The organism is Ferrimonas lipolytica (assembly GCF_012295575.1).
GTDB lineage: Bacteria > Pseudomonadota > Gammaproteobacteria > Enterobacterales > Shewanellaceae > Ferrimonas > Ferrimonas lipolytica.
Genome location: NZ_CP051180.1, coordinates 749730 through 865072, shown reverse-complemented (window position 1 = coordinate 865072; position 115343 = coordinate 749730). Strand labels below are relative to the sequence as shown.

The window sequence follows — 115343 nt, the reverse complement described above, 5'->3', positions numbered from 1 at the left end:
TTTTACGTTAACTCAAGGTTAACCAAAGTCACCAGTTATGTAGCCGTGAGTGCGGCTATCCGCCGGCTGGTTAAAGATCTGCTTGGTATCGCCATGCTCTACCAACTCACCCATCAAGAAGAACGCCGTTTTGTCTGCAATTCGGCGCGCCTGTGCCATCGAGTGAGTAACGATAACCACAGTAAAGTCTTTACGAAGATCATCCATTAAATCTTCAATCTTCTTGGTAGCGATAGGATCCAGTGCCGACGTCGGTTCATCCATCAAAATAACGTCTGGCTTCATTGCGACGGTACGGGCGATACAAAGACGTTGTTGCTGGCCGCCAGACAGACCAAATGCCGGGGTATGTAAACGGTCTTTTACCTCGTCCCATAATGCCGCGCTACGCAAAGCTTCCTCAACAACGTTATCCAGTACCTTTTTATCTTTAACCCCCTGAGCCTTTTGCCCATAGGCAACGTTCTCGTAGATGCTCATCGGGAACGGGTTCGCTTTCTGAAACACCATACCGCAACGCATACGCAGTTTACGTGCGTCAATGTCACCGTAGATATCAACACCATCTAGCTTAACGCTGCCATTGATTTTTACACCAGCAATCAAATCATTCATCCGATTGAAAGTACGCAACAGCGTGGACTTACCGCAACCTGACGGGCCAATAAATGCGGTTACCTGCTTGTGCGGGATAGCGACATTGATATTTTTCAATGCATGGTTTTCGCCGTAATACAGGTTAAGGTTTTCAATTTCAAAAGTGTTCATATTATTCGTCCGTTACCGCTCGAATCAGTGGGAAGCCTTGCTAAAGCGGCTCGATATTAATTTGGTTACGATGTTGATCATCAACACCAGCACAATCAGTACAGTTGCCGTTGCAAATGCCATGTCCCAGTCGTGCTGGGTGTAAAGCTCGGTGGTAAGCATGTAAAGGTGCACGGTCAAGGTACGGCCGGAGTCAAAAACAGACCCAGGAATCGCAGCAACCATACCCGCGGTCAGATAAACCGGGGCGGATTCGCCAATAATTCGGCCAATCGACAATATCAGTGAGGTCACTATCCCTGGCATTGCTGCCGGTAAGATAATTCGAACCACGGTATAAAGACGTGAAGCACCAAGACCATAAGAGCCTTCGCGATACGAGAGCGGTACTGCGATGATCGCTTCTTCAGTGGTGCGGATGATCACCGGTAAAATAAGGATTGCCAGAGTCAGTGCACCCGCGAGGATAGAGAACCCCAATCCAAGTACCCCAACGAAGAAGGTCAATCCAAACAGGCCATAGATGATCGATGGGATCCCCGCTAACGACTCGGTACAGAAGCGGATCAATGCCACCAGCTTACTTCCCGGCTTAGCGTATTCGGTTAAGTAAATTGCGGTCATGATGCCGATAGGCGCAGCAATCAAAATCGACAGTAGCACCATATAAACGGTTGCTACGATCATCGGCCAGATCCCCTCTTCAGTGCCGGTTCTGGTGTAGATATCAGTGATAAAGTTCCAATCTACAAACGCCAGACCATTACTGACGATATAAAACAAGATCCACGCTAGGAAACAGATAGTAAATAGCGCAGAGCCCCAAATAAGGCCGGTCATCACCCGATCGCTGTTATCTCGACTTAACATTATTTGATTCTCTTACGGTTAAGGAACATCAAGCTGCCATTAAGCATCATTACAAATATCAACAGCACTACACCGGTGGCGTATAACGCACTGGCGTGAACACCGGTAGCGTATGACATCTCCAACGCGATGTTAGCGGTCAGCGACCGAGCCGATTCTAAGATACCTTCTGGCATTGCAGGGGCATTACCCATCACCATAATGATCGCCATCGTTTCGCCAATAGCGCGGGCGATACCTAAGATAATACCGGTAAGAATGCCTGAGCGAGCGGCGGGGATAAGCACATTAAAGATGGTGTAAATCTTGGATGCGCCAAGGGCCAACGATCCCTCTTTGTACTGACTTGGTAAGGCACGAATCGACGTTTCAGACACTGCAATAACCGTTGGTAGAATCATCACTGCCAACACCACAGATCCCGCTAGAACCGTTGCACCAGAAGGTACCTCAAAGACTTGTTCAATCAACGGTACGATAACCACCAATCCAAAGAAGCCGTACACCACTGAAGGGATCCCCGCCAGCAACTCAACCGCTGGGCGCATCAACTTAGCCAGAGCGTCAGGTGCGATCTCCGCTAGGAATACCGCGGTCAACAAACCAATTGGAACACCAATAGCAATTGCTACTGCGGTCGACATCAAAGTACCGACGATCATCGGCGCAATGCCATACAACGCAGGTGGTAACCATTCGGTTCCAAACAAGATTTCGTCAATGCTGGTAAAACCAAGCACTGGAATACTCTCTTTAATTAGGAAAAAACCGATAACAGTAACCGACGCCACACCAATAAAAGCACTTAGCAGAAACAGGCCATGAAAAAGCTGCTCAATATATTCATTTTTCTTAGAGCTAGCTAAAGCGTCTCTCATCACAACTGATTCAGCGCTATGTTGGGCAATCGACATAATCAAACATCCTATCTAACAGCAAAAACTGGCTCCCGCAGGAGCCAGTTCTACCCGAAAACTTATTATTTAAGAGCGACGTAGCCTTTCTTAGCTACAATCTGCTGCCCTTCTGAAGACAGAATCCATGAGGTGAAATCTTTCGCGTTCTTGGGCGCGTTTTGATCTGCTAGCAGTATGAATGGACGAGCGATTGGGTACTCACCGGCTTGGATAGCGGCAACCGTGGCCTCTGAACCATTCACGTTCAGTGCACGCAAAGAGCTATCAACAGACCCCAGCGAGATATAACCAATGGCATATGGGTTGTTAGCAACCATGGTTTTCACCATGCCATTACCATTACCAACTTGGGCACGAGGAGTAATAGCACTTACTTTCATGCCGTTAACTTTGCGCTTAAGTTTCAAAATAGATTCGAATGCACCACGGGTACCTGAAGCGGTATCGCGAGTAACAACAACGATAGGGCCCGGCTCACCGCCAACCTCTTTCCAGTTGGTGACTTCGCCTTTGTAGATAGCAGCGATCTGTTCGGTGGTTAGTTTCTTAAGAGAGTTTTTATTATTAACTGCAATAGCGATACCGTCACGAGCAATGACCGTTTCAGTCAAACCGTCACGTTTTTCGGTGTCTTTAACGTTACGCGACGACATCCCCAACATTGAGGTGCCTTCATTAGCAGCCTTAATACCAGCAGAGGAGCCAGTACCTTGAACTTCAACACTGATGCCAGTTTTGTTGCTGTAAGTCTCAGCTAACACTTCCATTACACCAGTAACAGAGGTTGAACCAGAAACGGTAATAGTTTCTTTAGCAATTGCGGTGTTAACAGTAAAAACAGAAGCGAGCGCCAATGCGCAAGCAGCAAACTTTTTCATGGGATTACCTTAATGTCTTTGTTTTACCTCCTCTTTGGGAGGCGCAACGGCATTAAGCCAAACCAATATTACAAAAACATTTCAGTAGTGTGCCGGTTATGTTTCAGTTGCAACCATTGAAAATAAAATCGATTAAAAACAGCAATTTAAATGTTTTCAATTTGATAGAGAGACAACCTCAACTCGGTCTAACTGACTCAATTCTATTTGAAATCCATCAACCGTAACTAATCTTCGGCCGTTAACATCGGCTCTTTTGACATGATAAATCGAAATCTCACCCAATGAGGAGGTCACTGTAACTTCCATTACCTGTTGGTTATGCCACCAGTTATAGCCAAACCATGTAGTGGCCAACATTAATGCAACAATAGCGAAAACAGGTGCCAGCTTCTGCAGCACGACACTGGCTGGAGACGCCGGCAACGGATCGGCTTCTTTTACAGGCTTAGCTTTACGTTTGCCCAGCCAGAACATAGCGGCAATAACGGCAATGGTGATTAACAGTTTGGTAAACATGAACAATTCTTCAGGGTAAACGAACCGTCATTATAACGAACTTGTGTACGGAAGTTGCGAGCCTTAACTCAACTTTGCTCACTGCACGGCTTAGCACAAACAGTGATGCCTTATAGCCAACTGATGTTGAGAGCGCGTCGATGCAACGCCACCATATAGGGGCAGATAACCACAAGGACTGACCCCAAATGCACCCACTACTTCTAGCACTACCAATAGGTGTAACAGCAGCCCTTCTTACCAGTGGATTAACCTTGGCATTAATAGAACTGCTGTTGTTCAGTTTTGTGCTCGGCTATTTGCTACGTCGTAATCAAGAAAGAATGTAAGCGAGCGAGGTTGAGCTGATTATAACCCACAGCATTACCCCCTGAATCAACGGTTGCTTGCCTGCTTCTTTCAATTTTTTCAGCGTAATGCCTGCTCCAATCAAGAATAAACACAGTACCATTACCTGCTTACTCACTTGGAAAATGGCTTGGTAAATCACTTCGCCCGCAGGTACTGCCCAAGCAAATAGCATTGCAGCTACGTAGAACAGGATAAATGTTGGGATCTTCATCCCTGCGCCCTTCGCTTTAAACATCATCGAGCTGATCATTGCCACCGGAATAATCCACAACGCTCGCGCCAACTTCACCGTTGTTGCCGTCATTAACGCTTCGTCGCCATAGGCACCGGCAGCACCAACAACTGACGAGGTATCGTGAATGGCAATAGCAGCCCATAACCCAAACTGAGTTTGCGACAGTTCGAACCAATGGCCGATCACGGGGAAGATAAACAGCGCAATGGAGTTAAGGACGAAGATGGTGGCTAACGCCACAGAAGTTTGATTGTCTTTGGCATTAATCGCTGGGGCAACCGCTGCAATAGCACTACCACCACAGATTGCGGTACCGGCAGCAATCAAGTGACCGGTCTTCTTCTCTACCTTTAACCAGCGCCCGATCATAGTGCCGATAAACAATGTGCCGAAGATGGTAGTTAATACCAAGCCGATACTGGCGGCACTGACTTGAATCGCTTGTTCTAAGTGAATACCGAAACCCAGACCGATGATCGACCAGCCCAACAGTTTTTTAGCCAAAGCACTAATCGAAACCCCATGTGGCACCCAACCTGCCGTAGCCAGTACTAAACCAAACATCAATGCCATTGGCGAATTGATCATTGGCAATAGACAGATGACTGCAATCAACCAAAAAGCCCAATCGGTTGGACGCTGAATCACTTTAGCAAACACGGCAGGTACCAATATGAAATGACAATAGCGAAATTATATCGCCACCACGCCTTCAAAAACGCCGACCAGCTAGCAAAAAACGTCTCAAATGACTTTAATTCATACCAGCCTGCCACAACACTTCACTGCCAACACTCGACATAATGGTAACTCTTGTTATAAACCCTTTTGCACAAGGTTTAACTGCACCCTGGCTGCTAGCATAGCCCAGAAGAAACAAAAAGTAAGCGATTACCACATTAGCTACAGTCAGGCGGTGTAGCTGGTAGGTGAGTTAGTCATCGAGCGCAACGTCCCCCATGTTGGGCTTAACCTGTTGCTCAGAGTTGCACCAAAAGCGCTTGGAATAGATGAGCGCCTGCGGCGATGCCGAACTCAGAGTTCTAACCAAAACATCCACTGACCACATAAACAAAAAGGCTGTGTCGTAGTTAGCTGCTGAGGTTTATATCAAGCGATTTTGGTGCTTTAGGGGAGGATGTCGCGGTGGCGACGGCACATTCTTGTATGCATTAGGGGGGAGCTTTAACAGCATTAGCAAGAACAACACTAAATTGGTACACAACCAAACAAAAACGCCCCGCACTTTCGTGCGGGGCGTTGTTGTTTATATGGCGGTCAGGGAGAGATTCGAACTCTCGATACGTTGCCGTATACACACTTTCCAGGCGTGCTCCTTCAGCCACTCGGACACCTGACCTTTAAATTGTTCGATGTTTATCGAGTTCTCACTCGAACTGCTGTTGGGCTTGCGCCTCAGCAACGGGGCGTAACTTTACTGTCGGAACGGTAATGGGTCAAGGGCAGATATAGAAGAATATGACCGAACGCCTACACTATCGCCAACTCGTTGAATTAACATGCACCGTAAGTTCCGTTGAGCAAGCCGCCTGCGCAAACATCAATCAGGCTTAAGTAATGGCCGCAAAATTTTCAATTCACCATCGATTGGTTGCTCAATGGTCAAACCTAATATCTGCGCCATTAATGGGTATAGATCAACATTGTCAGCACTATCGACAACCACCTGCGGTTGAAATGCAGGCCCAGAAGCCAGCAACAGGGTATGCATATCAGGGTCTATGTTCGGATCAAAGCCGTGGCCGCCTGCCGGAGCCGGTTTGGCATCACGATAGGTTAAATAGTGGCTATTACTCATCAGCACCGCATCGCCAATCGCACTGTGTTCAGAAAAGTTAAGCTCAGCAGGGATCTCCTCGCGGGTATAGAACTGGCTATCATCAAAGCCATCCAGCACAGAGCGCAATTTCGCTAACTCTGCGGTTTTATCGCCGCCACCTTGATGATAAAACTGAATCAATGAACCATTGCCAATCACTCGAAACGAGGCGCGAGCCTTACGCCATGCTCCCAGCCGTCTATCAATCAACACCTTGGGCATATCAACCAACGAGCGCATACCATGATCTGAAGTGATGATGACATTAACCGCCATCGGTAATGTTTCTATCTCAGCCAATAGTTGACCGATACGCACGTCCAGTTTGCGCAGGGTTTTGCCAGTACGCGGGTGGAACGGTCCATTGCTGTGGCCAACCGAGTCGACCGAAGAAAAATAAACGGAGACATATTGCGGTCGCTCGTTCTCAGGCAACTCAAACCAATCAATCACCTGCTTAATCCGTTTACTACTGCTTACCTTGCTGGAATATTTCTTATAGTAACTCGGGCGTTCGCCAGCGATTTCAGCTTCTGAGCCCGGCCAAAAGTACACCGCTGATTTTAGCCCCTGTTGTTCCGCCAACGACCAAATTGGTACGCCGCCATAGAATTTTCCGTCAGTCACCGTTCTAGCGTCACGCATGTTGTATTCTCGCCCCAGCTCTGGGCTATAAAAACGGTTACCAACAATGCCGTGATGCTGCGGATATAAACCGGTCACCAAGCTATAGTGATTTGGAAAGGTTTTACTAGGATACGCAGGAATGAGGTGCTTCACCTGTGCGCTATGTTGTGCAAACGCCAGCAGGTTAGTGGGTTGATGAACATCGAGGTAATCCCAACGCATACCGTCGATTGATATCACCAGTAGATAAGGTTTCAAATCTTGTGCCGTAGCTGTTACTGGGGTCAATACTGCTACCAGCAGAATAGCTTGGAACACTCTCAACATCGCTTTTAACACTCGTCACCACCACTTTGGTTGCCAATCGATGCTCACAACAGGATCAACTTAACCCAATGTGATTGCAGCTATTGTTACTCAAACATCATCTAGCTATTTACTAAACCTTAGAATAGGACCAAGTTACAAGGTTAAAAATACAAAGGAAACCTCAATGTCTGCATGGAAGCTAAGCATTGCATCGCTGCTGGTTGCAACTCTGGTCTATCTCAGTTCATGGCCAGTGCCAATTAACCCCATGTCATGGCAGCCACCGAGCGATCGGGGCTATCAGGCGCCATTTAGCTCCAACCAACAGCTCGCTGCACTAACAACGATAGCAACACCATTCCCAGGGCCAGAGACCTTAGCTGCAGATAACCGGGGTAAGGTTTACTTCGGCTTAAGCAACGGCGACATTGGTTGCATCATTAATGGCGAGCTGAAGATTGTTAGCAACACCGGAGGTCGGCCACTGGGATTGCAATTCGACCGACATAACAATCTCTACATTGCCGATGCTCACCAAGGTCTATTGCGGTTAGAACCCAATGGCACCTTGACGAAGGTACTGACCGAGGTTGGTGGCCAAGCGCTTATCTACGCCAACTCAGTGGCGATTGCCGCCGATGGCACCCTATATCTTAGTGAATCCACGACCCGACACGCGGCGCAGCAATATGGCACCTATCAAGCCAGCATGATCGACGTTAACGAACATGCGGGCAGCGGTCGAGTCATTCAGTTTGATCCCGTGACAGGGACGGCCACGGTCATCTTAACCGGGCTTAACTTTGCCAACGGCGTAGCATTAGCGGATAACGACCGCAGCCTATTAGTCGCGGAGACTGGACATTATCGAGTATTAAAGCTGCACCTAAAGGGCGATAACCAAGGCCAAGCGGAAGTACTACTCGACAACTTACCGGGCTTTCCCGATAACCTAAGCCGCGCCGATGATGGCACCTATTGGCTCGGGCTGGTCTCACCTCGTAATGCCCTATTGGATTGGTTGGCTAACAAGCCACAGCTCCGAAAAATGATTCAACGACTGCCTGCCACAATTCGGCCGCAAGCGACTCGTTATGGCCATGTGGTTGGTTTTGATCAGCGAGGTCAAATCCGTTTTAACTTACAAGATCCTCAAGGTGGGTATGCCCATGTCACCGGGGCCCTGTTGCAGGGGGATACCCTTTATTTATCAAGCTTGCATCAACCTGCCATCGCCCTACTCCCTTGGCCGCTAATTGCTAATGACTAAGGCGAATGAAATGAAACGACACCACTACAACAGGCGCCAGTAGGGAGTGATTGCTTTGGCTGTGGTTGGCTGAGTGGCTTTAACTGGAGTACCAAGATAAAGAAAGCCAACAATCTCATCCTGTTGTTGCAGCCCGAACGCGTCGCGGACCACATTATCCCGGGCAAAATTTCCGCTACGCCAAACGCCACCCAAGCCAAGTGCTAACGCCATCTGCTGCATCTGCAACAATGCGCAACCAGCCGTAAGGTGCTGTTCTATCGGTGGGACCTTCGGGTGCTCGGTCACCTTAGCGATTACCGTAATCACCATTGGTGCTCGAGTCGGTAACAATCGAGCTCGAGCCAAACTCTCACCACTGTCTCCGCTGGCTTGGGCTGACTCGAAAAAGATCTCACCTAAGCGGTTCAACCCTTCTTCCTGCGCGACCACAAATTCGTACGGTTTAAGCATGGCGTGATCTGGCGCCCGCAACGCCGCCTGCAGAATCAGTTGTAGTTGGTCAGGATTAGGGCCCGGCTCAGTTAATCGAGGCTGAGAGTGACGATTAAGAAGAAGTTGTTGCGCATCCATGGCAGCTCCGGTTTAGATCGAGTTGATTCTCATTTGCCATCTTACCTGACTTTAACGCAGTAGATCAGGTTGTTCCAACTGCAACAACTGCGCTTTTAAAGCGAGCCCACCGGCATAGCCAGTCAAGGTACCGTTGGCACCAATTACTCGGTGACACGGCACCACCACCGCCAGTGGGTTTTTACCGTTAGCCGCACCGAGTGCCCGCACCGCTTTAGGTTTGCCAATCTGGTTGGCAACCTCGCCATAACTGGCAGTCTGCCCATAAGGGATCTCCACCAAGGCGCGCCATACTTGCTGTTGAAATTCAGTCCCTTTAGGCGCGAGCGTTAGCTCGAACTGCTGTCGCTCACCGGCAAAGTATTGGCATAACTGCTGTCGTGCTTGGGCCAGTGCCTGGTCGTTGCGCTGCCAATCCGCTTCGATACGCTGCGGTTGTGCCCCGTGCTGAAAGGCAACCTGTCGCAGCCCTTGTTCATCACCAACAATTAGAACCTTTCCCAATGGGGTTACTAATTCACTATAAAACATCATTACCTTCTACTGTACTGCGCCACAATAAATTAGTGGCATAACTTCGCCAAGGGCGCCATAACTGAGCCACGACTTCTAACTCAGCTGCATCGTTAGCCAATCCCTGCTGTGCCGCTGCTTTACGCAGCACCACATCACCGCTGGGTAAACTATCCGAGTCCATCCCACTACGTAAACGCCAATAAGCTACTGTCCACGGCCCTACTCCCTTAACCGCTAATAATGGTTCGCTCAGCCGTTCAACATCTGGCCAGCGATGGAGATCCCAATCGACTGCCGCGGCAGCAACTCGATAAAGGGTTTGCTTGCGGCTACCGGGTATTCCCAATGGAGCGATATCCAAACTCAGTAATTGTTGCGGCGACGGTAAGCCAAAACCGCCTGCATCAGTGTGGATAGCAACCAGTTTCGATAACAACTTACGCCCTGCTTCGATAGTGACTTGCTGCCCAAGAATCGCTCGCAGTAGCGCTTCCCAACCATCCCAGTATGCCGCTAAACGCAAGCCTGGGTAGGCCTCGACCAACGCCGCCATTGACGGCTGCTTATTCAAATCAGTTGCAATAATCAGCGGGTCAGCATCCAGATCCCACATCCGCCGGAGACGGAGCCGATAATCTGGTAAATGCTGGGGAGCGACTCCAGTCAGGGTGACCAGCAACTGCTGTTCCCCCATCTCAACCATCATGTTTTGTGACGGGCTAAGGCGTTTATGAAATCGGCCATCCTCAACCCACTCAACCCCATCAATCGCTCGAGCTTCGAAAAAACCAAGCAGGTTCTGATAATCAAAGGGCCGGCGAAACGGCAGTCGCAATACCAGCGCACTGCTCTCACTGACATCAGTCTGCTGACGAAAACGGCTTGGTGCCAAGCGATAGTGTTGCACAAAAGCATCATTAAACCGACGCACACTCTGGTAGCCACTGGCGTACGCCACTTCAGTAATAGTTAAACTTGAGTCGGTCAATAGCTGCTTAGCTTGCAATAATCTATGGGTTTGCAGTGCCTGCAAAGGCGATACACCAAGATGTTGCTGAAACAACCGCCGCAGTTGCCGCTCGCTCAAATAGCAGGCTTGGGCTAGCTCCCTTACGCTGGTAACGTCATGGCTGTGCAATAACGTCACCGCGCGGCTAAGTCGAGGTTGATGCTTGCGCCAATCTGCCCCTGGCGGTGCCAACTCAGGGCGGCAGCGTAAGCATGGGCGCAAGCCAGCCTGCTCTGCTTCTGCTGGGGTAGCAAAATAACTGACATTCTTCTCAAGCGGTGGGTGCACAGGGCAAACACTGCGGCAATAGATTTTGGTGCTGTGAACACCGGTAAAAAAGCGCCCGTCGAAACGGGGATCTTTGGCGAGTCGTGCCTGCCGACACTGTTGGGAGGAGAGCGTTAACGTGGTCATGGCTTAAGCATAACCACACTAATTCAAATCAACTAGCCAATTTCGGCCATGACTAATCTGAGCTTGTTATTACTGCTTTCGAGTTAAGTAATAATCCACACTGGTGTACTTGCCACCGCCCATAAAGTACAGCGCAAGTAGCATAACAAAATAGGTAATGGCGAATTCGATACCATTGTTCAACACCACTACACTGCCGGAGCTAGTTAGCCAATCGTAGTTGCCGTTCTCTTGCAAAATGACTTTAGCGCGATCTAGCTTTTCAACCGAGTCGAGTACGCGCTCATTCGCCAACCACGAGCTAGCATCGGCAATCGCTAACCAGCCATTTTGCCAATGCACCGCAAACGCAGCCACCAACATGGTAACCATCATTGGGATCGCCACCAGTCGAGTAAATAGGCCAATCACGAGCAGCGCTCCGCCAAACAATTCAGTACCGGCAGCCAATGCCGTCATCAACTCAGGAAAGGGCAAACCTAAGCCCCAATCTGGGTTACCAAACCACGCCGCGGTGTCTTCAAAGGCACTGAGTTTGTTGTAGCCGGCCTGCATTAACACCGGCGCGAGGTATAACCGTAGTGCCAACGGTGCTAAGCCTTCAGCCACTTGGGTTTGAGAAAAAAAACGGTGCCACAATTGGGTAATTGCTGTCATTTCGAGAAATCCTTTGTACTCAACTTAAAGCAATAGACCGAGCCGCTGTCGGTTTTATTGCGCCCGTTGCAGATATATAAAGTCCTCTCGTAGTGAATCGAGGTCCTCTACTAACCGCTTTAGTTGTTTATTGCTGAGCGAACTGTGCATATCCGCTAGATAAACCACCAACAATTGTCGATTAAAGTCGAGAATCTTTTTATGTTCTAGCGACTTAAGCTCATCGTAATCAATCAATAATAACCGCAAGCGTTGCGCTAACTTTTCACTATCAGCCCGCTCTGTTAAGCCCAAAATCAACAGTTGCATGTAACGGTCGCGATAGCTAAACCACTCTTTGAGTGAACGATGGCGACTGTCGTTGAACTGTTCAATCAGTTGCTGTTGTTGCTCGCTCAAACGGCCGATGCGTTTCTTCATCCCCTTCTTCATCGATTTATTGGATTTTTCGATCCGCTCGTCGATGGTGAGATCTTGATACTCCTGCCGCAACTCATCCTCTTCATCTTGGGCAGTGTCGATGATCTGCTGCACCTGTTCATCGGTCAGATCTTGTAGCGCAGGGATAACATCAGGAACGAGGTGTTGGTATAGGCGATTCCAGTGCTCTTCGAATCGGTCGAGTTGGCTCTGTACTCGTTCAGGCGTCATCGGTTGCTCTAACGCCGCTTCAAGATCATCAATGTGTTGTACGTATTGGGGCAGCTCATTAACTCGGTGCCATGCTAAGGTTGACTCAATCAGTTGATCCAGCGCCTTAGTTTGATCACGGCTTAAATCGACATAATCATCAACTTCCCAAGGCACAATCCAATCCATCCAGTTATAGACAAATCGAGCCGAGCATCCGGCAAGGAAAATCAACAAAATGGCTACTATTAGTCCGCGCTGCACATAATCTCCTTAGTATCAGCCCAAGGCCAATATCAGCTAACCATATTCAAGCTAAGCCAATCCTTGCTGTTTTTACACCATTTATTTATCGCGACTGTATCTGAATGTGTCCCGACTTGATGGAGTTGCGCCAATGACCAAGCGCAGTTAGTCAGGTGCCACAGCGCGGTCGCCGCTCGCAAAGCTCGCTGTTCGTTAGCTGTGTATGGCAATTGACGCAGAGCATAGTACTCAACAACGAATTGCTGTTGCTGCTCAATTGGTAACTGTGCACGTGCCACCGCGACATCAAACAGTGGATGGCCAAATGAGGCATACTCGAAATCGATGGCGAGATAATGTTGTTGCCGCTCAAGGATATTGCCTGCGTGAAGATCATGATGACAAAAACAGGGGGCTAGCTCACTGCGGTATAGTTGTTGTTGCCACTGTTGCTGTAGCGCCAGCCACTGAGCTAAAGGGGCACTACTCACGCCGCTAAGGTAGCGCTCTATCTGATCGCAATAGCTTATTGGTGGCGTTATCGGGGCTAATTGGTGCAACCTATTAAGTAACCGCAGCAACGGGGCTGACTCTAGTTTGTTAGGGTTAGAACCGCCAAGTTCGCTGATGCAAAAGCCGTTATCAGCTGACCAATAATGTAACTCTGGTGCAAGGCCAGCGGCAGCAGCCAAGTACCATTGTTCTCGCTCTTGAATTCTATCAACCACAGCAGCAGCGGCATGCAACCGCAGCACCCATTGACGGCCATCGGCGGTAACCAAAAACAATTGGTTTACGGTGGCACCGTTAAGCGGTTCGATATGTTGCAACGGGATATGTGGCATCGCTTGATGCCACATCATTTTAGGCTGGGTTAAGTTGACCGTCATTCGGCTGGTTTTGCTGTTGTTCTAACTGTTGCTGCCACTGGCGATAAGCGATGTATGCCAGCACCACATAGGCGACAAACAAGGCAGAAGTAAGCATTAATCCTTTGTTGAAATAGAGGTAGATAGAGACTAAGTCGATCACCACCCAATACAACCAATTCTCAACCACTTTCTTCGCCAACATCCAGGTGCCAACCACGGCAAAACAGGTGGTTTGCGCATCAAGATAGGCAAAATCAGCGGAGGTTTGAGTCGCCATAACGTAACCCAAGCCAATGCCTAGCAGTGCGGTGGTACCAATAACACTAAGGTGTTTGTTAACACTCCAGCGGATCAATGGGGTACCTTCGCCCCGATTACCACCAAAACGCCATTGATAAAAACCAACAGCGGCCATCACTAGATAGAAAATGCTCAGTGCAGACTCCATCAACAGGCTTACATGCCAAAACAGGACAATGTATATCGTGGTACTTATGGCCGCAGCAGCCCAACACCACAGACTTTGTTTCATGGCTAACAAGAGATAAGCAATTGCTAGCACCACCGCTACCGCTTCCCAACCGGTCATGATAGCGGCATCTGCCAAGATGCCGCTTAACCAATCACTCACTGTGGTCAAGATTAACCCCGCCAGGAATAAACTTGCAGACAAACACACCACGGCCCCACTGCTGATGAGCCGCTTTCATCTCGGTTGCCAACAACGCCATCACCACGTCGTAATCGCCGCCAAGCTGGGTGCTCATGCCGTTGGTAAGTCGTTGTACGTCTGGGTAGGCGTCAACACGATCGATAAACCACTTAATGATCTCTAAGTAGTTATCCTGCAATGGGTAAAGGCTAATTTCGACACTTAACTGCATAGTCGCTTTCCTTACATGAAGTGGTAGTTAAAGGTTACGCCAAGTTGCTGCGGATCACCGTAGCGAATGTACTGTTTGTCGGCCCAACCGAGATCCGGTTCATTGCCGAAGTAGAAGCCGCGGACGCCATACTCTTCATCGGTAAGGTTACGTCCCCAGACGTACACCGACCAGTCGCTTGCTTCGTAGCCTACTTTAGCATCAAGTACTTGGTAGGAGTCAGAAGTGGAGTCATTGGTGTCTGAGTAATAAAACTCATCTTTACCACTCAGGTTTACATTGGCAAACCAACCTTGATCGTTACGGTAGGTCGCGCCAATAGCAAACTGGTAATTCGGCGCATGAGCCAAGTCACGACCAGATAGGTCACGAGATTCAGTTTCACTCAGCTGAACCACGTAATCATCGTATTCGGTCTCTAGCCACCCCGCGCTGCCATGCAGTTCCAAGTTACGATGCAGTTGATAGCTCAGCTCAATCTCAGCACCGTAGTTACTCGAATCGGTGGCGTTATTGGTATAAAGAATGAAGCGCTGCGGATCCTCTGGGTCTTGAATTGATGCTTCAACCTGTTGGTCTTTCCGGTCCATATAGAACAGTGAAACATTGCTACGTAGATCGCCATCGAGCCAAGTGCTCTTTAGGCCAATTTCGTAGTTATAGAGAGTTTCAGAGTCGTACTCGGTATTGGTGGTCAAATAGTCCGGTAGGCCCATATTAAAGCCACCGGCTTTATAGCCACGAGCCACTCGAACGTAGCTGTTGTGTTGATCGTTCCAGCGATAAGTCGCCGAGATATGACCACCCCACATGTCTTCATCTGGCGCAAAGTCTTCACCGGAATCATCTTTATATTCAACGTCTCGATGTTCGAAACGCAACCCAAAAGAGAGTAACCATTTGCCCAGTTCACTATCTAACTGACCAAATATTGCAACGCTTTCCGATTCAAAATCGGACTTTAACATCTCATCAGTAAAGCCATTGTAGAAGCTTTCAAGATCGTTAGTCTCGCGCAGGCGACTGCCGTAGATGCCAACTAACCAGTCGGTGCTGCCGGCAAAGATCCGCCCTGCTTCTTCCGAACTCAAACGGATCTCTTGGCTTAAGGTGTCACGCTGCTGATCTTTCGCCCAAGTGTAATCATATTGGCACGCTTCAGTGCCGCCAGCATAATCATCACACTCTTTGCCGCTCCAATAGTCTGGGTTAGACCAGTCACCATCAAATGAGTTAGTTGCGTGGGTATTAGTCCAACTGGTAATGGTACGCAGCGACATCTTGTCATTAACACCAAAGCGCATATTGAGCGAGGCACCGTTCGTGCGCTGCGAGTCTTCACCAGGCTCGTCGCTCGAACTATTGTAACCATTGTTGTCCAAGGTCCAAGTATCGTAGCCATTGTCGAGATTGGCATGAAGGAAGGTCAGCTTGGCATCAAAACTGTCTGTCGGCTGCCATAACAACTTGGTACGGAAGGTCAATTCATCGCGCTTGTTGGTGTCGTCTTTGCCTAGGTATTGGTTATCGCGAAAGCCATCTTGCTGGTTGAGGTGAAACACGGTCCGAGCGCTAAGGCTATCGGTCAAGGCACCAGAAACGTAACCACCGTAGGTTTGCTGACTGTCTTCTGCCAAGGTGACGCTGATACCCGACTCTACCGCTTCGGTTGGGTCTTGGCTTTTCACATAGATAAGACCAGCCAGTGCGTTGGCACCATATTGAGTGCCTTGCGGGCCGCGCAACACTTCAACCTGCTCGAGATCGTACAGGCTCGCCGCCATGCCCAACCCGGATAAGTCGATATCATCAACAATAAAGCCAACGGAGCTATTCGGTGCCCCTTGATATTCCTCTTGCTCACCAACACCGCGGATCTGGAAGTAACGCGGACGCGAGGTAGCGCCAGACCAGTTAAGGTTGGGGATATTATCGAGGATCTGTTCAAAGTGCTCACCGCCTTCATCTTGAAGCTGAACTTCGTCGATAACAGTGGCAGAACCAGGCAGCTGGTTTAGTTCGATGTTACGCAGATCTGCGGTAACAGTAATGGTTTCAATCGGTTGTTCTTGGGCGATGGCCAATGAAGAAACTACAGCCAAAGCAATAATAGAGCGTCGCATGTTATAACATCCACTTGTTAACAAAACGTGCGATCGGACAGAGCAGTGAGGGTAAAGAATTGAGCGGATCTGTGCTGCATTTGCGGCAACCGTAATGCAACTAAAATCAGCAGCCATTCCTACGCCGGTACTATCCGGATCAGGTTCTACGGGTTCCCGCTAATGCGGATCTCAGTCAGCAATCAGTTAATCTGCTGTGCACACCCCGTGGCAGCGGCAAGTATATAGATAAGATGTGATCTGGAGCAATATTTGTTTGGCTATTATCAAGCTTTAGATACAACAAACCCCGCATATCAGCGGGGTTGGTCTTGACCGTGATGGTTAAGCTAAGCGAATGGCGCTTACTTTTCCCACAGTTTTGGCATGGTTTCACCAAGGTAGATATCGTGTGCCACCATCGCCCACAAGGCGAATGCTCCGACAGTCATAACGGAAATAACCACTGCCATATTTGGGGTATCTAGCAACATTGGCGAGAATTCAATAACTTGTTCGATCATGGTTTTGCTCCGATTAACTAGGTGGCGGCCCGCACCTAACTATCTTCCATGAGGCCGAAAACATTGTTCATATTTTAATGGTCTGACCTGAACCAAACCTGAATATGGTCAATACTTCGGCAACTATCGACTTAAGCTGTGATCCTAACCTAACTCTCTTTAGCTATTGTGATTACTCATCTGTTGCTGGACGAACAACCAGCTCAAAACTGATAGCCCCAGCATTATTCGCCGTTGCCTGTAGCGCTCGTTGTTCACCACCGTGAAGGTTTAGTGGCACCCAATTGCTGCTGTCAACTTCGATTGGAAAGCCCTCAACATCGAAAAAGGTAAACTTGTACTGCCAGTAGCGATCGGTGCTGGTGGTCGAGATAATCAACGCGCTGCCCTGCAGCATACCGCCGACATTACGTTGCTTTACCTCTGCCAAGGTAATGTCATCGGCAACCGCGTAGGAGTCGACTCGCACCTCTGTAGTGTCGGAGCGAACTGCGATCCCAGCGGTTTGCGAACTGCAGCCGCCAATGACCAACAATAACCCTAAAATTAGTGCTCTCATCTGTCGCTCCTCATGATGTAGTTGCCTCGCTATTCCAATAAAAAATGAGCCCGTGCTGTTGCTATCGGTTGCTTACGGCTACTTTGCCAAATACTGATATTAACGTTAGCTACCCGCCGGCCTTGTCGAGTAATAATGCACTCACAAAAGGTATCTCTCAGTAACCCAGCCCGAAGGTAATCTATCGAAAAATCAACAATCTTCGGTACCCTTGGGGTTTGCATCATTACCATCAATTGAATAATGGCCGACATTTCCATAAACCCTGCCATTACGCCGCCATGCAATGCCGGTAACATCGGATTACCGATGTTCTCCTCCTTTGCCGGCAGACGAAATACCATTTCGTCACCATAGCGCTCACACTCCATGCCAATAAACTGAGCATAGGGAACCAATTGCAACAATGCGTCAAAATCTTTGCTGGTCGCCGCCTGCTGTAACTTCTGTTTAAAGTCCATCTAGCCGCCTTCCATATCTTTGCGAAACTGCTCCGTCACCAGCTCAGGGCCAATACGCATAAATGAGCCCACCGCTTGAGCCACCGGATTGTTAATATCGTCCTGATACACAATGGCGCGAACGAAGGCGATGGCACTGGTGAGCTTGTGGCACTCAGCGTAACAAAACACCGGTTGCTCTGGTTTGGCCGCCATCATGTAATCGACACGAAGATCCAAGGTTGGACTGAGTTCGACATTACCGGTCGCATGGCGCAGAGCACAGACCACCACCGCACCACAGGCGGTGTCCGCTAAAGTGGTAATCACGCCACCATGAATTACGCCAGTATCGGGATAGCCAATAATCCGGGTTTGATACGGCAGTTCCAAAATGATGTGGCGTTCACTGGCTTCAACGGTGCGGATCCCTAAGGTTCGACACTGCGCTAATTGATCAACAAATCGTTGCGCATAGCCTGTTAGCGGTATCTCACCGCGATTGGGTAATGCCATAGCTGCAGTTACACCGCCAGCATTGGGCCTAGTGGCTGACCACCGACCAAATGCATATGGATATGGTAAACCTCTTGGCCGCCATGTTTATTACAGTTAACGATAAGGCGATAGCCGTCTTCATCAATCCCTTTGGCTTTAGCGATCTTCGCCGCAGCGGTAAACATACGCCCAAGTGTTGGCTCATGCTCTGCGGTGATGTCGTTACACGTAGGGATAACAATGTTTGGGATAATCAGCACATGCGTTGGTGTGCGGGGGCTAATATCGGTAAATGCGGTAACTAGTTCGTCTTGGTAAACGATGTCTGCTGGGATTTCGCCACGGATAATCTTTGAAAAAATGGTCTCTTCAGCCACGTGCTATTCCTTAGTAAGGGAGAGAATTGCTGCAAGTATACGAATCCTAGCGCCATAGGAGAAATCGCTGTCGATAATTGCTGCCAAAATAGAACCACAGGTGGTTGAATTACTGACAAAACCGTAAAGATAAGCCTACAATCGAGCCACAAACAACACTAAGAAGTTCTAACGAATGATTCAATATCAGATCCAACCGATTGATCCCCTCGCCCACCTATTTGCTGTCGAAATTACCACTGACCAAGCATTACCACTGCAACAATTTAACCTACCAGCTTGGTTACCAGGCAGCTACATGGTGCGTGATTTTGCCCGTCATATCATCGATATCAATGCCGAAGACGAAGCCGGCAATGCGGTTGAATTAGTGCAAACCGATAAACAAAGCTGGCAAGCACAGAATCAGACTCAACAGCTCACTGTTCGATATCAGGTGTACGCTTGGGATCTATCCGTTCGCGGCGCCCATTTGGATCAAACTCACGGCTTCTTTAATGGCTCAGCTACCTTCCTCGCATTAGTTGGCCAAGAAGACAAGCCTGTATCAGTGCAGTTGCTTGCTCCGGCAGGCGAGCAATATCAAGCATGGCGCGTTGCTACGGCGATGACACTTGATGGCGCGCAAACATACCAATATGGCCAGTACCGTGCTAACGACTACGCTGAACTTATTGATCATCCAGTAGAGATGGGTGAGTTTACTCTGGCGACATTTGAAGCCGGCGGTGTGCCCCATGATTTGGTGTTAACTGGGCAGCATTGGGCCGATACCGATCGCATCTGCGCCGATCTGAAGAAAATTTGTGAAGTTCAAATCGAGATGTTTGGGGGCGCACCTTACGAGCGTTACCTGTTTATGACGCAGGTGGTCGGTGATGGCTTTGGTGGCCTCGAACATCGTGCTTCGACCGCCCTAGTATGTGGCCGTAATGATCTACCGAGTGTCCACGAAACAGAACAAAGCGACGGCTACCGCACCTTTTTGTCGCTATGCAGCCACGAGTATTTCCACAACTGGAACGTCAAACGAATTAAGCCTGCTGAGTTTACCCCATATAACCTAAGCGAAGAGACCTACACCACGCAGCTGTGGGCTTATGAAGGGATCACCTCTTACTACGACGACCTAATTGTGTATCGTGCTGGCTGCATCGACACCGCTACCTATTTGGATCAGCTGGCCCATGGCATGACTCGAGTAACCCGCGCCGCTGGTCGTTTTAAGCAGACCTTACGTGAGTCGAGCTTCAACGCTTGGACGAAGTTCTATAAGCAAGATGAAAACGCCCAAAACGCGATTGTCAGCTACTACACTAAGGGCGCCATGTTCGCACTGTTGCTAGATTTGACACTACGCCACGAAACCGAAGGCAAGCACAGTCTCGATTGCGTCATGAAACGTCTATGGCAAGATTTTGGCGCCAAAGGCATTGGTACCAACAACGACAGCCATCAGCACATTGTGGCAGAGTTACTTGGCCGCGACGTCAGCGATCTGTTCGCTTGGCTCGACCGCACCGACGACCTGCCACTGGCTGAGATGTTAGCAACGTTCGGTTGCGACATGACGTTGCGTAACAGCGCCAGCAATACCGATAAAGGCGGCCGCAGTAAAACAACCTGCGATATCGACTTTGGTGCGCGCTATAAGTCGGTCAGCGGGGGCGTCTCGATTATCAACGTCCGCAACGGTAGCAGTGCTCAACAAGCCGGCTTAGCCGCAGGCGATAAACTGATTGCCATCAACAATCTGCAAGCCAACACCAATATTGAAAAGCAGCTCGAGAAATATGGCATCGAGCAAACGGTTCAACTGCACTGGTTCCGTCGTGACGAATTGATGCAAGGAGAGCTTGCGCTAAAGGCGGCCTCGCCAGATACTGTGGTTATTGTTGAAACTGACAGCACCTTGGTCAAAAATTGGCTCTAGGACGACCATTTCGATTTGCTCCCGTTGCGGGTAATGGAGAAACAGATGTTAAACACTGACCAGACTCTTGAATCATTATTAAAGACTCGCTTTGAAGACGCTAAGTCAATCGCTGAGTTGCGTGAACGTCTTCGAGATATCGAAGAAGAGATCCATTTGGTGTTTGCTGAACAGCTCTCCATTTTTGCTGACAAGGAAAAAAGCGAACAGGATCACCACACCTACTGAGTTCAGTTCTACCACTGAACTTAGATAGGTAGAGCGCTGAGAATCCCGCCAACCAAAATTTTAAAAGGGCGAGAGGTATTCCCTCTCGCCCTTTTTCCTGCGCTATTGGGTGTGCGCTTAACGCTACTCAATAAGAGCGCGAATCGCTTGGTTACAGCTGATGGCTGCTCGTTCCATCCCGTCAATCTTAACCGACAGATCCCGTAGTAAACCATCTGCTAGGTCGTAGACTAAACCGTGGATCTTTACTTCCTGACCTCGGGCCCAAGCTGATTCGATCACTGTGGTTTGACAGGTATTCATCACCTGCGCAATCACATTCAATTCACACAGACGACGAAAGCGTTGTTCCTCTGGTAACAGGTCAAGTGCGCCGCTGTGGCTTTCATAAACTTCTTTAACCGAGCGGAGCCAGTTGTCTGCAAGCCCAAGACGTTGCCCATCCAGTGTAGCTTTGACGCCACCGCAGCCGTAATGACCGACGATCAGGATATGCTTAACTTTAAGCACTTCAACAGCGTATTGCAGTACTGAGAGGACGTTCAAGTCATGGTGATTAACCACATTGGCTATGTTGCGGTGAACAAACACCTCACCTGGCTCCAGATCGATGATCTGATTTGCAGGTACGCGACTGTCTGAGCAACCAATCCAAAGATACTCTGGCGATTGTTGTTGCGCCAAATTGGTGAAAAATTCAGGTTTTTCGGTGGTGACACGCTTTGCCCAATCACGGTTGCGGTCCATCAAATGTTGTAATTCAGCCATAACTCTTTCAACTATCCCACTAATTCTACTAGTTTACCCCAGTTCATTAAGCGAAGTGGTAAGTGCACTTGTCTGGGCCTGTTTAGCGCTGTTTTTAACAGCAGAATCGACATGAGCTTCTAATTCCAATCGATTACGGCCACTATTTTTGGCTCGATACAGCGCTTGATCGGCAATAAATACCCAATCATCGTAACTATTGGACAAGCCAGCATCAGCAATAATCGCACCGATACTAACGGATACTGTTAACTGCATTCCATCCGCTAGCGTTACCAAGCTACGGTGCTGCACAGCAAGTCGCAACTGTTCAAGCTGAAGCTGCGCCGTCTCAATCGTCATGTGCGGCAGCAACAACAAAAACTCTTCGCCTCCATATCGCACCACCAAATCGTTCTCTCGACTAAAGTGCGTTTGGATAACCGCAGCCAACGCTTTAAGACAATCGTCTCCGACAAGGTGGCCATGATTATCATTAACCCGCTTGAAGTGATCTACGTCGATCATCGCTAATAGCAATGGCTGGTCAGAGCGCAAACTGTACTGACGGTATGATTCAAAACGATCGTTAAAGTGACGGCGATTGTAGACACCAGTCAAGCCATCGCGCAGCGCTAGTCTGGCTAATTTGGTGTTCGCTGCCGCTAGTTCAGCAGTACGCTTAGCCACCTTATCTTCTAATTGTTCTTGGTATTGAGCAATCGACTGGCGTTGATATTTTAACTCCCGATGCAACAGCAAAATCTCTCTCGCTGACCCCAAAGGCAAACGACGCATCGAGTCCGCCGCTTGGTATGGCAATGCCAACTGCTTGGTAAGCATCTCTAATGGTTTAGTCAAATGGCGGCTGAGCTTGCGGGTTAGCATAGTCGACACAACCGAACCGACAATGAGGATCAACAGGCCAATGAGGAACTGTTGTTCTGCTCGTTCAATTACCGGCTTATAAGCGGTTAATACGTGTAAGGTCCACCCCTGCGTCAACGACGTAGTTTGCTCAAAGAAATCGTCATGCTGATTGAGTTTGACCAAATTAACGGCGGCTGAATCCGTTGGCTGCTGGGCGCTGATTTTTAATGGGCTAAGCGGCTCAATGTTCAACCCCTTCGAAGCAATAACAACTTGGTCATCACTATCGGTTATGACCAAGCGCAAGTGACCATCGAGATCCAATTGCGAGCGCAGATATTGCACGTTAATAGTGGCTTCAATAACCCCATCGGCATTCCCTAATGGATCGAACCACGGCGCAGTAGCAACAACCACGTAACCGCCGTTATCTTCACCGCTATACTGCGCACCAGTGAGTTGGGTTTTATGAATAGCAAAGTTGTTGGCTAAATAGCTGTATTGGCGCACCGCAAATTGCGGCGAATGGTCAAGGTAACTGCGGGGAGTTGCTGCGACAACAGATCCATCATTTTTTGCGACTAAAATGCTTGAAAACCCTTGGTATTGTTGATGCAGCTCCGCAACGGCATCTTGGCGAACCGCGGTTTCGGTTGGCATCCATTTGCCCGCAATCTCAATCGCATCAACGTAGCGGTTGATGATTTGCTCAAGATCGTCACTCACTCGAACACTAGCGCTATCCATTTGTTGAAATAGCAGTTCTTGTTGAGTACGGATCAGATAGCAACTCGAGAGCAAGAGTGACACCATTAACGACAAGCTAATTAAGATAACTACGCCATAACTCAGCTTGTCACGAAAATCTCGATTCACCACCTCCTGATCGCTTACCCCCTGCAACCACCATTTAGGCATCAACATTAAAATAACGCTCGCTATGGCGGTATAAAGTACACCGTTGAATCCCTGTTTAACTACGCTAAACAGCATATACTGGTTTGGATAAGGGCTGAGGCTGAACAGCAAGTAGGCCAGTGGCATGCCTAGCAACGTCCAGTAGATTAGATCGGCATAAAGAAGAAATTGGCCACGGCGACGAAGCTCATTAACAAACAGCGCTTCTAAACCAAACAAGAAGTAGCTAATCGGCTGGCCGAAGCTAAAGTAGAGCCCAGAAACGGTCAGTAACATACACCACAACAGCGGTCCTCGCCCTAACCGGGCCGAGGCGATCAATATCGCAGCATTACCGAGAATAAGATGAACGTTGGCAAACAGCGGAATAGGAAACAGGTTAACCAGCAACCCAATACAGCCCAGTAGTGTTGCTGCTAAATAACAGTACAACCGTTGCTTACTTGCTGTTCTGTCTTGTCGCTGGGATGCAAACACTGTTATCTAAGCGCTCCGTGCTTATTTATTTGATCTTATGATTTTAACAATTTTTACGTCACTCTATTTAGTCACGAGCCAACTTTGTGAAAGATAACGACTTTTACTCCATTAGTGAATTTAATTTCAGCGTAACTGCTGGTTAAATAGCAAAAACGCAGCCACAGCTGCGTTTAGGTAGAAGCACTATCGACAGTAGACTACGGCGCTAGGCGATCCACTTGCCAAGCGGCGCCTGTTTTTTGATACAGAAAGCGATCGTGTAAGCGCTTAGCGCCCCCTTGCCAGAACTCAAAGCTGTCGGGTTTGACCCGATAACCGCCCCAAAAATCTGGCAGAGGGATCTCGCCTTTGGCGAATTTATCCTTCATCTTCATGAAACTACCCTCTAACACTGACCGTGCCGACAGCTTGCTGCTTTGGTTAGAAGCCCACGCGCCCAATTGGCTGTCTCGTGGTCGGGACGCGAAATACTTCAGCGCCTCCATATTGGAGAGACGTTCTGCCCGACCAGTGATGTGCACTTGGCGCTCGAGATCGTGCCACGGAAACAACATGCCGACTTGGTTATTTTCAGCAATGTGCTGCGACTTGCGACTACCTAAGTTGGTGTAGAACACAAAGCCGTCTTCATCGAACTGTTTCAGCAGTACAATCCGTTGAAACGGTTGGCCGTTTTGATCCACTGTGGCCAATACCATCGAGGTCGGATCCATCAACTCGGCCTTATAGGCTTGATCCATCCAACGCTCAAACAGCGCCAGCGGTTGTTGAGGTAGCTCACTACTGCGCAATCCGCCTTGCAAATACTCGCGGCGAATGTCGGTTAAATCTCTCACCTTGTACTCCTTTATCTAACTGCAATCTCAGTGTACCGCAAACCAACCTCGGTCAAAGTCGATTGGGTAGCAAATTCCGCTCGCGCCGATATTGTTCCGGCGACATGCCACCATGACGACGGAATTGAGCAATAAACGCAGACGAGGTACTAAAGCCCAAATTGAGTGCAACCTCTTTAATCGGGAGCCCCTGACGGAGCATGCCTATGGCAGTTAAGAATCGCAGTCTAGAACGCCATTCAACAAAGCTCATCTGCAGCTGCTTTTGAAATCGACGGGCTAAAGTACGTTCGGTGGTGTGACGGTATGCCGCCCATGCCGACAAGGTTCTATTGTTATCAGGCTCGCGCTCTAAGGTGCTGAGGATAGGTTCGAGCATGGCATCCTTCGACCACGGCAAATAGACCGGTTCGGCCTCCGATTGCAACAACTGATCCAACAGTACTTGCCCCAGGCGAAGGTCCGCATCGGTTTGCGGCGCTGCAACACCACGCTCACCTAAATCCGCCAATACAGCTCGCAATAACGGGGTCATCTTAATCATGCACGGTTTGGAGGGCATTAGCTTCGACCAAGCGACTGAGATAAACACCGCACGATAGGCTACGTGACGACGGCTGTAACTGGAATGGGTGGTGTTTGGTGGAATCCAAATGGCGTATTGTGGTGGCGACAGCATCAAACTGTCGTTGATAGTGAACTCCAACACTCCACTTTCAACAACGTTGAGCTGCCCCCACGGATGCTGATGAGCTGAGAACTGAGTCTCTGGGGCGTAATTTTCACGGAGCAGATAGATCCCTTCCGATTGAGTGTCAAACGGCAGTGGGTATCGATACTGTTCAGCGGCGGTGTCTTGACTCAATTGCATAATGTCCGTTTTGCGTTATCTTAGCCATACGGGACACTAGTATAATGATGACTTAATTCGTAGCTAGTGGTATCAGCTCCAAATGAACTCCTATTTTCTCTACCCTCTGCTTGCTGTTTGTCTCTGGGGTGGAAATAACATTATTGGCAAAATGTCGGTCGGCGTTATCGAACCAACCGCTATCTCATTCGCCCGTTGGCTATTAGCCGGGCTGATATTGACCCCATTCGTTGCTCCCGGTGTGTGGAAGCAACGTCAATTGATCCGATCATTACTGCCGAAGCTCGCCGTACTTGCCCTGTTAGGCATCGTAGTTTTCCAAACCTTAGCCTATATGGCAGCACAAACAACCAGCGCCACCAACATGGGGCTAATTGGCGCACTAGTGCCGCTGCTAACCTTGCTACTGAGTGTGCCACTGATGCGGGAAACCCCAACCGTTGGTACAGCTATCGGTGCGGTGGTTTCAATCCTTGGGCTGGTGCTGCTGTTAACCAATGGCCATCCGCTATCGATTATCGACCAAGGAATTAACCACGGCGATGGACTGCTGCTTATCGGCGCCAGTGCCTATGCGCTCTATGGGGTGATGCTCAAGCGCTGGACGATCCCACTGACACTATGGCAGTCACTGTACATGCAGATTATGTTGGGCGTGATATGGCAGCTGCCGCTCTATCTTTTCGGCCCAAGCCAAGAGATCAGCGCTGAAGCGATCCCACTTATCATCTACGCTGGCATTGCAGGTTCACTGTGTGCCACCTACAGCTGGTTGGTCGGTATTACTCATTTAGGTGCAAGCCGCACTACCATGTTCATGAATCTAGTCCCGCTAATCACCTGCGTGTTAGCAGCCTTTTGGTTGGGTGAGCAGCTCCACAATGCGCAAATCGTTGGCGGTGGATTGATCCTAATGGGGGTGGTGTTATCACAGCGCTTGACCAAGCCGCTGTTTCACCTCACCCCTCGTCCTGCTTAGATTGTTTAAGCCTGCTGGTACAGTGCTAACACCGCACCAGCAGGATCTTCAATCACCGCAAACTGGTCTTCCCCCATCGCCTTCGGCGCCACTAAGATCTTTCCACCAAGAGCAGACACGGTCGCTACGCTTGTAGCCAAATCAGCCACCGCTACGTACAGCAACCACTGCGGCGGTATTGCCGCATTCTCTCCTTGGTTATGACAGATCCCCGCCTTCATCTCGTCAGCAACCATCATGCCGTGGTCGCTATAGTCACCCATTGGTACCGCTTTCTTTTCCCAACCTACAACTTGGGCATAAAAATCAGCAACCCCATCGGCATTAGCCACTGTGAGATCTTGCCACAGAAACTCACCTACCTTCGCTTTGGTCATTCCCAATTCCTCATGGTCAATTAACACTCTCGATGAGAACAAATAATTTACTCATTCACTCAGTTATGTGGTTGAACAACACATGGTTACAAAATGCATAACACAATCGTTACCTATCCTTTTGACCGTTGATACTCCCATCGGTACTATCGTGTCAAAATAACGTCAAGCCATAGGGACAAGTGGATGAAAAAAATCGTATTAACCGGCCTGTGTGCCTCCGCCATTGCATTGGCGGGTTGCAGCCAAATGACCGCTTCAACAGCGGAAACCAGCGCGACGGCGCAAGCGGTGCAACAGGCACTCAGCTCTGGTATCGATCAAAGCACCTTCGATTACGCCGTCCGTCCTCAGGATGATTTCTATAATTACGTCAACGGCACTTGGTTGAAAAACAACGAAGTACCGGCGGATCGCACTAGCACAGGTGTGTTCTACGATCTACGCGATAAAGCCGATAAAGACGTTAAGAACATCATTAATGAACTGGCCGGGAAAACAGACCTAGTCGAAGGCAGTGATGAACAAAAGGTTGCCGCACTGTACAACTCGGTGATGGACACCGACACCATTAATGCCTTGGGCCTCAAGCCTATTCAGGCTGAGCTAGATAACATTGCTGGCATCAATGACTTCAGCGAGTTAGCAGCCTACTTTGGCCACGCAGCCAAAATCGGCATCAACAGTCCGTTTGTGCCTTACGTCTCTATCGACGCCAAGAATTCCACCACCTACGCGGCGCACATCTGGCAATCCGGTTTGTCATTGCCAGATCGTGATTACTACTTCAAGGACGATGAGCGCTCAAGCAAGTTGCGTGCGGACTACCAAGCCCATATCGAAAACATGTTTGCGTTAGCCAATCTGCCTAATCCTAGTGAAGCCGCAGTACAAATTTTGGCAATCGAAACTGCCTTAGCGGAACACCACAATACCAATGTTGAAAACCGCGACAGCGAAAAGCGTTACAACAAATTTGCTACCGCTGAGTTATCGGAACTGAATGGCAAGTTTGATTGGACTGCATACATGGCTGCAGTAGGTGTAGCGGATGTTGATTACGTCATCATTAACCAACCTAACTACATCAAAGCGCTAGCCGCTGTGATGGAAAGCTTTAGCGTTGAAGAGTGGAAGACCTACCAAACTTGGCATGCGTTGAACGCCTATTCGCCGCTACTGAGCAGTGACATTGAAGCGGAGCACTTCGATTTCTTCTCGCGCAAACTGCAAGGTCAGCAAGAGATGAAGCCCCGTTGGAAGACCGCTGTTGATATCGTCAACAGTGATCTGGGTGAGGTGGTTGGTAAGGTTTACGTTAAGCGTCACTTTACCCCTGAAGCCAAGGCTCGTATGACCGTGCTGGTTGAAAACCTTCGTACCGCCTACGGCCAGTCAATTGATGAATTGACCTGGATGGGTGACGAAACCAAGCAGAAAGCCAAAGCAAAATTGGCAGCCTTTACCCCTAAAATTGGTTATCCAGACAAGTGGGAAGACTACAGTAAACTCGAGGTTAAAGCCGACGATTTGGTTGGTAACCGTATGCGCTCCGGCATACTGGTGCACGAGCGTGAAGTCGCTAAGATCGGTGGCCCAATCCATACGTGGGAATGGCACATGACCCCACAAACGGTTAACGCTTATTACAACCCACCGTCAAATGAGATTGTATTCCCAGCCGCGATTCTACAGCCTCCATTCTTCAATATGGATGCTGATGACGCAGTTAACTATGGCGGTATCGGTGCAGTAATCGGCCACGAAATGGGCCACGGCTTTGATGACCAAGGCTCCCGTTACGATGGCGATGGCAACCTCAATAACTGGTGGACCGACGAAGATTTAGCGGCTTTCAAAGGCTTAGGTAATGCGCTTATTGCCCAATACGACGCCTTTGAAGTGTTTGACGATCTTAACGTTAATGGCAAGCTTACCTTAGGCGAGAATATCGGTGATCTTTCTGGTGTTACCATCGGCTACAAGGCCTACCACTATTCGCTAGAAGACAAGCCAGCTCCGGTTATTGATGGCATGACTGGCGATCAACGCTTCTTCATTGGCTTCACTCAAATCTGGCGTGCAAAGTACAAAGAGGAATCTCTCCGTAACCGTGTCGCCACTGACCCGCATTCACCTGCTCATTTCCGTGCCAACGGTCCTTTGGCTAACGTCGATGAGTTTTACCAAGCCTTTGACGTTAGCAAAGGCGACAAGATGTACATCGAGCCAGCTGAACGCGTGAAGATCTGGTAAGACAAAACATTTATAATCAAACCCCTGCCACTGTGTAGGGGTTTTTCATTTGAGGGGGAGCATCGTGAAAATTATGCGCTTACGGACTCTCGCCGTTGTTGCCTTATTGCTGGGCATCGGCAGCTACGCTTACCTGCAGTTGCCACAGGCGGCTGCACCTCAAAGCTGGGTTCTGCCCGCCTCCCCACAACCCTCGTTATCTCACTCATTCACTCTGCTCAATTGGAATATCCAAAAACGCAGTTACGAACCCAAATGGCAGCAGCAGTTCGCAGCCATTGAACAACAATACCAACCTGAGTTAATCACCCTGCAGGAGGTGTCATTAACCGCCAGTAAGCAAAATCCCAGTAATAGCAATGCGGTGTATGCCCCCAATCTCATTACCCACAGCGGTTATTCGGGATTATTAACCGCGACACCCACCCCGGCTGTCGACCATTTCGTCCGGCTAACAACCGCTGCCGAGCCTGTAAGTGACACCCCTAAAATCGCGCTCTATAGCCAACATCTGTTGCCACACAGGCAACAGCTATTGCTGATCAACATTCATGCGATCAACTTTGTTACTGATGCCCAATACCAGAATCAACTTAATGATTTACATAAGCAAATAACCAGTCACAATGGGCCAGTAGTACTCAGTGGTGACTTTAACAGCTGGAGCGATAGCCGCCAGCGGCGCCTCGATAACGTGGTGGCATCGCTTGGTCTATCTGAGGTGTATTTTGCTGACTCGGGAGAGATAAAGTCATTTTTTGGCCACCGCTTAGATCATATCTATTTCAGCCAGCACTTAAGTACAGTTACAGGCAGCGCTATGGTATTAGACCAATTTGATGCCAGCGATCATGCTCCTATGATCGTTTCGTTTTCACTGGCAACAGCGGAGTAAACAGCAACAGCTATGGATAAACTCTACCAACTCGCCTTATGGTTCGGACTCTCTGCCTACTACCTGTTAGTGGCAGCAGTGTCTTTGCGAGTTGCACTCAAGCGCCGAGTTGTCGGTGTATCGTTAGCCTGGCTGCTAGTTATCTTTATTGTTCCTATTGGCGGGGTGCTTTTTTATCTGCTTTTTGGTGAGCGTTATCTCGGCCGTCGACGTAAGCGACGCGCTCAAGTCTTGTACCAGACATTGCGAGAGTCGCTGGCGGAAACTACCCGCCTCGATCCCCAATACCAAGATAATTTAGGTGCTTATGCGCACCCAATTCATACCTTATGTTTCAAGCAGCTTGGGATCCCATCAACCTTAGGCAACCAACTGGAGCTATTGTCTACTCCAACTGACATCTTTACCCGAATGTGTCAGGACATTGAACACGCGCAATCCACTATTCAGCTCGAGTTTTATATCTGGTACGAGGGCGGCAAGGCTGACCATGTCGCTAACCTGCTTATCGCTGCAGCCAAGCGTGGGGTCGAAGTACATTTGATCTTAGATGCCGCAGGCAGTCGTGACTTTCTCAATGGCCGCTGGCCAATACGGATGCGCTACGCCGGGATTCATGTTGTTGATGCTCTCAGCGTCAATCCGTTCAAGATGTTCCTGCGACGCCTTGATCTGCGCCAACATCGCAAGATATTGGTGATCGATAATCAAATCGGTTACACCGGTTCAATGAACATGATCGATCCCGCTCACTTTAAACAAAACGAAGGGGTTGGGCAGTGGATTGATGTGATGATCCGTATCAATGGTGCCGCGGCAACTACCCTCGCAGCGATCCACGCTTGGGACTGGCAAGTTGAAGGCGGTGACTCAATTATCAAGCGGTTGCCAGAGAATAGCTTCCAGCCCAACGACAACCGTTATGCGGTTCAGGTGATCCCATCTGGCACAGCGCTGCCAAGCAATGTGATTCAAAAGGTATTATTGCTTGGGATCTATCACGCCCGAGCAAACATCACCCTCTGTGCCCCCTACTTTGTTCCAAGCGAGCACCTGCTTGAAGCGCTAATCACCGCTGCCGCCCGTGGCGTTAATGTTGAATTGATCCTACCGGACAAAAATGATTCGATGATGGTGAGCTGGGCCAGTCGTTCCTTCTTTGGCGAGCTGCTCGCCGCCGGGGTAACCATCTATCGATTCCAAGGTGGGCTGCTGCACACCAAAGCGGTGATGTTCGATAACGAGCATTGCTTGGTCGGGACGGTAAATCTAGATATGCGCAGTTTGCAGCTCAACAGCGAGGTTACCCTCGCCTTCGATGACCCTAAGCTGTGCAATGACATACGGCTACTGTTTGACCAATATCGAAACCACAGCTATGCCCACGACTACTCCATTTGGCAACAACGGCCATTGGTCAGTAAGTTGGTGGAGCAGTTTTTCTATATGTTCGCGCCATTATTGTAGCTGCCATATTGTAACTGCCGTCAAAGCTCCTAAAATACCCGCCCTACTCTCGATTTACCGGAGCGTTCAATGGAACCTACCACCACTAATATTCAAGACAACGGCCAAGCCCAAGCACAAGAGCTACTGAACGCAGCCATGCCATTGGCGCACAAATTATTGACCGAAACCGGTGAGTTTATGCCGTTTGCTGCTGCGATGACTCCAGCGGGCGACTTTGTTAGCGTTGATGTGCCTGAGGATCAAGAAGAGGAAAACCCAAGCGAAGCGATGGTTGCCGATCTACAGCTGGTTTTGCGCCAAGCTGCTGGCGAAGGTGAGTACATCGCTACTGCAGTAGTTTACGACACCGGAATTTTGCTCGGTGAAGATGCTCAAGAACCACAAGACGCAGTGGCGGTAAACCTCGACCATAAGTCTGGTTTCGCCATGGTTGTGTTTGTGCCGTACACCATCGTTGATGGCAAGGTACAATTTGCAGAGATGATGGCACAAGAGGCTGAATCCATTATTTTTGCTAGCTAAGTAACTACCAATGACTAAACCTAATCTCGCGCTGTTTGATTTCGATGGAACCTTAACCCACAACGATAACTTCAGCGCGTTTTTATGGTTCGCGACACCAGTATGGCGGATGGCGCTTGCCTGCCCACTTTTGGTCCCACTCAAATGGGCGTGGCAACAAGGTTGGCTATCGAGCGCTATTACTCGTCGTAGTGTCACTCGTTTAGCCTACACTGGCCGACGACGAGAACGGCTTGAGCAACTAGGTCAACGTTATATTGCCGGTCGCCAGCAGCATATTTTTCGACCAGATATGCTGGCCAAACTCCACCAACACCAGCAGCAAGGCGATACGGTAGTGCTGGTCTCCGCCTCCCTCAATCTGTACCTACAACCTTGGTGCAGACAAAACGGCATTACCCTACTGTGTTCTGAACTTAGCTACATTGGCAACTGCGCCTCCGGTGGTTATCAGCAAGGTGATTGCGCCAATCAGATTAAAGCGCAACGGGTTTTAGCTCGGTTCGATCTGAGCCAATATGAGCGGATTTATGCCTATGGCGATAGCGATGAGGATCTGCCGTTACTGGCACTGGCCGATTTCCCTTACCTCAACGGCAGCCCGTATAAAAAATCAACCACTTGATGAAACTCCTATACTAATTCTGCCGTCTAAAAAAGAACGCAGCGAATAGGAGATACACCATGGATTTTCAGGGATTATTGAATCAAGTGCTTGGGGCGCAACAATCAACAACACCAAACAGCAACAGCTCACCAGCCCAACAACCTTCAACAACCACAGCTGGCTTAGGCAGTAACCTTAGCTCCGGTTTAACCGGCCTAGCTTCCGGTGCCATTGGTGGCACCCTAATGGGGATGTTGATGGGCAGTAAAAAAGGCAGAAAGATGGGCAAAGGTGTTGCCAAGGTCGGTGGAGCTGCTGCGCTTGGTGCCTTAGCGCTCAAAGCGTTTCAAAGCTACCAACAGAGCCAATCGTCTCAGCCTACAGCAGCGCAAACTCAACCTGCAGCAACGACACCTACCTCGGCTACAGTCGCTCAGCTGCAAGCGCCGGATGAAATTGCATCCAAACAGATTTTAAAGGCGATGATTGGCGCAGCCAAAGCGGATGGCCATGTCGATGAACAGGAACGACAAAAGCTCCAAGCGGCGGTGCAACAAGCCGGTGCCAGTGCTAGCGTTGCCCAATTTGTTGATGCTGAACTTGCCAAACCGTTGGATCCCGCCGACGTTGCCGCTGGGGTCAACAGCCCAGAGCTTGCAGCAGAACTCTATTTGGTCTCGACGCTGATGGTGGATGACCAGAGCTTTATGGAAAAGTCCTATCTGCAGGAGTTAGCAAGGCAGCTCAATATCGCCCCAGAGCTCGCGCAACAGTTAGAGCTGCAAGCGGCCAACGCTTGAGTTTATTGCCGCATACGGTGCCATGGGCAGCGGCTTGACGCTGCTGCCCACCACTGGAACAACTTAGTTATGTCATTAGTGTTGCTGCGCCATGCTAAATCCTGTTGGGATCAGCCAACGCTTGAAGATTGGCAGCGGCCGCTGGCAACCCGCGGGATTAACACTCTCCCTAAGGTGTTGACACAGCTACAACAATGGCACTTAACACCAACTCAGATCATCTGCAGCGATGCCGTCCGTGCCGTTGCTACTGCCAAAGTGGTCGCGGCGTCCTACCCCAACGCGACCTACCTGCAGTTGCCCGAGCTCTACATGGCCAAGCTGCACGACTGGAACAACCTGCTATATGACTACAAAACTGAAGCTAACCAATCTGACCAATGCCAATTGTGGGTTGGCCATAATCCGGCAATGCAACAGTTGGTTGAGCAGCTTAGTGGCATCCATATAATCAAATTTCGTACCGCGGCGATGGCCTGGTTAAGCGCTGACGGTGTGCGCTTGTTTCGCACTACAACGGCCTAAATCGCGTGGTAGCTATTTAACCTTCTACTCGACAGAGCAACAACATGAATATCGAACAACGCTTCAGCATCATTCAAACACACCGTCACAGTGCCCACACCCAACGGCGCTACGCATTGGCAGATATTTCCCACTCTGGCCAACGTATACTCATGTGGGCGCCTTGTTTCAGTAAAAAAGATGAAGATCACAAAAATAATATCCAGCCCGCATTCGGTGTCAATTTTGACGGTAGTCAGATAAGATCCACCACCGTAGCCTTGTGATTAATACCTATTGATATAGACAGCTAATGAGAAGAATACTAGCCGACTTTAGAAAACTGACCTCCTTAGTAGAAGGTTGTAGAATCGCCTACCTAAATTTTCCTGTTAGTGGACTAAAGTCCAACTCCAATGGGCCACTAGCAGAAAGAAAAATTAGCAGTACGATATTAAACTATCCTGTATTATCTACTGATGATGAGTTCAGAGTGCTTTTTGACCGTCTGCAAAGAATCGTACTTCAGGACTATAATAATGTAATGAAGTTCCAATTGAACGGAGATTGGCCCAAAGGGTTATATTTCGGTCCTTTCAACAAATGCGAAGGTAAAAGTTTAGCGAGAACAATTGAGCTGTGCAGCGAGCTAAATATAAACTCAGCAGTTGAATTCTATAGCTTTTGCGAAAACGACAACTTTGTTGGCTATTTTTGCATCACATCAAGCGGAAGCCAACAAGAGTTAATCGAATACGTTAATAAACCTTTGATCACAACAACACTTGATTTGACCCATTTTTATTTGACCAGAAGTTATCCTAGCCTAGTGAACCCAAATAATTTCAATGGTGTAATTAATGAAAAAACTCGAGCCGTTATACAATTAGCAGCTGAAGGAAACAGTTGTAAAGATATTGGTCATAAGCTTTGCCTTACAGAGCGTGGTGTAAACTATCACCTCGACCGAGCCAAAAATATTCTTGGTGCAAGTAATAAAACTGACATGGTAAGGTTAGCTAAAAATAACTGCTTAATATAGAGGCTATGACAACTAGCAGATGCCACATTTAAGACTATAAAACAGATAATTTATAGCTGAGCTGGAACTAAAAACCAATATCCAGCAAGTAATCTCAACGGATCAGGCTCAAGACTAAGATGGCTAAAAAGTTTTTTGGAGGCATAGTTAGGATAGTGGCAAACCTGTTATTAGTATAAATAAGGCTTGTTATTATAGTTCTTCCAGAGTGTTCATAATGCGATTGTACAACTAAATGTGCAGGTCGATGTTATCTTCGAGCTGGCCATAAAAATAGAACAATTTCTCGCTACTCCCCTAGTTATTAACCGCTATGAACAGTAATGGTTCAGCGCTTATAAGTAGTGGTCTCCGATTAATGCGGACATGGTGTTGAGGTTTGCTAGGATCAATTAGCTGACTCAGGGCATCTCACTCTTTTCCTAGTTGGAAATAAATTCACCACTGAAGTTGAATAAAAGATAACTATGACCAACAAGGATAGTATCCTTTACAAGCTCGAGTTAACAATTCAATTTAAAACTTGAGCATTGGTGTTATTTTTGACGGTTACCAACTCTAATCCTCTTCCTACCATGCAGTCTTGATTAAACAAAAAGCATGGATAAGTGATGTTAATAAAAAAAAGACTAGCCGTTTTAACTATATGCACATTGGCTTTGGCCGCTTGTGGCAGCGATAATGACAACGCCGCCGTAAACCCATCCCCTGCCGACCCTGAGCCTACCGAAAAAAGTAAAGGTTGGGATTATATTGAAACCCCCTACTTCGAGTTAAAGGATACGGGGTTAAAGGGCAACCTATACATGACCATCGGAACCCTGATTGACAACGTTCAACCTTGGTTATCGACTGCCTACATCGCAATGGCAAACGGTGACGCATCCTACGATCAAAATGGCGATGGCTTGATCAACCACCGCGATCCCGGATTAGCTGGAATCTCCAACGAAGAGGTGGGGCCAACCTATACGCTAGATACTCAGAAGATGATTGACTATTTGGCAACCAACCCAGACGGCTTCGGCGCCGGAACCTCGCGACCAGATATCTTTGTTGAGGGCCATTACAACGCCTTTGACGTATTGCGCTATACCGTGGCAACTCGCGATGACATGCGTTTTGAAGGCGATGTCATCAGCTATAAAGACTCCAAGTACAACACCTTCGAGTTCCGTTTGTCTTGGGATAGCAACGGCGACGGCGAATTTAATAGTAACGACGGTGAGTACTACAACTCTGACGACTGGCACTTTGCCTCCATCACCGATCGCGGCCAGACCACTCAGTATGGCGGCATGCGCCACGATTACAACTACCAAAGAATGGACACTTTCTGGGTACGCGAAGCCACCGAGATGCGGTTCTTGGTCCACGATGAAGTGATGACCAATCGGCGTCACTGGATTTGGCAACGAGAACAAGACCGTACCGCGGCAAACAATGGCAAGTTTATCGTACCGCTGTTCATGCATATCGACCTTAACCCAGAAAATGGCGTTGAGGTTGTTGCCAATAACATCGAGGTAACCGCCTACAACGTCCGCTCTGATGTATTTCAACCTGGCGTGATTACCGCCATGGATGTGTGGATGTCACTGGCGGAACAACAAGAGATGGATATTCGCTTTAGTTGGTGGCCGGTGATGAACACCGGAGCAATCGTCAACAGCTTTGCCATGATGCATAACCCTTGGAAAGGTGCCTATGGCGGCTGGGTTGCCTCAGCACCTATTCAGGGAGAGCTAGAAGCTCTTGGCGATTTCGACGGCCTTGCTCCAATGTGTAACATCAACCTTGATGGCACATCGTCTGCACCAGGAGAAGGTCAGGTTGACCCTGAGACCTGCACCAAAGAGTGGCTATCCTATAGAGCCATTGGTGGTGCCACCTTGAACGATGTTTCCGGGTCGGTGGTTTTACCTTTCGCTCCCGAAGTGATGATGTTGGCCGACGTCGATACCAGAGATCTATACAATGTGCCAGAAATCGACCTGCGCGAAGATGGCATCGTCAGCGTGTACGTTGCAGACGATAAGTTGGAGCACACCACGTTGAATAGCCGCGGCGACTTTGACCTGTACCCAACTAAGGATGCCTCAGAAGTCGCCGATTTGCGCTTATTGGCTGCGGCAACCGCACCTCAGGGTAACTCAGTTATCCTTGACGAGACTCACTTTGGTTGGAAGATCGCCGACTGTACACAATGTCACAATTCAGAGAAGCAACCTTTAGGCCATGGTGGCGCAAGCTGGCCAACCAACTCCGCCGACGGCTTTGACGATATTCAGCCGTACTACTGTGCAACCTGTCATGGCAATAACGGCGCCCAAGAGGGTCACAATCGCAGTGCTCGTTGTTTTTGGTGTCATAACAGCAATAACGGTTCCGGCCTGTTGCCTAACAATCATGGTAACGCCAGCATAGCCAAGGCTATTCCTGTTGAAGACAACGTGTCGAACAAACGTTTCCGTAGCACAACCCCTGTAGGCAAGCCGAGCGGCAACTATGAGGCATACGGAGACTTGATTGATCCAAGCCATAACAGTGATTACTCCCTAAGTAAGACCTTCCCAGATCCGTTCGCCTGTGGCACCTGCCACGGCTTTGAACACGAAATGAGTGAACAATAATAGTTACAGCAAGGCTGTTGAAAAGCGACATGGATAGGTACCTCGACAACGTCGATGCCCGCATAAAGGAGTAATCCACCTAGTCGAACATCTAAAGCGCCGCACCTGCGGCGCTTTTCTATTTTCAACAAAAACAAATACGCTCTTATGGGTGCAGTTCAAAGTTTGACCTAACCGCCTATGCCACAATGCTTTTAGGAGAGCTGTCTGAACCAGCAGCTACGTTAAATACGTACAAGGAAGTGAATACCGATTATGGAAACCAAATCCTGCCCTGAGTGTCTTAGCGATATCCCCGTCGCGGCCAACATCTGCCGTTATTGTACAGAGCGCATTGTCGGCGTCTGTTGTCAGGAGTGCTTGGCGCTAAACCCTGAAGGTGCAACGAAATGCCGCTGGTGTGGCACTCGTATCAGCACGGTTTCGGCCACTAACATTGACACATTTGAGGTGCAGGCCAACGTCGTCGCCACTGTGCTGACCCAGCTGCGGCTTCACCCTCAGCAGGCATTCTTTACCCCCGAGAAATTGATTATCCGCTCCTATGGCTTGTTAGGGTTTACCTCCAACGATGAGGAGATCCTCTGGGAGAAGGTGGCGGGATTTTCCCACCGCCGTGGCCTACTGTGGGATACCATCTCCATTGAGACTCGTGGCCAGACCCCTGCCTCAATTGGTTGTTTAGATAAGCCCGATGCAGAGCGGGTTCGTCAGGTTTTGCAAGGGCTAGAGAAGTAATTACCTCGTCCTAACGTATCTATCAAGGCCCGCCAAGGCAGGCCATTGATATTGGATGTTAATGTTCAGGTAGATGTTTAGCTGCTCTACCAGCAACATGGCGCTTACATCCATACTAGGCTCGGTAACAGATCTCCTTAAAGGCGGAGTTCCCAACCAAGATAACGGCCTCCATGAAACCGAAACACAACAAAATGGGGGGCCTAGTTAAAGGCTGTGTCTCAATTAAGTGTTGTTCTTTCGAATACAGTTAAAGCACCGGCTAGGCGAGTTCTGATACAAGGGGAAAGCACTACCGCTATTGATCTTCTGCCGCATTGGAGCAGTCCAGCGAAGCGTTTTGGACTGTGACCTAAGGCAAAGGGGATTCCAAAGAGGGCGAAGCTCCCCCGCTAATGCATACAAGAATGTGCCGTCACCACCGCGACATCCCCCCTAAAAGCACCGACATCAGTGAAGCCGAAGGCTTGGGGTAAACTTAAACAGCTAACTACGACACTGCCTAGTTAAAAGCTATCTTGCTGGCTAAATTTGCATCAAAGAACATTTAACGCATACTCATGCACACGCCCTAATTATCAACCATGGATGGCTTAAAACATGGTCAGCAGCAAACCCGTCAATATCGCCATACTTGGTGCAGGGAGCATTGGTTGCTACCTCGGCGGCTGTCTCGCAGCCAATAGCGATGCAACCACCACAGCTATCAGCTTGATTGGCCGCCCTCGCTTGCAACAGCAACTCCAAAGCCATGGCCTCACAGTGACCGACTGGCAAGGCCGCCATAGCCACATCGCTACCAATGCCCGCCACGCAGCGTTACTCCAATTCCATACCACCTGTGAAGCACTCGCTCACGCCGATTATATTTTGGTCACAGTAAAAAGTGGTGACACTAGAGCAGCAGGCCAACTTATCTCCCGGCACGGTCACACAGATGCGGTGGTAATCAGCTTCCAAAATGGCGTTAGCAATGGTGACAAGTTGCAACAGTTATTGCCACGCCATACGGTACTGCGCGGCATGGTGCCGTTTAACGTATTTAGCCAAGGGCAAGGAGTATTTCATTGTGGTACTGAAGGTAACTTAGCATTGCAGGCAACCACTGTTGAAATAGGCGCTCTATTAAAACGCTTCGCCAGTGCCGCTCTGCCGATAATGCAATACGATGATATGGCCACTGTGCAATGGGGCAAATTGGTTGTAAATCTTAACAATGCGGTTAACGCCTTAGCGGGAATGCCACTGCGCGATCAACTTTACCACCCGGTCTATCGGCGCATTATGGCTCGTACCATTAAAGAAGCACTGGTGATACTCACCAAAGCTGGGATCCGCCCGGCTCGCAGTGGCAAAGTAATTCCAGCCTTACTGCCCTATGTCTTAGCATTGCCGACACCGCTGTTTGCCAAAGTAGCCAGCGCTATGCTTAAGATTGATGCCGACGCTCGCTCGTCGATGTACGAAGATCTACAGCTGCAACGTACCACCGAGGTCGACTTCCTCAATGGCGAAATCGTTCGCTTGGCCAAACAACACCAGTTAGCGGCACCAATCAATAGCACCATCGTCACGCTAATTAAAGACGCTGAGCGACAGCGTCAAGGTTCCCCAATGATCGGCGCCGATTCGTTAAGGCGTCTGCTCAAGCTCTAAATCACTAACATTGTTAATCGCTAACGCAGCCACCTGCTGGTGGTTGTGAATATCGATCATCAGTGTGGCTTATCTCCCCTATTTTTTGTCACTTTTCACCCCTATGGTGCCGTTGATGCCTTGCTATGTTGGGGCTATTGAAACGGATGCATTAGGAAATAAGATGGATAAGCAGATTGATGTGGTGATTTACGGTGCCACCGGTTTTACCGGCCAGTTGGTCGCAGAGTACCTACAGCGAGCCTATCATGGCAGTGAGCTGCGCTGGGCGATGGCGGGTCGCAACTTAGACAAGCTCACCTCAGTAAAACGTGAACTGGCGATCGACGATGCCGTACCGCTAATTGTCGCCGATTCTACCGATACCGACTCATTGGCTGCAATGGTGGCACAAGCCAAGGTCGTGATCGCTGCGGCAGGCCCTTATCAACTGTATGGCGAACCCCTAGTGGCAGCCTGTGTTGCCGCTGGTACCGATTATGTCGACCTATGTGGCGAACCCAGCTGGATGCGACAGATGATAGATACATACCGCAGCCATGCTCAAGAAAGTGGCGCCCGTATTGTTCACTCCTGCGGTTTTGATTCGGTTCCTTCCGATCTTGGCGTATTCCAGCTACAGCAACTAGCCAAAAACGAATTTGGCAAACCCTTTACTCGAGTTAAAGGCCGCGTTGAAGCGATGCAAGGTGGGCCATCTGGCGGCACTGTTGCCAGCTTTATGGTTTCCGCTGGCGCCGCGAAAAAAGATCCCGCCATTGGTGCCTTAATGGTAAATCCATTTGCACTAACGCCGGGCTTCGAAGGGCCAAAACAACCATCAGGCATGAAACCGGTATTTGATGAAGAGCTAAATAGTTGGGCAAGCTCGTTTGTGATGGCGGTGATCAACACCAAAAACGTTCACCGAAGCAATGCAATGATGGGCCACCCTTATGGTACGGACTTTCAGTACGATGAGATGATCGCCACCGGCCCCGGCGACAAAGGAGAACAAGTCGCCATCGCCCTAAGCAAAGGCGATGGCTTAGTTGGTAAAGGTACCCCGCCAGCACCGGGTGAAGGGCCATCAAAACAGGAACAACAAGACGGTTTCTTTACTTTGGCGTTTCACGGCAACAGCGACAGTGGCCAAGCAACAGTTCGGGTTTCTGGTGACAAGGATCCAGGCTATGGCTGTACCAGCATGATGATCGCCGAATCCGCATTATGCCTGTTAGAGCAAGGTGGCAAGCTTGGCGGCGGTTTCTTCACCCCAGCGTCGGCGATGGGTGCGGCACTGCTCAACCGTTTAAGCGCGAAAAAAGTGCTGACGTTTAAACAGCAGCTAGGTTAAGGAGCGCGAATGGATAAGCCCTACTTCTTTATCGCTCAAATAAAGGTCAAAGATTATGCTGATTACCATCAACGTTATGGCCACAAGGTGCTAGAACAGGTTGTTGCAGCCGGTGGTGAAATCTTGGTGGCAAGCCCAGCAGCGGAGATATTAGAAGGCGAATGGTTCGGTAACTGGACCGTGATTGGGCGTCTTCCCAGCCAAACAATTGCAAAGCAATGGTGGAACTCGCCGGAATATCGGCAACTGGCGCAACTACGTCAGCAGGTGTTATCCGACGGAGGGTCGGTAGTGATGGTGCCAGGGCTGCCGCAACAACTGCTCAGTTAGCAGCAACCACAATCAGCAGTCTCAACTAAAATCCCCACCGGCGCAGGCTGTGTGGGGATTGTTGTCTTACCGACGTCGGTTAAGAGCAGTGACCGCAGCAAGATACTGGCTTCTCTTGCTCAGCTTCATTGTTAGCCTTGGCAGGCGATTGCTGTTTGACCGGAGCTACTAGCACTGATTCGCGCTGAGCAGCGGCTTCCTTATCTTGCGACTTTTTAAAGATTTTAGTAAACGATAACGCCATGGGATTTCCTCTCAAACCTACAAAGTTGCATTTTAATTGCATCTTAATGTTGGTTCTATAGCTACGCAATATACGCCTCTTCAGATACCAGACTAACGCACTCTATTAGCACTTATGTGATCTGGATTAAGCAATCGGGCTCGCAGCCCGCCCAAATAGAGTCATTAGCGGTTGATTTTTACTCGCCCACTTTTTAATTGCTGCTTAAAGCAGCAGCCTTTTAACTGATATCGCGTATGCGGCCATATTTGTGTGCTAGGTCACCGTGTCACCGGGTGGTTTTCGCTAAATTGTCCGGTTCAATTATTTGGGAATCTAAAAGCCATGACCGCTATTAATCAAGACCGCTTGGTCAATCACTTTATCGAGCTGGTTAAAATCGACAGCGAATCTCGCAACGAAAAGCAGATTGCCGAAACCTTAACCGAGCAATTGGGCGCACTGGGTTTTGCCGTTACTCGTCTGCCAGTCGCTGCGGAGCTGTCGAACGGTTTTAATATCTATGCCAAGTTAGCGGGCGAGCTGAACGGCTCAGTCCTGATGAGCTGCCACATGGACACTGTTGCGCCAGGCATCGGCATCGAACCGGTGATTGAAGATGGCATCATTCGCAGCGCTGGCGACACCATCTTAGGTGGCGATGATAAATCAGGCATTGCAGCCATCATGGAAGCGGTTCGGGTTATTAAAGAGAGCGGCAACGCCCACAAAACCTTAGAACTGGCGTTCACCGTATTTGAAGAGGGTGGTCTCCACGGCTCCAAGAATTTCGATATGAGCGTAGTGAACTCGAGCGAAGCCATTGTGCTTGATTCAGGCGGTCCTATCGGCACCATCATCACCGTAGCACCGGGGCAACAGAACCTGAAAGTAACCATCAAAGGTAAGCCTGCCCACGCTGGTTTGGCGCCGGAAGAAGGGGTTAACGCCTTGACTGTTGCTGCCGATGCTATCAGCCAGATGAAGCTGTCTCGCATCGACGCTGAAACCACCGCTAACATCGGTGTGGTTAACGGCGGCCAAGCTACCAACATCGTCATGCCAGAGCTGTTTATTGAAGCAGAAGCACGCTCATTGAACGACGATAAGCTGTCAGCCCAAGTCGCGCACATGGTATCGACCTTCGAAGCGGCCGCTGAAAAACACGGCGCCCAAATCAACATCGAGACCGAACGCTCTTACAATGCTTACAACATCGACGATAAAGATCCGCTGGTTAGTGATATCCAAGCGGCCTTTAGTCAATGTGGCGTGACCCCACTGCTGCAGTCCACTGGCGGCGGCTCTGATGCCAACATCTTTAACGAGAAAGGCCTAAAGACCGTTAATCTATCGACCGGTATGGCTAAGGTGCACACCACCGAAGAGTACATCGCCGTAGCCGATATGGTTGCCATTACCGAGTTTGTTAAGGCATTCCTAAGCCGCTAATCCGCCCTAAATGGATTAACTCCGGTGGCTTAGATGCAAAAAGGCGAACCAAAGGTTCGCCTTTTTCATTGCCGCAACAACTTAGGCGACCTGTTGAGTACCAACTTGCTTAGCAAAGTACTCATCCAAGCTACCTTGGAAGTCCACCAGCTTGTTATTTTTGATATCGATAATTCGTGTTGCTAGTGACGACACAAATTCACGATCATGGCTGACGAAGATCAAGGTGCCTTCAAACGCTTTTAGGGCGTTGTTTAACGCTTCAATCGCTTCCATATCCATGTGGTTGGTTGGCTCATCCATTATCAGTACGTTGATATCGTCCATCATTAACTTGCCAAACAACAGGCGGTTTTTCTCACCACCAGAGCAGTTGCGCGCTTTTTTGTTGATGTCGTCTTCACCAAACAGCAGTCGCCCTAACATACCACGTACCATCAGATCGTTATGACGCGGTGTCCGCCACTGCGACATCCACTCCATCAAGGTTAGATCGTTGTCGAAATCAGCACTGCTGTCCTGTGGACAGTAACCTACTGAGGCGTTCTCGGACCATTTGATCACCCCTTGGGTGTGCTCAAGCTCGCTCATTAAACAACGTAACAAGGTGGTTTTACCAACACCGTTCTCACCAATAATGGCCAGTTTAGCCCCAGCTTCAAGGATCATATCTCCTTGAGAAAACAGGGTTTCACCGTCAAAGCCATGAGCTAAGTTTTCGATGGTTAACGCTTGGCGATGCATCTTCTTGCCTGGGGCAAAGGCGATGTTAGGGATAATACGGCTGGAAGACTTAACCTCATCCAGTTTAATCTTATCCATCTTCTTGGCACGGGAGCTAGCCTGCTTCGCTTTGGAAGCGTTAGCACCAAAACGGTTAACGAAGTCTTGCAACTCGTCAATTTCGGCTGCTTTCTTGGCGTTACCTGCTAGCAGTTGTTCACGGATCAGAGCTGACTGCGCCAAGAAGAATTCGTAGTTGCCTGGATAGATCCGCAATTCACCGTAATCGATGTCAGCCATGTGAGTACACACTGAGTTAAGGAAATGGCGATCGTGCGAGATGATGATCATGGTGCACTTACGCTTGTTGAGCTCATCTTCCAGCCAGCTGATGGAGTGGATATCCAAGTTGTTGGTTGGTTCATCCAGCAACAGAATGTCAGGATTGGCAAACAGTGCTTGTGCCAACAACACCCGTAATTTCCAGCCTGGGGCAACCTGCGACATCAAGCCGTAGTGATACGACTCCTCGATACCCGCTTCTAGTAGAATCTCGCCGGCACGGCTCTCGGCGCTGTAGCCATCCATCTCGGCAAACTGGCTTTCCAGATCGCCGACGCGCATGCCATCAGCTTCGGTCATCTCTGCCTTAGCATAAATCGCATCACGCTCCTTCTTAATCTCCCATAACGCCACGTCCCCCATGATCACCGCATCAATCACGCTGTACTGCTCAAAACCAAATTGATCCTGGTTCAATTTACCAACCTTAAACCCTTCAGCAATAGAGACATTGCCAGAGGTCGGCGCCAATTCACCACTTAAGATCTTCATGAAGGTGGATTTGCCACAACCGTTAGCACCGATCAAACCATAACGGTTGCCGTTACCAAATTTGGCGGAGATATTTTCAAACAATGGCTCAGGGCCGAACTGCATGGTGATATTAGAGGTAGAGATCAAAAAAAGGATTTCCTAAGGCATACAGACAACAAGCTGCGTGGGGGAACAGGCACACGACAACACCGTGATTGACGCTCAAAATTGGTTAAATTTTGTGTCGGCGCTAGCGCAAAGGCGCGGAGTATACAGCAACCATCATAGGTTCCCTACCGCTTCTTTTGATTAGTTGTAGATTAGTTTTTATAGCTGCATTAAATCGGGCTGTGTACCAATTAAGTGTTGTTGTTCTTTCTAATACAGTTAAAACACCGGCTAGGCGAGCACCGATACAAAGGGTTAAGCACTGCCGCCGTTGATCTTCTGCCGCATTGGAGCAGTCCAGCGAAGCGCTTTGGACTGCGACCTAAGGCAAAGGGGATTCCAAAGGGGGCGAAGCTCGCCCCACTAATGCATACAAGAATTGCATACAAGAATGTGCCGTCGCCACTGCGACATCGTCCCTAAAAGCACCGCAATCGGTAGAGCCAAAGGCTTGATATAAACCTCAACACTTAACTGTGATACCGCCCCCAAAAAGGCTGGGTACCAGCTAAGTGTTGTTGTTTCCAATGCTGTTAAAGCACCGCAATCGGTGAAGCCGAAGGCTTAAGATAAACTTCAACAGCTAACTACGACACAGCCTTAAATCGGCGCTAAGCCATTGATGCTAACGAGCAGGCACAAAAAAGGAGGCATAAGCCTCCTTTTTGTGACAACGGCAGTCGATTACGACTTACGTACGTACTTTGAGATGATCACAATGCGCTGGCCGTTAACGCGACCTTCGATGTGCTCTGGGTTGTTAGTCAGCGAGATGTTGCGGACGGTCGTGCCGCGCTTCGCCACCATACTAGAACCCTTCACGTCCAGATCCTTAATCAGGTAAACGTTATCGCCACCGTTCAGCTTTACGCCTAGCTCGTCGTAACAAGCTTCACCCTGCTGTGCTTCGACGGTAGCAACGACCAGATCAGCCCACGCTTGGGTCTGCTCTTCTAGGTAGATCATATCCAGCAGATCTTGTGCCCAAGACTCACCATTTTTAACCAGCATCTTCAGCTGACGGAAAGACATCACCTGCACCGCTGGTACTTGGCTCCACATGCTGTCGTTCAGGCAACGCCAGTGGTTAGAGTCCATGTTATCGGTGTCTTCGATTTGGCTGGCACACGTAGCACATACCAAAACCGCTTTGTCGGAATCTGCACCATCTGATGGCGGTACGTCGTACACACTCAAATCGTTTTCGGCTGCACACAGTTCACACTTGCTACCTGCGCGTTCGTTCAAAGCTTTCAATAGTGCCATTTTACAGATCCTTAAATTTTCGACGACGTATTATGCCCGCCTGCATGACTAAAAAGAATAGTAACTCTCTACTATTACGCCGAATTGCAGACCACATCGCGCTTTGCCTGAACTGCAACTATCCTCAACGATAGGAATAGCGGCCACAGAAGTACGCTTCCTCGCTCTCGTATCACCCTTTTTGTTCTGCCGAACCACTAGGTTCATTGGAGGAGATATGAACAAAAACACCGCAATCAAACTGTTACCTGCTTTGATGCTCGTTCCGTTATCAGTCAGTGCGCAAGTAACCTCATTTGCCGACGCAATTTCAGCTGGCGAGGTGAATCTCGATATGCGTTGGCGCTATGAACATGTCGACCAAGACAATGACCTCAAAGACGCCGATGCTTCTACCATTAGAACCCGACTCACCCTCAGTACTGGCGAGTATCGGGGTCTTAGCGGCTTGCTCGAATTTGAAGACTCGCGGGAAGCATTTGTTGACGATTACAACGATGGGCTGGGTTCTAACCCCCGCTACTCCACCGTTGCCGATCCGGAAACAACGGAACTCGACCAGCTCTACCTGCGTTACAAATATGAGCAATTTCGAGCAACCGTCGGCCGACAGGTGTTGGTACGCGATAACCAACGCTTTATAGGCCACGTTGGTTGGCGTCAGGACAGGCAAACCTTTGATGCTGTTGAGCTGCATTGGCAAGCTAGCCACAACATCAATGTTGCCTACGCTTACATCGATCAACGTAACCGCATTTTCGCCGATGACCGCGATGTTGATGCCCAAGACCATCTATTTAACGCCGACATCGGTACCGATGTCGGCAAACTCTCTGGCTACGTCTACCTGCTTGAGGAGGATGACAGTCCCAACGAAAGTGAAACCTATGGCATTCGTCTCGCCGGCGATGCCGAAGCTGATAAGCTAACCCTGCGCTATGCAATCGAATACGCGATGCAGGATGCCGACAACGCCAACGGCAGTTTTGATACCGATTACTACCTGTTTGAGGGCGGTGTTGGTTGGCGCGGCATCACTATCACTGGGGGGCTTGAGGTGCTGGGCTCAGACGGTGGCGATTACGGTTTTTCTACACCATTGGCAACGTTGCATAAATTTAATGGTTGGGCAGATCAATTTCTATCAACCCCTGATCAAGGCATAGAGGATTACTACATTGGTGCATCCGGCCAAGTGCTTAAAGGGACGTGGAATGTGGTTTACCATCGTTTTGACGCCGATAAGTCAACTAGACGCATTGACGACCTTGGTGACGAGTGGGACTTTAGTTACGCGATAAAATTCTACCAGCACTACGCCGCAGGAGCTAAATACGCGATGTATAGTGAAGGTGACAGTGAAGCAAATAAGGTTGATACCGATAAGTTTTGGATCTGGCTTAGCGCCAACTTTTGAGCACAGCGCAAACAACCAGATAATGATCCAAAGCAGGTAATATTAATGCGCCAATAATGGCGCATTAATTGTTTGAGTGTTGTTATTAGCTCGCATGGTTATTCCAGTTTCGCGGTAGTCATCGCAATCATGCTTTTCAACAACCAGTGGATCGCCGGCTCTTCTGAGTTGGCTCGGCGCCAATACAGCCGCACCGGCAATGGATCGCAGGGAAACGGCAGCGGTAATACCTTCACCGGCAGCAGTTCGCTCAATTGCTCCGCGTAACGTTGCGGCATGGTCAGCAGCAATCTCGTCGCAGCAACCACCTTAACTGCAGCAAAATAGCTCTCACAATAGAGCTGCACATTGCGTTTACTAGCGATCCCTTGCATTCGTTGTTCCACAAAGGTGCGTTCGGTACGTTCCAAGGTTACCAAGACATGATTGGCACTAACGTAGTCATCCATCGAGATGGTGTTATCAAGGTAACTTGGATGCTGTTCACCAACCACGACCGCCAACGGTTCATTTCGATACAGCTGCGAGGCGATCTGTTCAGAAACGCTTTGCTCCATATCCACTACCAAATCAACTTCGCCATCGAGCAAGCGCGACTCCAATTCGCTGCCTGTAACTCGAAATGAGGCCACACTGACGCTGGAGTTAAGGTGCTCAAGATGAGACAACATTTGCGGCAACACCATCGCCTCTAACAGATCACGAAAGCCTAGATGAAACTCCAGGTCTGAGCTCGCCGGGTTAAAGCTGCCACCACTTCGCTGACACAGCTGCAAACTATTTAGCGCTTGGCTCACTTTTGGCAAGATGTCGCGTCCATGGGGGGTTAGCACCAAACCTCGCCCCTGTTTCACCAGCAAGGGATCCCCCACCTGTTGGCGCAAACGCCCGAGCGCATGCGAAACCGCAGATTGAGTTAGATGAAGCTGGTGCGCTGCAGCTGAGGTTGAGCCTAACTCCGCTACAGCTCGAAAGACGCGGAATAAGTTAAGGTCGATGCGGTGGTCCACACGTGCCAACTGATGAATACTGGTCATCTATTTCGCTGAATTGTCGCCATTGGATTATTAGATCAAGCTGGCATAAAGTGTGACCAATGTCACCTTTAATAGTTAAGCAATGCTAAATAAAAATATTCAACAATGGCTCGACGCTTACGGTGTCAGTCATCAAAATGCCACTAATAAAGCCATTCACTGGCTCTGTGTTCCGGTCATTCTTTGGACTGTTCTCGCTCTGCTGTGGGGAGTGCAAATACCAGCACAGCCACTCCTCAACGGCGCTACCTTGCTAATGGCGATTAGCCTTGTGTTCTACTGGCGGCTGTCGCCACAGCTGGCGATTGGCATGGTCTTTGTTGCGGCGTTTAATTGGTGGTTGATCGATTTGCACCTGACATCACTAAGCTGGCCGTTATGGCAAACCGCTTTAGCGTTGTTTGTATTAGCATGGATAGGCCAGTTTATTGGTCATATCATCGAAGGGGCCAAACCCAGTTTTTTCGAAGATATGCAGTTCTTACTGATCGGCCCAATTTGGCTGTTAAGCTTTGTCTACGACAAGGTTGGTGTGAACTACCAGAATAAAGCGACAGAGTAAGCCACCGTTGCAACCTATGCTGATTGTGTCATGCGCCTCAAGCGTATGGCACCCTTCCCCCTGTACCACTATGTTCTTATCAATCTGACCAATTAACGTTGCAAAAAATGGCTTAAAAGCTAATTTTTTAAACAGATGAACAGTGATCCCCTCTTCATTTTTACTGGTTGTTACTTGCCTTGATATGGGTTCAGCGTTCAAATCGTAGTCACAGTGCGCAACATGGCGTAGCACACACATCAACAGAGTAACTCCAGCCGGTTACTGCTTACGGCGCTCTGTTCATTCCAATGCAGTCAGCTCCACTAAGGACGGCAACATGGACACGACCTTCTTAATCGCTATTGATGGCCCAGATAAACCCGGAATACTAAACGAACTATCGAGTACCATCAGTCAACATAATGGCCATTGGCTTACGAGCAAGTCCAACAACCTTGATGGTCACTTCTTTGCGCTAATTCGCGTCAGCGTTGAGCAATCGGCATTTGAACCACTGCAACAACAACTACTAGCTTTGGATCAGCTCAATGTGCAGATCCACCAATCGCCGCTGGGCCAACAGGGCGACCATAGCTACCACTGGAATATTGAAAGCGATGATCACCCAAGTTTGATCCAAGATATCACCACTATCATTACCAACCATGGCGCTAATATCGACAGCTTCAACAACCATCGCATCGCCATTCCCGACTCCGGCCTAACTGCTTTTACCGGTGATTTACTGATTAGCGGCGCTGCCAGTTTAGACCGCCATCAAATTCAACAAGAGTTAGAAAACATCCACGGCCAGATAGTTATCCGCGCTGTCTGATAAGCGTAACGACAAACACCCGAGAGTTAGTAGGATCTAAGACAAACAAAAAGGGCGTGCCAATGGCACGCCCTTCTCTTTGGTTGCTAAAGTCTACACCGTATTACAGCAGTGCAGGGATCCCCCACTTAGACTCTAACATACCAACAGCGAGCATCGCCGCGAAACAGATAATCAACACTGACGCAGGGATGATGATCCGGTCCAGTTTTGACAGCTTGCTTGGACGATTCTTGTCGCCAATTAAGCCGTTGTTATCCAACAACATGGTCAATGCCCAAGCCAATACGGGGTTGGTAACCGCCGCAGCAAAGACACAGATACCTGCGGCTTGAGCGTCTTTCTCGTCTTGGATCATCTGCACACCAGCTTCAAGCAGTGGTAAGAACACCCCCACTAACAAGGCAACGCGCATTACCGGTGGCCAAACCGCTACGTCCATTGGTGAACCAAGGATTGCAACGGTCATGGTCAACAGACCCAACAGGATTGCACCACCAGGGATAGGACGTTTCGCAATTGCCGCAGGGATCATGTAAGTACCCCAAGAGGACGTGATATTACCGCCGCCCAGTGCTGTACCCACCATTTGGCGAATAGAACACATGGTCATGGTGTCATCAACATCCATCAATACCTTTTCGGTACCTTTCGGGTAGTTCAGCTCTTGGAAGATACGGTGACCTAAGAAGTCAGGCGACCACATCGCTACCGCAAGGATTGCAAACGGCAGTGACGCTAAGAAGTGCTGCAGATTAGGCAGACCTAGCATCCAACCTTCAGTAGTCGAACCCCACCAATAGACTGGGTTAAGGTTTGGCAGACCCATTTCGGTTTCGAATTTAAGATCAAAGCCAGCGCCTAATGCTAATGCAATCACTAAGCCCGCAGTGGCACAGGCCGGAATAGCCAACCAACGCTTACCCAATCGAGCCAATAGCGCATACAACACAATGACAGCAGCCAGTACCACTAGGCCAACGTAACCCATGTCGCCAGCAGCGCCGCCATCAGGCACGATACCTGTTGCCCAGTTTTGAATGTTACCAATTTGGCTCATCGCACCGGAGAAACCAAGGAACACCAACAGACCACCAGCAACACCATTACCGGTTAGGTTGACCAAACGGGAACCGCCCTTAAAGTAGGACAGCAACAGGCCAAATACACCCAACAAGATGGCTAACGCCAGAGGATGAGCGCCAGCTAAAGCAATAGCACCAATGAGGGGGATCATTGGTCCGTGGTTACCAGCTAGGTTGGCCCGGGGATTGACAAAACCAGAGGCGATAACACAGAAAAACAGTGCCGGTAGCAACATCTCAACTCGAGACACTTCAATGGCAAACTCTTTGCCTAATTGAATGTGATCCCATGCTTGAGTTAAGCCTTCGGCCCAAGACATCATTACGGCGGAGTACATGGCAATAATGCCGATGGTACCAGCGATAGCAGGAACCAAATCTTCCCACTCAAAGTTAAAGTCACGACCTGGCAGGTTCAAACCGAAGCGACGTGGCTTCATGATCTGCAATTCGTGGTCAAGATAGTCTGAACGAGTATCAAACTCGCTCGCCGGGCGGTGTAATTCCCGGTACGACTTTTCTTGTTGTTCGGTTGTTTGCTCAGTCATGGCAACAACTACTCCGTATGTTAAAAACAAATTGGCGCATAAGCGTGGTATCAAGATTAGCAAAGTAAGCTGCGATAATTTTGACCCAAATCTCTTTCGGTGGCCATTGTAAGCACTTTAGTTCGAAGGTCATTCGTAAATGCATTAATAAATGGGGCTTATAATCAAAATGTGAAGGAGATCTAAATTAGTCAGACCAATTGACCAAGCGCTTGAAATTAGTGCTCGAATGGTGAGCGCAGAAAGGAAATTGTCAAAACTGAACGGGGCTCATAAATAAAGAAACCAACCAAACCCACCTGTCGCTTGCATACAGAGGTGATTGCGCTAGGGTGATGGCTGCAACCTATCTACAAGTGGGTATGGTTCTGTTAATTGATTATTTTTGCGGTTTTTCACTAACCCATAACTTGATGGTGCCTTCGACCACTACCACATCGTTGTTATCAAAAGCAGTGACCTTAACGAATAGATCTCCGGGCTTCCAATCCTCGGCGGCAACCTCTGCCACACAACGAATATCACTGCCCGCTTTAGCAGTGTAGTCGAGGTTCATCCCCTTAGGGATCCAACGCAAATGTTTTGGGATCGACGCTTCAGCCATTGTGCCCATGGCAAGCTCAAGGCCGTTACAGATCGAGATAACGTGCATGGTGCCAATGTGATTTTCGACCTTACGCTTCTTCTTCAACACCAACTGAACCCGATTGGGTACTATCTCAATCATGGTTGAGCTGACCGTTTTAAAGTATGGCGCGGTACGTGATATCGCCATCGCCATCAACTTGCCACCAAACGGCTTATGTTTGAGCTTTTTCCACAGTTTTAATACGTAGTTGCTTTCCATACCCTTATCTTACATCCCTGAGTTGTTATTATTGTTCACCGGCCAGTAGGCAAAAGGTGACCCAGCTCACTATCGGTTACTATAACAACAACTAGAGCCTTAGCACTATTGCTAACAGCAGTTAACACAATTTTCGTATTATTAGGGTAAACAACTGATGCAGATGGTGCTTTCGGAACTGATCGTCGGACAACAGCCAAGTGGGGAGCCAGCTAAAGTCCCGTTAATCCGATTTAAAAACGGTGATGGGCCGCGGGTATATATTCAAGCAAACATTCATGGTGCTGAGATCCAAGGCAATGCCGTGATCGAACGCTTCCTGCAACTGTGCCGAGATAACGCGCCCAAGGGCAACTTTGTTATCGTACCGATGGCAAATCCGATCGGGATCAATCAAAAGAGTGGTGAATTTACTTTAGGGCGATTCGATCCGATCAGTGGTGACAACTGGAACCGCCAGTATCATTTTGATGCTGATGCTATTCGCGCCTTTGCTCAACAGAATATCTATACACCAGAAAACCGTGTTAAAGCGGCCTTTCAACAGCTGCTATTACAGCAACTCAATCATCGCTTGCAGTCCCCGTGGGGATTAAAGACCGGCCAGCAGATGGCGACCAGCCTACAACGATTAGCTACAGAAGCCGATATCGTCTTAGATCTGCATACTGGGCCAATCTCAGATCGGCACCTTTATGTGCCAGAGTTTGCTCGGCATCAAGCTAAGCGCTTTAACATTCCGTTAAACATCATAATGCCGGCAGATTTTGGTGGAGCGTTAGACGAAGCGGCATTCAGTCCGTGGTGGCAGCTAAGCCAAACCTTTAAGCGCTTAGGCCGTGATTTTCCAATAATGGTTGAAGCCTTTACCTTAGAGCTCGGCTCACAAGAACTACTGAACCCAAGCCAAGCACAACAAGACGCCCTTGGGATCGCCAGTTACCTCGAGCAACACGGCTGTTGGGACGACGGTACTCACCAACCGGAAGTCGTAACCCAGCACGCCTGCTTATTGAAAGACTATCGTTCGCTCTACAGCCCATCCGGTGGCCAGGTGGAATACTTAGGTGAGCTGGGCCAACCACTGATTCAAGGAGAGCCCATTGCCCGGATCTGGCATTACCATAAGCTGGGGCAAACGGGTCCAATTCATGAGGATGTCACCCTTCCCTGCGACGCTATTCCAGTCCTGCACTTTGCCAGCGCCAACGCCCAGCAAGGTACCGAATTATATAAGGTGCTCACCAATACCTTCCCGCTATAATCACAGCATTAAAAAGTCTGGGTCGTAGTTAGCTGTTGAAGTTTATCTTAAGCCTTCAGCTTCACCGTTTTCGTTGCTTTTAGGGGACTCTGTCGCGGTAGCGACGGCATTGCTTAACCCTTTGTATCGGGACTCGCCTAGCCGGTGCTTTAACTGTATTAGAAAGAACAACACTTAATTGGTACACAGCATTAAAAAAGAGCGCATATTGCGCTCTTTTTATCCTTTAAATCACAGCAACTAACTCTACTAGATGCCGTCACAAAGAAAGTTTTGCTCCATGGTTTCACATGGTTGTGAGCATGCCGGACGGCCAACAATCCGGGCAGGCACGCCAACAACGGTGACGTGCGGCGGGATCGCATCCAGTACCACTGAGCCGGCACCAATCTTAGCACCCTCGCCTACTTCGATGTTACCCAACACCTTGGCGCCAGCGCCAATCATAACCCCACTGCGGATCTTAGGATGGCGATCACCAGACTCATTACCGGTACCGCCTAAGGTCACAGATTGCAGAATCGAGACATTATCTTCAATGACCGCTGTCTCACCAACTACAATACCGGTCGCGTGGTCAAACATCACACCTTTGCCAATCGTCGCCGCAGGGTGGATATCCAAGCCAAATACTTCAGAGTTACGGCTTTGGATAAACAGCGCCAACGACTCACGACCGTTATTCCATAGGTAATGTGCCAAACGATGTACCTGTAATGACTGAAAGCCCTTAAGGTGCAGCAAGATGGTGAGTTGCTTCTTGATGGCCGGATCACGATGGAATACCGCATCGATATCAAATGCGGCATTAGCAATAATGGAAGGATCGTTAGCGTACGCTTCTTCGAGTAGCTCTCTTACCACCGCCGACGACATCACTTCATCGGAAATTTTGTTGGATAAGATAAAGCTCAAGGCACCACCTAAGCTCTTGTGGCTCAAAATACAGGTGTGCACGTAACTGGTCAGCAGCGGTTCGTTTTGGGTAACGACTTTCGCTTCTTCACGGAGCTGCATCCAGACTTGGTCTTTCATTCCTTGCGTCCTAACGATCAATGTATTTTCTGATTCTAATAAAAAGCGCAACCAGATTCAGCGATAAATCAGGTTGCGCCTTGTTTTACCAATGAGTTGCATATGTTTTAAGCACTATTGCGATAACATTGCTGCATATGCGTATTTAGTGCCAACAACACCCGACTACGATTAATCATGCCGATTAAGCGTGTCCCCTCTACCACCGGATAGATCTTAGGCTTGGCATCAAGCATCTGCTCCGCCAACGTCAACACAGAATCATCAACATTGGCGGTAACAACATCGGTACGCATTACGTCGGCAACGGTGGCGTGAAGATCGCAGTGATAGGTGCTTTTAAGCATGACCGACAACAGCTCTTGTTCCGATACAAACCCAAGTAAATTTTGCTCCGCGTCGACAACGGGCGCACCACTTTGAGCCGCTTGCAGCAACGTCTCAACCGCACTATCAATCGACATGGTCTTAGATAAGGCTACTGGGTGCTTCGTCATATAATCACGCACTTTTACTGATTCCATACACCACCTCGTATCGTTACTGTTAAGTAACTATAGTCTTGAATTGTTTAGATCCCGTTACTACAAAAGTCGATTGTCTTAGTCTGATTTACCGGCGAATAGCCTCATTCACCAGCGGTTCTTCCCAGATAGCGATAATCTTACGGCCAGCGCCATCAATACTGGCTCGATACATCCCTTTACTATTAAATGGTGAGGCTACGTTACCTTGAGGGTCCACCACCACTACGCCGCCATCGGCGCCGGCATCCACCAGCACCTTGTTAATTACCTGATTGGCCGACACGGCAGCGCTTACCTGTTGGTATTCAACTCGAGCACAGATATCAGCCGCGACATTATAGCGAATGAAATACTCGCCATGACCTGTAGCCGAAACCGCACAGCTGCGGTTGTCGGCAAAGGTACCTGCGCCAATAATGGGGGAATCACCAATACGGCCAAAACGCTTCGCAGTCATGCCGCCTGTGCTGGTTCCAGCAGCTAGGTTGCCATTGCGATCTAGCGCTACCGCACCAACGGTGCCGCTTCGATATTGCAGTGGCAACTTATCCCAATTGGCTTGATGTAACGATTTAGTTTGCTCGATAATCTTCTGCTTCGCTCGCTGCAAGCTCTGTAGCCGCTGCTCGGTATCAAAATAGCTGTTGCTGACTAACTCCAGTCCTTGCCGCTCGGCAAAGGTATCGGCGCCACTACCGCTGAGTAGCACATGGGGGGAGTCATCCATTACCGCTCGCGCGGCCTTAATCGGATTTTTGACCCGCTGTACGCCCGCTACCGCCCCTGCCTGGCGGCCTTGACCACTCATTAATGAAGCATCTAGCTGATGGGATTCATCCCAGCTGTAGACCGCCCCTTTACCAGCATTAAACAATGGTGAATCCTCTAACACGAGAATGGTCGCCTCAACCGCATCAACAGCACTGCCTCCATGGTTAAGCAAGCGATAACCCGCTTGGAGCGCCTCGTCCAATGCTGCCTCAATCTGCTGCTGTTTTGCTGGGGTTAAGTTTTCTGGTGATATAGTGCCAGCACCGCCATGAAGCGCTAAGGCAATAGGTTGTTCGGCCCACACCGGAGCGATCGACAGCAAGCTTGCGATAACGCATACCGAAATTGACGACTTCATAAGCTCTCTTATTTGGTTTAAACAGCAATTTATCTACATTTATCAGCTGTAGCAGTTTGCGCGCAACCAATAACACCCTAAAATGGCCAAACTATTTGCCAACCCCTGCGGTTGTTTCGATTGTCGTACGATCAACCAGACAAGGAGTCATCCATTGCTGCACTACCGAGGCATTCTTGGCCTTATATTTTTGATCTTGTTTAGTGCAGATATCCGTGCCGATGAGGCGCAGCAAATAGCAGATGAACGAAATATCCTCCAAAAAACCGCTGATGCATCCAAAGAGACATTGAAGAGCATCGGTACTGGTACCAAAAGCGCGTCAAAAGCCGTGATTGAAGGGGTAATCATCAACCCAGCCACAACGGTAGTCGAAAAGACCGAAAAGGTAATTGAGACCGCAGGCGAAGGTGGCCGTAAATTGGGCGAGCGAGTAGCCAACGCCATCAATGATGATAATGAATTTCTCGTCATCGAGGTTAACGGCGTCAAAGGCGCCTTAGCGGAAAACATCGATGCTCACCTGAAGAACCTGCCCGAAAGCAGTGCCGAACGCGCCACATTCCTATTCTCCTACCAAGAAGATATCCAACAAGCGATGCAGGCGTTAGGGTATTACCGTGGCCAGATAGACGCCAGTTTAAATCGCGATGTCTCACCATGGCAGCTATCACTACAAATAACTCCTGGTGAACCGATGCGTTACCGCAAGGTATCGATTCAAATTCGCGGCGCCGCCAAGAGTGACCCTGCCTTTAAACTCCGGCTCAAGCGCGCCAAGATTGCCAAGGGCGACGTAGTTCATCACGGCAAATATGAAACGCTGAAGAGCGATCTGGTTAGCCTTGGTCTTATTCGTGGCTATTTTGATGGCAGCATGGTGACGCAACGGATTGCGATAGATCGTGACAAGTACCAAGCGGAACTGGTGCTGGTCTACGACAGCAATCAGCGCTACACCTTTGGCGAGGTTAACTTTGCCCCGTTCGATTTGGAGGATGATCTGCTGTTCTCTATGGTGCAATTTAAACCCAATGAGCCCTATCACAACGACCAAGTCAGTGACTTTACCGGCACATTGCTAAGCTCAGGTTACTTTAAAGAAGTAAAGGTATTCCCGCAGCCACAACGCAGCAAAGGCGGGCAGATCCCTATCGACGTTGAACTCTCCCCTAGCCCGAGCCATTCATTTGAGCTTGGTGCTGGCTACTCAACCGATACCGAGGGCCGAGTTTCAATTACCTGGCGAACGCCACAGGTCAACCGCTACGGTCACTCTCAAGAGACTCGGTTGGAGATATCTAAGGTCAACCCAGAGCTGTCGTTTGAGTATCGAATCCCACTGGATCACCCCCTCAACGACATCCTCCAGTTAGGCAGTAGCTTTGGTAAAGAAGAGTTTGGTGATCTAGAAAGCCAACAAACCCAGCTCAGCATCTCTCGCAAAACCGTATTAGGTGGCGGCTGGACGCGGCGCTATTTTATTCGTTACCTCAACGAAAGCTGGGACCAAGCCGGCATAAGCACTACATCGGATTACCTCTTGCCGGGGATCAGCTTCAATAAAACCACTCGTCGTGGCCCAACCTTGGATCCAAGCAGTGGTTTCCGCCAGCTCTATACCATCGAGCACGGCAGCCCTATCGATTCCGATGCGGAAGCAACCACTCGCTTGCGTGGTCAATGGCGTTTTGTTGCTTCACCATTCGACCGACAACGTTTTACCAGCCGGTTGGACTTAGGCTACAACAACGTCAGCGATGAGTCGGTGCAACAGCTGGCCCCGTCGTTGCGCTTCTTCGCCGGTGGTGACCAAACAGTGCGGGGCTATTCATACCAAAGCTTGGCGCCGACGATAACCACCGAAGATGGCACTAAAAAAGTCGTTGGTGGTCGTTACCTCGCCACTGCGAGTGTTGAATACCAATATTATCTTTCTGATAAATGGCGAGCGGCGACGTTTCTTGATGGCGGTAGCGCCTTTAACGAAAGTCATCAAAAAGATATCGATTGGGCTGGCTCTGTTGGCCTCGGCATCCACTGGATCTCCCCTATCGGTCCACTGCGCTTAGATCTCGGTTATGGCTTCACTGAAGACGATCCACCATATCGATTGCACATAACCATTGGAGCGGAGTTATGATTCGCGCTTGGTTGTTTCGATTTAGCCTTATTCCGGTGACCTTGCTGATTGTGATCGCCTTACTGGTCGGCACACCGATGGGCAGCCGTATATTGCTGTTCGGTATCGATAAACTAGTACCAATGGTATCGCTGAACTACCAAAGCGGCACCTTAAGCCGTGGTTTCGCTATATCAAATTTCGATTTAGAGTTACCAATGGTCACGGTACGCCTTAAGGAGGCGGCCTTGGATTGGCGCCTTGGTTGTCTATTTCAAGGTGAACTTTGCGCCAACGGGTTAACCGCCAATGGGGTTGAGGTGATAGTGCCGTTGCATTCCGACGACACTGCGCCAAACGGCGAGCCGAAGCCAACAGGCGATAAGCAACAGGAACCTATCGAGAGCACTACTGCTGACAACGATTACCAAGGCATCAGTTTGCCCTTTGATATCAATGTGAAACAGGCCAATATTACTAATATTAAAGTGCTTATTGGTGATATGACCATTGCTGCAAGTCGTTTAGATACCGAGTTATTTCTTGGCTCGAAACGACTGTGGTTAGACAATACTGAAGCGGATAATTTCAGCTACGTCCTGCCACCTAAGCGCGATACCTCCACCGCTGTCAATCAAACAACGGTCGCAACAAACGTAAACCGTGATAACGGTGGTCCACTTGCCGATCTGCCTCCGGTGGACCTACCTTTCGCCATTGATGTTGACGACATCACCATTCGCCAAGGGTATGTGCAAACCGGTGAACTGGAACAACAATTCTCTCATCTCGCACTGAAAGGGTTTTGGCACCACAGTACCCTGTCGCTGCAACAGTTCGACCTCAACCACGATTGGGCAACGGTAGCAGGCGAAGCCACTATGGTGTTCCAGCAGGGTTACCCGATTAACGCCACCTTGGAAGGGGTTTTAGCGAAACTACCTTGGGCACTTGAGTTTGAAGGGATTGCCTTTGAAGGCCATGTCGATAACAGTTTGCAACAACTTGAGATTGCCGCTAGTACCCGAGGCGAATGGCAAGGCGTTATCAGCGGCGCATTAGATTTAACCCAAGCAGCGCTGCCTTTTAGCGCCAATGTGGTTGCCAATAAGGTCCACTGGCCACTTACTGGCGATCCCCTTTACCGTGGTGAAGAGTTGGTATTGAGCGCCTCGGGAGATCTTCACCAACAGACCATCAAAGGCAGCGGTAACATCACTGTTGTTGGCTACCCTCAAACCAGTGCACTTATCAGCGCTAGCCACCAAGACAAGGTTATTACCCTGCATCAAGCCAGCATCGCTGGCGGCCTAGGCCAAGCCAGCGGTCGTGGCCAGCTCGATCTCAATAACGGCATCCATTGGCAACTGGGGATCAACACCGATAACCTTGACCTCACATCACTCCATGCCAATACTCCGCTGCAGCTGTCAGGCCATGCCAATTCAAACGGTTACTACCGCCAACTCGACGACTGGCAGGTTGAGCTGCAACAAGCTGAACTGCACGGTGCATGGCAGCAATATCCGCTAAGGTTAACCGGCAACACCAAGCTTAACTCGCAATGGCAAGCCAGCGCTGAGCAACTGGTGGTCGAGCTGAACGACACCCAACTGCAACTTGATGGTGGTTTAGTTGGTGACAACTGGCAGCTGGAAGGTCAGCTGAGGGCGGAGCAACTGCAACAGTGGTTACCGCAACTTGAAGGGGATATTGTCGCCAACTTCACCCTCAGTGGCCAGGCAGATAACCCGCAGTTTGAGATTTTTACTGAAACCAATCGCATCAGCTTTGAACAACACAGCCTAAACAAAGCCTCAATCGCAGCTACTTACCATCCGCTCAATCAACACAGTGCCGATGTGTTGCTGTCAGCCAATACTCTGATCGTTGCCGGTCAACCGTTGGGGAGAACCAACGCCCACTTTATAGGCTCAACCGAACGACAAGAGTTAACCGTTGATACAAAAGGCGACAGCAAGATATCCATTGGCGTTGGTGGCAACTACTACCCAGAGCAACAAAAGTGGCTCGGTGGACTTATCCACGCCAATGTTGCCCAAGGTGAGTGGGGGCTAAGCCTTAATCATCTGGTTGGATTAACCGTTGATATCGATAAACAGGAAGCGATTGTTGATCAGCACTGCTGGTTAACTCGTGGCACCGAGCTCTGTTCTCGCGGCCCATCGCTTATTGGTCAGCGCGGGGCGATGGCATGGGATATCAATGCAGATATGGCGCAGTTGTTGAAACCACTGCTACCACAGCGGCTATCGCTGCAGAGCCAGATGAGCGGCGAACTGACCTTGGGTTGGGTACCGAACCAAGATCCCCGTCTCAATGTCTCCCTTAACGACGACAATGGCCGCTTAGAGTTACAACGGGATATGGGACTGCAAGCACAAGCCATTGCTTGGCAACAATCTTATACCACCGTTGAGCTGCAGCCGGATGGGTTTGCGTTCAACTCCAAATTGGTGGTAAACGAAAAACAATCGATGGAGGCTGGCATTCTTTTGGGTCGCAAAGCGCCCTATGCATTAAAGGGTCTGTTTGATAGCGATAATATTGATTTAGCGCCATTTCTGGCATTAATCCCCGCCTTAGCGGATGGCGCCAGTGCTCGCTTAGATGGCCAAGTTGAGATAGCCGGCACAGTAAAACAACCACTTATCCATGGCGAATTGTCGCTAAAGGATGGCAGTGCTCGCGCCCATATCAACCCAACTGAATTAGACCAGCTGCAACTGCGCCTCAACTTTAATGGCAACACTGCCGACTTTGATGGCACTACCCTCGTTGGCGAAGGACTTGCTGATGTCACTGGTCGACTCTATTGGATTCAAGGGTTTGCTGCCGAAGCCAAGATCTCAGGCAACGAACTTGATCTGCTCTATCCGCCAATGGTGCAAGTTAAATCATCACCACAGCTCAACCTAATTTGGGCGCCGACCCTATTCAGTTTAACCGGCGATATCGGCATCACTGAGGGGCGTTTTCAGATTAAGTCTCTTCCTAAAGGCACCGTTACCGTTAGTGATGATGTGGTCTACATCGACTCGATTGCGGATCAACAGCAAAGCGAAAGCCGACGCACAACCTTAGATCTATCCATCAATATCGCCGAGGGCCTAACCACCGATGCTCTCGGCCTCACCGGCGCTCTCGGCGGCGAACTTAAGGTTCGGCAGCTACCAACCCAACCGATCCAAGTGTTTGGTGCACTCGATCTCAAAGATGGTCGATTTAATGCCTATGGGCAGCGACTGAGTATCAACCGCGGTAAAGTAACCTTTAACGGCCCACCAACCTTACCCAATCTCGATGTTGAAGCGGTCCGCGAGATCGACAGTGAAGATCTCACCGTTGGTGTCCGCGTCACCGGCGTTCCTAAAGCGCCAAAGCTCACGCTCTTCGCGAGTCGAAGTATGGAGCAACAGGAAATCCTATCCTATCTGGTGCGTGGTCAGGGGCTCAGCTCTGATGGTGATAGCTCACTTTGGGCCACCGCCGCTGTGAGTCTTGGTGTGGGCACAACCGGTGGCTTGGTCAGTACCATCGGAGAAGAACTAGGCTTACGCGACGTTAAGCTCGATGCCGAAGGCAGCGGCGATGATACTCAGGTAACGGTTAGTGGTTATATCGGCAATAAGCTCTACATCAAATATGGTGTCGATGTCTTCGGTGAAGGTTTATCGGAACTAACGGTACGCTACTATCTACTGCAACGGTTATGGCTCGAAGCCGTGAGCGAGATATCAAAAGAGGAACCGGAAGATTCCTTAGATATCTATTACCTGTTCGAAATTGAGTGATAGTCACCGTGGTGATTAAGCCAAGCTTTAACCGCGAGTAATGCCAAGGCGCGCGCGTTATGGGTTAATCATCACTGGGCAGAGCTCGCTAACGCATTATCTGTGAAACAGCTCAAAACCCCGACATTGGCTGGTGCCAACTGAGCCATTTTCTGTAATGCTTACGAAGCCATCCACAAATCTTGCCAGCATGAAGAATAAACTTTCAAAAACCGATGAAAAGCGCCTAATTGAGGTGCTCGACGATGCCGCTAAACACGGTGGATTAAACTTCTGGCAGAGCCAAGGTTTCTTGACCCATCTGCACTGCTATCCAAAAAGTATGGATCCAAGCGGTTGGAGCTGTGCCATTGCCGCAATGGAACAAAGTAAGAGTCACTGGCCTTTTGATGAAAAAGACATGGATCTGCTGTTTGTTCTGTTCAATCAAATCCATGAACGTCTGCATGAAAAGCAACAATTGCTGCCAAGTGATCTAGATGAATCGATCGAATTGATCCAGCAACGTCAACTCACCCAACCACTGCGAAACTGGTGTGCAGGTTTTGTGTTTGGTTACCGCTTCCTGCGCGAAGAGTGGCCCAAGCAGCTAAATGAGCAAACCCAAGCAGAGCTTGAGGATTGTGTTGGCTTCATCGGCTACGTTGCAACCCTAGGCTCTGATGAAGACCACGCTGTCGCTTGGCGTAATGGCGACGAGCCATCTCCACAGCAGCTGCTGGCAACCATGGCGGAATCATTGGAGCAGATCTGGTCATTTCAGAAATTGAACGATTAACCGTTATCTGTTCAAGCAAAACAGGCAGCCTTATGGCTGCCTGTTTTTTAGGGCAAACGCCCCATACGAAAAAGGCACCCCGAAGGGTGCCTTTTCTGCCGTAAGGCTAAAGCTTATACGCGGATGAAATCTACGTGGTTAACTTTAGGCTTGTACGGGTGACGCTGCATAGCTTGCGCTTTAACGTTAACTTCTTGGCCATCGATGTTGATAGTCAGTACAGAAGTGTAAAACTCGTCATTTTCCTGTGCGTGCAGCAGAGGATCGTGTGCCAGTTCGATAGAAACTGGTGCAGCTTCACCACCGTAGATGATGGCAGGAACTAGGTTCGCGTGACGCAGGCGGCGGCTCGCACCTTTCCCCAGGTCAGTACGTAATTTTGCTTCAAGAGTGAAGGACATGATAATTACCTCAGTATCATAAAATAGAAACGGACCTTTGCGACCAAGGTCCGTTACAGCGCTTTCTTAAAAAAGCCGGCGAATACTAGCACAGGCCAATAGCAACCACCAAGGTAAGTATAAATAATCGGCTTAAGCGCTCAATAAATAAGCACCACTGCGGTGCACGGCGCTATTAATTGAACTTAACCATGCCGCCGCCGTTCATCTGGGTCGTTTAACGGTTGATTAGCGAAAGGTTCTCCTTGCCCCACCGGTCGTTTCATTACCACCCCAGCGCCATCCCAGTTACTCAGCCAAACACTCTGATATGGCTCGAGCTCTATCTCTTCCCTTGTATCTTCATAAACGGTACCGCTAATAATGTCGCGCCAACGCTCATTGGCCACTAAGTTAATCTGAGTTAACGCCACTCGCTGTGGTCTATCGGTGACATTATTTAGGCAGAAAATACTCTGATCTCGACGCATGCTTTGACGCCAAAATGCAAAGATTTGATCCCCTAGATGCAAGGTAAATTGAGTCGCATTGGGGTTAAATGCTGGCTGCTGTTGCCGCAGTTCACACAGACGTTTCATGTTACTAAATATCTGACTTGCGACCCCTTGATCCTCCAACTGCTGCGTTAGCGTCTCTAGTTGCCAGTTATGGCGATTGATAGCGCGATTACTGCCGGTCTGAGCCATCTTCGCGTAGTCATTACGGGTGCCTAAAAAGCTGTGAATGTAGATCCCCGGGATCCCTTCAAGCGCCAGCATAATGGCGTGGGTGCAAATAAAACGCTCCACCAAGAGATCATCTACGCCGTTAACTGTGCCTTGCATGGCATCGGTCAGGGCAATGTTAATCTCATATGGGCGAACACTGCCGTCAGTCATGGTGCGCCATGACACCGCCCCGCCGAAACCTTGCATCACCTCCGCCAGCTCGTCGATCTCTGCGGTTTCTAACAAGCCCTCAACCGGGCGCAACCCGATACCGTCATGGGATGCAATAAAGTTAAAGTAGGCGGTACCAGATTGAGCTGGCGGCATGCTCATAAGCCACTGCTTTAAATGCTGGCAACTGCCGGTCATCATGGTATGTAGCAGCAATGGTGGCAATGAAAAGTTATAGATACAGTGGGCTTCGTTGGCGTTACCGAAATAGCTGAGGTTTTCTTGGTTTGGGATATTGGTTTCGGTAATCAAGATAGCCGCAGCGGTGCGAAACTCAACCAAGGTTCGGATCAGCCTAATCACCTCATGGGTTTGGGGCAGATTAATGCATGGGCTGCCAAGCTGCTTCCACAAAAATGCGACCGCATCAAGACGGAAAATCTTAACGCCCTTATCAAGATACAAGGCGATGATACGCACCATCTCAAACAACAGATCTGGATTAGCAAAGTTAAGATCAACCTGATCAAAACTAAAGGTACACCACACATGCTGCTGCCCTTGCGGAGTGTCAACCGCCTGCAGTAGCGGTGAGGTGCGAGGCCGCACCACTAATGAGGTATCGGTATCCGCAGGTACCGTTACAAAATACTCTTTGCCAGGAGCAAGCCCCTGTTTAAATTGAGTAAACCACTTACTTTGACTGGAGCAATGGTTGATCACCAAATCCGACATCAGATCGAACTGCTTTGCAATCGCTTCAATATCGTGCCAATCGCCAAGTTCAGGATTGACGTTGGTGTAATCAATCACTGAGAAGCCATCATCAGAGCTATAGGGAAAGAACGGCAGAATATGTACCCCAGAGATCACTGAGCTCATATGCTGCTGTAAAAAGGTATTGAGAGTACGAAGCGGCGGCTCTCCTACTTTCTCAACGCTATTGCCATAGGTAATTAAGATAAGATCTTGCTGTGACCAGTTGTTAGTTCGGGCTTCAGGCACTGCACAAACACCACCGTGGCACATCGCTTCAATCAGGTTATCCGCCAACAGCGCATGATTGTGATCTGGGTATATCGCCTGTAGATGCTGTATCACTCGATGGTGGCACTCTTGATAAGCATTTAATTGTGATGACATACCCCAACACCCTATAACTGATGGAATTCTTTATGATCTGCTTCGACCGCTTCGCTTAACTGCTCAAAGATATCGGGAATCGCGCTCTGCACTCGATTCCAGCTAGGGATAAATGGCTTATCCATCGGGTTATCGAGAAAATGTAGCCCTGCTTTCAACACATTTTGGGCAAACAATTCGACCGACTTTTCCTCTTTGTGCACATCAAAATCTAGACCATTAATCACCGCATCATTTCGATAGGTTTCAATAAAATCGAGCGCAACTCGATAATAGGTTGCTTTGATAGTTCTAAACGTCGAACAAGTAAATACCACTCCGTCAGTAGCAAGCTTTCTAAAGATAGCTTTGGATATGTCGATGGACATTTTCGACAACCCGCCCTGATCATCGTGGGCGGACAGATCTTGGTGTTTGTGGTCATAACAGTCAGCAACATCAACCTGACACAGACGGTTGGTGGCGTAATTACGCTTCATCTCTGACAGCACTCCAATCTCTAAGCCCCAATCGCTTGGAATCCGCAGATCATTAATCACGTCAATCCGAAACGAAAACTCACCGGCAAGGGGATAGCGGAAGCTATCGAGATAATCGAGATAATCTTGCGGCCCCAATACCTTCATAAGTGAGCGCAGCAGCGGTGTAACCAATAATCGTGTCACCCGGCCATTAAGCTTATTATCGGCAACACGAGCGTAGTAACCCTTACAGAATTCATAGTTAAAACTAGGGTTGGCTACTGGGTAGATCAATCGCGCCAGCATCGAACGGTCGTAGGTCACGATATCGCAATCGTGCAGGGCGACCGACTCCGCTTTGCCCTTTGCGAGCACGTAACCTAGGCAATACCAGACATTACGCCCCTTGCCCAACTCAGTTGGCGCAAGCCCCTGCTGTTGGAGCATATTGTCGATCGCCTTGAGGCGCGGGCCATCATTCCAAAGTACCCGATGCGATTGCGGCAGCCGCCCAAAATATTTTAAAGCATGCTTATACTCATCCAAGTTGGCGCGGTCCAAACCAATCACAATGTCGTTGAGGTAGGGAACCTGTTGCAGCTCGGTAACGATCTTCTCTAACGCTGGCCCCTGCAGTTCACTGTATAAGCTCGGTAGTACCAAACTCATTGGCCGTGTTTTCGAAAACTTTACCAACTCATCTTCCATCTCCGCCGCACTACGACAAGAGAGATTATGGAGTGTGGTAATAATACCGTTTTGATAGAAATCACCCATGCTGTTCATCCTTCAGTTATTGTTGTGACGACGTTAAATACCCAAGCGTTGTAAGATGGTCAGAATGGCGTTGTTCCATCCAATTGGGCCGTACTCAACGGTGTAGATGCACCGCTTTTGTGCAGCTTCAGATAGCTGCGGTGCATCATTTTGGGGCGAGCGAATTACCACTGGCCAATCAGCTTGTTCCAGCATGGCCACGTCGTTCTGGCCGTCACCTAAGGCGATAATGATTGGTGTTTGCCCCCACTTTTGTTGATAGGCGTGACGTAACCATTCGAGGCTTTGGCCCTTGTCGCAGCGACCAAGCACATGCACAAAGCGTCCACCTTGGAGGAGTTGCAAGTCTCGTGCCTCCATCAGCTTTTTAAACTGCATGAGACCCTGCTCGCCTTGCTGCCACAACAGAGGTTCGGAGTAATTGCGCTTGAGCGCTTGCGTCGCTTCCTCCTCTTTTAGGCCCGTATGCGCAATCAACTGGAGAGCACTCCAATCACTAAACCCCTCTAGTGGCGGGGAGAACAATGAGCGAACGGCGTCAATACACTGCATCACTTGCTGGCGCGTTACACCAAACACCCGTTTATGGCCGGAGATTGCGGGGAAATAGCCCAATGGCCAATGCACGGCGCTGCCATTTTCGACAACAAAAGGGTGAGTGTTGTGCAAAGCCTGGCGCAGCGGCATCAGCTCCGCCTCAGTCTTACTGGTGTTACAAATAACCGGGATATCGAGTTCACTTAGTCGCAGCAAGGCAGAGCTAGCCGCGATAAAGCTGTAATTATGGTGATCCAATAGGGAGCCATCGAGATCGGTAACCACCAATATTGGCGGGACTGTTGTATCCATATATGATCAACCTCCACTTCGGTTTACTGAATTACAGCAATCCTTGTACCAACCCAGCATGATCGCTTTTTGTTTACCGATTTAAGGTTGAAAAAGAATTAACCAAAATGGTGATTTTTAAAGCGGGTAACTAGCTGGGTAATTTACTCTGCGCTAGCAATTGACACGGGGCTTTTCTAACCCTACTCGTCGCAACTTGACGATTTTAAAAGCAGATTATTCTCACTGCTGAAAGCAACTCGGGTTAACCAGTACAATCTATTGAAATTTAGTGAAGAAACGCCTGAAACGTTTCCGTCAAGGTTGCGCCAGTTCACACTTTCCTTGGCCGAACCACTCTAGTATGAAGCTCGAAGCTTGTCCTTCCCAAACTAGACCTTGTTGGTTATTACGCGGCACCACTAATTCTTTGGTGCCGTTTTTTTGCCTGTAATTCGGCCAATTTAGTATGGATTTTATCCGGTTGAGTCGCCCGCTCTCGCAAGCCCGAAACCATTGGGGTATAACACCGCCTTTTTGCGCGGAACCCCGAATGAATCGCACTCAATTGATTAAGCGCATGGCGCAACTGTCTGATCTGCCACAAACCACGTGCAAAGCCACTCTAACCCAACTGGAAGCGGTGATATGTAAAGCCTTACACGAGGGTGAAACCGTTTATTTACCCAAGCTTGGGGTATTTGAGATCCGTCATCACTTGCCAAGAAGTGGCCGTAACCCACAAACTGGTGCTGAAATTCAGATCCCATTACGTACCGTGGCCGCATTTAAACCTGCCAGCCAGCTAAAGCAAGCGGTAAGCGGATAAATTACTGAGAGTAATTACACCCCATGTTTTGTCATCAATGTGGCGTCGCCCTACCCGCGTCAGCAAAGTTCTGTAACCACTGTGGTACTGCTGTGATTAACACGGTGCAGGCGGAGCATTCTGCGCAAACTGTCGTTGACCCAACAGCGAACATTCAAGCCAAAACAGCGGCACTGCACCCGTGGCGGCGCCTATTCGCGCGCACCGTGGATATCCTGTTATTAGCGCCACTGCTGCTGTTTCTGTTGGTCTTAATAATGGCGTGGTTCGCACCGGTATTAACCGATGACTTTATCAATAGCCTCAGCAACCCCATTGTTGCTGGAGTGGTCCTGTATCTGTTGTGGTTACCAGTGGAAGCCTTGTGTCTTAGTACTTTTAAAAGCACACCGGCTAAGGCGCTGTTTGGCATAACAGTAACCAGTCATCAGGGTGACAACTTAAGCTTTACCCAAGCACTACAGCGTGGCTTTCACCTACTGCTAAAAGGCGAAGCATTGGCGTTGCCAGTGGCAAATTTCGTCGCTCGAATATTTGCTTACTTTGATCTTAAAAAACACGAAACCACTCGCTGGGATAACGCAGTTGGCAGTGTGGTAAGCCATAAAAAGTGGCAACCATTACGGGCGCTGTTGTGCGTAATCGCGGTCGGAATTACACTGGCATTCATTAGCGTTTTAGGTGCTATGTAGGGATGTGACTTGGTATGCAACCCAATAGAGTAAACCGAACAAAGCAGTATTAACGGGAATAACAACGGCAACTAACCTGAGTTGCCGTTTGCTATTGCTCACTAGATAAACCGTTACAACTCACGCCCAGCAATTGGTTGCATCGGCTTAAGTTGACTGCGGAATGACCACAAATCCTTGCCTGCACGAATTAACACATACAGCACGACCACCGCGGCAGGCCAATTAAAGAACAGCGCAAAACCGTCAACGTGGCTCGCTCCTACCATTACTACCATCGACAGCATCAACAGCCCAGTCACCAAGTGATTAGGGTAGCCAATATTGGAACCACCGAATCGATAAATCATATAGGGGAACCATTTACCCAACGCCCACGCCAAGCAAAACAAGGCACCGGCCTCCGCTACGGGAAAGATAATGAAGTAGCCACAATTGCGGGCAACTTGCAGCAGCAGCATGGGCACAATCCGCCCCTTCACTGGAGTGCGGTTGAAAGCGTAAAACACCGCCCGAACTCCGACCATAAATACCATAAACACCAACCATATGGCAGCAACGGCAGCGCCACCATCCAGTTCAAAGTATTGTGGTAGCCAACTGGCACCGTAACTGGCCAACCACGCCGCAGTCAGCGCGATTAAGGCGCCACAAAGCCATGCAAAGCGTGGATTAAAATGGTGGCCCAGTTTAATGAACTGTTTCGATACTCGCGGCTTAGCCTCCAACAGCTGTCCAAGTCGATCGTTCTCGTAGTAACCGGTTTCGTATATAGCAAAGAAGGCCATCACAAATAACAACAAGCTGATTGCGCACAGCAGTGGTTGGCTACTAACCAGCACCAATGCCAAAAACAGCGCCAAATAGTCGTGTCCAAGCACCACCCTAGTAAAGTACTTCTCGGTTGGTCGGTTTACTTTCTTTGTGAATACAAACGGCAACATTGGTGACAACCCTGCCAGTTCACTTTTGGCTGCTGGCCACTGACAGAGCAAACCTACTTTCGCCATTTGCAACAGATCTTGGTCGAGCAAGCTGTCGGTAATACAGACGCTCTCTTCAACTGCCTCTCGTCCGAGCTGATCAACAACGGTTTGCGCTTTACCACGCTGGCGCAAATCAACTGCATTATCAAAGGTGGACGACATGGTTAACTTAAAGTTGGGATCAATCGCTGCCAGAAGAGGTTCAATGATGAAACTAAAGCCGAAAGAAACAACATGAATGTTAGTATTACCCGATTGGCGTAAGGCTCCCAACAGATCCTGATTGACGTATTTAGGTCCAAGGGAAGCTGCCGCTTGCAACCATTGCCCCTTAGCCCAAGGCATCAAAAACAAGATCACTTTAAGCCGCATCACTTCGCGGTAATGCTCGGAGTCGGAGCCACTGCGCCAACGCCAAGGCTTCAACAGATTTAGGAATTGAACAACGATCGCCAACAAAAATGCAGGTTTGATGTTGGCGAGAAAGGTCTCGGTCGAATTACGCAGCCATAGGGTTTCATCGAAATCCACCAACAATGTGCGCGCTTTATCAGTAGAGGCAACCGCCTCAACCACTTTGTCGGGCGATACTTGATAGAGAGTTAGCAGTTGTTGTCGCTGTAACTGAGCCTCATCTGGGTTATTAGCTGTTGGGACACTTTGTTGTTCAAGGCTCATCATGATCTACCCTCCTTGGCTATCATTAACCTGTATCTCATTCAAATTATTAGCGTAGTCGAGGACTATTTAGACTGCCCACTGTTAGTTTAGGTTAGCAGCGTGAAGTTTATTCTGTGCGGTTAATGGTGATATCAGAAACGAAGCCACGAGCACTGTGTTGCAGTGCATCAACCAGCATCTGTGCCGCTTCAGCAGCGCTCATAAAATTTGACAGATCTATGTCTTTACCACTGGTTTGCCAAAATTCGGTTGCCATACCGCCTGGGTATACCGCCACCAATTTCATTGGCTTATATTTCAGCTCTAACCGCAACGACTCAACTAAACCCCGTACGCCCCACTTAACAGCGCAATAGCTGCTTTCACCGGCTTTTGCTACCTGGGCAGCAGTTGACATAACCACCACAACCGTCACCGCTTGATCCTGATAACGCTTAACCGCTTGCTGCAACACTAATGTGGCCGATAGCAAGTTGTTGTTGATCAACGCCACAATCTGTTGCGGTTGCTGCTCAGTTAATGGGCCGAAGTAACCGCTGCCTGCGCAGTGGATAATCAGCTCTGGCGGTTGTGGTAAAGCGTCAAACAGGGTTGACACCGACTTTGCCTCAGCCAAGTCGGTCACGTGGGTAGCTGCCTTTCCTAAGCAATTGTCTTTAACCTGCTGTAATCGTTGTTGATCACGCCCGCTTAACAGTAATGATTTACCTTGCTGTGCATACCGTTGCGCAATCTGCGCCCCCAGCCCGCTGCTGGCACCAGTGATTAAAATCACTTTCACCTCTCAATTATTGTTCAAATAAACAGCATTTCTAAAATTTGGGGCTAAGTTGAACTGCAAACCACTCTAGCCATGTTAGTAAAAAAACTACACAAAATGAAAATTAACAGCATATGAAATGCAAAAAAAACCGAACGCAGTACATTACAAGCTCATGATTGCAAAAGAAAAAATATACATAAAAAGTTTCAATTCATGCCCACCTTCATGCATTCCTATTACTATACTGTTATAAAAGTGTCGATTTTGAACACCAAAGTGTGACATTTCAAATAGAACCTGAGCAAATGAAGTTCTATCATTCTCTTACTTAAATTTTTAGCGGTTGGTGTTTCGATGACGAACTCTTCAAACCACATTATAACGATAACCAAAGGGCTTGATGTCCCGATTGCTGGGACACCGAAAGCGATAATTGACGGTCGACTACAGCCTCAGCATGTTGCCCTGTTAGGTGAAGACTATGTTGGCTTAAAACCATCAATGTTAGTCGAGGTTGGCGACAAGGTAGCTAAAGGGCAGCCTCTATTCGCCGATAAGAAAACCCCTGGGGTATGCTTCACCGCCCCTGCAGCAGGTGAGATAGTCGCAATTCACCGCGGTGAACGACGTGTACTTCAGTCGGTGGTCATTAGGGTTAGCGGCAACGAACAAGTTTGCTTCAATCGCTATGATGATGTTACTTCGCTAAGTCGTGCTGAAGTCACTCAGAACCTTTTAGACAGTGGCTTATGGACTGCAATGCGTACCCGTCCATTCTCTAAGGTACCAGCCCCCAACGCAGTCCCGGCAGCAATTTTTGTTACCGCGATAGATACCAATCCATTAGCCGCAGATCCCCGCCAAATCATCGCTGAACACCCTCAAGCGTTCGAAGCAGGGCTGGTACTGCTAACCAAATTAACCGATGGCAAGCTGTTCCTGTGCCAAGATGACAACGGTCATCTACCAGGCCAAGACCTGCCAAATGTTCACAACCAACGCTTTGGTGGTGTTCATCCAGCCGGATTGGTCGGCACACACATTCATCACCTTATGCCAGTGAGCTTAGAGCGCACAGTTTGGCATATTGGTTATCAAGACGTTATTGCCTACGGCAAGCTGTTCCAAACCGGTGAGCTATACACCGATCGAATCGTTTCATTGGCTGGGCCGAGCATCATCAATCCGCGCTTAATTCGAACCCCAATTGGCGCCGAGCTTAGCCCTAACCTAAGCAGTGAAATCTCGGGCGATCTTTACCGTATTGTTTCAGGCTCAGTGTTATCTGGTCACAAAGCAGATGATGCCCACGACTTCCTTGGCCGTTTCCACAATCAGATCTCAGCACTACCGGAAGACAACCAACGGCAGCTATTGCCGTGGGCTAAAACCGGCCGTGACCGCTTCTCAATCACTCGCACCATGTTGTCGCTGTTCTCGCCGAATAAGAAGTTCGACATGACAACTAGCGCCGGTGGTGACAAACGCGCCATCGTTGCTATGGGCCAGCTTGAACGGGTGATGCCATTGGATATTTTGCCGACTATTTTGGTGCGCGATCTCATCGCCCAAGATACCGATGAAGCGCAACAGCTAGGAGCACTGGAGTTGGATGAAGAGGATTTGGCCCTGTGTACCTTTGTTTGCCCAGGCAAATACGACTTTGGCAAAGAACTACGAACTTGCTTAGAAATTATTGAGAAGGAGGGGTAAATGAGTAACCAGAAACCCCACAAACAAGACGAGTACTACGCTCACGGTAACTCGATGAAGGATTTCCTTCGTTCGTTGTTTATCGCCAATGCACGTCCAACCCAAGGTCGTGTTGCCGTTCGTGACGGCCTCGACGTCAAACGCACCATGCATATGGTGATGATCTGCTTGTTACCGGCCATTTTATTTGGCATGTACAACATCGGTTATCAAGCCCAGATCGCCATCGCCGCTGGCGCCGCAGCGCCAGACGCATGGCAACTGGTGCCATTCAATGCCTTGTTTGGTGAGATCACCACTCAATCTTCCGGTTCATCACTGTTCTTATACGGTGCCAGTTTCTACTTCCCAATCTATATTACCGCCCTTAGCGTTAACCTTTTCTGGGAAGTCATCTTCGCTCGCGTGCGTAAGCAACAACTGCATGAAGGCTTTTTTGTTACCGCGCTGCTGTTTACCTTGATCCTACCGGTGAACACACCACTGTGGATGGTCGCAATGGGCATCAGCTTCGGTGTGGTGATGGGCAAAGAGGTATTTGGCGGCATGGGGTGCAATTTCTTAAACCCTGCCCTCACCAGCTTGGCCTTTATCTACTTCGCCTACCCCAAGGTATTTGCAGCCAAAGAGCAACTAGTTGCGGTTGATGGCTTCTCTGGGGCAACTCAACTAACCCAAATTGCCGCAAAGAAACTTAGTTTTAATGATTACAGCTGGTTTGATGCCTTTACCGATCCTCGCTGGCTCGACGCCTTCTTAGGCTTTCAACCCGGAGGAATTGGTGAAACCAGTACCCTAGCGCTACTGATTGGTGGTGGCTTATTGCTGTTAACTCGCTTAGCCAACTGGCGCATTGTAGTGGGTGTATTAGCGGGGATGATCCTCACCGCTAGCATGTTCAACCTCATTGGCTCCAGCAAAAACGCCATGTTTGCGCTGCCGTGGACCTGGCACTTGGTTACCGGTGGTTTTGCTATCGGCATGATGTTTATGGCGACCGATCCGATCACCGCGGCGTACAGCAACAAAGGTAAATTTGCTTATGGTGTGTTGATCGGCTTGATGTGTGTATTAATCCGTGTGGTTAACCCAAAGATGCCTGAAGGCATGATGCTAGCCATTCTGTTCGCCAACCTATGGGCGCCGATCTTCGATTACATCGTGGTTCAAGCCAACATCAAACGGAGAATTGCGCGTAATGGCCTTTAACAAAGACAGTGTGGCGGGCACTTTTATCTTCTCCGCCATCTTGTGTCTCTGCTGTTCATTTATGATCACTGGTACTGCGGAGGTACTCAAAGAGCGCAAGCTAGACAAAAAACGCAGCGAGCTAAAGCGTTTCGTCTTAGTTGCAGCCAATGTTGATGGCGACGACATTGATCAACTTTTTGATGCTCGGGTCACCCCGCTGCTGGTGAATCTAGACAGCGGTAATGCAGCCGATCTCAGCACTACCGAGATCCTTGATTTTGACGATCGCATGGCCGCCATCAACAAAGACACCTCAATCAAACCGAAGAAAGATCTGGCTCGCATTAAGCGCCGTGCCAACCAGGCTCGAGTGTTTAAGATCAGTGACGCTGACGGCAATCTCGCCTCGGTTGTGATGCCAATTCACGGTAAAGGTTTATGGTCAGTGGTTTATGGTTACGTTGCGGTAAAACCAGATCTTAATACCATCGAAGGCATGGTGATCTCTGAACACGGCGAGACCCCAGGTATCGCCGATTTCCTTAATGACCAAGCTTGGACTGACACATGGCAAGGAAAGCAGATCTTCGACGCCGATGGTAAACCGGTATTTGCAGTGGTTAAAGGCGGTGCTAAAGCCGATGACATCCACGGCGTAGACGCAGTTTCTGGCGCAACCAAAACCGGCACTGGTCTACAAAAAGCGGTTCGCTTCTGGTTTGGTCCTGAAGGTTATAAAACCTTCCTCAGCACGCTAAAGACGGAGGCATAAGATGAGTAATGCAACCAAACAGGTGTTGACCTCACCTATCTTCGCCAACAACCCAGTAGCCATGCAAATGCTTGGTGTCTGTTCTGCTCTAGCGGTATCCAACTCAATGGAAACCGCACTAGTAATGACCTTAGCGCTAACCTTCGTATTGGTATTTTCGAGCCTATTTATCAGTTTGATCCGTAACTTTATCCCATCAAGCGTACGTATTATCGCGCAGATGACGGTTATCGCTTCGCTGGTAATTGTGGTGGATATGGTGCTGCAAGATGTAGCGTACGAGCTTTCACAAAAACTGTCGGTATTTGTTGGCTTGATCATCACCAACTGCATTGTAATGGGCCGCGCTGAAGCCTTCGCGATGAAGAGTTCACCAATGATGTCAGTAATCGACGCTCTTGGTAACTCCGCCGGCTACGGCTTCATTTTGCTCAGTGTCGGCTTTGTCCGTGAGCTGTTTGGCAGCGGTACTCTATTTGGCTACGAAGTGCTAACCACCATCGAGAATGGCGGCTACTACATGGCAAACGAGATGTTTAAGTCCGCACCAAGCGCCTTCTTCTTGATTGGCCTATTAATTTGGGCCATCAACGTGATTTTGCGTAAGCGCTAAGGGGATCCCATGGAACATTACTTGAGCCTGTTCGTTCAGGCGGTATTTATCGACAACATGGCGCTCTCCTTCTTTATGGGGATGTGTACCTTCTTAGCGGTTTCAAAAAAGGTGTCGACCTCATTTGGTTTAGGCGTTGCTGTGATCGTCGTAATGATGCTGGCCGTGCCAGTAAATCAGCTGATCTACGTTAACTTTTTAAAGCCTGGCGCCTTAGCCTGGGCTGGTTTACCCAGCCTCGATTTGAGTTACCTCAAACTGATTACCTTCATCGGCGTTATCGCTGCATTGGTACAGATTTTGGAGATGGTGCTGGATAAATTTATGCCGGCGCTATACCAGACATTGGGGATATTTTTGCCACTGCTAACCGTTAACTGCGCCATCTTTGCGGCGGTTATCTTTATGGCAAACCGCGATTACAACATGGCGGAATCACTGGTTTTTGCCTTTGGTTCTGGTACCGGTTGGGCTATGGCTATCGTACTGCTGGCCGGCCTCCGCGAGCGGATGAAGTTCGCAGCAATCCCAGAGGGACTGCAAGGGATCGGTATCACCTTTATCACCACTGGCCTAATGGCGCTGGGCTTTATGTCCTTCGCTGGTGTGTCGCTGTAATCGATTAAGCAAGAAGGGTAATTTTTATGGAAATGGCAATCGGTATCGGCATGTTCACCACCGTGGTGTGCTTGCTGGTCGCAGTGATCCTATTCGCCAAAAGCAAACTGGTCGCCAGCGGCGATGTAACGCTGAATATTAACGGTGATCCTGATAAGTCCGTCACCACCAGTGCTGGCGACAAACTTCTTGGCGCCTTGGCAAGCAAAGATATCTTTATCCCGTCAGCCTGTGGCGGCGGTGGTACCTGTGGCCAATGCCGTGTGCACGTAAAATCCGGTGGCGGCGATATCCTCCCTACCGAGCGTGACCACATCACCAAGAAAGAAGCCAAAGAGGGTTGTCGCCTCGCCTGCCAAGTTGCGGTAAAAGGTGACATGGAGTTGGAGATCGAGGACGAGATCTTCGGTGTCAAAAAGTGGGAGTGTGAAGTCGTCTCCAACGACAACGTAGCCACCTTCATTAAAGAACTACGCCTGCAGATCCCTGAAGGCGAAGCGGTTCCATTTAAAGCCGGCGGTTACATTCAAATTGAAGCCCCAGCCCACAGCGTTGATTACAAAGACTTTGATATTCCAGCGCAATATCGCGATGACTGGGAAAAATACAACCTGTTTGAGCTACAGTCCGTCGTCGATGAAGACGTACTCCGCGCTTACTCGATGGCCAACTACCCTGAAGAACAGGGGCTTATCATGCTCAACGTGCGGATCGCTACTCCGCCAAGCAATGATCTACCACCGGGGCAGATGTCATCGTACATTTTCAACTTAAAAGCTGGCGATAAAGTGATTATCTCGGGCCCATTCGGTGAATTCTTCGTCAAAGAAAACAGTGATGCTGAGATGGTATTTATCGGCGGGGGCGCCGGTATGGCACCGATGCGCTCCCATGTCTTTAATCAACTCAAAGGTGTAAAAACCAAGCGTAAAATGAGCTTCTGGTACGGCGCTCGCTCAGTGCGTGAAATCTTCTACGACGACGAGTTTGATAAATTAGCGGCTGAAAATGACAACTTTACATGGCATGTGGCACTATCCGACCCGCTTCCAGAAGATAACTGGACTGGCTACACCGGCTTCATCCACAACGTTATCTTCGAAGAGTTTTTAAAGAATCACAAAGCGCCAGAGGATTGTGAGTACTACATGTGTGGTCCACCAATCATGAACTCTTCAGTGATTAAGATGTTGAAAGACTTAGGGGTTGAAGATGAAAACATCCTTTTGGATGATTTCGGTGACTAACTAAATCGACAACGGGGTACCCTTGGTACCTCGTTTTCGTTTACTATCGGCGCCAATGGAGTATCAACCGTTAGCGCGTGTTGAAGAGATAGGATTCGAGTTATGATTCAATTTATTGCCACTTTCACAGTATTTTTGTTCGTGATCGCAGCCATGTCTATCGGCTACATCATCAAACGTAAGAGCATTGGTGGTTCCTGCGGGGGCCTTGGTAGCATCGGCATCGACAAAGCCTGTGACTGCCCTGAACCATGCGATAAGCGCAAGAAAAAAATGGCTGACGAAGCCCGCGCTGCCAAATTGAATCAGCAGCGTATCATTTAGCATTCGTCGGCCTAGCCGTTACAACGCCGTTGATATCCCCTATCAACGGCGTTTTTATTGGCTGTGTACCAATTAAGTGTTGTTCTTTCTAATACAGTTAAAGCACCTGCTAGGCGAACGACGATACAGGGGTTAAGCATTGCCGTCGTTGATCTTCTGCCGCATTGGAGCAGTCCAGCGAAACGCTTTGGACTGCGACCTAAGGCAAAGGGATTCTAAAGGGGGTGGAGCTACCCCCTAATGCATACAAGAATGTGCCGTCGCCACCGCGACATCCTCCCCCCAAAGCACTGCAATCGCTGCAGCCGAAGGCTTGATATAAACCTCAACACTTAACTGTTACACAGCCTTTTATTGTTTCTAAGCAAAGCTTGAATATTGCTCACGCTGCTGGTTAAGTAAGCAAAGCCATAAGGAGAAGCGGCTTTGACAACCTTCAGTGATTTCAAAACTCATGACGTTATTAACCAACCAAGCGCATTAGCAAACTTCAACGCTTATCATAGTGATCCGCTCCTCCAGCACTATGTTGAGGTATTTGGGGGCCACTGGGGAGAATCACAACTCCACGACTACGGTGATAAAGTCGGTGGCCTGTTGCAACAGGCTGGCTTTGACGCCAATCGCAGCAAACCAGAGTTTCAAAGCCATGACCGTTTTGGCCACCGTATCGACCAAATTAACTTTCATCCTAGCTACCATCAACTGATGCAAAGTGCCATTGAGGCAAACATCCATAGCCTGCCCTGGCGGCAACCAAAAATCGGCGCACACGTCGTGCGAGCAGGATTGGAATATCTCCATACCCAAGCCGATCCTGGCAGCGGTTGCCCATTAACCATGACCTTTGCCTCAGTGGCAGCACTTCAACATCAACCTGCGTTAGCCAAAGCGTGGTTACCAAAGATCACCGCTGCCATTTATGACAGCCGCAATATCCCCTATTTTGCCAAACAGGGGTTAACCATTGGTATGGCAATGACTGAAAAACAAGGGGGATCTGATGTTCGTGCCAATACCACCAAAGCGACTGCCATCGGCGCAGTAGCAGGCAACAGCGCCTACCAATTAATCGGCCACAAATGGTTTTGCTCAGCACCAATGTGTGATGCCTTCTTAGTGTTGGCTTACATCGATGATAATTTGAGCTGCTTTTTAGTACCGCGTTGGCGCCCGGATGGCAGCAAAAATCCCATACAGATCCAACGACTAAAAAGTAAGGTAGGCAATGTTTCCAATGCATCGGCAGAGATCGAATTCTTTGGGGCACTCGGTTGGCTAGTGGGAGATGAAGGCCGTGGGGTTGCCACTATTTTGGAGATGGTAGCCCTCACCCGATTCGATTGTATAGTTGGTAGCACATCCCATATGAACCAAGCGTGTAGAGAAGCATTGCACCATACCGCTGGTCGGAGCGCATTTGGGAAGCCACTCAGCCAACAACCGCTAATGCAAAATGTATTGGCTGACATGACGTTAGATGCGGAGGCAGCGCTGGCTATTAGTATGCGCTTAGCCGCAGCATTAGACAGTGACGACCGCCATGACAAATTACTGTTTCGACTTGGTAGTGCCATTGGCAAATATTGGGTCTGCAAACGCACTCCACAATTGACCTACGAAGCGATGGAATGCATTGGTGGTGTTGGAGTGGTCGAAGACAATGTGTTATCTCGGTTATATCGAGACGCACCAATCAACGCCATCTGGGAAGGCTCCGGTAACATTCAATGCCTAGATGTTCTTCGAGCTTGTAGCAAAGAACCTGCGAGTTTGGTTGCCTTTAACGATGAACTAGCACGCGCCATCGGAAAATCCAGTGTATACGATAACGCCTATAACGATTACCTCAAGCAACCCGAAACCTCATGGCAGGAAGCGCAACTACGCCAGCAGCTCGAGCGAATGGCACTATTATGGCAAGCCGCTACCTTATTACAGTTTGGTGAGCCTTGGGTAGCTGAACAATTCTGCCTTGCCCGACTTAGCGACTCGTCATCACTGATGTATGGCGCCCTGCCTGCTGAGATTGATAGCGCGAAGATAATTGCCCGAGCGGCACCAAGATTGACTTAACCGCGACGACGCTGGCCCAATGTCAGCTGACTTTTGGTGCGACAGCACTGCTTAACTGGTGTGAGCGTCATCGCTTGTATCAACGGTTTGTCATCGCTATGCAATGACGGTCGCCCTTCGCTTGCATCGGTATAAACTTGAAGATGTTTAGAGTTGGGAAATAGTGATTTGATAGACACCCGACCACGACCAACTTTCGCGACTTGGTAACCCTTATCGAGCAGCTCTCCAAGCATATTCTGGCCCATGTTTTTGGTAAATACTCGTGCAACCTGATGTCGTTCGAATTCAACCAATAGCTGTTCTCGACCACGACAACCCTGTTCTGGGCTAGGGTTTACCAATGTCGCAACTTGCTGACCATCAGCAGTAAATATGCCGAATGTAGTGGCTTGTTTAAAGTGACTCGCCAACCTGTCGTTATTCAGTGGGATTGCGGTGATCATCTGTTACTCCTTCAATTTCAGTCATCATCAATGCCTTACCATTCGCCAAGCAGTCGACTACCTTCAGTCGCGCCGATTTGACAATATTCGCCAATGTCTGCCGAGATACTTCCATCTGCTCTGCAGCCTGCTTTTGCTGCATGCCTTGCAAGTCAACCAAGCGCAGCGCCTCAAATTCATCTGCAGCCAACGGCACCTGCTCCAACTTAGGCATCGGCACCCCATTGGGCTTAAAGCAACTATTGGCTGGGCGACCACACACGGTTCTCGGCATTTTAGGGCGCGGCATCATCACTCCTTGTTGGCATATGCTAAATAAAACAAACCCCATACTGGCATATGCCAATAAGGGGTTTGTCTATTGTGATCACGAATTCGCTATCTGATCACCACATCTAACCGAATGCCGCTCGGTCGAAATGACAGCATCGGCCTTAGTTGTCAGTTAGCCAGCCATTTGCCACAGCAATATCAATCTGCTCGCACGCGTATTGCCACAGCCGTGGCGCACTCTCCTGTAGATAGCGGTTACGCTCCAGCACTTTGCTTTTGCTTACCGTGTGTCGTGCCCAGCTGCCGCCATCGTTAGCCATGTTCTGCATCAACGGTAAGATCCGGTCCATCGCCTTGGCAAACTCGGCATCGGCACTCTCGGCCAGCTCAAATTCATGCCAAAGCTCAATCAACGGTTGGCCCTGCTCTGCTGGCAATAAACCAAAGATCCGCTTTGCTGCTAGTAACTCTTGCTGAGATTGCGCGTCCATATCAACATCATCCGCGAAGGCAAACGTATCGCCGGCATCCACTTCAACGATATCGTGGATCAGCAGCATCATGATCACTCGTTCGATTTGCACCTCGCCATTAGCGTAAGGCCGTAACACGTGGGCAACTAACGCAATATGCCAGCTATGCTCGGCGCTGTTTTCTGAGCGATCGTTATCCGCCAACACTGTGGTCTGACGGTATACCGCCTTTAATTTTTCAATCTCTTGCAAGAAAGCGATTTGCTGAGCAAATTGAGTCACTGTATTTTCCTAAAATTATTGATATTTCATCGCTGCAATAAAGGCTGGCAGGGTGGTATCCGTTGTAGGTAAGCGCTGCAAGCTGATCTATCAGCAACTGTTGTTTATCCGCAAACAACACCATCGACATAACCATCGACCCCTGCAGCAAAATGAAGCCATTCATTGGCTGTGTACCAACTAAGTATTGTTCTTTCCAATGCTGTTAAAACACCGGCTAGGCGAGTATTAATACAAGGGGAAAGCACTACCGCCGTTGAGCTTCTGCCGCATTAGAGCAGCCCAGCGAAGCGTTTTGGACTGCGACCTAAGACAAAGGGGGGATTCCAAAGAAGGCTAAGCTCCCCCCCTAATGCATACAAGAATGTGCCGTCGCCACCGCGACATAACCCCTTAAGAGTACTGCAATCGGTACAGCCGAAGGCTTGCTATAAACCTCAACACTTAACTGTGACATAGCCTATTCATCATACTGCCAGTCGTTAACTGTTGTGGCCACAGAACCAAGCATCGACTGCGGTACCAATAACAGCAGCTATTCCATAATGCTGGCTGATTCAGCCAAACTAACTTCACCATGTTGCAGCACCGGCGCAATTCCCAACGGCTGTGCCTGCTGCAATGATGCTGGCGCATGACCTGTCTGACTATCTCGCTGATTTCATCGAAATCATCATAACAGTGTTATCACCACCACTTATCGAGCCCCAAAAAAATTTAATGTGTTTTTTCAAACAACAACTAGCTGGCGAAGTGACACTTTTGCATATCTAATCATCGCGATAAGACACAACATCTGGCGTCAGCGCATAAACGAACACACTGTCCTAAAAAAACTAAACAAACGTTTAAACTAATTTCCCTTATTAAATGGAATAAAAGACTATTGACGATTCATTTTTAGACTCGTAGGGTGGAGTTACAGGAGCATCATTGCAACAGTCCACAGGGCAAGGACGAAGTAAGTCGCAGTGATAAATAGAGAATATTGATCAAGTCGGACTTCGAAGTCGATATGGAATCAATATTATCACTCGCATAGTTATGTGGAATCTGCCACTAAACATGCACGATCGTGTAAGGGCTGGTTGATAGTTTACAACCGCCGTTATCGCATTCTCGACCGGAACAAGGGGAACACGATGAGCTTCGACAATACCGCATTAAACATGGATGTAACCGCTTCAGCGGACACCCTTGATGCTTCCAGCATCGACGAACAAGTTAAACAAGACTTAGTCAAGAATATCGATGCCACTCAGATGTATCTAAGTGAGATCGGTTTCTCCCCTCTGCTTACTGCAGAAGAGGAAGTCTACTTCGCTCGTCGCGTTCACCAAGGCTGTGCCAAATCTCGCAATCGTATGATTGAGAGTAATTTACGCTTGGTGGTGAAGATTGCTCGCCGCTACAACAATCGCGGCCTGGCCCTACTTGACGTGATTGAAGAGGGCAACTTAGGTCTAATGCACGCAGTCGAGAAGTTCGATCCCGAGCGTGGCTTCCGTTTCTCAACCTATGCCACCTGGTGGATTCGACAAAATATCGAACGCGCCATCATGAATAGCACTCGCACCATTCGCTTACCTATTCACGTGGTTAAAGAGCTAAACCTCTATATTCGCACCGCCCGCCAGCTGTCGCAGGATATCGATCATGAGCCAACCATCGAAGAGATCGCTAATAAGGTTGGTAAGCCGGTTGAACAAGTAAGTAAAATTCTCAAACTAAAAGAGAAAACTACCTCATTAGATTCGCCAATAGCAGGCGATGCAGATAAGTCGATTGTCGATTTAGTTGCTGATGAAGCGGATGTTAGCGGCCGCGTTGAGCAAGAAGATATTCACAGCTCAGTGAAAGCAATCTTATTATCGTTAAACGATAAAGAGAAAGAGATCATCGCTCGACGCTTCGGGCTACTCGGTTATGAGCCAATGACCCTCGAGAAGGTGGGTAACGAGATTGGCCTAACTCGAGAACGAGTACGCCAAATTCAAACCGCTGCGTTAGCGAAGCTACGCAACAAGTTAAGCAGTGAAGGCTTATCTGCAGAGAGCTTATTCAGCATGTAGTGATTACGGTGTGGAATAGAGAAGGATCGGCATTGAGCCGATCCTTTTTTGGGCTGTGTCATAGTTAGCTGTTGAAGTTTATCGCGGTTAACTCAATGACTTATTCGGCTACGGCTACACCTACACGCTTGGTGGAAGCATGAGCGCTGTCGCGACCGCAAACCAACCCAGCGGCGTTGAATCGCTTTAGATACGAAAAAGGATCTGATAAGTTCAGACCCTTTTTAGCGATTGCGTTTTAATACAATCTAGCTATTCGATAACAGTTTAGAACTGCTTCGGGGCGAACCCAGTCATTACTTCGATGCCCATTTCACGACCAATCGCAGTCATTGGATGCACAACCACCAGACCGCGAACTTTTTTCTTCAGCGCGCCCATATCAGCCTGCTCCGCCTTGGTTAAAGCACGGTTAAATGGCAAGTTTTTAATCTCTTGACCCTTCTTACTCAACTGACGAGTGCTGGTCTTTTTAACGTTCTGAATACGCTTGGTCAGCGCAGCTACTTCTTCGTTGAACTGATCAATAATAAGTTGATCATTACGCTCGTGCGCCGCTTGCAGCTTACGCTTCACCACACTCAAACGGTTGTTCAATTGATGGATTTCTTGTTTCAAATTCATGGGGGACCTACAGCGACAATCACCGAACGGGTGACAAAGATTCATTAAGATTGGTATCAGCATAGTGTACCACTCATTACGGTACTGACTGAAATTCCATTAATTAATGTTTGAGCGGACACCATAAAACGACAAAGCGGCGCAAAATGCGCCGCTTGAACACTTAGCAAGTCACTACGCCCGTTATCACTGCTGCGACATCATCAACCCACGTATCTGTTTTACTGGGGCGCTGCCGTAGCTTAAGAACTGCTGATGAAAATCTTTAAGATCAAAGGCTTCACCTTTGTTCAGTTTTTGTTCTTCACGAAGATCGTAGATCTCACGGAAGCCAGAATAATAGGAAGTTAACTGAACTTGGCTGAGGGTTGCTCGGCGCCATTTCTGCGATGCCTCCGTTTGCTGTTGGAAGGCTTGGTTAACCAACAGATCCAGCGCCTCTGCTTCGTTCATATCCAACACATGGATGCTGTAATCCAAAATGGTGTTACAGATCACGCGGAGATTCCACTTCCAGTACATCAGCCACAGCTCAGGCTCAAAATCACCATATCCTTGCTCCAACATCACTCGTTCAGCATAAACAGCCCAGCCTTCAACCATAGCGCCGTTACCAAACAGGCTCTTCACCAACGATGACGATTCATTGTTGGAGTAGACCAACTGGGTGTAATGACCTGGGATCGCTTCATGAATATTGAGGATTTGCAAAACCCAGTGATTGTATTCACGCAAGTAGCTTTCGGCTTCTTCATCACCCATGTTGTCTAACGGTGTTACGTTGTAGTAAGTGTTACCGCCATTGTCATAAGGTCCAGGAGCCGAGATGCTGGCACCAGCAAAACCACGCATATACTCCGGTGTTTCACGAACAATTAGTGGCTTGGTTGGGTCGAGAGTCAACAGGTCTTTTTCGTTAACGAAGTTAACCAACTCAGGGATCTGTTGCCGCACCTCTTCAACAAAATTATCTCGCTGGACATGTTGCGCCGATAGGTGATCGATCAATTGTCGCACCGCCACCAACTTATTGTTTGGCATTGCGGTGGTGAAATACTTACTCCACAACTCAGTGGTGATCTTAACCATCTGCTGTTGTGCTCTGTCTTTGTCTGCCAGCGCTTTTGTGTATAGTTGATTAGCGCTCATACCCGCTTGAATATCAAAGCTAAACTTCTCTTCATACAGACTCTCACCGATACGAAACGAGCGCGCAGGCTTGGCGTCCATATTGGCAAGGGTTTGTTCAAGGAATGAGATGTAGCTCAGTATCGCTTGCCGAGTTTCAAAGTAGCGTTGCTCAAAATTGATTTTGTCGTCAACACTTAGGCTGGATTGCTTCGCTCTGGTTAACAGTTCCTGACTGAAAACCGCCAGAGACCCTTTGTTTTGCAAAATGGCTAATTCGGTGTGTTGCTTGGTGGGGTTATCGATATTGGTTCTGGCCACAGCATAGTATTCAGGTACATCAAGCATGCGTGCTAACACCGCTTGCAGTACTTGTTGCTCGGTGCCCCACTGCTCTGACAGAATGCGTCCAAACACCCCACCGACGTTATATTGGGATGGGTTCCATTGCCAGCTTTTGAAGCGACTCTGCTCCCACTCCATTGAGTTAACTATATTGAGCAACAAAGCCTTATCGGTTTGTTGACTGGCAGCGAGCACACCGTCGTCGACATTGGTTAATGCCAACCGCCACTTATCCACAAATGCTTGAGTACGCTGGCGCTGTTGCTGATTTGGCAGGGTTAGCTTAGCTGCAAATTCATATTTACCTTGGTAGATAGCCCATTCTGGGGAGAGCTGCCATAGCTCGTTAATCATCCGCTCAGACAGCTGCTCAAATTGCTCCGCCTGACACTGCTGATTACACTCAACAACCGCTGTTGTGGTTTCAGGCTGAGTCTGACAGCCCCCTAATAACGCGACCGATATCGCCAGCATTACACCGGTATGTTTCATTCCCAACTCCATGGAATAGACAAAAAGTGGCCATATTATAACCTGTTAGCATTATTTTGTTGAGGCTAATCCACTTCGCCGGGATATTTGCTTAACCGGCCGGCGCCACCACAGTAAAGCCATGAAGATCAGCAGATAGATTGCTGGCTCAACGTTGCCCGATTTGACCGACCACCAAAAATGGATAGGCCCTAAGATCGCCACCAGATAGACCAGCTTGTGCAGTAACTGCCAGCGGCGTCCCATTTTACGCTGTATCAACTGCGGCGAAGTAAGCGCCAAAGCGAGCATAATAATCGAAGCAATCATGCCAACGGTTATATAGGGGCGCTTAATTATTTCGCTGAGCAATAATGACCAGTCAAATAACAGATCAAATGCTAAGAAAGAAAAGATATGCAGCACCAGATAGGCAAAGCTCCATAGCCCTATTGCCCGCCTTGAACGCAGTAACCAGCCAACTTTAAAGCGCTTAGCAAGCGGCGAAATAAGTAAGGTAAGTACTAACGTATGCAGAACTCCCATCCCCAAAAAGTGAATGATGTACTGCACCGGATCGCCGCCAAGGTTATCGAGCTCGATTTGGATATAGAGCCATATTAAAGGCAGTGCACATCCAATATGGAGCGCCGACTTAGTCAGCCAAACTTTATGCTTAGTTAATACCACTGACGTAGATCCATTCCTTCATACAACGATGCAACTTGATCACCGTAACCATTAAAGGGTTCAGTCGGGATCCGTTTGGCGGACAACAAACCTCCGCTGCCTATCCGACGTTCAGACGCCTGTGACCATCGCGGGTGGCTGACATTAGGGTTTACATTGGCATAGAAGCCATACTCATTCGAGGCTAACTGATTCCAGGTTGTTGGCGGCATCTTATCGGTGATGCGGATCTTAACGATCGATTTAATGCTCTTAAAACCATACTTCCACGGTACGACCAAACGGATAGGCGCGCCATTTTGTGGTGGCAACGTTTTTCCATATAAGCCAAGGCTCAAGATGGTTAATGGGTGCATCGCCTCATCTAAGCGCAACCCTTCTACATAGGGGTAATTGATGCCGCCACCAACGAAACGCGACTTCTGTCCGGGCATCTGTTCAGGATCGTACAGTGTTTCAAAGGCCACATATTTAGCACTGGCTCCGGGTTCGGCCTTCTCGATGAGATTCGCCAGTGAAAAACCTAACCATGGAATAACCATCGACCACGCCTCAACGCAACGCATACGATAGATACGCTCCTCCAGTGGGAACTCTTTCAGAATATCTTCCACTGTCCACACGCGAGGGTTAGCAACGTCGCCTTCGATGGTCAAACTCCACGGATCGGTTATCAGACTTTGGGCGTTCTTGGCGGGATCGGTTTTATCGGTACCAAACTCATAAAAGTTGTTGTGGCTTACGATTTTATCTTCAGGAGTTAACTCATCGTTAATGCCATAACGAAGGGTCTTTTCGAAACTCAATGACCTACGTGGGGCCAACTGTTCCTCGGGCTGACCAAACCAATCAAGCAAACCCGCTTGCACACCTAAGGGAACACTGGCACCAATGGCAGACAACCCCAGTGCCTGAACAATCTTACGACGCTGTTGGAAAACCCGCTCCGGGGTTACTTGTTCTGCGGACAGCTGCCATTTGGGTTTGTTGGTCATCCTAAACTCCTAGATCGGTGAAAACTGCACTAACCTAACTAAATTAGCTTGTTATTAAACAAGAAAGGCGTTTTACCGATTTTATTGCAGTAGCCTAACTGTTCACTAAACATCAATCCGGCTATTGCTTTGATTATTTATGACTGCCACTCTGGAACCTGTAGGACAGATACCTCAACGCTCGGGACCGCCTGAAACGATGTACACAAGGTCTCCATTGCATATACGGTCAAACTTATTTAGCCGATCGGTGGTCTCACTAAACTGAAGCGTTTAGTACACCGGTTGCAACACGAACATCGAGGGGATAAATCACTGTGGCATTGCAGTTACGCCATGGCTTAGGCATAGGACTTAGCCTTATTTTATTGTTCAGCAGTTCAGTTACTGCTGCCTCTATTGAGCAACAGCGGGCATGGTATAACCAGGCCAGAGAGGCGCTTAAGCTTAAGAAAAATAATGCGTATTTTTCCTTGCGCCAAAAGCTCGATGATTACCCACTCACTCCTTATCTCGATTACCGTTTTCGGCAAAACCAAGTTGCTTCGCTGACTCCACAGCAAGCCATAGAGATCTTACAAGATCTGGCCAACACACCACTTTATAATCAATTTAAACACAGCTATTTAGCTAGCCACGGCAAACAAAAAAATTGGGCTAATTTTCTGCAAGTGAGTCCAGAGCGGCCGAATAACGAACGTTTGCAGTGTTATTACTATCGGGCTCGCCTCGCCACTGGTGACCACAAAACAGCCTTTGCAGGAGCAGACGTGCTGTGGTTATCAGGAAAGAGCCGTGACAAAGCCTGTGACCCGTTGTTTGACGCGTGGCAAAAACAGGGAAACCGCACCCAAGATAAGATTTGGCAACGGATGCTGCTCGCCTATGACGCTAAGCAATATTCACTGCTGCGCTATCTCAACAGTACCTTAACTGCCAGTAACCGCCAGCACGGTGACCTGCTACTACGACTGTACAAACACCCGCAAGAGTTGCGCTTCCGTGCAGGCTTAGCGTCATCGACCATGGGCCAACAAATTGTTGTCCGCGCGCTTGGTAAAATGGCTCGTAAAACGCCCAAGAAAGCATGGCAACAATGGCAAAAATGGCGCCCAGTGCTAAGTAAGAGCAATGTCCAGAGCAGCGCTCGTACTCTGTTGTATCGTAGCTTAATTGATGATTATTGGAGTGAGGAACATAACCTCATTTTGGCTGAGTTTGGTACCGATAAGCTCAAACAACAGCGTCTTCGTCAGACCATCTTTGTTAGTGATTGGAGTGACACCGCCTATTGGATAGGTCAACTATCGGCTCAGGCTCAACAGCAGAGCGAATGGCAGTTTTGGCAGGGCTATGTATTAATCCAATCGGGTCAGCGGCAACAAGCGACGCAAATTTGGACCTCGTTAGCTAAACGTCGTAACTACTATGGTTTTTTGGCAGCGCAGCAGCTTAATTTGCCCTACTCAATGCAAAGCAATTTGCCAGTGGTGAGCAAACAAGACCGTCAACAAGTGCTGCAACATCAGGGCTACGCCCGTATTCATGAACTCATGGCATTAGATAAACATTACGACGCTAAGCAAGAACTGCGTTGGTTGATTAGTCGGTTAAGCAGCTCAGAACAGGCGGCATTATTGGCCATCAGTCATGAAAAACAGTGGCACTTCCTAACTGTACAGGGAACCATCCAAACCAAGATGTGGGATGCGCTGGAGTGGCGCTTCCCTACTGCCTATGGCGATCACTTCTTACAGTTTGCCGAGATGCGCCAACTCGACATGGCACTGCTCCAAGCATTAGCACGTCGTGAGAGTGCGCTTTACCCCAATGCTCGCTCTGGCGCTAACGCCCACGGGTTGATGCAGTTACTGCCAACTACGGCCAAGGAAACCGCCCGTAAAATTGGAGCTCCTTATCGCCAAGTTGACGACCTCTATCAGCCCAAACGAAACATTCAATTAGGCTCAGCTTACTATCAGCAACTATATTCTCGATATGATAACAACAGGTTACTCGCAAGTGCTGCCTACAATGCTGGGCCTCATCGAGTGAAATCTTGGCTGAAACGGTCCAAAGGCAAATTATCAGCCGCCCAGTTTGTGGCAACAATTCCGTTCAAGGAGACTCGAGATTACGTTGAGGCGATCTTGAGCTACCAACTTATTTACGCCACCTTAGACGATCGCACCTTGCCGCTGATGACGGAGGGCGAACAAAGCTACCGCTATTGAGGCGATAGCTTCACCCATAGATATATCAGGGGATAAGATAAAATGGATCCAAGGGTTAGCCCCGTTCTGAAGCAGTTAGGTCAGGTATTGCTCGACAAGCCAGTAGAACTCAAACTGGCTATTACTTGCTTGCTCGCTGGGGGACATCTATTGCTAGAGGATCTGCCCGGCATGGGGAAAACCACCCTTTCGACCGCTTTGGCTAAGTCGTTAGGATTGAGCCACCAACGGCTGCAGTTCACTGCCGATATGCTGCCAGCGGATCTGCTCGGGGTAAACATCTTTGATCCCGCGCTTCAAAAGTTTGAGTTCCACTCTGGCCCTATCTTTAGTCAGGTGCTGTTGGCCGATGAGATCAACCGCGCCAGCCCCAAAACCCAAAGTGCATTGCTGGAAGCGATGGCTGAGCAGCAGGTAAGTGTTGATGGCACCACCTACCCACTGCCCCAACCTTTTTTCGTAATAGCCACCCAGAATCCACAGGAGCAGTCAGGGACCTTCCCTTTACCAGAATCACAGCTCGACCGCTTTATGATGCGCTTAAGCCTCGGTTACCCAGGGCTTGCTGCTGAAAAGAAGCTGCTTAAAGGCGAACACTTGGCTGATAACCTCAACCAACTTCTGGTGCAATTACAACCCAGTCACTTGGCTGAAATGCAACTCGAGGGGCGCCAGGTTGAGGCAACCGAAGCGGTACTCGACTATCTTCTGGCATTAATTAATCACTCACGTAATAGCGACAACGGTAGCGCACCACTGTCCCCTCGGGCCAGTCGAGCCCTATTAGCAGCAGCAAAAGCATGGGCGCTGATCTCCGGCCGCCACTATGTGGTACCTGATGACATTCAAGCGGTGTTTGCTGCGGTAACCGAACATCGCCTCAGGGCTGGGCTACGTGCCGACGGTACCCTCTATGCACAGCAGATCCTCTTGGCGGTAAATCCTATTCAATGAATATCGCTAATGCTATGTGGCACAAATGGCTGCATAAGCGCTTACCGCCAAGTCGGGCACAAACCCTCAGCCATCGGAGTATATTTATATTGCCTAGTGGCGCTGGTATCGCCTATTTGGTGATGTGCATGGTGTTGTTCATTCTAGGAACCAACTATCAGAACAACTTGATATTAGCTTTAGCGTTCATCTTACTCAGTTTGTTTCACACCAGCCTGCTCATGGCCTACCGCAACCTATCTGGCATAACCTTGCGCGCTGGCAAGAGCAACTCCTGTCACGCCGGTGAGCAAGCCTCCTTTACTGTCGAGCTGAGCGCTGAGCGTTATCGTCACCATATCGCCCTTGGTTTTGCTAACACAACCGCACAGTTAACCGACGTCGATAATGCTCACAATAGCTGCTGCGAACTGCCGTTCCCTAGCACTCAACGGGGTAAGCTCAACCCTGGCCGGATCTGGATAGAAACCCGCTATCCGTTAGGACTTTGTCGCGCTTGGTCAGTGCAAGATCTCAATCTTAGCGCCCTCATTTGGCCAACAGCGATTGCCGGCCCAACTGGTTTAAACAGCGCCAGCAACACTGACCAGAATCAACCGCAGCAAATACGTCCCGGCATCGAGGACTTTCAAGGGCTAGAACGGTGGCAGCAGGGGGACAGCCAAAGTAGGGTTGCGTGGAAACAGCTAGCCCAAACCGGCAGTTGGCAGATTAAACAGTTTGTCGAACCGATTGCGAGCCCAACAATTCTTACCCTAGATAGCTGCTGCTCGATTGAAGATGGGTTATCGCACCTAACGGCACAGCTACTGCAGCATGAAAACAATCGCCAACCCTATGCCCTGAAGTTACAGCAACAGTCGATAGAAGCCGATATTGGTCGAACTCACTTGCTCCAGTGTTTGGACGCCCTTGCGCTCTATCAGGAGGGCAAATGAGCGGCATTAGCCGTGCAACCCAAGGCTGGATGCTGCTTACTCAAGTCGCCATTATGGTGCCGTTAATGGATCAAGCGAGCCACTGGACACTAGCCATCGTCAGCCTGTGTTTACTGTGGCGGCTAGGCATATTCTTTGCCCGTTGGGCCAGCCCCCCTCGCTGGTTACTCAACCTGCTAGGCATTGGTACCGCCGCGGCGCTATTCTCACAGTTAAGTGGTAATGGCACCATGGCCACCTTAATCAACTTGCTGTTACTTGGTTACAGCCTAAAGAGCATCGAAACCAAAAGCGGCAAGGATCTGATGGTGGTATTGCTTACTGGATACTTCCTAATCGGCTTACATCTGATAGATCGCTTTGGCGCGATAATGTCAGTTCAGCTCATCCTGATGGTGGCGCTTAACAGTGCCTGTATGCTCAGCAACTATCGCAGCCAAGAGACTAAACACACCTTTATTCTCTCGCTCAAACTGATCGTCGCTAGCCTGCCGCTGGCCATCGCCCTATTTGTACTCATTCCACGGTTACCGCCAATGTGGCAAATTCAAACCAGTACCTTGGCTCGAACCGGCCTATCGGACTCGATGGCATTAGGTGATATCGCCCAACTTACTCGCTCCGATGAGCTGGTGATGCGCGCCAGCTTTACTGATGACCCTCCACCAGCAGAACAACTGTATTGGCGCGCATTGATTCTGGACAGTTACGATGGTCGCCGTTGGAGCGCCAGTGCCAATGTAGCAACTGAACCCGCTGAGCATTATCAACCGATGGCACCATTTCTCGACTATAGCCTTCAGGTTGAGGCCAACAATCAAACTTGGTTGGCAACCCTGCGTGGCAGTCGCAGCGACAGTTCTCGCCTACGTCCACAAGCAGCACAACAGCTTCATTGGCAAGTGCCATTGATCAGCCGTACTAAAATTGACCTACAGCAGGGCCATTATCCGGCGGCGATGTCGTTATCATTGGAGGCGGAGCAACAAAACTTATTACTACCGGCTCATGGCAACCCGTTGGCTCGGCAGTGGGCCCAACAACTGCGCGAACAATACCCACAGCCGCAACAGCGTATGGCGGCAATAATGAGCCACTTCCGCCAGAATCCATTTCGTTACACGCTATCACCACCGCCGCTCGGTGGTGAACAGATAGACGGTTTTCTGTTTAACACCAAAGCTGGCTTCTGTGGACATTACGCCTCAACAATGGTGTTTGTCGCCCGTGCTGCCGGAGTTCCTGCGCGCATCGTTACCGGTTATCAAGGTGGTGAAAGAGGCTTAAACAATGAGTTTGTATCGGTATATCAATACAACGCCCACGCTTGGGTTGAGTATTGGCTGCCATTGCAAGGCTGGCAACGCATCGATCCAACCGCAGCGGTCGCACCGGAACGAGTAGAACAGGGAGCGGAAGCAACCTTGTCACAACAACCGGAGTTCAGCCAACAAAGCGGCTTATTCACGTGGCGCAACAGTCGCGCTATCTGGCACCTACGCGGAGTGCTTGAGCAACTGGATTACCAGTGGAGTCGCCACGTCATCGGTTTCGACCATAAACGGCAAATTAGTTTTTGGCAGGAGTGGCTGGGAGGCTTTCAGTGGTGGAAATTGGCCGTTTTACTCGGGTTTATCTTGTTACTGGTTGGCATCAGTCAATCTGGGTTGTTATCTCGAACTAAACCAACTCCGACACCTATTAGGCTTTATAACAAAGCCCAACAACGCCTAAGTCGTTGGGGCATACAACGATTGGATAATGAAGCGCCGCTAGCTCATTTAGAACGGGTGCAGCAGCATTCACAAGCACTGTACGACGCTTATCTGCCGTTTTGTCGGCTGTTTATCGAGGTGCAATACCAGGCTACGCCAACGCCGGCCAAAATAAAGCGGCTCCGAGGCCGCTTTCAATTCTTTATTCGGCAGACCAATCAGGCTAAGCGTCGGGGGCCTGTGGCGGTGAAACCTGTAACCGCTCACGAATAAGATCGCGTTCCGTAGCTTCCGCTAGTACCCGCTTATAGATAATATAAAAGCGGTATATGTTGGAGACATACGTAATTGGTTCTTGGCCAACTTGCGCTGCAACTAAGTTCTCAACATTCTGAAACCATACGTCGCTGTCAAAGCCGCGCTTGCTCGCTTGGCGCCTTAACCGGTTAATGCGATTGGGACCGGCATTGTAGGCCGCCATAGCAAACACCGTGCGATTAAAGTCCGATAGCTGCGGTTCATTGAAATAACGATCTCGTAGCACACTAAGGTATTTGGTGCCGGCGTGGATGTTGTTCTCAAGATCGTAGATATTATCGATGTTGACTCGCTTATCTTTGGCGGTGGACGGCATCACCTGCATCACACCGATGGCACCGGCATGGCTCCGCGCCTTAGGGTTAAAGCGCGACTCTTGATAAGCGAATGACATCAACAACACCCAATCAAGCTGATATTTTTCACCATATTTTTTGAATAGCGGGATCATCTCGTCAGCTCTATCAAAGGCTTCGTCGGACAGCGCCGACTTAACCCAACTACCCCTCTTTAGATAGCGATTCACCAGCATGTTGAACTCTTTGCTACCGATAGATACCGTTTCAGCAAAACCATCAATCAGCTCGTTTAATTGCGGGCTGTTCTTTCTCAGACCAAAGGCGATACGTCCGTGTTCACGCAGCGCCACTTGTTGATGTACCTTCATCTCAGCCAAAGCCAGTTGCCAAGGCCAGGTTTTATGTTCATCGACAACACTGGCTGGGTAGTGCCCTTGTGCGACCATTTGCATCAGGTCTTCATCCTCCAAGCGAGGATCAGCAAGTTGAATATTAACCGGTTTCATACCACGCTCTTGCAACTCATCGTTCAAGCGTAACAAGCTCTGGTAATAGCTCGACTCTTTACGAACCACCACTGTGGCGCCAGACAAATCCGTTATGCCTTGCAGCGCTGGATAATCCACACCAGTAACCAATACCTCCCGAGCCGAACTTGTCAACGGCGTGGAAAAATCGATCTGCTCTTGACGTGCAGCAGTAATGGTCATGTTGGCAAACACCAAGTCACCGTGACCATTATTAAGGTGCATCAACAGCTGATCACGCCGAACAGGAATAACCGTAACCTTCACTCCTTTAGCCTTGTCACCTAAGGTTTTATGAACATAGCGCTCGAACAGTTGGGTTAATTGATAGGTGATGCCACTGGGTTGTCCCTGCTCGATGTAGTACCAGCCAAGCGTAAAGGTAGTCAGGATGCGGATCTCACCGCGCGCAAGCATCTCATCGAGATCACCACCTGAGGGTTGTGCCAATATCGGCCAAACGTCATCTAACGGAGCAACACTTACTGGGGCCACCTTAGTGGGTGCCGGCGCATTGATTGATTCTTGCTGCTGCTCTGGCGGCGCCTGTTGGCCACACGCAACAACAGCCAGCAACATCGTCAGCACGCTACAACGGCACCACCGCTGCCAACCGGTTACTCGTGTCTGTTCGCCCATGACACATCTACCCAAACATCAGTTTAATCGTATTGTTAGTTTAGTCGGTTTGAGCCGTTTTTAAATAGACCTAAAGTACTGACATATTTAACTAACTTTGCTGACCTCAAGTTAATTGGGAGCAACAACGATAGCAGTAACTATCTGCAACATTGATACCCTCCTAGCTCATTAGCCATTATTGAGACCAAATCCGATTTGATAACTAACAGTGAGACAAAATCTGCCCAGCCACGGTGCTCTACTCGCGACAATACGTGACAAACAATGGATTGCCCTTCATCCTAGCCAGTATTCACCTGCGTCACCTATAGATTGAGACCGACCAACCATGAGCAACAATCAGCCCACCCTTCTTTGGCACGATTACGAAACTTGGGGGGCTAAACCGTCCCAAGACAAACCAGCTCAGTTTGCAGCTATCCGCACCGATTTGGAGTTGAACCCAATTGGCGACCCGATTGAAGTGTTTTGCCAACTGCCGGTTGATTACTTGCCCAGCCCCGAAGCGATGTTTGTTACCGGTATTACCCCGCAAAAAGCCAATCGTGTCGGCGTAGTTGAAGCTGAATTTATCAACAAGGTGCACCAACAGATGGCTCGGCCAGGTACCTGTACCGTGGGCTATAACTCCATCCGCTTCGACGACGAAGTAACCCGCTATACTCTCTACCGTAACTTCTTTGATCCCTACGCCCGCGAATGGCAAAACGGTAACAGTCGCTGGGACATCATTGATCTGGTGCGCGCCTGCTACGCGTTGCGACCTGAAGGTATTGAATGGCCAGAGCGGGAACCCGGCGTGCCTAGCTTCAAGCTCGAACACCTTACCGTTGCTAATGGCTTAGCTCATGAAAACGCCCACGACGCGGTGTCCGATGTAAAAGCGACCATTGCGATGGCAAAGCTAATCAAAGACAAGCAACCAAAGCTATATGATTGGTATTTTTCGCTGCGCAAAAAACAAGCTGTGTCGGCTCAGATCGACATCCTTACGTTAAAGCCGCTGCTCCACATTAGCTCACGTTTCCCAGCCCGCAATGGTTGTGCATCGCTGGTTTTACCAATGGCATGGCATCCAACCAATAAAAATGCAGTTGCTTGTATTGATATGCGTCTCGATCCAACCCCACTAATCGAATGGGACGTAGAGACGTTAAAGCAGAAGCTCTATCAGAAGGCCAGTGAGCGCGCTGAAGGCGAGCCGCGAGTGCCGGTTAAATTAGTGCACCTCAACAAGAGTCCGTTTATTGCTCCCGCTAGTGTCTTAGAAGATGCCAGTGCTGAACGTCTCGACATCGATAAACAACAATGCCGTGAGCATTTTCGTTTATTGCGCCAAAACCATCAGCTGATCCGTGAAAAGCTACACCAATTATTCGACGATGAAGCTCGTGAAGCAACCAACCAACCGGTTGATCAGCAATTGTATGGTGGTTTCTTTAACGATGCAGACCGAGCTCAAATGGAGCTTATCCGCACTACCTCAGCGGAGAATCTAGCAGCGCTTACTCCGCAATTTGATGACCCTCGATTAGAGCCGTTATTATTCCTGTACCGCGCCCGTAACTACCCACACACCCTTTCTGAGACAGAGCTAAGTCGCTGGCAACAACATTGTGCCGCTACATTAGATAACCCAGAGTACGTTTATCAGCTCGAACAACTATTTCGCACCCATAACGAAGATGAGTATAAAATGCGCCTACTTACAGCCCTAGGACACTATCTTCAGAGCTTGTAAGCCGATTAGTCGTGAGCAATCGCACAATAATGTAGTTCGCAACTACCTACACTGTGCCTAGGTTTCTTTTTGGAAATTCCAGATGAGTATAAATTATCAAACGATCTTAGCGGCAATGCCTAAGACGCTTGCCAAGTCACTAGCAGCACGACTCGAGCAACCGTTTTATGGGCAATTTACCGCAGCTGAACGTGAGACATTAGAGCAGCAAAGTGGTTTGGTCGACCACGATCTATTGCTCGCTTTACTGCCGCTGGCAGCCGAGTTCGCTTATACCCCAGTATCCGGCTTTAACGTTGGAGCTATTGCGGTCGGAGAGTCCGGTTCGCTCTATTTCGGTGCCAATATGGAGCTGCCTCAACAAACGTTGTTCCATAGCGTACATGGCGAGCAATCTGCCATTAGCCATGCCTGGTTAGCGGGTGAAAAAAGCATCAGCGATATCGTTGTTAACGCCTCACCTTGTGGTCACTGTCGGCAGTTTATGAATGAGCTAACCACACCCAAAGAGCTCCAGATAACCTTACCCAACGAAGGCAGCAAATCGCTATCGCACTACCTTCCTTATGCCTTTGGGCCGAAAAATCTTGGCATAAGTTACGGTTTGATGAGTGCTCCGGCGCTGCCACTCACCATCGAGTCTGCCGATGAGCTAGTTCAGTTGGCATTAGGCCATGCGCAAGCCAGCTATGCGCCCTATTCCAAAAGCCCGGCTGCAGTGGTGTTAGAAACCGAAGACGGTCAGCATTTTTGTGGCCGCTATGCCGAAAACGCGGCGTTCAACCCAAGTCTACCGCCAATGCAGATGGCACTAAACGCGATGATGTTAAAGCAGGTGCCATTCACTTCGATTCAACGCGCTTTGTTGATTGAAGCAGAAGCCGCCGAAATCAGCCAAGTTCGCGCCAGCAAGTCGGCGCTAACCTCCATCAGTAATGTTGAGCTCGAGGTTGTGTTTGGCCACCAAGAATAGAAAATTAAGACATCGGCGTCATAGTTGGTTCCTGTTAAATCGACCGAAACCAACCGCCTAACAGAAAACGCCACCGCAATTACGGTGGCGTTTTTGTATGTCGATAACAGATATCGAGCGATTACCTTAATTTAATCGCGCCTTCAGCGACGAGGTGTCCCAACGACTGCCACCAAGCTTTTGCACCTCAGCATAAAACTGATCAACCAACGCCGTTAGCGGTAACTGAGCGCCATTACGGCGCGCTTCGGTCAGGGCGATATCGAGATCTTTACGCATCCAATCAACTGCAAAGCCAAAATCAAATTCATCTTTGATCATGGTGCTATGGCGGTTATCCATCTGCCACGACTGCGCCGCGCCTTTACCGATAACATCAAATACTTTACTGCTATCTAAGCCGGCCTTCTCAGCAAAATGTACCCCTTCTGCAAGTCCCTGAACTACCCCAGCTATACAGATCTGGTTTACCATCTTAGTCAACTGACCGCTGCCGACTGGCCCCATCAATACAGCACTGCGAGCAAACGCCTCCATTACCGGCTGCGCTTGTTCGAACTGTGTTTGGTCTCCACCGGCCATCACCGTCAATACACCGTTCTCAGCACCAGCCTGACCACCCGATACTGGGGCGTCGATAAAGCCCAATTGCAACGTGGTAGCCACGTCGTCCATCTCGCGGGCAACGTCTGCAGAGGCGGTAGTGTGATCAACCAAAATGCTGCCTGGAGCCATACCAGCAAAGGCACCGTCATCGCCAACCAGCACCGAGCGCAGGTCATTGTCGTTGCCTACGCACACAAACACTAACTGTGCATCCTGCGCAGCCAAAGCCGGCGTTGCTTCACAGCGACCACCATGTTGCGCTACCCACTGCTCAGCCTTAGCGAATGTACGGTTGTATACACAAACCTGATGCCCGGCATTTTGCAGGTGCCCAGCCATTGGGTAGCCCATTACACCAAGACCAATAAACGCGACTTTCATTACTTTACTCCCTTAAATATGCATGCAATCTATCTTGCCAAACTCATTGCAGAAATACTGCGCTGAGATCTCGTTACACAATGCAAATTACGTCAAATAGCAAAAAGGCGCCCCGAAGGGCGCCTTTTTCTTTACTTAAGCGCTTTATACCCGCTTAAATAGCAGCGAACCGTTGGTTCCGCCAAAGCCGAAGGAGTTACATAGAGCGTACTCTAACTCAACTTCACGAGCGCCCCCTGGGTTAAAGTCCAGATCGCAACCTTCTCCTGGGTTTTCCAAGTTGATGGTTGGCGGCACTTTCTGATCGTGCAGCGCTTTGATGGTAAAGATAGATTCAACCGAACCGGCAGCACCTAATAAGTGACCGGTCATCGACTTGGTCGAACCCATAATCAACTTGTAGGCATGTTCGCCAAAAATCTTCTTAACACCGTTAACTTCGGCGATATCTCCTACTGGAGTAGATGTGCCGTGGGCGTTGATATAACCCACAGACTCCGGCGCAACGTCGGCATCGTTCAATGCATTTTGCATTGCCGCCGCGCCTCCACGACCATCGTCCCATGGGGAGGTCATGTGGTGAGCATCGCCGCTCATACCAAAGCCCGCTAATTCAGCGTAGATTTTCGCTCCGCGAGCTTTAGCATGCTCGTACTCTTCCAATACGATAACGCCTGCACCATCACCGATAACGAAACCGTCGCGATCTTTATCCCAAGGACGAGAAGCCGTTTGTGGGTCGTCATTGCGAGTAGACAGTGCTTTAGCAGCAGCAAAACCACCAACACCCAGCTCAGTCGTCGCCATCTCTGCGCCGCCAGCGATCATCACATCGGCATCACCATAGGCGATCATACGCGCCGCTTGACCGATGTTGTGCACACCAGTGGTACAAGCGGTAACAATGGCGATGTTAGGGCCAGTAAATCCATACATGATAGACAGGTGACCGGCAATCATGTTGATGATGGTTGAAGGAATAAAGAACGGTGAAATCCGGCGTGGACCCGACTTCGCCAAGGTATCTTTAGCCGCTTCAATCAGTTGCAAGCCTCCCATACCAGAGCCAATAGCGGCGCCGACACGGTGAGCGTTAGCTTCATTAATTTCCAAACCGGAATCTTTTAGCGCTTGAATCGAAGCCGCCATTCCGTATTGGATAAATAAGTCCATTTTGCGGGCGTCTTTCTTGCTTAGGTATTCTTCAACATTGAAGTCTTTAACCGAAGCAGAAAACTTTACTGCGAATTCGCTGGCGTCAAAATGAGGGATTGGGCCGACGCCACTTGTCCCAGCAAGCAAATTGTTCCATGCAGTTTCAGTGTCGTTACCTACAGGGGTAACAGCCCCCATACCAGTAACTACGATACGACGTTTAGTCACGGTAACCTCCGCAAATAAAAAAACAGGCGACTGTTAAGCCGCCTGTTTTAAAAATTTATCAGTTCAGCTTATTGGTTAGCTTGAACGTAGTCGATAGCAGACTGAACAGTAGTAATCTTTTCAGCTTCTTCGTCTGGGATTTCAGTATCGAACTCTTCTTCCAGAGCCATTACCAACTCAACGGTATCCAGAGAATCTGCGCCCAAATCGTCAACGAATGAAGCTTCAGCTTTCACTTCTTCTTCTTTAACGCCCAGTTGCTCAACGATGATTTTTTTAACGCGTTCTTCGATATTGCTCATTATTTTACTTTCCTATTCAGGTACGCACTTGCGTTGAATTGCCGACTATTTTATTCGATTCCACATACAATGCAAGCGTTTAGCTTGGTGGTCAAACCACGAATTTAGTTACAAATTCACGTTAGTTCGAAGCGAATTCACTGCCTTTGACTGCATGATGGCCTTAGGCCATTACCATGCCGCCGTTAATATGAATTGTTTCACCGGTAATGTATCCCGCACGGTCAGATGCCAAGAACAAAACGGCATCAGCAATCTCTTGGGCTTGACCCAAGCGACCAGTCGGCACTTGATTCATAATGCCTGCTTTTTGCTCATCCGTCAGTTCATCGGTCATATCCGTTTGGATAAATCCGGGCGCGATCGCATTTACGGTGATCCCGCGGCTCGCAACTTCTTTCGCTAGCGACTTAGTAAAACCTAATAAGCCTGCTTTAGCGGCAGAGTAGTTCACCTGACCAGCATTACCCATGGTACCAACAACAGAACCGATATTGATAATACGTCCATGACGTTTTTTCATCATCGCGCGCATTACCGCTTTTGAGGTGCGGAACACCGAAGTTAAGTTGGTATCGATAATATCGGTCCACTCATCTTCTTTCATTCGCATCATCAAATTATCGCGCGTGATGCCGGCATTGTTAACCAAGATGTCAACTTCGCCAAACTTGGCTTTAATGTCGCTAAACAAGGCATCAACAGACGTTTGCTCAGTCACATTTAAGACCATGCCGGTGCCGTTGTCACCAATATATTCAGCGATGGCTGCCGCACCACGATCACTGGTTGCGGTACCAATAACCTTTGCACCAGCCGCAACTAGTTGCAGTGCGATAGCTTTACCGATTCCACGGCTTGCACCAGTGACCAACGCCACTTTGCCGGATAGATCCAGAGTGACACTCATTGGCTTTCTCCCCAATTAACTGACTGTCGACAGATCCGCTGTAGTATTCAACGTCGCCGCAGTCATTGTTTTATTAATTCGTTTTGCTAAACCGGTCAGTACTTTGCCTGGGCCAACTTCAAACAGGTTGGTTACACCATGCTCAGCTAACAGATTGACGGTTTCTGTCCAGCGGACTGGGCAATGCAACTGACGTACTAAAGCGTCTTTGATTGCTGCTGCATCGGCAGCCATTGTGACATCAACATTATTAACAACTGGTATGACAGGCACGTTAACGTCTATCGCAACCAATGCTTCAGCCAGCTTGTCTGCAGCTGGCTGCATTAATGCACAATGGGACGGCACTGAAACCGGCAGTGGTAATGCGCGTTTAGCACCCGCTTCCTTACAGGCTAAACCTGCTCGCTCTACCGCTTCTTTATGACCAGCAATAACCACTTGGCCTGGACTATTAAAGTTAACCGGTGATACAACCTGCCCTTGCGCCGCTTCTTCACAGCATGTGGCAATGGCATCATCAGCCAAACCGATAATGGCGTACATGGCGCCAACACCAGCAGGAACGGCTTGCTGCATTAGTTGGCCGCGGAGCGCAACTAACTTAACTGCGTCTTTAAAGTCGATCGCTCCAGCACAAACCAATGCCGAGTATTCGCCCAAACTGTGTCCAGCCATTAACGCTGGTGCTGCTCCACCTTGTGCTAGGTAAGCGCGATAGAGCGCCACCGAAGCCGTCAGTAAAGCCGGTTGAGTGTTATGGGTTTGATTCAGTTCTTCAGCAGGTCCTGCTTGCACCATTGCCCAAAGGTCAAAACCTAATACTGTTGACGCTTCCGCGAAGGTTTGCTCAATGACAGCGTGCTCTGCCGCCACATCCGCCAGCATGCCAACGCTCTGACTGCCCTGTCCTGGAAATAAAAATGCGTTTTTGCTCATGTTCAAATTCCTTTAATACTTAACAACCGCAGCGCCCCAAGCAAAACCACCACCAAATGCTTCAAGCATTAGGGTGTGGCCTCGCTGGATTCGGCCATCGCGAACCGCCATATCAAGAGCAATAGGCACAGAAGCCGCAGAGGTGTTGCCGTGGTTTTCCAAGGTCAGTACCACTTGGTCCATGCTCATGCCGAGCTTCTTCGCAGTTGCTTTTAAAATTCGGTAGTTGGCATTGTGAGGAACCAACCAATCCAGCTCGCTTTTATCCATATTGTTGTGTTCCAGCGCTTGCTGGCACACTTGGGCTAAACGAGAGACGGCATGACGGAACACTTCGTTCCCTTTCATCTGCATGTAATCTTCCGCACCAGTAACTTTTGGGTCCTTAGAGCGGGTTGGGCGTCCGGCGCACAGCAGGCTGCCGTGTTGACCATCAGCGTGGATATGCGTGGATAAGATACCTGGCTCTTCGCTCGCGCCAACAACCACCGCACCGGCACCATCACCAAACAAGATAATGGTGGAGCGGTCTTCCGGATCACACACTTCAGACAAGATGTCAGAACCGATCACCAGTGCCTTTTTAACCGCACCGGTTTTAATAAATTGATCCGCAATCGACAACGCGTAGATGAAGCCACTGCACGCCGCTGCCACATCAAATGCAGCACCGCCCTGAATACCCAGCATCGCTTGTACTTCACAAGCAGACGATGGGAAGGCATTAGGCGCACTACAGGTGCCGTTAATGATCAGATCGATCTCGCTGGCGTCGATACCCGCCGCTTCAATCGCCTTTAACGCCGCTTGATAACTCATAGTGGAGACGTTTTCGCCTGCACTCGCAATGCGACGTTCACGAATACCGGTGCGCTCAACAATCCAATCGTCGGTGGTATCGACCATCTGCTCAAGATCAGCATTGGAACGCACCTGAGACGGCAGGTAGCTACCTGTTCCAAGAATTTTTGTATACATAGAAGATTTAGGACTTTTCCAACAATACCGATTCTAATCGGTCTTTGATTTGCAACGGCACCTGTTGTTCAACCTCTGCCACCGCTTGTTCTATCGCGTGGAAAAAGGCTGTTTTATCAACGTTGCCGTGGCTCTTCACCACAATACCGCGCAATCCTAACAGACTGGCACCATTGTACTGGTCGGGGTTCATATGCTGATTCAGCTGTTTAAGCCGTTTTTTGAGCAACCAACCTAGTAGTTTAGCTAAGAGGTTGCCCTGAATCGCATCATGAACCTGCTGTAACAGTAATCTGGCGGCGCCTTCAGTGGTTTTCAAGGTTACGTTACCGACAAAACCGTCACAGACGATCACATCAACATCACCTTTAAAAATGGCGTCGCCTTCTATAAATCCAGCGTAGTTCAATTGTGGTGTTTGCTGCAGCAGTTGTGCTGCTTGTTGTACCTGATCATTTCCTTTGACCTGCTCTGTACCAACATTAAGCAACGCCACCTTTGGCGCCCCTCGTTGATCAGAGCACTCGGCCAAAACCGAGCCCATTACCGCAAATTGGAACAGCGTATCGGAATCACAAACCACATTGGCGCCAAGGTCGAGCAGATATACAGGTTTACCTATCACCGTAGGTACCCGGGCGACTAATGCCGGGCGATCGATCCCTGGAAGGGTTCGTAACACCACTTTCGACATCGCCATTAAGGCTCCGGTATTCCCTGCGCTAACGCAGGCGTCTGCTTGGCCATCGCGAACCAAGTCGAGTGCGAGGCGCATAGAGCTTTGACGGCGGGTACGCAATGCTTGCGCAGGCCGTTCAGACATAGACACAACTTGCTCTGCATGGAGAAGTTGTAATCGAGGGGATTCAGTTGCGTTGTGGCTACGGAGTTGCTCTCCAATAGCAATGCGATCCCCGACCAAAATTAAATTTAGGTGCGGGAAATGCGACAATGCCTGCAAAGCTGCAGGCACTGTTACATGGGGGCCGAAATCGCCCCCCATTGCATCTAACGCTAGGGTTAGACTAGTCAAGATGGTAGCAACCTTACAGGTTGATTACCTTCTTGCCACGGTAGAAACCGTCTGCAGTCACGTGGTGACGCAAGTGCTTCTCGCCGGAAGTTGCGTCAACAGACAGTTGAACAGTGGTCAACGCATCATGTGAACGACGCATACCGCGACGTGAACGAGTTACTTTACTTTTCTGTACGGCCATGGCCCCAATCTCCTAGTTTAATTTCGCTTAAGAGTTTCTAACACCGCGAACGGGTTCTTCGGACGCTCATCAGCAGGTTTCGGTTCAGCTATTTTACCAACTGTTACATCGCGAGATGCTAAGTTGCAGCTATCGGTGTCGTGCGACGGCACGATTGGGAAAGCCACTAAAATTTCATCTTCGATCAATTGGTGGAGCATCACTTCGCCATTTTCGTCGAGTTCGACTGGCTCATAAGCATCCGGGAGCTCATCTATCTGTGAATCATCAGTCACAGGGCTGAATGCGAATTCAACCGCAACAGGGACTTTTACCGGTTCCATACAGCGTTGACATATCAGAGTGAGCTCCGTCACAGCCTTCCCCGAGAGGTAGACTATCCCCTGAACATCGACACCGCATTCCACGGAAACGTCTAAATCCTTGCAGTCACCAGCGCTGGCCCCATTAACACGCTTCATCACTTTACTAGGAAGGGTTCCTTCATAGGTCAAATGACGTTGAGCGCATCGGGCAGGGTTCAACGTAACTGGAATTAGTACTTTTTGCATAGGCCGCGCATTTTATAGAGAGTGTAATCACGAGTCAAAACAATTTTAGCTCGTTCAGCACTGTCCGTGGTAAGGGATTACCTAACCATGACAACCGATACTAAAAGCGTTCGCAAGCCGATGTTTGTACGTGGTTGGTGCTGTGCTGTCAACGACCATAAGCCCAAATTCGATCTAAGCCGGTTAGTTAACGAGCATTAGCTAGCGAGGAGGACCAACAACGTCGTAATAATCTTATCCCTTAGTATCTATTAACGGTGTGCACAGTTGCTCTAGCAACCAGAGTAAAAAGCGATATAGCAGCCATTTTTCTTGTTTACACTTGGTGCGGTTATCGGCCTTTGCTAACCTTTGCCCCACAGAATTTGTCGGACAACTACAGCAATGAACAAAACCCTAATCTTGGGCTCTACCTCCCCTTTTCGCCGCGAGATCCTAGCCAAACTAGGGTTACCGTTTGAATGTGATAAACCGCAGGTTGATGAAACCCCATTGGCTAACGAAACCGCAGAGCAGTTGGTTGGTCGCCTCGCCCAAGCTAAGGCCAGAGCGGTCGCTGAACGTCATAGTAATGCCTTGATTATTGGCTCGGATCAGGTTGCCGTGGTCGATGGCAGCATTTTGGGAAAACCAGGTAATCACGCTAACGCGGTTAAACAATTACAAAGCGCCGCTGGAAAAACTGTCACCTTTTATACCGGCCTTTGCTTAGTTAATAGCGATAGCGGTGAAGCGCAAACAACGGTTGAACCGTTTAAAGTACACTTTAAGGATTTGAGCTTGGCCCAGATTGAAGGCTATGTTGCAGCCGAGCAACCACTTAATTGTGCCGGTAGCTTCAAGAGCGAAGGCTTAGGAATCATGTTATTCGATCGCTTAGAGGGGCGTGATCCAAACACCTTAATTGGCTTGCCATTGATCACCCTTGGTGAGATGTTGGCGAATCAAGGCATCGATGTACTGCAACAACAAACCGCTGTGAGTTAACCGTTAGCCGCACCGGTTATCCGCTTCGCCTCTCTGCGTGGCGAAAGATTGCAGTTGCCACCTTGTTTATCCAGTTAGGACACAATTATGGCCAACTCATTCTCTCGTTACGCTGACTTCTACCTTTATTACCTTAGCGAACATCAAGATGTAACCTGTCGTCGCTTGCACTACGCCGGTTCATTTGGAGTTCTGGGGATATTATTGGCGCTGACCGTTACCGGCCAATGGCAGTGGCTTTGGACTGCTTTGCTAATAGGGTATGGCTTCGCTTGGATTGGCCATTTCAAATTCGAGCACAATAAACCGGCCACCTTTAAGTATCCGTTTTACAGTTTTATCAGTGATTGGGTAATGCTAAAGGATTGGCTGACCGGCCAACTTGAGGCGAAGCTGGCCATCGCGCAACAACGCCATGGCCAACCGGAACTTACAACAAATTAAGCAGTGCCAGCGGCTCGCCAATAATGGCTAACGGCTGTGCCCGCTGCAGCTCCTCAATTGTCCCGGCACCGTAGCTTACGCCCACGCCAACAGCACCAGCATTACGTGCCATAGCCATATCAAAGTAAGCATCACCAACCATCATGGTTTGCGCCGGTGCAATACCAACCTGTTCACACAAGGTTTGTACCATTAACGGACTTGGCTTACTCGCGGTTTCACAGGCGGTTCGAGTGGCGCTGAAGTGTTGACTGATGCCGCTGCTAGCGAGTGTACGGTCTAACCCTTGCCGCCCTTTCCCCGTACCCACCGTTAGTGTTTGCCCTTGCGTCCGTAACTGCTCCATCAACTCGGGAATGGCGCGATATAACGGAGACGGTTGGGCTTCCAACGCGAAGTAATGCTTACGGTAGCATTCGATAAAGGCTTCGATCCCTGCCTCAGATAGGTTCGGCTCGACTTTACCAATACCTGCATGCAACGATAACCCGATCATCGATTTGATCTGTACAGCGCTCAGCGGCGCTAATGACAGCTCAGTAGAGGCACCTTGCCACGCAGCAACAATATTGCTGATGGTGTCTTGAATGGTTCCATCCCAATCGAAAATCACATGCTTAATTGAATTATTCATTAGCGTAACTTCGCCAACAGTTTCTGCAGCTTCGGTTCTAATGGTGCTTCCAGCTCCATCATTACCTCTTCAACTGGATGAGTAAACTTCAACTTAAAGGCGTGTAGGAATAACCGGTCTAACCCCGCCTCACGCATCTTCTTGTCAAAATAATCATCACCGTAACGCTCATCACACGCAATTGGATGACCCGCGTACTGAGTATGCACTCGGATCTGGTGAGTACGACCGGTGACGGGGCTGGCTTCAACCAAGGTGGCACCGTTCAACTGCTCGATGATACGAAAACGCGTTTCCGAAGGTTTGCCCTCAGGCGAAACCGACACTGCACGTAAACCAGTGTTCAATTCACGCTTTAACAATGGTGCTTGAATGGCACGACGTTTAGCCGGCCATCCCCCTTTAACCAACGCCAAGTATTGCTTGCGCATCGTCTTATGGCGCAGTTGATCCTGCAGGTGGCGCAATGCAGAGCGCTTTTTGGCAACCATCAATAAGCCCGATGTTGCTCGGTCAATACGGTGCACCAACTCGAGATTTCGCTCTTCTGGACGCAAGGCACGCAATGCTTCGATTACGCCAAAGTTAAGCCCGCTGCCGCCATGCACTGCAATCCCAGACGGTTTATTCAGCACTAACATCACCTTATCTTCGTAGATAATGTGATGCTCTAGGCTTTTCACCTGATCGAGGTTGGCATTGGGTAATGCATCCGGCTTCGGCTCACTAACGCGAATTGGGGCAATGCGCAGTTCGTCGCCATCTTGCAACTTATATTCGGGTTTAATCCGCTTCTTATTTACCCGTACTTCGCCTTTGCGCAGTAACCGATAGATAAGGCTTTTAGGAACCCCTTTAAGAAAGGTGATTAAAAAATTGTCGATTCGTTGACCGACGTGATCGTCGGTAATGGTCACCCATTGAACTTTGGGTGCCGGAGTTTGTTCAGATAAATTCATGGCCGCTATTGTACCTATTTATGGCAGTAGTCCCAAGCTAAGCGGATATGTAGATTGCCGCATATTGATGAACTTGCTATGCTTGCGTCACCGGTGGCATTTACGTGCGCAAATCGCTGTTATATTAGCCATCGTAGGGACAAGGATGAGCCAGCGCTATTATTTATAAAGCGTCTCGCATCTCGTCAGGTCGGTAAGCCCACAGCTAAACCTATTGTGGCCCGGTCCAGGCACCATAGTCATTGACGAAACGTCATCCCCCGCTACTTTATATTTTACTAAAATCGTTACCGATACAGATGCTGCCGGAAACTGCCGGCATTAGAGAATTTCTGTTGGTTGCACCCTATATGCGGCCCACTGAGTACCAAGCGTACACGTTTGAGGACAATCAGGCATCGAGATCATCTGTGGTTGACCCACAGCAGCCTGCTCTTGTGAGTAACAAGTCCATTAAATTTGGCTTAGTTATCGACCTCCACTCCCCCATTACAGCCGCGAGGCTGCCTTTTGTCGGGGTGCCGGATCTTGTCCGGGCGACATCTGTATACGGTGACTAAAAAAATGGATTCAGTCACCAAATGAAAAGAATGCTGATCAACGCAACTCAATCTGAAGAGTTGCGCGTAGCGTTGGTCGATGGCCAACGCTTATATGATTTGGACATCGAAAGCCCAGGTCATGAACAGAAAAAAGCTAACATTTACAAGGGTAAAGTTACCCGAGTAGAACCTTCTCTTGAAGCCGCTTTTGTCGATTACGGCGCTGACCGTCACGGCTTTTTGCCGCTCAAAGAGATTGCTCGCGAATACTTCATCAACCCATCTCAAAAAGGTCGTCCTTCGGTAAAAGAAGCGATTAAAGAGGGTCAGGAAGTAATCATTCAGGTTGATAAGGAAGAGCGTGGCACCAAAGGTGCAGCCCTAACCACCTTTATCAGCTTGGCCGGTTCTTACTTGGTATTGATGCCAAATAACCCTCGCGCCGGTGGCATCTCACGCCGCATCGAAGGCGACGAGCGTAGCGACCTAAAAGAAGCGTTGTCTAAGCTTGACGTACCGCAAGGTATGGGCCTAATTGTCCGCACAGCTGGTGTTGGCAAAGCAGCCGAAGAGCTAGCAGACGATCTTAACGTACTGCTGCACCACTGGAACTCAATCAAAACTGCGGCAGACTCTAAGCCTGCGCCGCTACTTATTCACCAAGAGTCAAACGTAATTGTTCGCGCTATTCGTGACTACTTGCGTACTGACATCGGTGAAATACTGATTGACCATCAGAAAATCTTCGAAAAAGCACGAGATCACATCGCGCTAGTGCGTCCTGATGCAGTGTCTAAGCTGAAACTATACCAGAGCGAAGTACCACTATTTACCCATTACCAGATTGAAACTCAGATTGAGTCTGCGTTCCAACGTGAAGTGCGTTTGCCTTCTGGTGGCTCCATCGTTATCGACCCGACCGAAGCATTGACCGCAGTGGATATTAACTCCGCTCGTGCAACCAAAGGTGGCGATATTGAAGAAACCGCGCTGCAAACCAACCTAGAAGCAGCCGACGAAATTGCCCGTCAGTTACGTCTACGTGACTTGGGTGGCTTGGTCGTTATCGATTTTATCGATATGGGCCCGGTACGTCATCAACGTGAAGTAGAAAACCGTCTGCGTGATGCTGTTCGTCAAGATCGTGCTCGCGTTCAGCTTGGTCGCATCTCGCGCTTTGGCCTGCTTGAAATGTCCCGTCAGCGCCTACGCCCATCGTTGGGTGAATCCGCGGCACACCTATGTCCTCGCTGTAATGGCCAAGGCTCTATCCGTGGTACTGAATCATTAGCGCTATCTATCCTGCGTCTGATGGAAGAGGAAGCGATTAAAGAGCACACTTCGCAGATTGAAGCTCAGGTTCCAACTGATGTTGCCGCTTACCTGCTGAACGAAAAGCGCAAGGCAATTCGTATCATCGAACAGCGTCACAAGGTTGAAGTGTATGTGATCCCACATCCACACATGGAAACCCCAGCTTATAAAGTGGTTCGTCATCGTAAAGATGACACCATTGCTGAAGCTAGCTACACCTTAGTGGAGCGTCCTGAAGCTAAACTGTACGAGCCTCGTAAACACGAACGTGCTCAATTGGATAAGCCAGCGGTTAGCGCTCTGAGCCCAGCGCCAGTTACTGCCCCTGCCCCAGCTGCTGCACCAACGAAAGCTGAAGCTCGCCCAGAACGAAAGCCTAAGCGTGAAAAGCCTAAGCGCGCGCCACGCCAAGAGCGCAAGCCGGAGCCACAACCGAGCCTGTTTGCCCGTATTGGTGCAGCAATTAAGAGCCTATTCGGCGGCGAAGAGGAAGCAAAGCCGGAGCCAAAAGGACGTCGTAACGACAACCGCCGTGGTCGTAACAACGACCGCAAAGAACGTGGTGAACGTGGTGAACGTAACGATCGCAATCGTCGCAACCGTAACCGCAACGACAAGCGTGACGACAGCGAACAGCAAGGTGAAGCGAAAAACGAACGTCGCCGCAACCGCCGCGACCGCAACGAACGCACCGAACGCGATGACAACCGTCGCAACGAGCAACAACGCGGCCGTAACAACGACACTGCTGTTGAAACAAGCGTGAAGCCTGATGACAAGCGTCGCAACGAACGTGACGAAACCCGTCGCAACGAACGCGATGAAGCACGCCGTACTGAGCGTAACGAGCGTCGTAACAAACAGAAACGCGATGCCGCACCGGTAGAAATAGCAGCCGCTGATGCACCAGCCAAGCAAGAAGCCCGTCCTGAGCGTACCGAACGTGCAGAACGTACCGAACGCACTGAGCAGCCTAAGCGTGAACGTCGTCCACGTCGTCAGATGGAGCGGTCTGTACGTCTTGCTAAAGAGCAAACCGAAACCGCTGCAATAGCTGCAACGCCGGTAGAGCCAGTAGCCGCACCAATTGCCGCTCCAGCGGTTGAATCTAAGGCTCCGACTCCAGCACCTGTGGTAGAAGAGCAAGCTGTTGAAGCTGCACCAGCAGTAACAAAAGCAGAAGAGAAAACTGAGATCAACCTGACCGACAACGAGCGTCAAGCTCACCGTCGTTCCCGCCGCAGCCCGCGTCACTTACGTGCCGCTGGTCAACGTCGCCGTCGTAACCGCGATGAGGAAACAACTCAGACTGATCCAGTTAATGCTCGCTACCCTGAGCAAACTGAAAATCAAGCTCAACAGATCCCAATGGATCTACAGCCAGCTGCTCCAGTAGCTGCAGCTAAGCCTGCTCCTGCACCGGCTCCAGTAGCTGAAGCTAAGCCTGCTCCTGCACCAGCTCCTGTAGCTGAAGCTAAGCCTGCTCCTGCACCGGCTCCAGTAGCTGAAGCTAAGCCTGCTCCTGCACCGGCTCCAGTTGCTGAAGCTAAGCCTGCTCCTGCACCAGCTCCAGTAGCTGAAGCTAAGCCTGCTCCTGCACCGGCTCCTGTAGCTGAAGCTAAGCCTGCTCCTGCACCGGCTCCAGTAGCTGCAGCTAAGCCTGCTCCTGCACCGGCTCCAGTAGCTGAAGCTAAGCCTGCTCCTGCACCGGCTCCAGTAGCTGAAGCTAAGCCTGCTCCTGCACCGGCTCCAGTAGCTGAAGCTAAGCCTGCTCCTGCACCGGCTCCAGCAGCTGCAGCTAAGCCTGCTCCTGCACCGGCTCCAGTAGCTGAAGCTAAGCCTGCTCCTGCACCGGCTCCAGTAGCTGAAGCTAAGCCTACGACTCCAAAGCGCGGCCTACTTGATAACTCCCGAGGCGTTAGCGCTAAGATGGCATCACCAAAGAGCGTCGACTCTGAAGTGAAAAAAATCGATGTAACTGTGCCGGAGTTTGAAGCAAAGAAGAACGACTTTGCTCATAACCGCTACGCCAGCATGGTGAACTCAACGATGACTCGTCCAGAAGACAAGTAATCAGTGCTAAATAGAAAACGGCCACTCTTGAGTGGCCGTTTTTATATCTACAGTTCAGCGTTGTTATAACTGTTAATAACCACTGTTATAGCAACCACTCTCGTTGTAGCTTCTGTTCGTCCCCTAAGTAATCTAGTAACCACTGCATTAATGGTCCTTCGCTCTCTTTACGCCAGGTTAAACAACAAGGACTAGGTCGCTGCCCAGTCGGAAGCTCTCGCTCTACCAACGTACCTTCCAATAAGCTTGGTTCCACAAAGTGACGAGGAACATACGCTACCCCTATCCCTGCGGTAACACAGGCAACAGCATTGTTCCAATCAGGCACTAGGATCCGCCGTTGATTATCCAGCTTCCAATTACTACGCCGAGGCAAGGTTCGCGAGGTATCCTCGAGACTAACCATTGGGAAACGCTCCAACTCCTCAACCGGCAATGGAACTATATCTGCACACGGGTGATCCGGAGCCATCACCAGCGCCCAGCGCAATAAGCCCATATCGCGATAGCCAAAATCACCACCTACCGGTATTGCTGCCGTCGCGCCAATAGCAATGTCTGCCCGACCATCAGCCAAGGCATCCCAAACCCCGTTGAATACCTCATTGTTAATAACCAATTCAGCATCATTGAAACGATTATAGAAATCTCGGATCAGCTCAGTCACTCGTTCCGCTTTCACAACGGTATCCAATGCCAAGTTGATTTGATGCTGCCAACCATTTGCCACTCGCTGAGTGTGCAACTTAACTTGTTCCATCTCACGTAACCATAAACGGCATTGGCTAATAAAGTGCTCCCCTGCCGGCGTAAGCACCACCTGCCTAGGTTTACGCTCAAACAACAGCACTCCAAGCTGTTGCTCTACTTGCCTCACAGAATAGCTAATGGCTGAAGGCACCTTATGCATCGCATGCGCAGCAGCACTAAAACTGCCTAAGCGAGCGACATTATCGAGCATCTGTAATGTACCGAGATCAAACACCTTTACTACCTATCAAAAAAATTGAAAGTATTAGTGAAAATATAGCGTTTAACAGCGGCCAGCTCACCATATAGAATCCACAACCTTCGAATTTAACTGCATATTTCGCAGCTATTTAAATCAAAAAGATTGAACTCATGCCTCAAAAAATCACTATTGTTGAACTAATTTATCTGTCTGGCCTATCCATGCTCGGTTTTATCGCGACCGATATGTACCTGCCGGTATTCAAACAGATGGAAGCGTTCTATTTAACCGGGGCAGAATCAATTGCACTGTCGTTATCTGTATTCTTAGCTGGGATGGCCGGTGGACAGTTGTTATGGGGGATGGCCTCCGATCGCTTTGGGCGCCGACAAACCCTGCTTATTGGATTAGCGGTCTACACGTTAGCCTCTATAGGGCTGTGGTTTTCTAGCGAAATATGGCAATTGCTTTCGCTGCGTTTTCTCCAAGCTATTGGCGTCTGTGCCCCCGCCGTCATTTGGCAGGCGTTGGTTATCGACCGTTATGACTCCAAAAAAGCACAACAGATCTTCGCAACAATTATGCCGCTAGTAGCTCTGTCCCCAGCGCTTGCACCTCAGATCGGGGTCGGCTTGGCTTCAATGTTTGGCTGGAAGAGTATCTTTGCCGCTCTTAGCGTTATCGGAGCGGTATTACTCACCATTACTTATCGCCTACCAAATACCCCTAAAATAAAAAACGAGCGCGCGGTGTTTAATGACATCACGACACTGCTGTCATCACGCGTATTTATGGGCAATGTAATTATGTTTGGCGCTGCCTCAGCCGCTTTCTTTGCTTTCCTTACTGGCATGCCAGAAATCATGCATCGCCTAGGGTACGCTGAGACGGAAATCGGTTTGGCATTTGTACCACAAACTATCGCGTTCATGCTGGGTGGCTACATCGGCAAAAAGTGGGTTAACCGCCATGGAGATAAAGGCTTATTACGATTTTTGGTGCTGTTGTTTGCCGTTATTTCCACGACGCTACTAGTAGTAACCCAGCAGCCACTAGTATCGATATGGCCGCTGCTAATTCCATTCTGCCTGATGGCTTCTGTCAACGGAGCTATCTACCCGATTTTAGTTAGCCGAGCCTTAGGCAGCGCTACCCAGATGGCCGCAACGGCAGCTGGCTTACAGAACAGTCTACAAATCACCATCAGTTTTGGTGCCAGTGCTGTTGTGGCGGCCTTTGCTAGCCAAGCACTGGAGATCACCGGAATTGCGATCGCCGCCAGCGCAGCCGTAGTGTTTTCAGGCTACTTAACCGCCAACTGGAACAAAGCCGTTGCCGCTACTGCTTAATCGTTAATAGACTAACCCTTTACTAAAAACGGCCACAGTAATGTGGCCGTTTTTGATAATTCACAAACTAGCATTTGGCGGCGGCAATCTTGCTCAATAGATTGTGGGCCGACTCTTCAATTAGGTCTAGTACCAAGGCAAAACC

109 protein-coding genes, 1 tRNA gene, 2 pseudogenes and 1 riboswitch (1 of these 113 only partly in view) are annotated in these 115343 nt (G+C 49.3%); of the genes and pseudogenes, 48 read left to right on the top strand and 64 right to left on the bottom strand.

The features are described 5' to 3' along the window. Nucleotides 1-18: 18 nt before the first annotated feature. The 8 genes from pstB to HER31_RS04060 all read right to left on the bottom strand — a co-directional run bounded on the left by pstB (nucleotide 19) and on the right by HER31_RS04060 (nucleotide 7332). Complete coding sequence (gene pstB, locus HER31_RS04095) at nucleotides 19-768, bottom strand: phosphate ABC transporter ATP-binding protein PstB (RefSeq protein WP_168659403.1); 750 nt, start codon at nucleotides 766-768, stop codon at nucleotides 19-21. A gap of 24 nt (nucleotides 769-792) precedes the next feature. Beyond that, entirely contained in the window at nucleotides 793-1638 is an 846-nt protein-coding gene (pstA, locus tag HER31_RS04090; RefSeq protein ID WP_168659402.1) for a phosphate ABC transporter permease PstA, read from the bottom strand. Continuing rightward, nucleotides 1638-2552 (bottom strand): phosphate ABC transporter permease subunit PstC, encoded by a 915-nt coding sequence (pstC, locus tag HER31_RS04085; protein ID WP_168659401.1) that lies wholly within the window; start codon nucleotides 2550-2552, stop codon nucleotides 1638-1640. The genes pstA and pstC overlap by 1 nt, the downstream gene beginning before the upstream one ends. Before the next feature lie 65 nt (nucleotides 2553-2617). Beyond that, the gene (locus HER31_RS04080) at nucleotides 2618-3433 is read right to left on the bottom strand and encodes a phosphate ABC transporter substrate-binding protein (protein WP_168659400.1); all 816 of its coding nucleotides are present in this window, start codon (nucleotides 3431-3433) and stop codon (nucleotides 2618-2620) included. A 156-nt stretch (nucleotides 3434-3589) separates the two neighbouring features. Then, nucleotides 3590-3952 carry a hypothetical protein gene (locus HER31_RS04075; protein ID WP_168659399.1) on the bottom strand — a complete coding sequence of 121 codons (363 nt, stop codon included), beginning with the start codon at nucleotides 3950-3952 and terminating at the stop codon, nucleotides 3590-3592. A gap of 313 nt (nucleotides 3953-4265) precedes the next feature. Then, the gene (locus HER31_RS04070) at nucleotides 4266-5198 is read right to left on the bottom strand and encodes a YeiH family protein (protein ID WP_238786887.1); all 933 of its coding nucleotides are present in this window, start codon (nucleotides 5196-5198) and stop codon (nucleotides 4266-4268) included. A 612-nt stretch (nucleotides 5199-5810) separates the two neighbouring features. Next, nucleotides 5811-5898 (bottom strand) — tRNA-Ser (locus HER31_RS04065). 201 nt (nucleotides 5899-6099) lie between these two features. Continuing rightward, nucleotides 6100-7332 carry an alkaline phosphatase family protein gene (locus tag HER31_RS04060; protein ID WP_168659398.1) on the bottom strand — a complete coding sequence of 411 codons (1233 nt, stop codon included), beginning with the start codon at nucleotides 7330-7332 and terminating at the stop codon, nucleotides 6100-6102. Nucleotides 7333-7498: 166 nt separating this feature from the next. Here HER31_RS04060 and HER31_RS04055 point away from each other — a divergent pair, with 166 nt between their 5' ends. Next, nucleotides 7499-8584 carry an SMP-30/gluconolactonase/LRE family protein gene (locus tag HER31_RS04055; RefSeq protein WP_168659397.1) on the top strand — a complete coding sequence of 362 codons (1086 nt, stop codon included), beginning with the start codon at nucleotides 7499-7501 and terminating at the stop codon, nucleotides 8582-8584. Between the two features lie 24 nt (nucleotides 8585-8608). Here the strand turns inward: HER31_RS04055 and HER31_RS04050 are convergent, their stop codons facing one another. The 14 genes from HER31_RS04050 to hinT form a co-directional block, all read right to left on the bottom strand. Continuing rightward, nucleotides 8609-9157: an NAD(P)H nitroreductase gene (locus HER31_RS04050; RefSeq protein ID WP_168659396.1), complete on the bottom strand. Its 549-nt coding sequence runs from the start codon at nucleotides 9155-9157 to the stop codon at nucleotides 8609-8611. Nucleotides 9158-9208: 51 nt separating this feature from the next. Next, nucleotides 9209-9688 carry a methylated-DNA--[protein]-cysteine S-methyltransferase gene (locus HER31_RS04045; RefSeq protein ID WP_275060714.1) on the bottom strand — a complete coding sequence of 160 codons (480 nt, stop codon included), beginning with the start codon at nucleotides 9686-9688 and terminating at the stop codon, nucleotides 9209-9211. Further along, nucleotides 9678-11096, bottom strand: a complete 1419-nt coding sequence (locus HER31_RS04040; RefSeq protein ID WP_168659394.1) for a DNA-3-methyladenine glycosylase 2 family protein — start codon at nucleotides 11094-11096, stop codon at nucleotides 9678-9680. The genes HER31_RS04045 and HER31_RS04040 overlap by 11 nt, the downstream gene beginning before the upstream one ends. Before the next feature lie 69 nt (nucleotides 11097-11165). Then, nucleotides 11166-11753, bottom strand: a complete 588-nt coding sequence (locus HER31_RS04035) for an HvfX family Cu-binding RiPP maturation protein (protein ID WP_168659393.1) — start codon at nucleotides 11751-11753, stop codon at nucleotides 11166-11168. 54 nt (nucleotides 11754-11807) lie between these two features. Next, on the bottom strand, nucleotides 11808-12647 hold the full coding sequence (locus HER31_RS04030; RefSeq protein WP_168659392.1) for a DUF6279 family lipoprotein: 840 nt from the start codon (nucleotides 12645-12647) through the stop codon (nucleotides 11808-11810). A gap of 32 nt (nucleotides 12648-12679) precedes the next feature. Further along, the gene (locus HER31_RS04025) at nucleotides 12680-13519 is read right to left on the bottom strand and encodes a phosphotransferase (RefSeq protein WP_168659391.1); all 840 of its coding nucleotides are present in this window, start codon (nucleotides 13517-13519) and stop codon (nucleotides 12680-12682) included. After that, nucleotides 13494-14156 carry a nicotinamide riboside transporter PnuC gene (pnuC, locus tag HER31_RS04020; RefSeq protein WP_420811015.1) on the bottom strand — a complete coding sequence of 221 codons (663 nt, stop codon included), beginning with the start codon at nucleotides 14154-14156 and terminating at the stop codon, nucleotides 13494-13496. Before pnuC ends, HER31_RS04025 begins: the two co-directional genes overlap by 26 nt. After that, nucleotides 14125-14385: a YkoF family thiamine/hydroxymethylpyrimidine-binding protein gene (locus HER31_RS04015; RefSeq protein WP_168659390.1), complete on the bottom strand. Its 261-nt coding sequence runs from the start codon at nucleotides 14383-14385 to the stop codon at nucleotides 14125-14127. The genes pnuC and HER31_RS04015 overlap by 32 nt, the downstream gene beginning before the upstream one ends. A gap of 11 nt (nucleotides 14386-14396) precedes the next feature. Next, nucleotides 14397-16508 (bottom strand): TonB-dependent receptor, encoded by a 2112-nt coding sequence (locus tag HER31_RS04010; protein ID WP_168659389.1) that lies wholly within the window; start codon nucleotides 16506-16508, stop codon nucleotides 14397-14399. A gap of 99 nt (nucleotides 16509-16607) precedes the next feature. Then, a riboswitch (TPP riboswitch) is annotated at nucleotides 16608-16726 on the bottom strand. A gap of 126 nt (nucleotides 16727-16852) precedes the next feature. Next, nucleotides 16853-17011, bottom strand: coding sequence for a hypothetical protein (locus HER31_RS04005; protein WP_168659388.1), 159 nt, complete (start codon nucleotides 17009-17011; stop codon nucleotides 16853-16855). Between the two features lie 172 nt (nucleotides 17012-17183). After that, nucleotides 17184-17570, bottom strand: coding sequence for a DUF1425 domain-containing protein (locus tag HER31_RS04000; protein WP_168659387.1), 387 nt, complete (start codon nucleotides 17568-17570; stop codon nucleotides 17184-17186). A gap of 29 nt (nucleotides 17571-17599) precedes the next feature. Then, entirely contained in the window at nucleotides 17600-18031 is a 432-nt protein-coding gene (locus HER31_RS03995) for a PaaI family thioesterase (RefSeq protein ID WP_168659386.1), read from the bottom strand. Continuing rightward, a complete protein-coding gene (locus HER31_RS03990) occupies nucleotides 18032-18526 on the bottom strand; it encodes a PaaI family thioesterase (protein ID WP_168659385.1) in 495 nt (164 codons plus the stop codon). It lies immediately after the preceding gene. An 8-nt stretch (nucleotides 18527-18534) separates the two neighbouring features. Further along, nucleotides 18535-18885 carry a purine nucleoside phosphoramidase gene (gene hinT, locus HER31_RS03985; RefSeq protein WP_168659384.1) on the bottom strand — a complete coding sequence of 117 codons (351 nt, stop codon included), beginning with the start codon at nucleotides 18883-18885 and terminating at the stop codon, nucleotides 18535-18537. 175 nt (nucleotides 18886-19060) lie between these two features. Here hinT and HER31_RS03980 point away from each other — a divergent pair, with 175 nt between their 5' ends. Together HER31_RS03980 and HER31_RS03975 are read left to right on the top strand one after the other, a co-directional pair. Beyond that, nucleotides 19061-20818 carry a M61 family metallopeptidase gene (locus HER31_RS03980; RefSeq protein ID WP_168659383.1) on the top strand — a complete coding sequence of 586 codons (1758 nt, stop codon included), beginning with the start codon at nucleotides 19061-19063 and terminating at the stop codon, nucleotides 20816-20818. Between the two features lie 45 nt (nucleotides 20819-20863). Beyond that, nucleotides 20864-21046 (top strand): hypothetical protein, encoded by a 183-nt coding sequence (locus HER31_RS03975; RefSeq protein WP_168659382.1) that lies wholly within the window; start codon nucleotides 20864-20866, stop codon nucleotides 21044-21046. Between the two features lie 123 nt (nucleotides 21047-21169). Here the strand turns inward: HER31_RS03975 and can are convergent, their stop codons facing one another. The 4 genes from can to HER31_RS03955 form a co-directional block, all read right to left on the bottom strand. Then, the gene (gene can / locus HER31_RS03970; RefSeq protein ID WP_168659381.1) at nucleotides 21170-21814 is read right to left on the bottom strand and encodes a carbonate dehydratase; all 645 of its coding nucleotides are present in this window, start codon (nucleotides 21812-21814) and stop codon (nucleotides 21170-21172) included. A 33-nt stretch (nucleotides 21815-21847) separates the two neighbouring features. Further along, the gene (locus tag HER31_RS03965; RefSeq protein WP_168659380.1) at nucleotides 21848-24058 is read right to left on the bottom strand and encodes a sensor domain-containing diguanylate cyclase; all 2211 of its coding nucleotides are present in this window, start codon (nucleotides 24056-24058) and stop codon (nucleotides 21848-21850) included. A 200-nt stretch (nucleotides 24059-24258) separates the two neighbouring features. Beyond that, on the bottom strand, nucleotides 24259-24897 hold the full coding sequence (pdxH, locus tag HER31_RS03960) for a pyridoxamine 5'-phosphate oxidase (protein ID WP_168659379.1): 639 nt from the start codon (nucleotides 24895-24897) through the stop codon (nucleotides 24259-24261). A gap of 52 nt (nucleotides 24898-24949) precedes the next feature. Further along, a complete protein-coding gene (locus HER31_RS03955; RefSeq protein ID WP_168659378.1) occupies nucleotides 24950-25768 on the bottom strand; it encodes an AraC family transcriptional regulator in 819 nt (272 codons plus the stop codon). An 82-nt stretch (nucleotides 25769-25850) separates the two neighbouring features. Between HER31_RS03955 and HER31_RS03950 the strand changes: the two genes are divergently transcribed. Further along, a complete protein-coding gene (locus HER31_RS03950; protein WP_168659377.1) occupies nucleotides 25851-26747 on the top strand; it encodes a DMT family transporter in 897 nt (298 codons plus the stop codon). A gap of 5 nt (nucleotides 26748-26752) precedes the next feature. Here HER31_RS03950 and HER31_RS03945 read toward each other — a convergent pair whose 3' ends face one another. Continuing rightward, nucleotides 26753-27124, bottom strand: a complete 372-nt coding sequence (locus HER31_RS03945; protein ID WP_168659376.1) for a VOC family protein — start codon at nucleotides 27122-27124, stop codon at nucleotides 26753-26755. A 186-nt stretch (nucleotides 27125-27310) separates the two neighbouring features. Here HER31_RS03945 and HER31_RS03940 point away from each other — a divergent pair, with 186 nt between their 5' ends. From HER31_RS03940 to HER31_RS03875, 14 genes are all read left to right on the top strand, one after another. Beyond that, nucleotides 27311-29380, top strand: a complete 2070-nt coding sequence (locus HER31_RS03940) for a M13 family metallopeptidase (protein WP_168659375.1) — start codon at nucleotides 27311-27313, stop codon at nucleotides 29378-29380. Nucleotides 29381-29453: 73 nt separating this feature from the next. Beyond that, complete coding sequence (locus tag HER31_RS03935; RefSeq protein ID WP_238786925.1) at nucleotides 29454-30275, top strand: endonuclease/exonuclease/phosphatase family protein; 822 nt, start codon at nucleotides 29454-29456, stop codon at nucleotides 30273-30275. 12 nt (nucleotides 30276-30287) lie between these two features. Then, nucleotides 30288-31742 (top strand): cardiolipin synthase, encoded by a 1455-nt coding sequence (gene cls, locus HER31_RS03930; RefSeq protein WP_168659373.1) that lies wholly within the window; start codon nucleotides 30288-30290, stop codon nucleotides 31740-31742. A 69-nt stretch (nucleotides 31743-31811) separates the two neighbouring features. Next, nucleotides 31812-32267 carry a hypothetical protein gene (locus HER31_RS03925; RefSeq protein ID WP_168659372.1) on the top strand — a complete coding sequence of 152 codons (456 nt, stop codon included), beginning with the start codon at nucleotides 31812-31814 and terminating at the stop codon, nucleotides 32265-32267. Between the two features lie 10 nt (nucleotides 32268-32277). Beyond that, nucleotides 32278-32892, top strand: a complete 615-nt coding sequence (locus HER31_RS03920) for an HAD-IB family hydrolase (RefSeq protein ID WP_168659371.1) — start codon at nucleotides 32278-32280, stop codon at nucleotides 32890-32892. Nucleotides 32893-32951: 59 nt separating this feature from the next. Next, nucleotides 32952-33674: a tellurite resistance TerB family protein gene (locus tag HER31_RS03915; protein WP_168659370.1), complete on the top strand. Its 723-nt coding sequence runs from the start codon at nucleotides 32952-32954 to the stop codon at nucleotides 33672-33674. A gap of 69 nt (nucleotides 33675-33743) precedes the next feature. Further along, complete coding sequence (locus HER31_RS03910) at nucleotides 33744-34199, top strand: SixA phosphatase family protein (RefSeq protein WP_168659369.1); 456 nt, start codon at nucleotides 33744-33746, stop codon at nucleotides 34197-34199. 44 nt (nucleotides 34200-34243) lie between these two features. Then, the gene (locus HER31_RS03905) at nucleotides 34244-34465 is read left to right on the top strand and encodes a hypothetical protein (protein WP_168659368.1); all 222 of its coding nucleotides are present in this window, start codon (nucleotides 34244-34246) and stop codon (nucleotides 34463-34465) included. A gap of 26 nt (nucleotides 34466-34491) precedes the next feature. Beyond that, nucleotides 34492-35220, top strand: a complete 729-nt coding sequence (locus tag HER31_RS03900; protein ID WP_168659367.1) for a helix-turn-helix domain-containing protein — start codon at nucleotides 34492-34494, stop codon at nucleotides 35218-35220. A 611-nt stretch (nucleotides 35221-35831) separates the two neighbouring features. Next, a complete protein-coding gene (locus HER31_RS03895) occupies nucleotides 35832-37853 on the top strand; it encodes a hypothetical protein (protein WP_168659366.1) in 2022 nt (673 codons plus the stop codon). 255 nt (nucleotides 37854-38108) lie between these two features. Beyond that, entirely contained in the window at nucleotides 38109-38591 is a 483-nt protein-coding gene (locus HER31_RS03890; RefSeq protein WP_168659365.1) for a PH domain-containing protein, read from the top strand. 600 nt (nucleotides 38592-39191) lie between these two features. Further along, nucleotides 39192-40247, top strand: a complete 1056-nt coding sequence (locus HER31_RS03885) for a 2-dehydropantoate 2-reductase (RefSeq protein ID WP_168659364.1) — start codon at nucleotides 39192-39194, stop codon at nucleotides 40245-40247. Between the two features lie 163 nt (nucleotides 40248-40410). Continuing rightward, nucleotides 40411-41583 (top strand): saccharopine dehydrogenase family protein, encoded by a 1173-nt coding sequence (locus HER31_RS03880; RefSeq protein ID WP_168659363.1) that lies wholly within the window; start codon nucleotides 40411-40413, stop codon nucleotides 41581-41583. A 9-nt stretch (nucleotides 41584-41592) separates the two neighbouring features. Beyond that, complete coding sequence (locus HER31_RS03875; protein ID WP_168659362.1) at nucleotides 41593-41913, top strand: DUF1330 domain-containing protein; 321 nt, start codon at nucleotides 41593-41595, stop codon at nucleotides 41911-41913. Between the two features lie 79 nt (nucleotides 41914-41992). Here the strand turns inward: HER31_RS03875 and HER31_RS03870 are convergent, their stop codons facing one another. Beyond that, the gene (locus tag HER31_RS03870; RefSeq protein WP_168659361.1) at nucleotides 41993-42157 is read right to left on the bottom strand and encodes a CCGSCS motif protein; all 165 of its coding nucleotides are present in this window, start codon (nucleotides 42155-42157) and stop codon (nucleotides 41993-41995) included. A 324-nt stretch (nucleotides 42158-42481) separates the two neighbouring features. Between HER31_RS03870 and HER31_RS03865 the strand changes: the two genes are divergently transcribed. Beyond that, nucleotides 42482-43588 (top strand): M20/M25/M40 family metallo-hydrolase, encoded by a 1107-nt coding sequence (locus HER31_RS03865; RefSeq protein ID WP_168659360.1) that lies wholly within the window; start codon nucleotides 42482-42484, stop codon nucleotides 43586-43588. 81 nt (nucleotides 43589-43669) lie between these two features. Here HER31_RS03865 and HER31_RS03860 read toward each other — a convergent pair whose 3' ends face one another. Both HER31_RS03860 and HER31_RS03855 read right to left on the bottom strand, forming a co-directional pair. After that, nucleotides 43670-45274, bottom strand: coding sequence for an ABC-F family ATPase (locus HER31_RS03860; RefSeq protein WP_168659359.1), 1605 nt, complete (start codon nucleotides 45272-45274; stop codon nucleotides 43670-43672). 705 nt (nucleotides 45275-45979) lie between these two features. Beyond that, nucleotides 45980-46561 (bottom strand): PhnA domain-containing protein, encoded by a 582-nt coding sequence (locus HER31_RS03855; RefSeq protein ID WP_168659358.1) that lies wholly within the window; start codon nucleotides 46559-46561, stop codon nucleotides 45980-45982. Nucleotides 46562-46778: 217 nt separating this feature from the next. On the opposite strand from HER31_RS03855, the gene HER31_RS03850 reads away from it, so the two are divergent. Beyond that, on the top strand, nucleotides 46779-47978 hold the full coding sequence (locus HER31_RS03850) for an alginate export family protein (protein ID WP_168659357.1): 1200 nt from the start codon (nucleotides 46779-46781) through the stop codon (nucleotides 47976-47978). A gap of 98 nt (nucleotides 47979-48076) precedes the next feature. Here HER31_RS03850 and HER31_RS03845 read toward each other — a convergent pair whose 3' ends face one another. Further along, entirely contained in the window at nucleotides 48077-49015 is a 939-nt protein-coding gene (locus tag HER31_RS03845) for a LysR family transcriptional regulator (RefSeq protein ID WP_168659356.1), read from the bottom strand. A gap of 82 nt (nucleotides 49016-49097) precedes the next feature. Here HER31_RS03845 and HER31_RS03840 point away from each other — a divergent pair, with 82 nt between their 5' ends. Beyond that, complete coding sequence (locus HER31_RS03840; RefSeq protein WP_168659355.1) at nucleotides 49098-49577, top strand: Mpo1 family 2-hydroxy fatty acid dioxygenase; 480 nt, start codon at nucleotides 49098-49100, stop codon at nucleotides 49575-49577. Between the two features lie 319 nt (nucleotides 49578-49896). Continuing rightward, nucleotides 49897-50394 carry a glycine cleavage system transcriptional repressor gene (locus HER31_RS03835; protein WP_168659354.1) on the top strand — a complete coding sequence of 166 codons (498 nt, stop codon included), beginning with the start codon at nucleotides 49897-49899 and terminating at the stop codon, nucleotides 50392-50394. A gap of 103 nt (nucleotides 50395-50497) precedes the next feature. Here the strand turns inward: HER31_RS03835 and HER31_RS03830 are convergent, their stop codons facing one another. Beyond that, complete coding sequence (locus HER31_RS03830) at nucleotides 50498-52027, bottom strand: DUF3360 family protein (protein WP_168659353.1); 1530 nt, start codon at nucleotides 52025-52027, stop codon at nucleotides 50498-50500. A 379-nt stretch (nucleotides 52028-52406) separates the two neighbouring features. Next, nucleotides 52407-52874 carry a hotdog fold domain-containing protein gene (locus tag HER31_RS03825; RefSeq protein ID WP_168659352.1) on the bottom strand — a complete coding sequence of 156 codons (468 nt, stop codon included), beginning with the start codon at nucleotides 52872-52874 and terminating at the stop codon, nucleotides 52407-52409. Nucleotides 52875-53031: 157 nt separating this feature from the next. Between HER31_RS03825 and HER31_RS03820 the strand changes: the two genes are divergently transcribed. Then, nucleotides 53032-54138, top strand: a complete 1107-nt coding sequence (locus tag HER31_RS03820) for a M14 family metallopeptidase (protein WP_168659351.1) — start codon at nucleotides 53032-53034, stop codon at nucleotides 54136-54138. A 249-nt stretch (nucleotides 54139-54387) separates the two neighbouring features. Here HER31_RS03820 and cysE read toward each other — a convergent pair whose 3' ends face one another. The 3 genes from cysE to HER31_RS03805 form a co-directional block, all read right to left on the bottom strand. Next, nucleotides 54388-55173 carry a serine O-acetyltransferase gene (gene cysE, locus HER31_RS03815; RefSeq protein WP_168659350.1) on the bottom strand — a complete coding sequence of 262 codons (786 nt, stop codon included), beginning with the start codon at nucleotides 55171-55173 and terminating at the stop codon, nucleotides 54388-54390. A gap of 107 nt (nucleotides 55174-55280) precedes the next feature. Then, nucleotides 55281-55697, bottom strand: a complete 417-nt coding sequence (locus HER31_RS03810) for a CBS domain-containing protein (RefSeq protein WP_168659349.1) — start codon at nucleotides 55695-55697, stop codon at nucleotides 55281-55283. Between the two features lie 88 nt (nucleotides 55698-55785). Beyond that, complete coding sequence (locus HER31_RS03805) at nucleotides 55786-56829, bottom strand: isoaspartyl peptidase/L-asparaginase family protein (RefSeq protein ID WP_168659348.1); 1044 nt, start codon at nucleotides 56827-56829, stop codon at nucleotides 55786-55788. Between the two features lie 154 nt (nucleotides 56830-56983). Between HER31_RS03805 and HER31_RS03800 the strand changes: the two genes are divergently transcribed. From HER31_RS03800 to HER31_RS03790, 3 genes are all read left to right on the top strand, one after another. Next, nucleotides 56984-58972: an autotransporter assembly complex protein TamA gene (locus HER31_RS03800; protein ID WP_168659347.1), complete on the top strand. Its 1989-nt coding sequence runs from the start codon at nucleotides 56984-56986 to the stop codon at nucleotides 58970-58972. After that, nucleotides 58969-62766, top strand: a complete 3798-nt coding sequence (gene tamB / locus HER31_RS03795) for an autotransporter assembly complex protein TamB (protein ID WP_168659346.1) — start codon at nucleotides 58969-58971, stop codon at nucleotides 62764-62766. The genes HER31_RS03800 and tamB overlap by 4 nt, the downstream gene beginning before the upstream one ends. A 190-nt stretch (nucleotides 62767-62956) precedes the next feature. Then, a complete protein-coding gene (locus tag HER31_RS03790) occupies nucleotides 62957-63544 on the top strand; it encodes a UPF0149 family protein (RefSeq protein ID WP_168659345.1) in 588 nt (195 codons plus the stop codon). A 113-nt stretch (nucleotides 63545-63657) separates the two neighbouring features. On the opposite strand, the gene rplY is transcribed toward HER31_RS03790, so the two are convergent. The 4 genes from rplY to HER31_RS03770 form a co-directional block, all read right to left on the bottom strand. After that, nucleotides 63658-63945: a 50S ribosomal protein L25 gene (gene rplY, locus HER31_RS03785; protein WP_168659344.1), complete on the bottom strand. Its 288-nt coding sequence runs from the start codon at nucleotides 63943-63945 to the stop codon at nucleotides 63658-63660. 185 nt (nucleotides 63946-64130) lie between these two features. Further along, nucleotides 64131-65966: a sugar phosphorylase gene (locus HER31_RS03780; protein WP_168659343.1), complete on the bottom strand. Its 1836-nt coding sequence runs from the start codon at nucleotides 65964-65966 to the stop codon at nucleotides 64131-64133. A gap of 11 nt (nucleotides 65967-65977) precedes the next feature. Then, on the bottom strand, nucleotides 65978-67204 hold the full coding sequence (locus HER31_RS03775; protein ID WP_168659342.1) for a glycosyltransferase family protein: 1227 nt from the start codon (nucleotides 67202-67204) through the stop codon (nucleotides 65978-65980). 33 nt (nucleotides 67205-67237) lie between these two features. After that, nucleotides 67238-68053 (bottom strand): HAD-IIB family hydrolase, encoded by an 816-nt coding sequence (locus HER31_RS03770; protein WP_168659341.1) that lies wholly within the window; start codon nucleotides 68051-68053, stop codon nucleotides 67238-67240. A gap of 448 nt (nucleotides 68054-68501) precedes the next feature. Here HER31_RS03770 and HER31_RS03765 point away from each other — a divergent pair, with 448 nt between their 5' ends. The 3 genes and pseudogenes from HER31_RS03765 (at nucleotide 68502) to HER31_RS03755 (ending at nucleotide 69553) form a co-directional block, all read left to right on the top strand. Beyond that, nucleotides 68502-68861, top strand: coding sequence for an HU family DNA-binding protein (locus HER31_RS03765; protein WP_275060709.1), 360 nt, complete (start codon nucleotides 68502-68504; stop codon nucleotides 68859-68861). Nucleotides 68862-68884: 23 nt separating this feature from the next. Further along, a pseudogene (locus tag HER31_RS18965) lies at nucleotides 68885-68947 on the top strand (zinc-ribbon domain-containing protein); the annotation flags it as partial. A 6-nt stretch (nucleotides 68948-68953) separates the two neighbouring features. Continuing rightward, entirely contained in the window at nucleotides 68954-69553 is a 600-nt protein-coding gene (locus HER31_RS03755; RefSeq protein WP_168658688.1) for an RDD family protein, read from the top strand. A gap of 113 nt (nucleotides 69554-69666) precedes the next feature. Here the strand turns inward: HER31_RS03755 and HER31_RS03750 are convergent, their stop codons facing one another. Both HER31_RS03750 and HER31_RS03745 read right to left on the bottom strand, forming a co-directional pair. Further along, complete coding sequence (locus HER31_RS03750) at nucleotides 69667-71220, bottom strand: hypothetical protein (RefSeq protein WP_168659339.1); 1554 nt, start codon at nucleotides 71218-71220, stop codon at nucleotides 69667-69669. A gap of 106 nt (nucleotides 71221-71326) precedes the next feature. Continuing rightward, complete coding sequence (locus HER31_RS03745) at nucleotides 71327-71995, bottom strand: SDR family NAD(P)-dependent oxidoreductase (RefSeq protein ID WP_168659338.1); 669 nt, start codon at nucleotides 71993-71995, stop codon at nucleotides 71327-71329. Nucleotides 71996-72337: 342 nt separating this feature from the next. On the opposite strand from HER31_RS03745, the gene HER31_RS03740 reads away from it, so the two are divergent. From HER31_RS03740 to HER31_RS03705, 8 genes are all read left to right on the top strand, one after another. Next, nucleotides 72338-73696 (top strand): Na(+)-translocating NADH-quinone reductase subunit A, encoded by a 1359-nt coding sequence (locus HER31_RS03740; protein ID WP_168659337.1) that lies wholly within the window; start codon nucleotides 72338-72340, stop codon nucleotides 73694-73696. Then, entirely contained in the window at nucleotides 73697-74905 is a 1209-nt protein-coding gene (locus HER31_RS03735) for an NADH:ubiquinone reductase (Na(+)-transporting) subunit B (protein WP_168659336.1), read from the top strand. Beyond that, nucleotides 74895-75659, top strand: a complete 765-nt coding sequence (locus tag HER31_RS03730; protein WP_168659335.1) for a Na(+)-translocating NADH-quinone reductase subunit C — start codon at nucleotides 74895-74897, stop codon at nucleotides 75657-75659. Before HER31_RS03735 ends, HER31_RS03730 begins: the two co-directional genes overlap by 11 nt. A 1-nt stretch (nucleotide 75660) precedes the next feature. Then, nucleotides 75661-76272: an NADH:ubiquinone reductase (Na(+)-transporting) subunit D gene (locus tag HER31_RS03725; protein ID WP_168659334.1), complete on the top strand. Its 612-nt coding sequence runs from the start codon at nucleotides 75661-75663 to the stop codon at nucleotides 76270-76272. A gap of 9 nt (nucleotides 76273-76281) precedes the next feature. Next, a complete protein-coding gene (gene nqrE, locus HER31_RS03720) occupies nucleotides 76282-76890 on the top strand; it encodes an NADH:ubiquinone reductase (Na(+)-transporting) subunit E (RefSeq protein WP_168659333.1) in 609 nt (202 codons plus the stop codon). A 26-nt stretch (nucleotides 76891-76916) separates the two neighbouring features. Next, complete coding sequence (gene nqrF, locus HER31_RS03715; protein ID WP_168659332.1) at nucleotides 76917-78137, top strand: NADH:ubiquinone reductase (Na(+)-transporting) subunit F; 1221 nt, start codon at nucleotides 76917-76919, stop codon at nucleotides 78135-78137. Nucleotides 78138-78239: 102 nt separating this feature from the next. Next, nucleotides 78240-78461 (top strand): (Na+)-NQR maturation NqrM, encoded by a 222-nt coding sequence (gene nqrM / locus HER31_RS03710; RefSeq protein WP_168659331.1) that lies wholly within the window; start codon nucleotides 78240-78242, stop codon nucleotides 78459-78461. Nucleotides 78462-78887: 426 nt separating this feature from the next. After that, nucleotides 78888-80537 (top strand): acyl-CoA dehydrogenase family protein, encoded by a 1650-nt coding sequence (locus tag HER31_RS03705; RefSeq protein ID WP_168659330.1) that lies wholly within the window; start codon nucleotides 78888-78890, stop codon nucleotides 80535-80537. On the opposite strand, the gene HER31_RS03700 is transcribed toward HER31_RS03705, so the two are convergent. The 4 genes and pseudogenes from HER31_RS03700 to HER31_RS18960 all read right to left on the bottom strand — a co-directional run. Continuing rightward, nucleotides 80534-80983 carry a NifB/NifX family molybdenum-iron cluster-binding protein gene (locus tag HER31_RS03700; RefSeq protein WP_168659329.1) on the bottom strand — a complete coding sequence of 150 codons (450 nt, stop codon included), beginning with the start codon at nucleotides 80981-80983 and terminating at the stop codon, nucleotides 80534-80536. The genes HER31_RS03705 and HER31_RS03700 overlap by 4 nt on opposite strands. Further along, complete coding sequence (locus tag HER31_RS03695; protein WP_238786924.1) at nucleotides 80958-81257, bottom strand: DUF134 domain-containing protein; 300 nt, start codon at nucleotides 81255-81257, stop codon at nucleotides 80958-80960. The genes HER31_RS03700 and HER31_RS03695 overlap by 26 nt, the downstream gene beginning before the upstream one ends. Nucleotides 81258-81417: 160 nt before the next feature. After that, nucleotides 81418-82011: an HD domain-containing protein gene (locus tag HER31_RS03690; RefSeq protein ID WP_168659327.1), complete on the bottom strand. Its 594-nt coding sequence runs from the start codon at nucleotides 82009-82011 to the stop codon at nucleotides 81418-81420. A 535-nt stretch (nucleotides 82012-82546) separates the two neighbouring features. After that, nucleotides 82547-82642, bottom strand: a pseudogene (locus tag HER31_RS18960) (thioredoxin domain-containing protein); the annotation flags it as partial. A gap of 511 nt (nucleotides 82643-83153) precedes the next feature. Between HER31_RS18960 and rpoS the strand changes: the two are divergent. Next, nucleotides 83154-84083, top strand: a complete 930-nt coding sequence (rpoS, locus tag HER31_RS03680) for an RNA polymerase sigma factor RpoS (protein ID WP_168659326.1) — start codon at nucleotides 83154-83156, stop codon at nucleotides 84081-84083. Nucleotides 84084-84350: 267 nt separating this feature from the next. On the opposite strand, the gene HER31_RS03675 is transcribed toward rpoS, so the two are convergent. The 4 genes from HER31_RS03675 to msrP form a co-directional block, all read right to left on the bottom strand. Then, nucleotides 84351-84707: a YibL family ribosome-associated protein gene (locus HER31_RS03675; RefSeq protein WP_168659325.1), complete on the bottom strand. Its 357-nt coding sequence runs from the start codon at nucleotides 84705-84707 to the stop codon at nucleotides 84351-84353. A 186-nt stretch (nucleotides 84708-84893) separates the two neighbouring features. Continuing rightward, nucleotides 84894-86672, bottom strand: coding sequence for a DUF885 domain-containing protein (locus tag HER31_RS03670; RefSeq protein WP_168659324.1), 1779 nt, complete (start codon nucleotides 86670-86672; stop codon nucleotides 84894-84896). 51 nt (nucleotides 86673-86723) lie between these two features. Beyond that, nucleotides 86724-87341, bottom strand: coding sequence for a protein-methionine-sulfoxide reductase heme-binding subunit MsrQ (msrQ, locus tag HER31_RS03665; protein ID WP_168659323.1), 618 nt, complete (start codon nucleotides 87339-87341; stop codon nucleotides 86724-86726). Further along, complete coding sequence (msrP, locus tag HER31_RS03660; protein WP_168659322.1) at nucleotides 87332-88336, bottom strand: protein-methionine-sulfoxide reductase catalytic subunit MsrP; 1005 nt, start codon at nucleotides 88334-88336, stop codon at nucleotides 87332-87334. The genes msrQ and msrP overlap by 10 nt, the downstream gene beginning before the upstream one ends. Nucleotides 88337-88653: 317 nt before the next feature. Here msrP and HER31_RS03655 point away from each other — a divergent pair, with 317 nt between their 5' ends. From HER31_RS03655 to HER31_RS03640, 4 genes are read left to right on the top strand one after another with little or no spacing between them, the layout of a single operon-like run. Next, nucleotides 88654-90570 carry a transglycosylase SLT domain-containing protein gene (locus HER31_RS03655; protein WP_168659321.1) on the top strand — a complete coding sequence of 639 codons (1917 nt, stop codon included), beginning with the start codon at nucleotides 88654-88656 and terminating at the stop codon, nucleotides 90568-90570. Between the two features lie 42 nt (nucleotides 90571-90612). Then, entirely contained in the window at nucleotides 90613-91524 is a 912-nt protein-coding gene (locus HER31_RS03650; protein ID WP_168659320.1) for an AAA family ATPase, read from the top strand. Continuing rightward, entirely contained in the window at nucleotides 91521-92462 is a 942-nt protein-coding gene (locus HER31_RS03645; RefSeq protein ID WP_168659319.1) for a DUF58 domain-containing protein, read from the top strand. The genes HER31_RS03650 and HER31_RS03645 overlap by 4 nt, the downstream gene beginning before the upstream one ends. After that, nucleotides 92459-94450, top strand: a complete 1992-nt coding sequence (locus HER31_RS03640; RefSeq protein ID WP_168659318.1) for a transglutaminase TgpA family protein — start codon at nucleotides 92459-92461, stop codon at nucleotides 94448-94450. The genes HER31_RS03645 and HER31_RS03640 overlap by 4 nt, the downstream gene beginning before the upstream one ends. On the opposite strand, the gene HER31_RS03635 is transcribed toward HER31_RS03640, so the two are convergent. Then, on the bottom strand, nucleotides 94401-95960 hold the full coding sequence (locus HER31_RS03635) for an MltF family protein (protein ID WP_168659317.1): 1560 nt from the start codon (nucleotides 95958-95960) through the stop codon (nucleotides 94401-94403). The genes HER31_RS03640 and HER31_RS03635 overlap by 50 nt on opposite strands. A gap of 331 nt (nucleotides 95961-96291) precedes the next feature. Here HER31_RS03635 and sbcB point away from each other — a divergent pair, with 331 nt between their 5' ends. After that, nucleotides 96292-97704, top strand: a complete 1413-nt coding sequence (gene sbcB / locus HER31_RS03630; protein ID WP_168659316.1) for an exodeoxyribonuclease I — start codon at nucleotides 96292-96294, stop codon at nucleotides 97702-97704. An 82-nt stretch (nucleotides 97705-97786) separates the two neighbouring features. Further along, nucleotides 97787-98677 (top strand): cytidine deaminase, encoded by an 891-nt coding sequence (gene cdd / locus HER31_RS03625; protein WP_168659315.1) that lies wholly within the window; start codon nucleotides 97787-97789, stop codon nucleotides 98675-98677. A gap of 126 nt (nucleotides 98678-98803) precedes the next feature. Here cdd and HER31_RS03620 read toward each other — a convergent pair whose 3' ends face one another. From HER31_RS03620 to yceD, 9 genes are all read right to left on the bottom strand, one after another. Further along, the gene (locus HER31_RS03620; RefSeq protein ID WP_168659314.1) at nucleotides 98804-99664 is read right to left on the bottom strand and encodes an NAD(P)-dependent oxidoreductase; all 861 of its coding nucleotides are present in this window, start codon (nucleotides 99662-99664) and stop codon (nucleotides 98804-98806) included. Nucleotides 99665-99808: 144 nt separating this feature from the next. Beyond that, complete coding sequence (gene fabF, locus HER31_RS03615) at nucleotides 99809-101047, bottom strand: beta-ketoacyl-ACP synthase II (RefSeq protein WP_168659313.1); 1239 nt, start codon at nucleotides 101045-101047, stop codon at nucleotides 99809-99811. 68 nt (nucleotides 101048-101115) lie between these two features. Further along, complete coding sequence (gene acpP, locus HER31_RS03610; RefSeq protein ID WP_028118074.1) at nucleotides 101116-101349, bottom strand: acyl carrier protein; 234 nt, start codon at nucleotides 101347-101349, stop codon at nucleotides 101116-101118. Between the two features lie 163 nt (nucleotides 101350-101512). After that, entirely contained in the window at nucleotides 101513-102259 is a 747-nt protein-coding gene (fabG, locus tag HER31_RS03605; protein ID WP_168659312.1) for a 3-oxoacyl-ACP reductase FabG, read from the bottom strand. A gap of 15 nt (nucleotides 102260-102274) precedes the next feature. Next, nucleotides 102275-103198: an ACP S-malonyltransferase gene (fabD, locus tag HER31_RS03600; protein WP_168659311.1), complete on the bottom strand. Its 924-nt coding sequence runs from the start codon at nucleotides 103196-103198 to the stop codon at nucleotides 102275-102277. A 12-nt stretch (nucleotides 103199-103210) separates the two neighbouring features. Beyond that, a complete protein-coding gene (locus HER31_RS03595) occupies nucleotides 103211-104176 on the bottom strand; it encodes a beta-ketoacyl-ACP synthase III (protein ID WP_168659310.1) in 966 nt (321 codons plus the stop codon). Between the two features lie 7 nt (nucleotides 104177-104183). After that, on the bottom strand, nucleotides 104184-105209 hold the full coding sequence (gene plsX / locus HER31_RS03590; RefSeq protein WP_168659309.1) for a phosphate acyltransferase PlsX: 1026 nt from the start codon (nucleotides 105207-105209) through the stop codon (nucleotides 104184-104186). A 13-nt stretch (nucleotides 105210-105222) separates the two neighbouring features. After that, nucleotides 105223-105393: a 50S ribosomal protein L32 gene (gene rpmF, locus HER31_RS03585; RefSeq protein WP_168659308.1), complete on the bottom strand. Its 171-nt coding sequence runs from the start codon at nucleotides 105391-105393 to the stop codon at nucleotides 105223-105225. A gap of 17 nt (nucleotides 105394-105410) precedes the next feature. Then, nucleotides 105411-105944 carry a 23S rRNA accumulation protein YceD gene (yceD, locus tag HER31_RS03580; RefSeq protein ID WP_168659307.1) on the bottom strand — a complete coding sequence of 178 codons (534 nt, stop codon included), beginning with the start codon at nucleotides 105942-105944 and terminating at the stop codon, nucleotides 105411-105413. Nucleotides 105945-106328: 384 nt separating this feature from the next. Here yceD and HER31_RS03575 point away from each other — a divergent pair, with 384 nt between their 5' ends. Both HER31_RS03575 and HER31_RS03570 read left to right on the top strand, forming a co-directional pair. Then, nucleotides 106329-106931 (top strand): Maf family protein, encoded by a 603-nt coding sequence (locus HER31_RS03575; protein WP_168659306.1) that lies wholly within the window; start codon nucleotides 106329-106331, stop codon nucleotides 106929-106931. Nucleotides 106932-107018: 87 nt separating this feature from the next. Continuing rightward, nucleotides 107019-107375 (top strand): Mpo1-like protein, encoded by a 357-nt coding sequence (locus HER31_RS03570; RefSeq protein ID WP_168659305.1) that lies wholly within the window; start codon nucleotides 107019-107021, stop codon nucleotides 107373-107375. Here the strand turns inward: HER31_RS03570 and HER31_RS03565 are convergent. Both HER31_RS03565 and rluC read right to left on the bottom strand, forming a co-directional pair. Then, nucleotides 107362-108009 carry an HAD family hydrolase gene (locus HER31_RS03565; RefSeq protein WP_168659304.1) on the bottom strand — a complete coding sequence of 216 codons (648 nt, stop codon included), beginning with the start codon at nucleotides 108007-108009 and terminating at the stop codon, nucleotides 107362-107364. The genes HER31_RS03570 and HER31_RS03565 overlap by 14 nt on opposite strands. After that, nucleotides 108009-108968: a 23S rRNA pseudouridine(955/2504/2580) synthase RluC gene (gene rluC, locus HER31_RS03560; protein WP_168659303.1), complete on the bottom strand. Its 960-nt coding sequence runs from the start codon at nucleotides 108966-108968 to the stop codon at nucleotides 108009-108011. The genes HER31_RS03565 and rluC overlap by 1 nt, the downstream gene beginning before the upstream one ends. A gap of 581 nt (nucleotides 108969-109549) precedes the next feature. On the opposite strand from rluC, the gene rne reads away from it, so the two are divergent. Then, complete coding sequence (rne, locus tag HER31_RS03555; protein ID WP_168659302.1) at nucleotides 109550-112897, top strand: ribonuclease E; 3348 nt, start codon at nucleotides 109550-109552, stop codon at nucleotides 112895-112897. Nucleotides 112898-112982: 85 nt separating this feature from the next. Here rne and punR read toward each other — a convergent pair whose 3' ends face one another. Further along, the gene (punR, locus tag HER31_RS03550) at nucleotides 112983-113858 is read right to left on the bottom strand and encodes a DNA-binding transcriptional activator PunR (RefSeq protein ID WP_168663133.1); all 876 of its coding nucleotides are present in this window, start codon (nucleotides 113856-113858) and stop codon (nucleotides 112983-112985) included. Between the two features lie 161 nt (nucleotides 113859-114019). Between punR and punC the strand changes: the two genes are divergently transcribed. Then, a complete protein-coding gene (punC, locus tag HER31_RS03545; protein WP_168659301.1) occupies nucleotides 114020-115198 on the top strand; it encodes a purine nucleoside transporter PunC in 1179 nt (392 codons plus the stop codon). Nucleotides 115199-115265: 67 nt separating this feature from the next. On the opposite strand, the gene HER31_RS03540 is transcribed toward punC, so the two are convergent. After that, a protein-coding gene (locus HER31_RS03540; protein ID WP_202983598.1) for a low molecular weight protein-tyrosine-phosphatase crosses the window boundary here: on the bottom strand, nucleotides 115266-115343 show its 3' portion. The gene runs 417 nt beyond the window's last position; only the last 78 of its 495 coding nucleotides appear in the window; the start codon falls outside the window, past its right edge — the gene reads right to left on this strand; it ends in the stop codon at nucleotides 115266-115268.

Coding starts and splice junctions, on each gene's coding strand:
- HER31_RS03780 (WP_168659343.1), bottom strand. CDS start 65,966: ATGTCATCACAATTAAATGCTTATCAAGAGTGCCACCATCGAGTGATA.
- fabG (WP_168659312.1), bottom strand. CDS start 102,259: ATGAGTGTCACTCTGGATCTATCCGGCAAAGTGGCGTTGGTCACTGGT.
- nqrF (WP_168659332.1), top strand. CDS start 76,917: ATGGAAATGGCAATCGGTATCGGCATGTTCACCACCGTGGTGTGCTTG.
- HER31_RS04010 (WP_168659389.1), bottom strand. CDS start 16,508: ATGCGACGCTCTATTATTGCTTTGGCTGTAGTTTCTTCATTGGCCATC.
- HER31_RS04055 (WP_168659397.1), top strand. CDS start 7,499: ATGTCTGCATGGAAGCTAAGCATTGCATCGCTGCTGGTTGCAACTCTG.
- HER31_RS04060 (WP_168659398.1), bottom strand. CDS start 7,332: ATGTTGAGAGTGTTCCAAGCTATTCTGCTGGTAGCAGTATTGACCCCA.
- nqrE (WP_168659333.1), top strand. CDS start 76,282: ATGGAACATTACTTGAGCCTGTTCGTTCAGGCGGTATTTATCGACAAC.
- HER31_RS04025 (WP_168659391.1), bottom strand. CDS start 13,519: ATGACGGTCAACTTAACCCAGCCTAAAATGATGTGGCATCAAGCGATG.
- HER31_RS03810 (WP_168659349.1), bottom strand. CDS start 55,697: ATGGAATCAGTAAAAGTGCGTGATTATATGACGAAGCACCCAGTAGCC.
- cls (WP_168659373.1), top strand. CDS start 30,288: ATGGATAAACTCTACCAACTCGCCTTATGGTTCGGACTCTCTGCCTAC.
- punC (WP_168659301.1), top strand. CDS start 114,020: ATGCCTCAAAAAATCACTATTGTTGAACTAATTTATCTGTCTGGCCTA.
- HER31_RS03935 (WP_238786925.1), top strand. CDS start 29,454: ATGCGCTTACGGACTCTCGCCGTTGTTGCCTTATTGCTGGGCATCGGC.
- cdd (WP_168659315.1), top strand. CDS start 97,787: ATGAGTATAAATTATCAAACGATCTTAGCGGCAATGCCTAAGACGCTT.
- HER31_RS03640 (WP_168659318.1), top strand. CDS start 92,459: ATGAGCGGCATTAGCCGTGCAACCCAAGGCTGGATGCTGCTTACTCAA.
- fabD (WP_168659311.1), bottom strand. CDS start 103,198: ATGAGCAAAAACGCATTTTTATTTCCAGGACAGGGCAGTCAGAGCGTT.
- HER31_RS04000 (WP_168659387.1), bottom strand. CDS start 17,570: ATGAGAGCACTAATTTTAGGGTTATTGTTGGTCATTGGCGGCTGCAGT.
- HER31_RS03645 (WP_168659319.1), top strand. CDS start 91,521: ATGAATATCGCTAATGCTATGTGGCACAAATGGCTGCATAAGCGCTTA.
- HER31_RS03910 (WP_168659369.1), top strand. CDS start 33,744: ATGTCATTAGTGTTGCTGCGCCATGCTAAATCCTGTTGGGATCAGCCA.
- HER31_RS03675 (WP_168659325.1), bottom strand. CDS start 84,707: ATGAATTTGAAACAAGAAATCCATCAATTGAACAACCGTTTGAGTGTG.
- HER31_RS03925 (WP_168659372.1), top strand. CDS start 31,812: ATGGAACCTACCACCACTAATATTCAAGACAACGGCCAAGCCCAAGCA.
- acpP (WP_028118074.1), bottom strand. CDS start 101,349: ATGAGCAATATCGAAGAACGCGTTAAAAAAATCATCGTTGAGCAACTG.
- HER31_RS03830 (WP_168659353.1), bottom strand. CDS start 52,027: ATGACTGAGCAAACAACCGAACAACAAGAAAAGTCGTACCGGGAATTA.
- HER31_RS03805 (WP_168659348.1), bottom strand. CDS start 56,829: ATGAAGTCGTCAATTTCGGTATGCGTTATCGCAAGCTTGCTGTCGATC.
- sbcB (WP_168659316.1), top strand. CDS start 96,292: ATGAGCAACAATCAGCCCACCCTTCTTTGGCACGATTACGAAACTTGG.
- HER31_RS03840 (WP_168659355.1), top strand. CDS start 49,098: ATGCTAAATAAAAATATTCAACAATGGCTCGACGCTTACGGTGTCAGT.
- HER31_RS03975 (WP_168659382.1), top strand. CDS start 20,864: ATGTTAAACACTGACCAGACTCTTGAATCATTATTAAAGACTCGCTTT.
- HER31_RS04035 (WP_168659393.1), bottom strand. CDS start 11,753: ATGACAGCAATTACCCAATTGTGGCACCGTTTTTTTTCTCAAACCCAA.
- rluC (WP_168659303.1), bottom strand. CDS start 108,968: ATGAATTTATCTGAACAAACTCCGGCACCCAAAGTTCAATGGGTGACC.
- HER31_RS03900 (WP_168659367.1), top strand. CDS start 34,492: ATGAGAAGAATACTAGCCGACTTTAGAAAACTGACCTCCTTAGTAGAA.
- HER31_RS03735 (WP_168659336.1), top strand. CDS start 73,697: ATGAGTAACCAGAAACCCCACAAACAAGACGAGTACTACGCTCACGGT.
- HER31_RS03870 (WP_168659361.1), bottom strand. CDS start 42,157: ATGGCGTTATCGTTTACTAAAATCTTTAAAAAGTCGCAAGATAAGGAA.
- HER31_RS03570 (WP_168659305.1), top strand. CDS start 107,019: ATGGCCAACTCATTCTCTCGTTACGCTGACTTCTACCTTTATTACCTT.
- HER31_RS03880 (WP_168659363.1), top strand. CDS start 40,411: ATGGATAAGCAGATTGATGTGGTGATTTACGGTGCCACCGGTTTTACC.
- HER31_RS04075 (WP_168659399.1), bottom strand. CDS start 3,952: ATGTTTACCAAACTGTTAATCACCATTGCCGTTATTGCCGCTATGTTC.
- HER31_RS04045 (WP_275060714.1), bottom strand. CDS start 9,688: ATGTTTTATAGTGAATTAGTAACCCCATTGGGAAAGGTTCTAATTGTT.
- rpoS (WP_168659326.1), top strand. CDS start 83,154: ATGAGCTTCGACAATACCGCATTAAACATGGATGTAACCGCTTCAGCG.
- HER31_RS03620 (WP_168659314.1), bottom strand. CDS start 99,664: ATGAAAGTCGCGTTTATTGGTCTTGGTGTAATGGGCTACCCAATGGCT.
- HER31_RS04050 (WP_168659396.1), bottom strand. CDS start 9,157: ATGGATGCGCAACAACTTCTTCTTAATCGTCACTCTCAGCCTCGATTA.
- HER31_RS03940 (WP_168659375.1), top strand. CDS start 27,311: ATGAAAAAAATCGTATTAACCGGCCTGTGTGCCTCCGCCATTGCATTG.
- HER31_RS03650 (WP_168659320.1), top strand. CDS start 90,613: ATGGATCCAAGGGTTAGCCCCGTTCTGAAGCAGTTAGGTCAGGTATTG.
- HER31_RS03820 (WP_168659351.1), top strand. CDS start 53,032: ATGCAGATGGTGCTTTCGGAACTGATCGTCGGACAACAGCCAAGTGGG.
- yceD (WP_168659307.1), bottom strand. CDS start 105,944: ATGCAAAAAGTACTAATTCCAGTTACGTTGAACCCTGCCCGATGCGCT.
- rplY (WP_168659344.1), bottom strand. CDS start 63,945: ATGTCCTTCACTCTTGAAGCAAAATTACGTACTGACCTGGGGAAAGGT.
- msrP (WP_168659322.1), bottom strand. CDS start 88,336: ATGACCAACAAACCCAAATGGCAGCTGTCCGCAGAACAAGTAACCCCG.
- HER31_RS03775 (WP_168659342.1), bottom strand. CDS start 67,204: ATGGGTGATTTCTATCAAAACGGTATTATTACCACACTCCATAATCTC.
- HER31_RS03765 (WP_275060709.1), top strand. CDS start 68,502: ATGGATTTTATCCGGTTGAGTCGCCCGCTCTCGCAAGCCCGAAACCAT.
- tamB (WP_168659346.1), top strand. CDS start 58,969: ATGATTCGCGCTTGGTTGTTTCGATTTAGCCTTATTCCGGTGACCTTG.
- HER31_RS03770 (WP_168659341.1), bottom strand. CDS start 68,053: ATGGATACAACAGTCCCGCCAATATTGGTGGTTACCGATCTCGATGGC.
- HER31_RS03945 (WP_168659376.1), bottom strand. CDS start 27,124: ATGACCAAAGCGAAGGTAGGTGAGTTTCTGTGGCAAGATCTCACAGTG.
- rne (WP_168659302.1), top strand. CDS start 109,550: ATGAAAAGAATGCTGATCAACGCAACTCAATCTGAAGAGTTGCGCGTA.
- HER31_RS04015 (WP_168659390.1), bottom strand. CDS start 14,385: ATGCAGTTAAGTGTCGAAATTAGCCTTTACCCATTGCAGGATAACTAC.
- HER31_RS03920 (WP_168659371.1), top strand. CDS start 32,278: ATGACTAAACCTAATCTCGCGCTGTTTGATTTCGATGGAACCTTAACC.
- HER31_RS03995 (WP_168659386.1), bottom strand. CDS start 18,031: ATGGACTTTAAACAGAAGTTACAGCAGGCGGCGACCAGCAAAGATTTT.
- HER31_RS03885 (WP_168659364.1), top strand. CDS start 39,192: ATGGTCAGCAGCAAACCCGTCAATATCGCCATACTTGGTGCAGGGAGC.
- HER31_RS03825 (WP_168659352.1), bottom strand. CDS start 52,874: ATGGAAAGCAACTACGTATTAAAACTGTGGAAAAAGCTCAAACATAAG.
- HER31_RS03865 (WP_168659360.1), top strand. CDS start 42,482: ATGACCGCTATTAATCAAGACCGCTTGGTCAATCACTTTATCGAGCTG.
- HER31_RS04005 (WP_168659388.1), bottom strand. CDS start 17,011: ATGATCGAACAAGTTATTGAATTCTCGCCAATGTTGCTAGATACCCCA.
- HER31_RS03725 (WP_168659334.1), top strand. CDS start 75,661: ATGAGTAATGCAACCAAACAGGTGTTGACCTCACCTATCTTCGCCAAC.
- HER31_RS03955 (WP_168659378.1), bottom strand. CDS start 25,768: ATGCAATTGAGTCAAGACACCGCCGCTGAACAGTATCGATACCCACTG.
- HER31_RS03855 (WP_168659358.1), bottom strand. CDS start 46,561: ATGGCACTATTGAAAGCTTTGAACGAACGCGCAGGTAGCAAGTGTGAA.
- HER31_RS04080 (WP_168659400.1), bottom strand. CDS start 3,433: ATGAAAAAGTTTGCTGCTTGCGCATTGGCGCTCGCTTCTGTTTTTACT.
- HER31_RS03890 (WP_168659365.1), top strand. CDS start 38,109: ATGGAAACCAAATCCTGCCCTGAGTGTCTTAGCGATATCCCCGTCGCG.
- HER31_RS03895 (WP_168659366.1), top strand. CDS start 35,832: ATGTTAATAAAAAAAAGACTAGCCGTTTTAACTATATGCACATTGGCT.
- HER31_RS03990 (WP_168659385.1), bottom strand. CDS start 18,526: ATGGCATTACCCAATCGCGGTGAGATACCGCTAACAGGCTATGCGCAA.
- HER31_RS03845 (WP_168659356.1), bottom strand. CDS start 49,015: ATGACCAGTATTCATCAGTTGGCACGTGTGGACCACCGCATCGACCTT.
- pstB (WP_168659403.1), bottom strand. CDS start 768: ATGAACACTTTTGAAATTGAAAACCTTAACCTGTATTACGGCGAAAAC.
- HER31_RS03915 (WP_168659370.1), top strand. CDS start 32,952: ATGGATTTTCAGGGATTATTGAATCAAGTGCTTGGGGCGCAACAATCA.
- HER31_RS03740 (WP_168659337.1), top strand. CDS start 72,338: ATGACGAACTCTTCAAACCACATTATAACGATAACCAAAGGGCTTGAT.
- HER31_RS03905 (WP_168659368.1), top strand. CDS start 34,244: ATGAATATCGAACAACGCTTCAGCATCATTCAAACACACCGTCACAGT.
- HER31_RS03950 (WP_168659377.1), top strand. CDS start 25,851: ATGAACTCCTATTTTCTCTACCCTCTGCTTGCTGTTTGTCTCTGGGGT.
- HER31_RS03565 (WP_168659304.1), bottom strand. CDS start 108,009: ATGAATAATTCAATTAAGCATGTGATTTTCGATTGGGATGGAACCATT.
- can (WP_168659381.1), bottom strand. CDS start 21,814: ATGGCTGAATTACAACATTTGATGGACCGCAACCGTGATTGGGCAAAG.
- pstC (WP_168659401.1), bottom strand. CDS start 2,552: ATGTCGATTGCCCAACATAGCGCTGAATCAGTTGTGATGAGAGACGCT.
- HER31_RS03750 (WP_168659339.1), bottom strand. CDS start 71,220: ATGATGAGCCTTGAACAACAAAGTGTCCCAACAGCTAATAACCCAGAT.
- rpmF (WP_168659308.1), bottom strand. CDS start 105,393: ATGGCCGTACAGAAAAGTAAAGTAACTCGTTCACGTCGCGGTATGCGT.
- HER31_RS03980 (WP_168659383.1), top strand. CDS start 19,061: ATGATTCAATATCAGATCCAACCGATTGATCCCCTCGCCCACCTATTT.
- HER31_RS03575 (WP_168659306.1), top strand. CDS start 106,329: ATGAACAAAACCCTAATCTTGGGCTCTACCTCCCCTTTTCGCCGCGAG.
- HER31_RS03850 (WP_168659357.1), top strand. CDS start 46,779: ATGAACAAAAACACCGCAATCAAACTGTTACCTGCTTTGATGCTCGTT.
- HER31_RS03790 (WP_168659345.1), top strand. CDS start 62,957: ATGAAGAATAAACTTTCAAAAACCGATGAAAAGCGCCTAATTGAGGTG.
- pstA (WP_168659402.1), bottom strand. CDS start 1,638: ATGTTAAGTCGAGATAACAGCGATCGGGTGATGACCGGCCTTATTTGG.
- HER31_RS03700 (WP_168659329.1), bottom strand. CDS start 80,983: ATGATCACCGCAATCCCACTGAATAACGACAGGTTGGCGAGTCACTTT.
- HER31_RS03875 (WP_168659362.1), top strand. CDS start 41,593: ATGGATAAGCCCTACTTCTTTATCGCTCAAATAAAGGTCAAAGATTAT.
- HER31_RS03595 (WP_168659310.1), bottom strand. CDS start 104,176: ATGTATACAAAAATTCTTGGAACAGGTAGCTACCTGCCGTCTCAGGTG.
- punR (WP_168663133.1), bottom strand. CDS start 113,858: ATGCTCGATAATGTCGCTCGCTTAGGCAGTTTTAGTGCTGCTGCGCAT.
- HER31_RS03730 (WP_168659335.1), top strand. CDS start 74,895: ATGGCCTTTAACAAAGACAGTGTGGCGGGCACTTTTATCTTCTCCGCC.
- HER31_RS03835 (WP_168659354.1), top strand. CDS start 49,897: ATGGACACGACCTTCTTAATCGCTATTGATGGCCCAGATAAACCCGGA.
- nqrM (WP_168659331.1), top strand. CDS start 78,240: ATGATTCAATTTATTGCCACTTTCACAGTATTTTTGTTCGTGATCGCA.
- HER31_RS03695 (WP_238786924.1), bottom strand. CDS start 81,257: ATGCCGAGAACCGTGTGTGGTCGCCCAGCCAATAGTTGCTTTAAGCCC.
- HER31_RS03635 (WP_168659317.1), bottom strand. CDS start 95,960: ATGGGCGAACAGACACGAGTAACCGGTTGGCAGCGGTGGTGCCGTTGT.
- HER31_RS04040 (WP_168659394.1), bottom strand. CDS start 11,096: ATGACCACGTTAACGCTCTCCTCCCAACAGTGTCGGCAGGCACGACTC.
- HER31_RS03670 (WP_168659324.1), bottom strand. CDS start 86,672: ATGAAACATACCGGTGTAATGCTGGCGATATCGGTCGCGTTATTAGGG.
- cysE (WP_168659350.1), bottom strand. CDS start 55,173: ATGAAAGACCAAGTCTGGATGCAGCTCCGTGAAGAAGCGAAAGTCGTT.